Source organism: Streptomyces sp. NPDC031466 (assembly GCF_055581265.1).
The window spans coordinates 225,567-308,895 of sequence record NZ_JBVIJT010000008.1 but is presented as its reverse complement, the minus strand read 5'-3'; the positions used below and the strand labels follow the sequence as shown (position 1 = coordinate 308,895).

At 72.7% G+C, this 83,329-nt stretch carries 79 protein-coding genes and 1 pseudogene (1 of these 80 running past the window's edge); 23 read left to right on the top strand and 57 right to left on the bottom strand.

Annotation, left to right across the window (positions count from 1 at the left end; all coding sequences use genetic code 11):
* From ACZ5GP_RS21690 to ACZ5GP_RS21655, 8 genes and pseudogenes are all read right to left on the bottom strand, one after another.
* A pseudogene (locus ACZ5GP_RS21690) lies at positions 1–1,634 on the bottom strand (hypothetical protein); the annotation flags it as partial.
* Between the two features lie 357 nt (positions 1,635–1,991).
* Positions 1,992–3,212 (bottom strand): precorrin-6y C5,15-methyltransferase (decarboxylating) subunit CbiE, encoded by a 1,221-nt coding sequence (gene cbiE / locus ACZ5GP_RS21685; RefSeq protein WP_468752394.1) that lies wholly within the window; start codon positions 3,210–3,212, stop codon positions 1,992–1,994.
* 150 nt (positions 3,213–3,362) lie between these two features.
* Positions 3,363–4,004 (bottom strand): GNAT family N-acetyltransferase, encoded by a 642-nt coding sequence (locus tag ACZ5GP_RS21680; protein ID WP_468752393.1) that lies wholly within the window; start codon positions 4,002–4,004, stop codon positions 3,363–3,365.
* A 133-nt stretch (positions 4,005–4,137) separates the two neighbouring features.
* Positions 4,138–4,974, bottom strand: coding sequence for a MetQ/NlpA family ABC transporter substrate-binding protein (locus ACZ5GP_RS21675; RefSeq protein WP_468752392.1), 837 nt, complete (start codon positions 4,972–4,974; stop codon positions 4,138–4,140).
* Between the two features lie 2 nt (positions 4,975–4,976).
* Positions 4,977–5,810 (bottom strand): MetQ/NlpA family ABC transporter substrate-binding protein, encoded by an 834-nt coding sequence (locus ACZ5GP_RS21670; protein WP_468752391.1) that lies wholly within the window; start codon positions 5,808–5,810, stop codon positions 4,977–4,979.
* 72 nt (positions 5,811–5,882) lie between these two features.
* The gene (locus tag ACZ5GP_RS21665) at positions 5,883–6,722 is read right to left on the bottom strand and encodes a methionine ABC transporter permease (RefSeq protein WP_468752390.1); all 840 of its coding nucleotides are present in this window, start codon (positions 6,720–6,722) and stop codon (positions 5,883–5,885) included.
* Positions 6,719–7,777 (bottom strand): methionine ABC transporter ATP-binding protein, encoded by a 1,059-nt coding sequence (locus ACZ5GP_RS21660; protein ID WP_468752389.1) that lies wholly within the window; start codon positions 7,775–7,777, stop codon positions 6,719–6,721. The genes ACZ5GP_RS21665 and ACZ5GP_RS21660 overlap by 4 nt, the downstream gene beginning before the upstream one ends.
* 406 nt (positions 7,778–8,183) lie before the next feature.
* Positions 8,184–8,831 (bottom strand): HAD-IA family hydrolase, encoded by a 648-nt coding sequence (locus tag ACZ5GP_RS21655; RefSeq protein ID WP_468752388.1) that lies wholly within the window; start codon positions 8,829–8,831, stop codon positions 8,184–8,186.
* 70 nt (positions 8,832–8,901) lie between these two features.
* Here ACZ5GP_RS21655 and ACZ5GP_RS21650 point away from each other — a divergent pair, with 70 nt between their 5' ends.
* Positions 8,902–9,261, top strand: a complete 360-nt coding sequence (locus tag ACZ5GP_RS21650) for a hypothetical protein (RefSeq protein WP_223773597.1) — start codon at positions 8,902–8,904, stop codon at positions 9,259–9,261.
* Position 9,262: 1 nt separating this feature from the next.
* The gene (locus ACZ5GP_RS21645) at positions 9,263–9,694 is read left to right on the top strand and encodes a hypothetical protein (protein WP_468752387.1); all 432 of its coding nucleotides are present in this window, start codon (positions 9,263–9,265) and stop codon (positions 9,692–9,694) included.
* 44 nt (positions 9,695–9,738) lie between these two features.
* Here the strand turns inward: ACZ5GP_RS21645 and ACZ5GP_RS21640 are convergent, their stop codons facing one another.
* The 3 genes from ACZ5GP_RS21640 to ACZ5GP_RS21630 form a co-directional block, all read right to left on the bottom strand.
* A complete protein-coding gene (locus ACZ5GP_RS21640; protein WP_468752386.1) occupies positions 9,739–10,242 on the bottom strand; it encodes a GNAT family N-acetyltransferase in 504 nt (167 codons plus the stop codon).
* Positions 10,243–10,279: 37 nt separating this feature from the next.
* Positions 10,280–10,807 carry a sigma-70 family RNA polymerase sigma factor gene (locus ACZ5GP_RS21635; protein WP_468752385.1) on the bottom strand — a complete coding sequence of 176 codons (528 nt, stop codon included), beginning with the start codon at positions 10,805–10,807 and terminating at the stop codon, positions 10,280–10,282.
* 117 nt (positions 10,808–10,924) lie between these two features.
* Positions 10,925–12,103 (bottom strand): glycerophosphodiester phosphodiesterase, encoded by a 1,179-nt coding sequence (locus tag ACZ5GP_RS21630; protein ID WP_468752384.1) that lies wholly within the window; start codon positions 12,101–12,103, stop codon positions 10,925–10,927.
* A gap of 442 nt (positions 12,104–12,545) precedes the next feature.
* Here ACZ5GP_RS21630 and ACZ5GP_RS21625 point away from each other — a divergent pair, with 442 nt between their 5' ends.
* Positions 12,546–13,235, top strand: a complete 690-nt coding sequence (locus tag ACZ5GP_RS21625) for a lysophospholipid acyltransferase family protein (RefSeq protein WP_468752383.1) — start codon at positions 12,546–12,548, stop codon at positions 13,233–13,235.
* A 352-nt stretch (positions 13,236–13,587) separates the two neighbouring features.
* On the opposite strand, the gene ACZ5GP_RS21620 is transcribed toward ACZ5GP_RS21625, so the two are convergent.
* The 4 genes from ACZ5GP_RS21620 to argH all read right to left on the bottom strand — a co-directional run bounded on the left by ACZ5GP_RS21620 (position 13,588) and on the right by argH (position 18,260).
* Entirely contained in the window at positions 13,588–15,132 is a 1,545-nt protein-coding gene (locus tag ACZ5GP_RS21620) for an MFS transporter (RefSeq protein ID WP_468752382.1), read from the bottom strand.
* The gene (locus ACZ5GP_RS21615) at positions 15,129–15,680 is read right to left on the bottom strand and encodes a TetR/AcrR family transcriptional regulator (protein WP_361078712.1); all 552 of its coding nucleotides are present in this window, start codon (positions 15,678–15,680) and stop codon (positions 15,129–15,131) included. Before ACZ5GP_RS21615 ends, ACZ5GP_RS21620 begins: the two co-directional genes overlap by 4 nt.
* 117 nt (positions 15,681–15,797) lie before the next feature.
* Positions 15,798–16,772, bottom strand: a complete 975-nt coding sequence (locus tag ACZ5GP_RS21610; protein ID WP_468752381.1) for an aldo/keto reductase — start codon at positions 16,770–16,772, stop codon at positions 15,798–15,800.
* 57 nt (positions 16,773–16,829) lie between these two features.
* Entirely contained in the window at positions 16,830–18,260 is a 1,431-nt protein-coding gene (gene argH / locus ACZ5GP_RS21605; protein ID WP_468752380.1) for an argininosuccinate lyase, read from the bottom strand.
* A 168-nt stretch (positions 18,261–18,428) separates the two neighbouring features.
* On the opposite strand from argH, the gene ACZ5GP_RS21600 reads away from it, so the two are divergent.
* From ACZ5GP_RS21600 to ACZ5GP_RS21590, 3 genes are all read left to right on the top strand, one after another.
* A complete protein-coding gene (locus ACZ5GP_RS21600) occupies positions 18,429–19,016 on the top strand; it encodes a pyridoxamine 5'-phosphate oxidase family protein (protein WP_468752379.1) in 588 nt (195 codons plus the stop codon).
* A gap of 3 nt (positions 19,017–19,019) precedes the next feature.
* Positions 19,020–19,727, top strand: a complete 708-nt coding sequence (locus ACZ5GP_RS21595; RefSeq protein WP_468752378.1) for a L,D-transpeptidase family protein — start codon at positions 19,020–19,022, stop codon at positions 19,725–19,727.
* Between the two features lie 124 nt (positions 19,728–19,851).
* Positions 19,852–20,874, top strand: coding sequence for a bile acid:sodium symporter family protein (locus ACZ5GP_RS21590; RefSeq protein WP_468752542.1), 1,023 nt, complete (start codon positions 19,852–19,854; stop codon positions 20,872–20,874).
* A gap of 47 nt (positions 20,875–20,921) precedes the next feature.
* On the opposite strand, the gene ACZ5GP_RS21585 is transcribed toward ACZ5GP_RS21590, so the two are convergent.
* The 11 genes from ACZ5GP_RS21585 to ACZ5GP_RS21535 form a co-directional block, all read right to left on the bottom strand.
* Entirely contained in the window at positions 20,922–21,464 is a 543-nt protein-coding gene (locus ACZ5GP_RS21585) for an arginine repressor (protein WP_358577893.1), read from the bottom strand.
* A 7-nt stretch (positions 21,465–21,471) separates the two neighbouring features.
* The gene (locus ACZ5GP_RS21580; RefSeq protein ID WP_468752377.1) at positions 21,472–22,677 is read right to left on the bottom strand and encodes an acetylornithine transaminase; all 1,206 of its coding nucleotides are present in this window, start codon (positions 22,675–22,677) and stop codon (positions 21,472–21,474) included.
* Positions 22,674–23,627 carry an acetylglutamate kinase gene (gene argB, locus ACZ5GP_RS21575; protein ID WP_468752376.1) on the bottom strand — a complete coding sequence of 318 codons (954 nt, stop codon included), beginning with the start codon at positions 23,625–23,627 and terminating at the stop codon, positions 22,674–22,676. The genes ACZ5GP_RS21580 and argB overlap by 4 nt, the downstream gene beginning before the upstream one ends.
* Positions 23,624–24,775 carry a bifunctional glutamate N-acetyltransferase/amino-acid acetyltransferase ArgJ gene (gene argJ / locus ACZ5GP_RS21570; protein WP_468752375.1) on the bottom strand — a complete coding sequence of 384 codons (1,152 nt, stop codon included), beginning with the start codon at positions 24,773–24,775 and terminating at the stop codon, positions 23,624–23,626. The genes argB and argJ overlap by 4 nt, the downstream gene beginning before the upstream one ends.
* Complete coding sequence (gene argC / locus ACZ5GP_RS21565; RefSeq protein ID WP_468752374.1) at positions 24,772–25,800, bottom strand: N-acetyl-gamma-glutamyl-phosphate reductase; 1,029 nt, start codon at positions 25,798–25,800, stop codon at positions 24,772–24,774. Before argC ends, argJ begins: the two co-directional genes overlap by 4 nt.
* 63 nt (positions 25,801–25,863) lie before the next feature.
* A complete protein-coding gene (locus tag ACZ5GP_RS21560) occupies positions 25,864–27,117 on the bottom strand; it encodes a wax ester/triacylglycerol synthase domain-containing protein (protein ID WP_468752373.1) in 1,254 nt (417 codons plus the stop codon).
* A 75-nt stretch (positions 27,118–27,192) separates the two neighbouring features.
* Positions 27,193–28,401 (bottom strand): beta-ketoacyl-[acyl-carrier-protein] synthase family protein, encoded by a 1,209-nt coding sequence (locus ACZ5GP_RS21555; RefSeq protein ID WP_468752372.1) that lies wholly within the window; start codon positions 28,399–28,401, stop codon positions 27,193–27,195.
* Positions 28,398–28,673: an acyl carrier protein gene (locus tag ACZ5GP_RS21550; protein WP_468752371.1), complete on the bottom strand. Its 276-nt coding sequence runs from the start codon at positions 28,671–28,673 to the stop codon at positions 28,398–28,400. Before ACZ5GP_RS21550 ends, ACZ5GP_RS21555 begins: the two co-directional genes overlap by 4 nt.
* Before the next feature lie 269 nt (positions 28,674–28,942).
* Complete coding sequence (locus ACZ5GP_RS21545) at positions 28,943–30,316, bottom strand: wax ester/triacylglycerol synthase domain-containing protein (RefSeq protein WP_468752370.1); 1,374 nt, start codon at positions 30,314–30,316, stop codon at positions 28,943–28,945.
* A complete protein-coding gene (locus tag ACZ5GP_RS21540) occupies positions 30,304–30,558 on the bottom strand; it encodes an acyl carrier protein (protein ID WP_468752369.1) in 255 nt (84 codons plus the stop codon). The genes ACZ5GP_RS21545 and ACZ5GP_RS21540 overlap by 13 nt, the downstream gene beginning before the upstream one ends.
* A 149-nt stretch (positions 30,559–30,707) precedes the next feature.
* Positions 30,708–31,448, bottom strand: coding sequence for a VOC family protein (locus ACZ5GP_RS21535; protein ID WP_468752368.1), 741 nt, complete (start codon positions 31,446–31,448; stop codon positions 30,708–30,710).
* A gap of 186 nt (positions 31,449–31,634) precedes the next feature.
* On the opposite strand from ACZ5GP_RS21535, the gene rox reads away from it, so the two are divergent.
* On the top strand, positions 31,635–33,101 hold the full coding sequence (rox, locus tag ACZ5GP_RS21530; protein WP_468752367.1) for a rifampin monooxygenase: 1,467 nt from the start codon (positions 31,635–31,637) through the stop codon (positions 33,099–33,101).
* Positions 33,102–33,339: 238 nt separating this feature from the next.
* Entirely contained in the window at positions 33,340–34,509 is a 1,170-nt protein-coding gene (locus ACZ5GP_RS21525) for an alanine--tRNA ligase-related protein (RefSeq protein ID WP_468752366.1), read from the top strand.
* 15 nt (positions 34,510–34,524) lie between these two features.
* On the opposite strand, the gene ACZ5GP_RS21520 is transcribed toward ACZ5GP_RS21525, so the two are convergent.
* Positions 34,525–34,944, bottom strand: coding sequence for a DUF5997 family protein (locus ACZ5GP_RS21520; RefSeq protein WP_468752365.1), 420 nt, complete (start codon positions 34,942–34,944; stop codon positions 34,525–34,527).
* Positions 34,945–35,001: 57 nt separating this feature from the next.
* On the opposite strand from ACZ5GP_RS21520, the gene ACZ5GP_RS21515 reads away from it, so the two are divergent.
* Positions 35,002–35,769, top strand: coding sequence for a LysR substrate-binding domain-containing protein (locus tag ACZ5GP_RS21515; protein ID WP_468752364.1), 768 nt, complete (start codon positions 35,002–35,004; stop codon positions 35,767–35,769).
* Between the two features lie 70 nt (positions 35,770–35,839).
* Here ACZ5GP_RS21515 and ACZ5GP_RS21510 read toward each other — a convergent pair whose 3' ends face one another.
* Positions 35,840–38,059 carry an NADP-dependent isocitrate dehydrogenase gene (locus ACZ5GP_RS21510; protein WP_468752363.1) on the bottom strand — a complete coding sequence of 740 codons (2,220 nt, stop codon included), beginning with the start codon at positions 38,057–38,059 and terminating at the stop codon, positions 35,840–35,842.
* Positions 38,060–38,188: 129 nt separating this feature from the next.
* Between ACZ5GP_RS21510 and ACZ5GP_RS21505 the strand changes: the two genes are divergently transcribed.
* Both ACZ5GP_RS21505 and ACZ5GP_RS21500 read left to right on the top strand, forming a co-directional pair.
* Entirely contained in the window at positions 38,189–38,785 is a 597-nt protein-coding gene (locus ACZ5GP_RS21505; protein ID WP_468752362.1) for a TetR/AcrR family transcriptional regulator, read from the top strand.
* 56 nt (positions 38,786–38,841) lie between these two features.
* Positions 38,842–40,257 carry an MFS transporter gene (locus tag ACZ5GP_RS21500; protein ID WP_468752541.1) on the top strand — a complete coding sequence of 472 codons (1,416 nt, stop codon included), beginning with the start codon at positions 38,842–38,844 and terminating at the stop codon, positions 40,255–40,257.
* A 138-nt stretch (positions 40,258–40,395) separates the two neighbouring features.
* On the opposite strand, the gene ACZ5GP_RS21495 is transcribed toward ACZ5GP_RS21500, so the two are convergent.
* Together ACZ5GP_RS21495 and ACZ5GP_RS21490 are read right to left on the bottom strand one after the other, a co-directional pair.
* Positions 40,396–41,625 carry a serine hydrolase domain-containing protein gene (locus ACZ5GP_RS21495; RefSeq protein ID WP_468752361.1) on the bottom strand — a complete coding sequence of 410 codons (1,230 nt, stop codon included), beginning with the start codon at positions 41,623–41,625 and terminating at the stop codon, positions 40,396–40,398.
* Positions 41,622–41,852, bottom strand: a complete 231-nt coding sequence (locus ACZ5GP_RS21490) for a hypothetical protein (RefSeq protein ID WP_468752360.1) — start codon at positions 41,850–41,852, stop codon at positions 41,622–41,624. The genes ACZ5GP_RS21495 and ACZ5GP_RS21490 overlap by 4 nt, the downstream gene beginning before the upstream one ends.
* 225 nt (positions 41,853–42,077) lie before the next feature.
* On the opposite strand from ACZ5GP_RS21490, the gene ACZ5GP_RS21485 reads away from it, so the two are divergent.
* Together ACZ5GP_RS21485 and ACZ5GP_RS21480 are read left to right on the top strand one after the other, a co-directional pair.
* The gene (locus tag ACZ5GP_RS21485) at positions 42,078–43,067 is read left to right on the top strand and encodes an aldo/keto reductase (protein WP_468752359.1); all 990 of its coding nucleotides are present in this window, start codon (positions 42,078–42,080) and stop codon (positions 43,065–43,067) included.
* Between the two features lie 16 nt (positions 43,068–43,083).
* On the top strand, positions 43,084–43,611 hold the full coding sequence (locus ACZ5GP_RS21480; RefSeq protein WP_468752358.1) for a DUF6314 family protein: 528 nt from the start codon (positions 43,084–43,086) through the stop codon (positions 43,609–43,611).
* On the opposite strand, the gene ACZ5GP_RS21475 is transcribed toward ACZ5GP_RS21480, so the two are convergent.
* Both ACZ5GP_RS21475 and ACZ5GP_RS21470 read right to left on the bottom strand, forming a co-directional pair.
* Positions 43,562–43,999: a GNAT family N-acetyltransferase gene (locus ACZ5GP_RS21475; RefSeq protein ID WP_468752357.1), complete on the bottom strand. Its 438-nt coding sequence runs from the start codon at positions 43,997–43,999 to the stop codon at positions 43,562–43,564. The two genes, ACZ5GP_RS21480 and ACZ5GP_RS21475, sit on opposite strands and share 50 nt — an antisense overlap.
* Positions 44,000–44,069: 70 nt before the next feature.
* Entirely contained in the window at positions 44,070–45,506 is a 1,437-nt protein-coding gene (locus ACZ5GP_RS21470) for an aminotransferase-like domain-containing protein (RefSeq protein WP_468752356.1), read from the bottom strand.
* Here ACZ5GP_RS21470 and ACZ5GP_RS21465 point away from each other — a divergent pair.
* Positions 45,505–46,470: a DMT family transporter gene (locus ACZ5GP_RS21465; RefSeq protein ID WP_468752355.1), complete on the top strand. Its 966-nt coding sequence runs from the start codon at positions 45,505–45,507 to the stop codon at positions 46,468–46,470. The genes ACZ5GP_RS21470 and ACZ5GP_RS21465 overlap by 2 nt on opposite strands.
* Before the next feature lie 96 nt (positions 46,471–46,566).
* On the top strand, positions 46,567–46,761 hold the full coding sequence (locus ACZ5GP_RS21460) for a DUF1918 domain-containing protein (RefSeq protein ID WP_468752354.1): 195 nt from the start codon (positions 46,567–46,569) through the stop codon (positions 46,759–46,761).
* A gap of 13 nt (positions 46,762–46,774) precedes the next feature.
* Here the strand turns inward: ACZ5GP_RS21460 and ACZ5GP_RS21455 are convergent, their stop codons facing one another.
* Positions 46,775–48,010: a glycoside hydrolase family 10-like protein gene (locus ACZ5GP_RS21455; RefSeq protein ID WP_468752353.1), complete on the bottom strand. Its 1,236-nt coding sequence runs from the start codon at positions 48,008–48,010 to the stop codon at positions 46,775–46,777.
* A 188-nt stretch (positions 48,011–48,198) separates the two neighbouring features.
* On the opposite strand from ACZ5GP_RS21455, the gene ACZ5GP_RS21450 reads away from it, so the two are divergent.
* Positions 48,199–49,059 carry a 3-hydroxybutyryl-CoA dehydrogenase gene (locus ACZ5GP_RS21450; RefSeq protein ID WP_468752352.1) on the top strand — a complete coding sequence of 287 codons (861 nt, stop codon included), beginning with the start codon at positions 48,199–48,201 and terminating at the stop codon, positions 49,057–49,059.
* 190 nt (positions 49,060–49,249) lie between these two features.
* On the top strand, positions 49,250–49,507 hold the full coding sequence (locus ACZ5GP_RS21445) for a hypothetical protein (protein ID WP_468752351.1): 258 nt from the start codon (positions 49,250–49,252) through the stop codon (positions 49,505–49,507).
* On the opposite strand, the gene ACZ5GP_RS21440 is transcribed toward ACZ5GP_RS21445, so the two are convergent.
* From ACZ5GP_RS21440 to infC, 10 genes are all read right to left on the bottom strand, one after another.
* Positions 49,504–50,082, bottom strand: a complete 579-nt coding sequence (locus ACZ5GP_RS21440; RefSeq protein ID WP_468752350.1) for an NUDIX hydrolase — start codon at positions 50,080–50,082, stop codon at positions 49,504–49,506. The two genes, ACZ5GP_RS21445 and ACZ5GP_RS21440, sit on opposite strands and share 4 nt — an antisense overlap.
* 85 nt (positions 50,083–50,167) lie before the next feature.
* Positions 50,168–51,520 carry a transcriptional regulator gene (locus ACZ5GP_RS21435; protein ID WP_468752349.1) on the bottom strand — a complete coding sequence of 451 codons (1,353 nt, stop codon included), beginning with the start codon at positions 51,518–51,520 and terminating at the stop codon, positions 50,168–50,170.
* A 248-nt stretch (positions 51,521–51,768) separates the two neighbouring features.
* Positions 51,769–52,965: a PP2C family protein-serine/threonine phosphatase gene (locus ACZ5GP_RS21430; RefSeq protein WP_468752540.1), complete on the bottom strand. Its 1,197-nt coding sequence runs from the start codon at positions 52,963–52,965 to the stop codon at positions 51,769–51,771.
* Positions 52,966–53,162: 197 nt separating this feature from the next.
* On the bottom strand, positions 53,163–55,673 hold the full coding sequence (gene pheT, locus ACZ5GP_RS21425) for a phenylalanine--tRNA ligase subunit beta (protein WP_468752348.1): 2,511 nt from the start codon (positions 55,671–55,673) through the stop codon (positions 53,163–53,165).
* Positions 55,673–56,803, bottom strand: coding sequence for a phenylalanine--tRNA ligase subunit alpha (gene pheS, locus ACZ5GP_RS21420; protein WP_468752347.1), 1,131 nt, complete (start codon positions 56,801–56,803; stop codon positions 55,673–55,675). The genes pheT and pheS overlap by 1 nt, the downstream gene beginning before the upstream one ends.
* Positions 56,804–56,984: 181 nt before the next feature.
* The gene (locus ACZ5GP_RS21415; protein WP_468752346.1) at positions 56,985–58,127 is read right to left on the bottom strand and encodes a sensor histidine kinase; all 1,143 of its coding nucleotides are present in this window, start codon (positions 58,125–58,127) and stop codon (positions 56,985–56,987) included.
* 38 nt (positions 58,128–58,165) lie between these two features.
* Positions 58,166–59,008, bottom strand: coding sequence for a TrmH family RNA methyltransferase (locus ACZ5GP_RS21410; protein ID WP_468752345.1), 843 nt, complete (start codon positions 59,006–59,008; stop codon positions 58,166–58,168).
* Between the two features lie 168 nt (positions 59,009–59,176).
* Positions 59,177–59,560, bottom strand: coding sequence for a 50S ribosomal protein L20 (gene rplT, locus ACZ5GP_RS21405; RefSeq protein ID WP_358577712.1), 384 nt, complete (start codon positions 59,558–59,560; stop codon positions 59,177–59,179).
* Between the two features lie 96 nt (positions 59,561–59,656).
* Positions 59,657–59,851 carry a 50S ribosomal protein L35 gene (rpmI, locus tag ACZ5GP_RS21400; RefSeq protein ID WP_007829094.1) on the bottom strand — a complete coding sequence of 65 codons (195 nt, stop codon included), beginning with the start codon at positions 59,849–59,851 and terminating at the stop codon, positions 59,657–59,659.
* A gap of 107 nt (positions 59,852–59,958) precedes the next feature.
* Positions 59,959–60,624, bottom strand: coding sequence for a translation initiation factor IF-3 (infC, locus tag ACZ5GP_RS21395; protein ID WP_358577958.1), 666 nt, complete (start codon positions 60,622–60,624; stop codon positions 59,959–59,961).
* Positions 60,625–61,014: 390 nt separating this feature from the next.
* Between infC and ACZ5GP_RS21390 the strand changes: the two genes are divergently transcribed.
* Positions 61,015–61,392, top strand: a complete 378-nt coding sequence (locus ACZ5GP_RS21390; protein WP_468752344.1) for a DUF1844 domain-containing protein — start codon at positions 61,015–61,017, stop codon at positions 61,390–61,392.
* 4 nt (positions 61,393–61,396) lie between these two features.
* Here the strand turns inward: ACZ5GP_RS21390 and ACZ5GP_RS21385 are convergent, their stop codons facing one another.
* The 3 genes from ACZ5GP_RS21385 to ACZ5GP_RS21375 form a co-directional block, all read right to left on the bottom strand.
* On the bottom strand, positions 61,397–62,131 hold the full coding sequence (locus ACZ5GP_RS21385; RefSeq protein ID WP_468752343.1) for an SseB family protein: 735 nt from the start codon (positions 62,129–62,131) through the stop codon (positions 61,397–61,399).
* Between the two features lie 77 nt (positions 62,132–62,208).
* Positions 62,209–63,345 (bottom strand): type VII secretion-associated serine protease mycosin, encoded by a 1,137-nt coding sequence (mycP, locus tag ACZ5GP_RS21380; RefSeq protein WP_468752539.1) that lies wholly within the window; start codon positions 63,343–63,345, stop codon positions 62,209–62,211.
* A gap of 95 nt (positions 63,346–63,440) precedes the next feature.
* On the bottom strand, positions 63,441–64,919 hold the full coding sequence (locus ACZ5GP_RS21375) for a hypothetical protein (RefSeq protein WP_468752342.1): 1,479 nt from the start codon (positions 64,917–64,919) through the stop codon (positions 63,441–63,443).
* Between the two features lie 171 nt (positions 64,920–65,090).
* On the opposite strand from ACZ5GP_RS21375, the gene ACZ5GP_RS21370 reads away from it, so the two are divergent.
* Positions 65,091–66,293: an amino acid deaminase/aldolase gene (locus ACZ5GP_RS21370; RefSeq protein WP_468752341.1), complete on the top strand. Its 1,203-nt coding sequence runs from the start codon at positions 65,091–65,093 to the stop codon at positions 66,291–66,293.
* A gap of 63 nt (positions 66,294–66,356) precedes the next feature.
* On the opposite strand, the gene ACZ5GP_RS21365 is transcribed toward ACZ5GP_RS21370, so the two are convergent.
* From ACZ5GP_RS21365 to ACZ5GP_RS21340, 6 genes are all read right to left on the bottom strand, one after another.
* Entirely contained in the window at positions 66,357–67,316 is a 960-nt protein-coding gene (locus tag ACZ5GP_RS21365; RefSeq protein ID WP_468752340.1) for a DUF2510 domain-containing protein, read from the bottom strand.
* 28 nt (positions 67,317–67,344) lie between these two features.
* A complete protein-coding gene (locus ACZ5GP_RS21360; protein WP_468752339.1) occupies positions 67,345–68,643 on the bottom strand; it encodes an HAD family hydrolase in 1,299 nt (432 codons plus the stop codon).
* Positions 68,644–68,659: 16 nt separating this feature from the next.
* A complete protein-coding gene (locus tag ACZ5GP_RS21355; protein ID WP_468752338.1) occupies positions 68,660–69,982 on the bottom strand; it encodes a haloacid dehalogenase-like hydrolase in 1,323 nt (440 codons plus the stop codon).
* Positions 69,983–70,073: 91 nt separating this feature from the next.
* Positions 70,074–70,853, bottom strand: a complete 780-nt coding sequence (locus ACZ5GP_RS21350) for a 3-oxoacyl-ACP reductase (RefSeq protein WP_468752337.1) — start codon at positions 70,851–70,853, stop codon at positions 70,074–70,076.
* Positions 70,854–70,858: 5 nt separating this feature from the next.
* Positions 70,859–72,208 carry an aldehyde dehydrogenase family protein gene (locus tag ACZ5GP_RS21345; RefSeq protein ID WP_468752336.1) on the bottom strand — a complete coding sequence of 450 codons (1,350 nt, stop codon included), beginning with the start codon at positions 72,206–72,208 and terminating at the stop codon, positions 70,859–70,861.
* Between the two features lie 7 nt (positions 72,209–72,215).
* Positions 72,216–73,586 (bottom strand): glutamine synthetase family protein, encoded by a 1,371-nt coding sequence (locus tag ACZ5GP_RS21340; protein ID WP_468752335.1) that lies wholly within the window; start codon positions 73,584–73,586, stop codon positions 72,216–72,218.
* A gap of 75 nt (positions 73,587–73,661) precedes the next feature.
* On the opposite strand from ACZ5GP_RS21340, the gene ACZ5GP_RS21335 reads away from it, so the two are divergent.
* From ACZ5GP_RS21335 to ACZ5GP_RS21325, 3 genes are all read left to right on the top strand, one after another.
* Positions 73,662–74,411, top strand: coding sequence for a FadR/GntR family transcriptional regulator (locus ACZ5GP_RS21335; RefSeq protein WP_468752334.1), 750 nt, complete (start codon positions 73,662–73,664; stop codon positions 74,409–74,411).
* A 176-nt stretch (positions 74,412–74,587) separates the two neighbouring features.
* Positions 74,588–76,033, top strand: coding sequence for an ethanolamine permease (gene eat / locus ACZ5GP_RS21330; RefSeq protein WP_468752333.1), 1,446 nt, complete (start codon positions 74,588–74,590; stop codon positions 76,031–76,033).
* 56 nt (positions 76,034–76,089) lie between these two features.
* Complete coding sequence (locus tag ACZ5GP_RS21325; RefSeq protein ID WP_468752332.1) at positions 76,090–76,776, top strand: gamma-glutamyl-gamma-aminobutyrate hydrolase family protein; 687 nt, start codon at positions 76,090–76,092, stop codon at positions 76,774–76,776.
* Between the two features lie 57 nt (positions 76,777–76,833).
* Here the strand turns inward: ACZ5GP_RS21325 and ACZ5GP_RS21320 are convergent, their stop codons facing one another.
* Complete coding sequence (locus ACZ5GP_RS21320) at positions 76,834–77,775, bottom strand: LysR family transcriptional regulator (protein ID WP_468752331.1); 942 nt, start codon at positions 77,773–77,775, stop codon at positions 76,834–76,836.
* 71 nt (positions 77,776–77,846) lie between these two features.
* Between ACZ5GP_RS21320 and ACZ5GP_RS21315 the strand changes: the two genes are divergently transcribed.
* Positions 77,847–79,007, top strand: a complete 1,161-nt coding sequence (locus ACZ5GP_RS21315) for a TDT family transporter (protein WP_468752330.1) — start codon at positions 77,847–77,849, stop codon at positions 79,005–79,007.
* Here the strand turns inward: ACZ5GP_RS21315 and ACZ5GP_RS21310 are convergent.
* The 4 genes from ACZ5GP_RS21310 to ACZ5GP_RS21295 all read right to left on the bottom strand — a co-directional run.
* Entirely contained in the window at positions 78,934–79,668 is a 735-nt protein-coding gene (locus ACZ5GP_RS21310; protein WP_468752329.1) for a helical backbone metal receptor, read from the bottom strand. The genes ACZ5GP_RS21315 and ACZ5GP_RS21310 overlap by 74 nt on opposite strands.
* Position 79,669: 1 nt before the next feature.
* Positions 79,670–80,245 carry a helix-turn-helix domain-containing protein gene (locus tag ACZ5GP_RS21305; RefSeq protein ID WP_468752538.1) on the bottom strand — a complete coding sequence of 192 codons (576 nt, stop codon included), beginning with the start codon at positions 80,243–80,245 and terminating at the stop codon, positions 79,670–79,672.
* A gap of 58 nt (positions 80,246–80,303) precedes the next feature.
* The gene (locus tag ACZ5GP_RS21300; RefSeq protein WP_468752328.1) at positions 80,304–81,350 is read right to left on the bottom strand and encodes a hypothetical protein; all 1,047 of its coding nucleotides are present in this window, start codon (positions 81,348–81,350) and stop codon (positions 80,304–80,306) included.
* Positions 81,351–81,493: 143 nt separating this feature from the next.
* On the bottom strand, positions 81,494–83,329 hold the 3' portion of the coding sequence (locus tag ACZ5GP_RS21295; protein WP_468752327.1) for an ABC transporter permease/substrate binding protein. 777 nt of this gene lie beyond the right edge of the window; 1,836 of the gene's 2,613 nt are visible here — the last part of the coding sequence; its start codon lies beyond the right edge, outside the window — the gene reads right to left on this strand; the stop codon is at positions 81,494–81,496.

The window sequence follows — 83,329 nt, the reverse complement described above, 5'->3', positions numbered from 1 at the left end:
GGACCGGCCTGGGCGGCGACGGCGTCAGCCGCGTGCGGGAACGGGACGGCTTCCGGGGCGGGGGGAGCCGAGGGCGCGGGGACTGTCGGGTCGGCGCTCGCGGCGACGGCCGGGTCAGCGCCTGCGGCTACGGCTGGGTCAGCGCTTGCGGGACCTGTCGGATCGGCGCTCGCGACGATGGCCGGGGCCACGGTCGCGGCCGCCGCGTCAGCGGTCTCGGCCACTTGCACCGCTTCGACGGCCGTCTGGGCCGTCTCGACCACCTGAGCTGCCTCGGTCGCCGCGGTCGTCTCGACCACCTGAGCTGCCTCGGTCGCTGAGGTCGTGTCGACCACCTGAGCTGTTTCGGTCGCTGAGGTCGCCTCGACCGCCTGCGTTACCTGGGCAGTCTCGGCCGCCTGCGCCGACTCGGTCATCTCGACCACCTGCGCCGCCGTCTGCACCATCTCGGCTGCCTGGGCCGTCTCGGCAGTGCGCGCCGTCTGGTCCGCGTACACCTCGGCTGCGGGCGGCGCGATGGGCGCGGCGGGAGCGTCTTCCGGCGCCTCCTGGAACGGAGGGGCGGCTTCCGCGAGCTGCGGCGCGTCAGGGAACTGCGGCGCTTCCGGAGCCTGGGGGGCCTGCGAGGTCGTGACGGCCTGGGGCGCGTCCTGGGCCACGGGCGCCTGGGCGGCCTGCGGTGCCTCTGGAGCATGTGTCGTCGTGTCGGCCTCGGACAGATCCGGGGTCACGGGCGCCTGGGGGGCCTGCGGTGCGTCCGGAGCCTGAGGGGCCTGGGCGATGTCCTGGGCCGGCGAGGCCTCGTGGGCCTGCGGCGCCTCCGCCTCGGCCGCCTCGGCATTCTCGGCCGCCTGCGGTGCACCTGTGACGACAGAGACCTCAGTGGCCTGAATGGCCTCAGTGGCCTCTGACACCGCTGGGACGACCGTTTCTGCTGATGCGGCGTGCGGCTCGTGCTGGGCCTCGGGCAACTGCTCCGGCGCGGGTGCCTGCTCGGCGGCCCGCGGGGTGCCGCCCTGCGAGGGGATCTCGCCGAGCCGCGGCCCGGACGCGGCCGCGTCGTCGCGCGGGGCGTCCAAGTACTCGGGCCCGGCGGCCGACGGCGCCGCGTGCCGCGCCGGCACGGCCTGCTGCGCGGTGGTCGCCCCGGCGGGCCCCCGGTCGGCGAGCGTACGCACCGGGCTGCCCGAGCTGTCGGGCACCGCGGGGCCCGAGGGGCCGTGGTGCAGCGGACGCCGCGAGGGACCCGCGTGGGACGCGGCGGACACGGCGCCGGGCATGCGGACGCCGTTCAGGTCGACCGAGCCGCTGTCCCGGCCCGCGGTCTCGTGCGGGCCCGGCTGATGAGCGGCCTGCGCGGCCTGGGCCTGGGCGGCGGCCTGCACCTGGGCGGCCTGAGCCGCGTAGGCCTGCGCCTGCGCCTCGCTCCACGCCCCCTGGGCACCCGGCATCAGCAGCAGATCGTCGTCGTCGGCGGGGTTCTCGGAGGGGTCGGCGGGGTCCACGAAGGTATACGCACCCGGAGCGGGAACGCCCGGCTGCTGCGCCCCCATGCCCTGCACGGGGCCGGAAGGTACACCGTTGCCTGCGCCCTCCGGCAGCCCCTCACCCGGGATCTGGCCGGTGTCGGTCATGCGTAACCCCTCGCCCATCGGTTAGTGCTTCTTCGACCGCCCCTCGGCCTTCGGCCGGGGAGGCCCCATTGACCGGCGCGGCGCACCAACCGCCCGTCTTCCTCAACGAGCGTGCGCGCCGGGCGGCACGAACCGCGTACCGGACAACCAGCATTGTCCCGGTCGACCCGCCCCCATGGCAGCTTGATCGGCCACGGCCCGCTGTGGACTGCGCCACGTTGCGCGTCCTCCGGTCCCGCCGTACCACACCGGCCCCCCGGAACGGGTGGACTTTCCGGACCTTGACCAATGAATTGCCGGGCACCCGGGTGCGGTACAACGATCGGCCAGCCTACCCCGCACCCCGCCGCGGCAGGGTCACGGGGAACGGTCCGGCAGCCCTCCGGACAGCAGGAATGCCACTGTCCGCTTCTCTTCCCGCCAGCCGCGGGTGTCCATCTCGACGGACTGGAGGAGGGCGCATTCGACGACGTACCCGTGCTCGGACAGGTCCCGGCCGATGAGCTCCGCCGCGTCGCGGGTCGCCGCGTGCGTCACGATGCGCTCGGGACGGCGGTCGGCCACCGCGGAGACCACCGCCGCTCCCCCGCCCCCCACGCGTACGACGTCGGGTTCGGGCAGGTCTTCGAGGATGTGCGGCGCGACGCCGTGCACGGTCTGCGCCTGGACCCCGAAGCGGCGCACCGCGGCGGTGGTGCGGCCCAGGGCGTCGGCGTCGCGGTCGACGGCGATCACGGCGGCGCCGAAGCGGGCCGCCTCCGCGGTGAAGGCGCCGCTGCCGCAGCCGATGTCCCAGACGAGGTCGCCGGCGCGCGGTCCGAGGCGGGCGAGTTGGGCGGCCCGCAGCCGGTCGCTCTCCCCCTCGCCGAGCCAGATGTCGCCGCCGTACTCCGCGGCGGGCAGCGCCCAGCCGCGCGGCGAGAGCGACGGTTCGCGCCCGGCGATCCAGCCGGTGTCGGAGGAGGGGACGGTGCCGGACCCGCCGACGACGATGACGACGTTCGGGTCGCGCCAGGTGTGGTCGGCCGCCTTGTCGGAGGTGACGACGGTGACCCGCTCGTGGTCGGTGCCCAGCTCCTCGCAGATGACGAAGGTGCGGTGGACGCCCTGGAGCAGCAGGCTCAGTTCGGCGGGGCCCGCGCCGGGCGAGGTGAGGACGGCGACCTTGGTGTGGGCGCGGCAGACGTTCACGGCGCGGCGCAGGGTGCGGCGGTGGGCGACCACGACCTCGGCGTCGTCCCAGGGCATGCCCGCGCGGGCGAAGGCCTGGGCGACGGAGGAGACGGCGGGCACCACTTCGACTTCCAGGCCGAATTCCGGGGCGCGCAGGGTGCGGACGACACCGAAGAAGCCGGGGTCGCCGTCGGCGAGGACCACGGCGGTGCCGCGGTGGGCGGCGATGCGGCGGGCGGCGAGGCCCACGCTGCCGAGGCGGATCCGTTCGGCCTGGGCGGGGATCTCGTCCAGCGCCAGGTGGTGGGCGGCGCCGGCGACGAGTGTGGCGGCGCGGAGCGCGGAGTGTGCCGCGTCGGTCAGCGGCGTACCGTCCCAGCCGATCACCGTGACCCGGTCGGCCATCTTGGTCTGTCTCCTGGGTTCTCGCGGGTCTTCAGTGCGGGGCGGCGGCTGCGGGGGCGACCGCGCACGCGGCCACGGGCGAGCGTACCTGGTGGGACTCGGGGATGCCGGGGAGCCGGGCGGGCGTGCCGGGCGGGGGGCGAGCCGGGTTCAGTTCCAGTCGGAGAAGGCGGAGAAGCCGCTCTCGGCCAGGCTGTCGGACACGCCTTCGAGGTCTTCGGGGAGCAGGCTCCACACGATGAGGTCGGTGCGCAGCTCGAGCCAGCCGCCGAAGGGGTCGCCGCCGTTCCTCGTCCGCGCTATCCAGGCGCCGCGCAGGACGCCCTCGCTGACGCAGCCGATCTTCTGGGCGACCTGCTGGGCTGCGGTGTTGTCGGCGGCGGTGCGCAGCTCGATGCGCTGGAACGCCTGGTCGTCGAAGAGCCAGTGGGCGGTGGCGAGCGCCGCCTCGGAGGCGTAGCCCTCGCCGCGGGCCCAGGGGGCGATGACGTAGCTCAGCTCGCCGGCGCGCACCCGCCAGTCGGTGTTGCGCAGGTGGACGAGGCCGACCAGGCGCTGGGTGAGGAACTCCGTGACGGCGAGGGCGATTCCGCGGCCCTCATCGCGCTCGGCCGGGGCGAGCCGGGTGATCCAGTCGCGGGCGTGGGCCTCGGTGTAGGGCTGGGGCACGGAGGTCCAGGCGGTGACCATCTCGTCGTTCATCATCTCCGCGTACGCGGCGACGTCGGCGTCCTCGAACGGGCGCAGCACCAACCGCTCCGTGCTGATGGAGATGTCGGGGAAGGTCGTCATGCGCCGCTCCGTAACCTGGAACCTCGGGCCTGCTGAAGTGCCCAGCATGCAGCATGCGGGCACGCGGGCGCACCACGGGGTCCGCTCCTTCCTCAGGAGGGGACCCCGGGTGCGGGCGGCAGCGGACTGCCCGTCAGTTCCCTTCGGCGGGACTCTTGTCGACGGGCAGGACGGAGCCCTGGTACTTGTCCTCGATGAAGCGCCGCACCTCGGGCGAGGTGAGCAGTTTCGCCAGTTTGCGCACCCGCGGGTCGTCCTCGTCGCCCTTCTTGACGGCGAGGACGTTGTTGTACGGGTTGTGCTTCGGCGACTCCAGGAGGATGGCGTCCTTCTTGGGGCTGAGCCCGGCGTCGAGCGCGTAGTTGTTGTTGATGACGGCCGCGTCGACGTCGTCGAGGGAGCGCGGCAGCTGCGCCGGGTCGAGCGGCTTGACGGTGAGCTTCTTGGGGTTGGCCGTGATGTCCTCGGGTGTCGCGGTGGTGCCGACGCCCTTCTTGAGCCCGATGACGCCCTTGGCGGCGAGCAGTTGCAGTGCCCGGCCCTCGTTGGTCGTGTCGTTGGGCACCGCGACGGTCGCGCCCCGCCTCAGCTGCCCGATGTCCTCGGTCTTCTTGGCGTACACGCCCATGGGCGGCAGGTACACCTCGGTCACCGGCACCAGGTCCGTCTTCTTGGACGCGTTGAAGTCTTCGAGGTACGGGGTGTGCTGGTACAGGTTGGCGTCGAGCGAGCCTTCCTGGAGGGCGGTGTTCGGCGTGACGTAGTCCGTGAACTCCGTGATCTTCAGGTCGAGCCCCGCCTTCTTCGCGAGGTGCTCCTGGACGTACGTGAGGACTTCGCCGGCCGGGGTCGGGGTGGCCCCGACGACGAGTTGGTCGCCGCCGGACCCCGTGGCGTCCCCGCCGCACGCGGTGAGCCCGAGGCCGAGGGCCAGGGTGCCCGCCGCGGCGGCGATGACGGTCGTACGCATGATCAGAACGCCGCGACGACGGCGCCGTCGTACTTGTCGGCGATGAACTTCTTGACCTCGGGCGAGGTGAGGAGCTTGGCGAGCTTCTTGACGCGCGGGTCCTTCTCGTCGCCCTTCTTCACGGCGAGGAAGTTGCCGTACGGGTTGCCCTTGGCCTTCTCGGCGGCGAGGGCGTCCTTGGCGGGGCTGAGCTTGGCCTCCAGCGCGTAGTTGCCGTTGATCACCGCGGCGTCGACGTCGCTCAGGGAGCGGGGCAGCTGGGCGGCCTCCAGCTCCTTGAACTTGAGGTTCTTCGGGTTCTTCGCGACGTCCTTGGGAGTCGCGTCGTAGCCGACGCCCTTCTTGAGCTCGATGAGGCCGTTGTCCGCGAGGAGCTTGAGCGCGCGGGCCTCGTTCGTGGTGTCGTTCGGGACGGCGACGGTGGCGCCGTCCTTCAGGTCACCGAGCTTCTTGACGCCCTTGGAGTACACGCCGAGCGGCTCCAGGTGCACGGTGGCGCCCGGGACGGGCACGATGTCCGTGCCGTTCTTCTTGTTGAAGTCGTCCAGGTACGGCTTGTGCTGGAAGTAGTTCGCGAAGACCTCGCCCTGCTGGACGGCGGTGTTCGGCGTGACGTAGTCGGTGAACTCCTTCACCTCCAGGTCGAGGCCGGCCTTCTTGGCGAGGTTCTTCTGGACGTAGTCGAGGATCTGGCCCTGCGGCGTCGGGGTGGCGGCGACGACGAGCGCGCCGTCCTTGTCGCCCGCGGGGCCCTTGTCGGAGCCGCAGGCGCTCAGCCCGAGGGTGAGGGCGCCGGCGGCGAGGACAGCGGTGGTGATCTTGGCGGTGTTACGCACGAAAAGTGCCTTTCTCCAGGGGTGGTGCGGCCCCGCACGGGTGGGCGGGGCGGTCTGCGGGCCTGCGCCCGGTCAGCCGGTCTTGGTGACCTGGGTGGCCTTGGTGGCCTCAGTGACCGGGGTGGCCTTGGTGGCCTGCGTGGCCGGGGTGGTCTCGGCGACCTGCGTGACCTCGGCGGTCTTGCTGGTCGACTCCGCGGCGGCGGTGGCGGGCAGCGCCCCGCGCAGCGGCCGGAACAGCGGACCGGAGCCGCCGCCGCGCTTGTGCAGCCTGCGGGCCGCGTAGTCGCCCGCGAACTGGATGATCGAGATGACCACGGCGAGGATCGCCACGGTGATCCACATCAGGTCGGTCTCGAAGCGCTGGTAGCCGTAGCGCAGCGCGAGGTCGCCGAGGCCGCCGCCGCCGACCGTGCCCGCCATCGCGGAGTAGCCGATGAGCGCGACGATCGTGGTGGTGGCGCCGGAGATCAGCGAGGGCAGCGACTCCGGCACGAGGACCTTGCGTACGACGGTCCAGGTGGAGCCGCCCATCGACTGGACGGCCTCCACGAGCCCGCCGTCGACCTCGCGGATCGAGGTCTCCACCAGGCGCGCGAAGAACGGGATGGCGCCGACGGCGAGCGGCACGAGGGCCGCCTCCCGGCCGATGGTGGTGCCGGTCACCCAGCGCGTGAAGCCCATCAGGGCGACCATCAGGATGATGAAGGGCATCGAGCGGGCGATGTTCACGACCTGCCCGATGACCTTGTTGAGCACGGCGTTCTGCAGAAGCGCCCCACGCTCGGTGAGGACGAGCAGGACACCCAGCGGCAGTCCGGCGACGACGGCTATCAGCGTCGACCAGCCCACCATGTAGAGCGTGTCCCAACACGCCTGCTCCAGCAGCGGCTGCATCTCCGACCAGGTCACTTGGCACCTTCCTTGACCAGCAGCGTCTCGTCCCGGGGCGCGGGCACGGGCTCCTCGCCCGCGATGTCGACCTGGAGGCCCTGCTCGCGCAGGAACCCGATCGGGACGACGTTCTCCTCGAAGCGGCCGGGCAGTTCGATGCGCATGCGGCCGACCTGCCTGCCCGCGACGGTGTCCATCGCGGCGCCCAGGATCGAGATGTCGATGTTGTACGTACGCGACAGCTGGGAGATGACCGGCCGGGTCGCGGCGTCGCCGTGGAAGGTGACGTCGACGACGGTGCGGTCGTCGCCCGTCGCCTCGCCGCTGACGGGGAAGAGCGCGGCGGCCAGCTCGGAGCCGGGCGTCGCGAGCAGTTCGCTGACGGTGCCGGACTCGACGATCTGCCCGCGTTCCATGAGGGCGGCGGAGTCGCAGACGCTCTTGACGACGTCCATCTCGTGCGTGATGAGCAGGACGGTCAGACCGAGCTGCTGGTTGAGGTCGCGCAGCAGCTGCAGGATGGAGCGGGTGGTCTCCGGGTCGAGCGCGCTGGTCGCCTCGTCGGAGAGCAGCACCTTCGGGTCGCCGGCGAGGGCGCGTGCGATGCCGACGCGCTGCTTCTGGCCACCGGAGAGCTGTGCCGGGTAGGACTTCGCCTTCTCGGCGAGGCCGACGAGATCGAGCAGTGCGAGGGCCTTGCGGGAGCGCTCCTGGCCGGAGAGGCCGAGGATTTCGAGCGGCAGCTCGACGTTGTCCTGCACGGTCCGCGAGGACAGCAGGTTGAAGTGCTGGAAGACCATGCCGATGCGGCTGCGGGCCCGGCGCAGTTCCCGGCCGGCGCGCGGGCCGCGGCCGGCGAGGGCGGTGAGGTCCTGGCCCGCGACGGTCACGGTGCCGGAGGTGGGGCGTTCCAGGAGGTTGACGCAGCGGATCAGCGAGGATTTGCCGGCGCCGGACTGGCCGATGACGCCGTACACCTCACCCTCGCGGACGTGCAGGTCGACTCCGTCGAGGGCGGTTACTTCACGACCGCGTGAGCGGTAGACCTTGGTGAGGCCGGAAGTGGTGATCACAGGGGATTCCGTCACTGTCGAGTGCGCGGCGCGGGTGTGGCCGGGCACGGGGCATTCGTTCGGAACGCGGCACGGTTCTCGCGGTGGCGATAGGAACCGGAGGACGTGTGCGCGGGGCTAGCTCGCTTCCTGCGTCGGTACGGCTCTCGTCGCGTACGTCGGGCAGGGGCGCGGCACAGCGGCTTCGCTTCGGGGCGCGAGGCTCTTCGGTGGTGCGGGGGCCCTCAGAAGGCGCACATTCGACACATACAACGAGCACCGGGCGTCGTGATCGCCTCGGTCGCAAGGGTGCGGCTGCTCGTCGTGGTCATGGGCCCAAGTAAAACACGCGTGAGCCGACCGTCCACCACCGCTGTCCGAATAGCGGACAGCGGTGGGACGGGTGCGGGCGGACCGGGCGGGACGGTCAGTCGGCGACGGTGATCTCCACGGTGCCCGCCGTGGCCTGCGCGGACACGGCGGAGAGGTCCTTGACCAGGAAGTCCGCGGACAGCTCGGAGACGTCGTGGGTTGTGGCCAACGCCACGGTCGTCATGCCGGCGGCGCGGCCCGCGCCCAGGCCCGCCGGGGCGTCCTCGAACACCACGCAGCGCGCCGGGTCGACGCCGAGCTTGTCGGCCGCGAGCAGGAAGGGCTCCGGGTCGGGCTTGCCGCGCGTGATGTCGTCGGCGGCGATCAGCAGCGCGGGGCGGATGCCGACCTCGGCGAGCCGGGCCTCGGCCAGGACGCGGGTGGCGGAGGTGACCACGGCCCACTTGTCCGTGGGGAGCGAGTCGAGCAGTGCGCGGGTGCCGGGCAGCAGGTGGACGCCGCCGGCCACGTCGGACACCTCCAGCTCCTCGATGCGGGCGACGGCCTCGGGGAGCTTCTCCGGGGGCAGCAGGTCGGCGGCTATCTCGGCGGCGGGGCGGCCGTGCAGCTCGACCCGGGCGAACTCCTCCGCGGTGATCCCGTACTCGGTGGCCCACCGCGTCCAGCAGCGGTGGACCGACTCCAGGGAGGAGATGAGGGTGCCGTCGTTGTCGAACAGGAGCGCTTCGGCCTGGATCTTCACGGGTCCCAGCGTACGGGGCACTGCGGGGGCAGGAGCATCGGGTCAAAGGGCACGTAATAAAGTCACGGGCATGCTTGTTGCCCTGACGATCGCGACCGCCGTGGCCGCGCTCGCCCTCGCCGCCTGGTGCGGTTTCGCCGCGTACCGCGACCAGCCGACCAAGGACTGGCACTTCATCGGCATGGGCGTGGTGACGCTGCTCGCCCTGGTCCAGCTGATCGTCGGCATCGTCCAGCTGGCGCGCGGCGAGGACCCGGAACAGGGCACGACGATCTTCGTGGCGTATCTGCTCGGCTCCTTCGCGTGCGTCCCGGCGGCGGGCTTCATGTCCCTCGCGGAGCGCACGCGCTGGGGCTCCCTGACGGTCGCCGCGGGCGGCGTGGTCCTCGCCGTGCTCCAGGTACGGCTCTACGACATCTGGGGCGGCTGAGATGACGGACACCGAAGAGGGCGTCAAGGGCGAGCCCCGCCGGAAGCTGATCACGGGGCCGGGCATCCTGTTGCTGTGGCTGTACGGCGTGATGGTCGTCGGCGCGGTCTCGCGCTCGGCGGTCCAGATCTCGACGGACTTCGACAAGGCCCCGCTCGCCTACTCGCTGTCGGCGCTCGCGGGCCTCGTCTACGGCTTCATCACGTACTCGCTGGTGCGCGGCGGCGAGACGGCCCGCCGGGCGGCGCTTGTGTGCTGCGCCGCCGAGCTGGTGGGCGTACTGGCCGTCGGGACGTGGACCCTGGCGGACCCCTCCGCCTTCCCGGACGCCACGGTCTGGTCGGACTTCGGGATGGGCTACCTGTTCATCCCGGTGATCCTGCCGGTGACGGCGATCTTCTGGCTGGTGAGGGCGCGGCGGGCGGGACGCTAGCGTCGCGCCCGCCGCCCGCGCGCTTGCCCGGGCCGGTGGCTCGGTCAGGCGCTTCTCGCGTATGCCCGGGTGTCGGAGTCCTTGGTCAGGGTCACGACCGTGAGGCGGTCGTTGACCCGCTCGGTCTTCACGGGGGCGTAGCCGTGCTTGCGGTAGAGCTGGAGGTTCTGTTCGCTGCGGTGGCCGGTGAAGAGCTGGAAGCACTTGGTGGTGCTGTCCGCGCCGAGCCGGCGTTCGATCGCGAGCAGGAGGCGGCCGCCCAGGCCGTGCCGCTGCATCCGGGGGTGGACGATGAGCTTGCCGATCCGCGCCGTGCCGTCGCTGTCGGCCGTGCCGCGCACGGAGGCCACCACCTCGTCGCCGAGGCGGGCCACCAGGACGGTGCCCGTGGTCAGTTCGGCCTTGATGGAGTCGAGAGTCTGGGTCAGCGGCTCGATCGAGTAGTCGCCGTAGAGCTCGGCCTCGCTCTGGTAGCAGAGGTATTGCAGTTTGAGGATCTGCTCGGCGTCCGCTTCCGCCGCCTCCGAGATGGTCACGCTCATGCCCATGTGTGCATGCCTCCCGCTCACCTGCTCCACCGGTTGTCTAACGCTCCATTCCCCGCGGTGCAGGAGCTGCAACCTCCGCCGCCAGCATTCTGCGCAGGCATCCCAGGCATCGGGAACGTTCCGGCCCCAGACTGCCCTGTGACATTCCCAACTCCCCTGCGATTTCCCGGTAGGTGAGGTCCTTGGGGGACAGCAGCGCGGCCACGATGCGGGGGCAGCGGCCGGGCAGTCTGCGGACCGCCGCGTACAGGCTGCGGCGTCGGTCGGCGCTCAGGGCGCGCTGTTCGGGGCCGTGTTCGGAGTCGTCGGCGGGTTCCTGCGCGTACGCCGTCTCGCGCCGGGCGGCGCTCCTGGAGCGGCGCGCCTCGGACCGGACGGCGCCGCGCACCCACCGCGCCGGGTCGGCGGGCGGGCCCTTCGACTCCAGGCGCTCCAACAGCCGCAGCCAGACGGCCTGTTCGAGGTCGCCGGGGTCGTCGCCGTGGCCGAGTGCCTCCGCGGACGCCTCGGCGGCGAGCAGCGGGCCGAGGGCGGGGATCAGCGTGGGAATGAGCTCGTACGTCATGTCGGGCGGGACGCGGCCGCTCCGGTGCGAGGTTTCCGGAGCGGCCGTCTCTCACCCCAACCGGGTTCGGTCGATCCGCCGTTGACGCCTACCGCTCAGTCCTTGGCGGAGTTCCGCTCAGTCCTTGGCGAAGTCGGCGGCGGCCAGCAGCGCGGTGTCCGGGTTGTCGGAGAAGATGCCGTCGATGCCCGTCTCGAAGTAGGCCTTGAACGCGCCGAAGGCGTCTCCGTACGCGGTCGGGTCCGTGCCCTTCCTGAAGTCGGCGGGCAGGAAGGTGTTCTCGTTGCGCATCGTGTACGGGTGCAGGATCAGGTCGGCGTCGTGCGCGTCGTCGACGAGCGTGGTCGGCGTGCCGAGGCTGCCGTCCGCCTTCTTGGGAATGATCAGGTCGAGCGTGGGGCCGATGCCCTGCGCGAACCGTGCCATCCACCGCAGGCCCTCGGGCTTGATCAGGTCGGCGACGGTGCGCGGGTCGCCGGCCTCCACGAAGTCCCAGGGGCGGCTGGCGGCGCCCGACAGGAGCACGACGCGCGGCGCGGAGACCAGCTCGGCCAGGCGCTGGATGCTGCTGGGCTCGAAGGACTGGAGGAAGTTCGGCGAGTTCTTCTTGTGGCGGCCGTACCGGCGCAGCAACTTGGCCAGGGGCTCTTCGAGGCCGAGGCCCAGCTTGCGGAAGTACGTGGGGTGCTTGGTCTCGATGTGCAGCCAGACGTGCCTGCCGCGCCTGCGGCCCTCCTTCTCGGCCCACTCGAAGACCTCTTCGAGAGTGGGCACGGCCCAGCGGCCGTCGTAGAGGGTGTTGCGCTGGCGGGTGCCCGGGATGCGCTCCTTGGCGCGCAGCGTCTTCAGCTCCGCGAGCGTGAAGTCCTCGGTGAACCAGCCGGTGAGCTGGGCGCCGTCGACGGACTTGGTGGTCTTGCGGGACGCGAACTCGGGGTGCGCCGCGACATCCGTCGTCGCGGTGATGTCGTTCTCGTGACGGCATACGAGGTGACCGTCCTTGGTGGGCACGACGTCCTGTTCGATGACGTGTGCGCCCATGTCCAGGGCCAGCTGGTACGAGCCGAGCGTGTGCTCGGGCCGGTAGCCGCTGGTCCCCCGGTGCGCGACGACGGTCGGCTTGGGCAGGCTCTCGTACCCGCCGTGCCCGTGCCCGTGATCGTGCCGCTGGTCGGCTCTCGCCACGCCGGGCAGCCCCACCACGGCCGTGCCCGCGCCGGCGAGCGCCGCCCCCAGTACCGCTCGACGTCCCCGGCTCGTCCCCGGCTGCTGCTGACCCGACTCCTGCGTCGCCATTGGCGCTCCTCCCGATGTGCCTCCGCCTTGCACCTGACAAAGCGGGACTGATCGTAGGTGGCCGCGAGTGACGGGTGGGAGACCCTGGACGGAACGTGAGGGTGACGCGGCATGGCGAGTGTGCGCGGCACCGGCGCGGCATGGGGGTGCGGAGTGCGGCGCCTCCGGTGAGCGGGGCGTGGGGGGCGTGGGGGCGGCCGCTGCGCAGGTCGCCATGCGGGTCGCTTGCAGGTCGCTGCGCGGAGAGAAGTGAGGGCGTGACAAGGACCACTACTTCGGGCCACACCCTCTTCGCGGCGCTACCGTCGTCACAAGGGCGACGGACCAGGGCAGGACCGCACGGAACCATGTCAACAGCGCGTATCGAGTGCGTGAACCCGATGTGCAAACGGCGGCGGCCCGCGAGTATCGTCCTCACCTGCATTTACTCGTCGTCTACCCGTTGACACCGGAGGGCCTGTTGTCCCGTCTAGCGCTCATCAAGGCAGTGCTCGGACCGATCTTGCGCCTGATGTTCCGCCCACGGGTAGAAGGCGCCGAGAACATTCCCGGGACCGGGCCCGTCATTCTGGCCGGAAACCACCTCACGTTCATCGACTCGATGATTCTGCCGCTGGTCACCAACCGTCCGGTGTTCTTCATCGGCAAGGACGAGTACGTCACCGGCAAGGGGCTCAAGGGCCGCCTCATGGCGTGGTTCTTCACCGGCGTCGGCATGATCCCCGTGGACCGCGACGGCGGCCGTGGCGGTGTCGCCGCGCTGATGACCGGTCGGCGCGTTCTCGACGACGGCAAGGTCTTCGGCATCTACCCCGAGGGCACGCGGTCGCCCGACGGGCGGCTGTACCGGGGCCGTACGGGCATCGCCCGGCTGACCCTGATGACCGGCGCGCCCGTCGTGCCCTTCGCGATGATCGGCACGGACAAGCTCCAGCCGGGCGGCAAGGGTGTGCCGCGGCCCGGCAAGGTGACGGTGCGTTTCGGTGAGCCGATGGAGTTCTCCCGGTACGACGGGATGGACCGCGACCGGTACGTGCTGCGGGCGGTGACGGACTCGGTGATGACGGAGGTCATGCTGCTGTCCGGGCAGGAGTACGTGGACATGTACGCCACGAAGGCCAAAGCGGCGTAGCCCTGCGGGGCTTGGGCGGTTGTGCTGGGCGCCTGTTCCCGGCCGGGGGTCTCCCGGTGTCGGGGCGGGCGCCCTTTTTGTGGTCGCCCCGGGGTGGGGGCGGTGGTGGCTTCGCTTGCGCGGTCGGCTGCGGGTGGGCGGGGGCCGCCCGCGGTCGCGCAGTTCCCCGCGCCCCTGACGGGGTTTCGGTCGCTCCTCGGGTGCGGGTTTGTTGTGGCTTGGCGCGCCGTTCCCCGCGTCCCTGACGGGGTTTCGGTCGGCCCCCGGTGCGGGATCGTTGTCGCTTGGCGCGCCGTTCCCCGCGCCCCTGACGGGACGACGTTCCTGGGCCCCTGCAAGGGGCGGTGCGGGTCTAGTGAGGGGGCGCCGTGTCTTCCAGGTTCTGGCCCTTCAGGAGGAACCACGCCGCCGCTGCCGTGGCGAGCAGGACCGCCGCTCCCACGCCCGACGCCAGACGCAGGCCGTCGACGAAGGCCGTCTGGGCGGAGGCCAGCAGCGCGTCCGCCTGGTGGGCGGGGAGGTCGCGGACCGATTCCACCGCGCCGCCGAGGGACTCGTGCGCCGCCGACACCACCTCCGGCGGGGTCCCCTGGGGGGCCGTGAAGTCGCGGTAGACACCCGTGACGATGGAGCCGAGCAGGGCGATGCCGAGGGCGGCGCCCAGTTCGTACGCCGTCTCGGAGACCGCGGAGGCCGCGCCCGCCTGTTCCTTGGGGACGCTGGAGAGGATGACGTCGGCGGTCACCGTGAACGAGAAGCCCGCCCCGATGCCGACGACCAGCAGCGAGGCCCCGAGCAGCGGGTAGCCGGTGTGCTGGCTGAGCCCGGTGAGTACGGCGAGCGCGAGCCCCACCGCCGCGAGTCCCCCCGCGACGACGACGCGGACGGAGAAGCGCCGCGCGACCACGCCCGCGATCAGCCCCGCCCCCACCGCGCCGACGGCGGCGGGCAGTTCGGCCAGGCCCGCTTCGAACGGCTGCCTGCCCTGGACCAGTTGCAGGAACTGGGAGAGGAAGAAGACCAGGCCGGACAGGCCGAGCACGGTCAGCAGGTCGGCGAGGACCGCCCCGGAGAAGCCGCGGTTGCGGAAGAGCCGCATGTCCAGGAGCGGCGCGGGCAGCGTGAGCTGACGGCGCACGAACCAGGTGAGCGCGCCCGCGCCCACGGCCGCGGCGGCCGCGACGTCCCAGCGCAGGCCGTGGGCCGCGGCCTCCTTAATGGCGTACACGACGGCGATCATGCCGATGAGCGAGAGCACGACGCTGATCAGGTCCCAGGGCCCCGGCGCCGGGTTCTTCGACTCGGGCAGCAGTTTGATGCCGACGAGGACGAGGACGGCCATGACCGGCAGGTTGATGAGGAAGACCGAGCCCCACCAGAAGTGTTCGAGCAGGAAGCCGCCGACGACGGGGCCGACGGCCGCGCCCGCCGAGGCCATGGCGCCCCAGATGCCGACCGCGAGACTGCGCTCGCGCGGGTCGTGGAAGATGTTCCGGATGAGCGCCAGCGTGGACGGCATCAGCGTGGCGCCGGCCACGCCGAGCAGCGCCCGGGCCAGGATCATCAGCTCGGGGCTCGTGGCGTAGGAGTTGAGCACGGAGACCGCGCCGAAGGCGACGGCTCCGGTGAGCAGCAGCTTCTTGCGGCCGATGCGGTCGCCGAGGCTGCCCATGGACACCAGCAGACCGGCGATGACGAAGGAGTAGACGTCGCCGATCCACAGCAGCTGGGTGCCGGACGGCTTGAGGTCCTCGCTGATGTACGGCGTCGCCAGGCCGAGCACGGTCGCGTCCACCGCGACCAGGAGCACGGCGAGGACGAGCACGGCGAGCGCGAGCCAGCGGCCGGGGCCGCGCTCCACGTCCGCCTCGGCGGTCCGCTGATGGGTGCTGGTCATGATTCCACTCTCCGCCGTGCGCCGCCGATCAGCAGCTCGGCGATCATGTACGAGAAGTCCTTGGCGGCGACCCGGCCGTCCAGGACGGCCCAGGCGCCGGAGCCGATCAGGCCGTAGAAGGCCTCCGTGAGCCAGACCGGGGTGAGGTCGATGCGGAACTCGCCGTTCTCCTGGCCGCGCCGGAAGAGCGCGGCCAGCCGGGCGTCGATGCGGGACCAGCCCTCGTTCTGCGTCCCGCCCTCGAAGAGCTGGTTCTCCGTGTAGAGGAAGGCGAGGAGGCCGGCGGCGGGCTCGACCTCCTTCACCAGGCGCCGCAGCGCGCCCTCGGCGCTGCCGTCGTCGAGTGCCGCCCGGTCCAGGGCCGCCTCGCACTCCTGGAGCCCCAGCCCCTCCAGGGCGAGTACGAGCGCCTCGCGGCCCGCGAAGTGGCGGTGCAGGGTGGCCCTGCTGATGCCCGCCGCGCGGGCCACCTCGTCCATGGTGGAGGTTGACTTACGGGTGAGCAGGGCCGCGGCGCTGCGCAGAACCTGCTCGCGATCGACTGACATGAGACAAGCCTAGCCCAGTTGAGACGACCTCGTCTCAGCGATATGTGCCGGCTCCGCTTCACGCGCGCGAGGCGGAGCCGTCTCAGACATCGCACAGCCTTCGGCGGCGGCCGCCGTTCAGTGCCAGGGCAGTTCCCCGCGCCGCCCCCAGTACGCCCCGGGCTCCTCCACCAGCCCCGCGAGGCGTTCCAGGCGGCCGGGGTCCAAGTCGACCGCGGCCGCGTGCAGGTTGGACACCAGCTGCGCGGAGGTCGCCGCCCCCGACAGGACCACGCCCGCCCACGGCTCGCGCAGCACGGCGGCCAGCGCCACCGCGTCACACCCGTACCCCGTCTCCTCGGCGACCTCGCGCAGCGCGGCCGGCGCGTGCGGGGTGGCGAGGCGGCCGTTGGCCATGCCCTCCTTGACGATCACGGTGAGGCCCACGTCGTGCGCCTCGGCGAGCGCGGGGCCCGCCGAGGTCTCCAGGAGGTTGTACGTCGCCTGCACGGCTTGGAACAGCGGCGCCCCGTCGACGGTGACGGCGAGGGCGGCGCGGATCGCGGCCGCCTGCTCCGGGCCGCTCACGGAGAGGCCGACGGTGACGCCCTCGGCGGCCAGGGCGGCGAGCCGGGCGTGGAGCCCCCGGTCGGTGAGCGCCGGGCTCCCGGGCGTGACCGAGTGGATCTGGTAGAGGTCGAGCCGGTCGCCGAGCAGTTCGGCGCTCTCGGCGCGCTGCCGGTCGTACGCGGCGACGCTGTGGTCCTTGACCTCGTGCGGCCCCTCGGCGTCGGTGCGCCAGGCCGCCGTGTACGTGTAACCCCACTTGCTGCCGACGACGACGTCACGGACGTCGGGCCTGGCCCGCAGCCAGTCGGCGAGGAACTCCTCGGAGCGGCCGTAGGAGCGCGCCACGTCGACGTAACGCACACCCGAGGCGTACGCGGCGTCGAGCAGTTCGAAGGCGCGCTCGCGCAGGGCGTCCACGCTGCGGGACGGCGGCAGGTCGGCCTCGCGGCCCAACGTGATGTAGCCGGGCCTGCCGACCGCGGCGAGGCCGAGCCCCAGACGCGCGGTCGGGGTCGTGGCCTTGGCCGGCCGGGCGAAGGACATGGCGGGCTCCTCGTCGTAGGGGATCTTCCCGCCAACGTAACCCGCGACGCCCTCGGCTCACCCGCGGGCCGCCGCCCACTCCTCCTGGAGCGCCAGGTCCGCCTTGACCTCGGCGAGCTGGACGGCGACGGCCGAGGGGGCGGTGCCGCCGCGGCCGTCACGGGAGGCCAGTGCGCCGGGCACGTTGAGGACCGTGCGCACCTCGGGGGTGAGGTGCGCGGAGATCTCGGCGAACTGCTCGTCGGTGAGTTCGTCCAGTTCCTTGCCCTCGGCCTCGGCGACCTTCACGCACTCGCCCGCGACCTCGTGTGCGACCCGGAACGGCACACCCTGCTTGACCAGCCACTCGGCGATGTCGGTGGCGAGCGAGAAACCGGCCGGGGCCAGCTCCTCCATCCGCTCGCGGTGGACGGTGAGGGTCGCCATCATGCCGGTGAAGGCGGGCAGCAGGACCTCCAGCTGGTCGCAGGAGTCGAAGACCGGCTCCTTGTCCTCCTGGAGGTCGCGGTTGTAGGCGAGCGGCAGGGCCTTGAGGGTGGCCAGCAGGCCGGTCAGATTGCCGATCAGGCGGCCCGACTTGCCCCGCGCCAGCTCGGCGATGTCCGGGTTCTTCTTCTGCGGCATGATCGAGGAGCCGGTAGAGAACGCGTCGTGGAGGGTGACGAAGGAGAACTCCTTCGTGTTCCAGATGATGATCTCCTCCGCGATGCGGGAGAGGTTCACGCCGATCATCGCGGTGATGAAGGCGAACTCCGCGACGAAGTCACGCGAGGCCGTGCCGTCGATGGAGTTGCCCACACTGCCGCGCTCGAAGCCGAGGTCCTCGGCGACCGCCTCCGGGTCGAGGCCGAGCGAGGACCCGGCGAGCGCGCCGGAACCGTACGGCGACACGGCCGTCCGCGCGTCCCACTGCCGCAGCCGCTCCGCGTCCCGGGACAGGGACTGCGCGTGGGCGAGGACGTGGTGGGCGAAGAGCACCGGCTGGGCGTGCTGGAGGTGCGTGCGGCCCGGCATGGCGACGCCTGGGTGCGCCTCGGCGAGGCCGACGAGGGCGCCCTGGAGGTCGGCGAGCAGGCCGCCGATGATCCGCGCGTGGTCGCGCAGGTACATCCGGAAGAGCGTCGCCACCTGGTCGTTGCGCGAGCGCCCGGCCCGCAGCTTGCCGCCGAGGTCGGGGCCGAGCCGTTCGAGCAGGCCGCGCTCCAGGGCGGTGTGGACGTCCTCGTCGGCGATGGTGCCGACGAACGAGCCGTCGGCGACGTCCCCTTCGAGCCGGTCGAGCCCGGCCAGCATGCGGGTCAGTTCGTCCTCGGTGAGCAGGCCCGCCTTGTGGAGCACGCGCGCGTGGGCGCGGGAGCCGGCGATGTCGTACGGCGCGAGACGCCAGTCGAAGTGGACCGACGCGGACAACTTGGCCAGGGCCTCGGCGGGCCCGTCGGCGAACCGTCCGCCCCAGAGCCGGACGTCACCGCCGTTGTTGCTGCTCACTGCACGTGCTCCTCATGGCTCATGGCTGTCGCTCACCGGGTCACTCCCTACTGATGCATGAGTATGCAGAACTCTGCATGATTCGTCAATCACACCTCGCGGCACCAAGGCGAATTCAGTCCCCGTTTCATTAGACAGTCGAAGGTTTTCGGAGAATAATCCTTAGTCATGGGAAAGACCTACGAACACATAGACGGCCGGTTCCGCGCCTTCATCGAGGCGCAGCCGATGTTCTTCACGGCGACCGCGCCCCTCTCCGGGGACGGCACGATCAACCTCTCCCCCAAAGGCCTCAAGGGATCCTTCGCGGTCATCGACGAGCGGACCGTCGCCTATCTCGACTTCGCGGGCAGCAACGCCGAGACCATCGCGCACCTGCGCGAGAACGGCCGCATCACCCTCATGTGGTGCGCCTTCCAGGGCCCGCCCAACATCGCGCGGGTGCACGGCCGCGGCGAGCCGGTCTTCCGCGACGACCCGCGCTTCAAGGAGCTGCTCGCCCACTTCCCGGACATCGACCCCGCTCCGCACGGCCTGCGCGCCATCATCGTCGTGACGGCCGAACTCGTCCGGGACACCTGCGGCTACGCGGTGCCCTTCATGACGTACGACGAGGACCGCGACCTGCACAGCAGGCGCTTCGCACGGGAGGACGACGCCTCGCTGAGCGCCTACTTCACCAAGAAGGAGCACATCGCACGGAGCATCGACGGCCTTCCCGGGCTGCCGCTCCCGCTGCCGCCCACTAGCGTCTGAGCCATGCGCCCCAGAGCCGCCGTCCTCGCCCGTGCCGCCCTCCTCGCCGCCCTCGGCACGCTCGGGGCGGCGCCCGGCTCGAACCCGCCGCTGCCGGAGCGGATGGCCGACACGGGCGGCGGCAGCCAGCTCATCACCGCGCAGGCGCCCCGCGCCGACTCCACCACCGGCACGCTCACCTGGTGGGACCGGCGCGGCGGGCGCTGGGTGCGGGCCGGCTCCGCGCCCGCCCGCTTCGGCGCGAACGGACTGGTGGCGGGCGCCTCGCGCCGTCAGGGCACGGACACCACCCCCACGGGGCTGTACGCGATGCCGTACGCCTTCGGGCTCGCGCCGCGGCCCCCCGGCGCCCACCACCCCTACCGGCGCGTGACGAAGGAGTCCTGGTGGTGCCAGGACGACCGCTCGCAGTCCTACAACCGCTGGTCCGAACCGCTCGCCGCCGACTGCCGGGCCGCCGAGTCCGAACACCTCGTCACCTACGACCCGCAGTACCGGCACGCCCTCGTGATCGGCTTCAACTACGACCGTCCTGTGCGCGGCCGGGGCGCCGGGATCTTCCTGCACGTCAACGGGCGCGGCGCGACGGCCGGCTGTGTGTCGGTCTCCGAGGAGGCGATGCGCGCGGTGCTGCGGTGGGCGAAGCCGAGCCGGAGGCCGCACATCGCGATCGGCACGGCGTCGGGAGCGACGGCTCTGGCACAGAACTGACGTCACGTCACCCCGTAGGGCACGGCGCGACCCCATGACGTACATGTAGCGACCACATACCGAGACGGGGTTGCGCGGGCGCGGGGCCGCGGCGTTGCATCACGCCGTGCGACCCGAACAGACCATCCCCAGTGACACCGACCCCGTCGGCGGCGACGGCGGGAGCGGCGGCGACGACAGGGCGGCCCGCCGGGCCGTCACCGTCTTCCCCGTCCTCGTCCTGGCCGCGGGCGGCCTCAGCATCGCCGTGCCGGGCGCCTTCGAGGGCTGGGGGGCGAACGTCCCGTACCTGCTGGGCGTGGTGATGTTCTGCATGGGACTGACCATGACCCCGCTCGACTTCCAGGGCGTGGTCAAGCGGCCCTGGGCCGTGGCGCTCGGCCTCGTCGCGCACTACGTCATCATGCCGGGGCTCGGCTGGCTGATCGCCCACGCGCTCGGCCTGTCGCCGCAGTTGGCGGCCGGGGTGATCCTGGTGGGCTGCGCGCCGAGCGGCACCGCGTCCAACGTGGTCACCTATCTGGCGCGCGGCGACGTGGCGCTCTCGGTGTCCGTCGCCACCGTCTCGACGGTCCTCGCGCCGCTGGTCACACCGCCGCTGACCCTGCTGCTCGCGGGCGAGTACCTGCCCGTCGACGCGGGCTCGATGGTCACGGACATCCTCAAGACCGTACTGCTGCCGGTCGTCGCCGGGCTCGCCGTGCGGCTGCTCTTCGGGCGGTACGTCGACCGGGTGCTCGGCGCGCTGCCGTGGCTGTCGGCGCTGACCGTCGCCGCGATCGTGGCGATCGTCGTCGCGGGCAGTGCCGCGGCCATCAAGTCGGCCGCGGCACCGGTGTTCCTCGCGGTGTTCCTGCACAACGGCCTGGGCCTCGCGCTCGGTTACGGTGCGGGCAAGCTGGCCCGCCTCGGTCCGCCGGCGTCCCGGGCGATGGCCTTCGAGGTCGGCATGCAGAACTCCGGCCTGGCCGCGTCCCTGGCGACGGCGCACTTCAGCCCGCTGGCCGCGCTGCCCTCGGCGGTCTTCTCCGTGTGGCACAACGTGTCGGGGGCGCTGGTGGCGGCCTGGATGGCGCGCTCCCGGACATCACCGGGCAGCTCCCGGAAGTCGCCGGACGGACGGAGATCAGGCCCGTCCGGCGACTGAGGAAGGGCCGGGCGCAGCCGCCGAGGGGCGGCGCCCCGGGCCCGGGGTCACTCGTTGGAGGCCAGCCGCAGCAAGTGGTCCGCCAGCGCCTGCCCCCCCGCGGGCTCCCTGCTGATCAGCATCAACGTGTCGTCGCCCGCGATCGTCCCGAGGACGTCGTGCAGCTCGGCCTGGTCGATGGCCGAGGCGAGGAACTGGGCCGCGCCCGGCGGCGTACGCAGCACGACGAGGTTGGCCGAGGCCTCCGCGGAGATCAGCAGCTCCGCGGACAGGCGCCGCATCCGCTCCTCCTTGGCCGACTCCCCGAGCGGCGCGCGCGGGGTGCGGAAACCGCCCTCGCTCGGCACCGCGTAGATGAGGTCGCCCTCGGCGTCACGGATCTTGACCGCGTTCAGCTCGTCCAGGTCCCGGGAGAGTGTCGCCTGCGTGACGGTCAGGCCGTCGTCGGCGAGCAGCTTCGCCAGCTGGCTCTGGGAGCGCACCGGTTGCCGGTTCAGGATGTCCACGATCCGGCGGTGGCGTGCGGTGCGGGTCTGCGGCACGGCGGGACCCGCGTGGTCGCCGTGCTCGTTGCCTTGCGCCTGGCTCATCGTCGTCTCATTCTCCGGATCGTCCGTCCCCGTCGGCCTCGGCGGCCTTGTCCAGTACGCCGGGCAGGGCCCGGAGGAACGTCTCCACCTCGTCGTCGCGCACGTTCAGCGGCGGCATCAGCCGTACGACATCGGGGGCGGGCGCGTTGACCAGGAAGCCGGCGTCCTGAGCCGCCTGCTGCGCCCGTGGCGCGAGCGGCTCGGTGAGCACGATACCCAGCAGCAGGCCCGAGCCCCTGACACGGGCCACGAGCGGGTGTCCGAGTGACTCGATCCCGTCGCGGATCCTGTCGCCCGCCCGCTTGGTGTTCTCCAGCAGTCCCTCGGCGGCGATGGTGTCGAGGACGGCGAGTCCCGCGGCGCAGGCGACCGGGTTGCCGCCGAACGTCGTGCCGTGGTGCCCGGGCCGAAACAGCTCGGCGGCGGCGCCGAACGCGACGGTCGCGCCCAGCGGCAGACCACCGCCAAGACCCTTCGCGAGTGTGACGATGTCCGGCTCCACGCCCTCGTGTGCGAGGTGCTCGAACCAGTGCCCGGTGCGCCCGATCCCGGTCTGCACCTCGTCCAGGACGAGGAGGGTCCCGGTGGCCCGGGTGATCTCCCTGGCCGCCTTGAGGTAACCCGCGGGCGGCATGACGACGCCGTTCTCGCCCTGGATCGGCTCGATGATCACGAACGCCGTCTCGCTGGTCACGGCCGCGCGCAGGGCTTCCACGTCGCCGTACGGGACGTGTGTGACGTCGCCGGGCAGGGGCAGGAACGGCTCCTGCTTGCCGGGCTGGCCGGTGAGGGCGAGCGCGCCCATGGTCCGGCCGTGGAAGCCGCCGTCGGTAGCGACCATGTGCGGGCGGCCGGTCAGCCGGCCGAGCTTGAAGGCACCCTCGTTGGCCTCGGCGCCGGAGTTGCAGAAGTACACGCGGCCTTCGCGGCCGAAGAGTTGGAGCAGCCGTTCGGCGAGCGCGACGGGCGGCTCGGCGACGAACAGGTTCGAGACGTGGCCGAGCGCGGCGATCTGGGCGCTCACGGCCTCGACGATCGCCGGGTGGGCGTGGCCGAGGGCGTTGACCGCGATGCCGCCGACGAAGTCGAGGTACTCCTTGCCGTCGGCGTCCCACAGTCTGGTGCCCGCGCCGCGCACGAGGGGCAGCCGCGGGGTGCCGTAGTTGTCCATGAGCGCGCCCTGCCAGCGCTCGGTCAGCTCTTGGTTGCTCATGACTCCCCCTCGGTGTCGTGCGGCGGCGTGGCGTCGGCCGGCGCGTCGGGCACGACCATGGTGCCGATGCCCTCGTCGGTGAAGATCTCCAGCAGGATCGAGTGCTGGACCCGGCCGTCGATGACGCGGGCCGTCTCGACGCCGTTGCGTACGGCGTGCAGGCAGCCCTCCATCTTCGGGACCATGCCGCTGGCCAGCTCGGGCAGGAGCTTCTCCAGCTCCCTGGCGGTGAGACGGCTGATGACCTCGTCGGAGTTCGGCCAGTCCTCGTACAGGCCCTCGACGTCGGTCAGGACCATCAGGGTCTCGGCACCCAGCGCCGCAGCGAGTGCCGCAGCCGCCGTATCAGCATTGACGTTGTAGACATGGTGATCGTCCTGGGAACGGGCGATCGAGGAGACGACCGGGATGCGGCCGTCGGCGAGGAGCGCCTCGATGGCGCCCGTGTCGATCTCGGTGATCTCGCCGACCCGGCCGATGTCGACCAGTTCGCCCTCGATGCGGGGCTGATGCTTGGTGGCGGTGATGGTGTGCGCGTCCTCGCCGGTGAGGCCGACGGCGAGCGGGCCGTGCCGGTTGAGCAGCCCGACCAGCTCGCGCTGCACCTGGCCGGCGAGCACCATGCGTACGACGTCCATCGCGTCCTCGGTGGTGACCCTGAGGCCCGCCTTGAACTCGCTGACGATGCCGTGTCGGTCGAGGGCCCTGCTGATCTGCGGCCCGCCGCCGTGCACGACGACGGGCCTGAGGCCCGCGTGGTGCAGGAAGACGACGTCCTGGGCGAAGGCCGCCTTCAGCTCGTCGTCGACCATGGCGTTGCCGCCGAACTTGATGACGACGGTCTTGCCGCGGTGCCGGGTCAGCCAGGGGAGGGCCTCGATGAGGATCTGCGCCTTGGGCAGCGCGGTGTGCTTGCGGGCGGTGGGCTGGCCGCCGGCTTCCTTGCTCATGAGGAGTACGCGCTGTTCTCGTGGACGTAGTCGGCGGTGAGGTCGTTCGTCCAGATCGTGGCGCTCGCCTCGCCCGCGGCGAGGTCGGCGGTGACGACGATCTCCCGGTAGCGCATGTCGACCAGGTCGCGGTCCTCGCCGACGGAGCCGTTCCTGCAGACCCAGACGCCGTTGATGGCGACGTTCAGTTCGTTCGGGTCGAAGGCGGCGGACGTCGTGCCGATCGCGGAGAGCACCCGGCCCCAGTTGGGGTCCTCGCCGTGCAGGGCGCACTTGAGGAGGTTGTTGCGGGCGATGGACCGGCCGACCTCGACGGCGTCGGCCTCGCTCGCCGCGTTCACGACCTCGACCTTGATGTCCTTGCTGGCGCCCTCGGCGTCGCCGATGAGCTGGCGCCCCAGGTCGTCGCAGACCTCGCGGACGGCCTCGGCGAACTCGGCGTACTCCGGGGTGACCTCGGCCGCACCGGAGGCGAGCAGGAGCACGGTGTCGTTGGTGGACATGCAGCCGTCGGAGTCGACCCGGTCGAAGGTGAGCCGGGTGGCGTCGCGCAGCGCCCGGTCCAGGACGTCGGCCGCCAGGTCGGCGTCCGTGGTCAGCACGACCAGCATCGTGGCGAGGCCGGGGGCGAGCATGCCCGCGCCCTTGGCCATGCCGCCGACGGTCCAGCCGTCCCTGGTGACGACCGACGTCTTGTGGACGCTGTCGGTGGTCTTGATGGCGATGGCGGCCTTCTCGCCGCCGTGCGCGGACAGTTCCCCGGCCGCCTTCTCGACGCCGGGCAGCAGCTTGTCCATCGGCAGGGTGACACCGATGAGCCCCGTCGAGGCGACGGCGACCTCGCCCGCGTTCAGGGAGAGCACCTCGGCGACCTTCTCGGCGGTGGCATGGGTGTCCTGGAAGCCACGGGGGCCCGTACAGGCGTTGGCGCCACCGGAGTTGAGGACGACGGCGGAGACGAGACCGCCCTTGAGGACCTGCTCAGACCACAGGACGGGCGCGGCCTTGACGCGGTTGGAGGTGAAGACGCCGGCGGCCGCCAGGCGGGGCCCGGTGTTGACCACGAGGGCCAGGTCCGGGTTGCCGTTCTCCTTGATTCCGGCGGCGATGCCCGCGGCCGTGAATCCCTTGGCTGCCGTCACACTCACGGCGCGACTCCGATCGTAGTGAGCCCGGTGGCCTCGTCGAGGCCGAGGGCGATGTTCATGCTCTGCAGGGCGCCGCCGGCGGTGCCCTTGGTGAGGTTGTCGATGGCGCTGACCACGATCACGCGGCCCGCCGCCTCGTCGTACGCGACCTGGACCTGTACGGCGTTCGAGCCGTACACGGCGGCGGTCGCGGGCCACTGCCCCTCGGGGAGCAGATGGACGAACGGCTCGTCGGCGAAGGCCTTCTCGTAGGCGGCCCGCACCGACTCGGCGCCGACGCCCGCCCTCGCCTTCGCACTGCACGTGGCGAGGATGCCGCGGGGCATCGGGGCCAGGGTCGGCGTGAAGGAGACGGAGACGGGGGTGCCCGCCGCGGCGGAGAGGTTCTGGATCATCTCGGGCGTGTGCCGGTGGGCACCGCCGACCCCGTAGGGGGACATGCTCCCCATGACCTCGGAGCCGAGCAGGTGCGGCTTGGCCGCCTTGCCCGCGCCGGAGGTGCCGGACGCGGCGACGATCACCGCTTCGGGTTCGACGAGGCCGGCCGTGTACGCCGGGAAGAGCGCGAGGGAGACGGCGGTGGGATAGCAGCCGGGCACGGCGATGCGCCGGGCGCCCGCCAGCGCGGCGCGCCCGCCCGGCAGCTCGGGCAGCCCGTACGGCCAGGTGCCGGCGTGCGGACTGCCGTAGAACTTCTCCCAGTCCCCCGCGTCCTTCAGCCGGAAGTCGGCGCCCATGTCCACGACGAGGACGTCGGGGCCGAGCTGCTCGGCGACGGCGGCGGACTGCCCGTGGGGCAGCGCGAGGAACACGACGTCATGCCCGGCCAGCACGTCGGCGGTGGTCGGCTCCAGGACGCGGTCGGCGAGCGGGAGCAGATGCGGCTGGAGCCCGCCCAGGCGCCGGCCCGCGTTCGCGTGCCCGGTCAGGGCGCCGATCTCCACCTCGGGGTGAGCGAGCAGCAGGCGCAGCAATTCGCCGCCCGCATACCCGCTCGCTCCTGCCACTGCTGCGCGTACCGCCATGGAACCCTCCTCTTGGATGGCATGACTATACGCAGAGCCGCACTTTTATGCAATCGCCGGACGTTATGCAATCGGCTGTCGGGCTCCTCCGAACGCCATCGCCGTCAGCTCCTTCGCCACCGCGTCGGCGATCAGCCGGGAGTCCGCCGGGCGCAGGTGGCTCACGACCGTGAGGAGGTAGGTGTCGCCGTGCTGGGCGAGGCCGAGGTTCGCGGTGCCGGGTGTGGAGAGGTTGGGCAGGGCGACGATGCCGTTCAGGCGACGGCCGTGCAGGCGGCTCGTGCCATCCCGCCATTTGAACGCCGTGCACACCGCGGTGGTCACCTCCGGCCGGGCGATGCGCCGGGCCAGCGTCGCGGTCAGCCAGGGCGCGACCCGGGTGACGCCCTCCAGGATCGGCAGGACCACGTGGTGCGCCCGGGACCGCTGCTGGAGTGCGGCCAGCAGGTGCTGGCACGCGTGCAGGCGGCCGGCCGGGGTGTCGGCGCCCAGGGGCAGGGGGACGCGGATGGCGGTGATGAGGTTGCCCAGCTCGTCCGTCTCGTGCCGGGCGCGCAGGTCCATCGGCACCGTCGCGTAGAGCGGCGCGTCGCCGTCGGTCCGGGACGCGAGGGCGTCGTAGCAGGTGGGAAGGGCGCCGGCGAAGGCGCCGAGGAGCAGTTCGTTGAGTGTCGCGCCCCGTCCGGTGGAGGGCTGGCGGCGCGCGGAGCGCATCACCTCGGGGTCGAGCCGGGCGACGGCGACGGAGGCCTGGGGTTCGCCGGGTGCCAGCGGCAGGTGCCGTCCACGGGCGTTGCTGTTGCGCCATTCCTTGAGCAGGACGGCGGCCGGAACGCGGTGGCGCTCTCGCGGTGGCGTCGTCAGGGGTGCCGGGGGCCTCGTTTTGAGGTCGTCCATGAGCAGGCGGAGCAGGGTGAGGAGGGAGCTGCCGTCCAGGAGTGCGTGGTGGGTCAGCAGCAGCAGGGGCTGTTCGCCGCTCGGCGTGGGCTCGGGGACCAGCAGTCGCCACAGTGGCCGGTCGGTCGGCAGGCGCCGGGCGACCGACGCCGTCAGGAGCGGCCGCAGCTCCTGTGCGCAGGCGGTGACGTGCGCGGTGGCGTCGAACGGCGCCGGGGCCGACCAGCGGTGGCCCAGCAGCGCCGCTGTCCGCGACGGCTGCGGGAGCCGGCGCATCCGCTCCAGCGCGCCCCACCGTTCGCCGACGCGGGCGCGGAGTTCGGCCAGGTCGAAGGGGTCACCTGTGAACAGCGCGGCCGCGCCGATCGTCTCGGGCAGTCCGTTGCACAGGAAGCCTTCCTCCAATGCGGTCAGCCTCATGGGTGCGCCCCTTTCCGGTTGGTCGGCACAGTCCTCTTGGTCGGCACGGTCCTCGTCCTCGGTCCACCCGCCGGGTCAGGGCCGGGGGGTGTCCAGGACGAGGCAGGAGTTGTGGCCCCCGAAGGCGAAGCTGTTGCTGATGGCCGGCCCCGCGGGCACTTTGCGCGGCCGCGCGGTGATGACGTCCAGGTCGCACAGGGGGTCGAGGCGGGTGAGGTTCGCGGTCGGCGGCACGAGCCCCTCGTACAGCGACAGAGCGGTGATCACGGCTTCCAGGGCTCCCGCCGCCCCGATGGCGTGCCCGGTGACGGACTTGCAGGCGGTCACCGGGACGGCGGCGGGCCCGAAGAGGTCAGAGATGGCGCGGGCTTCCGCCACGTCGTTCAGCGGGGTGCCGGTGCCGTGCGCGTTGACGTGGGTGATGGCGTCGGCGGGCGTGCCGGCGTCGGCGAGCGCCTGCTCCATGCAGGCCAGGGCGCCGACGCCTTCGGGCTGCGGCGCCGTGAGGTGATGGGCGTCGGAGGTGCAGGCGTATCCGGTGAGGGTGGCGTAGACCCGCGCGCCGCGGCGGCGGGCGTCCTCCAGCCGTTCGAGCACCAGGAAGGCCGCCGCCTCCGCGAGGAGGAACCCCTGCCGTTCCGCGTCGAACGGCCGTGCGGCGCGGGTCGCGTCGTCGCACTCGGTGACCAGGGCGCCGGATCGCCCGAAGGACAGCGCGGTCGTCGCGGTCATCGGGCTTTCGTGGCCGCCGGCCACCACGACATCGGCGCGCCCGGTCCGGATCAGCTGCATGGCCTCGCCCACCGCATGGGTGCCGGAGGCGCACGCCGTGGAGAGGGTCAGGGTGGGGCCGGTGACGCCGAGCTTGTCGCTGAGCCAGTACGCGCCGGCGTTGTGCATGTGCCGGGGTGTGTACAGCACGTCGGGCTGCCCGACGCCCTGCTCCTGGCTGATCATTCCGCCGTAGGCGGTGCCGGTGACGACGGCCCTGCGGCCCGCCGGCGCGTGCAGGCCGCCGGCGTCGGCGACCGCGTCCGTGGCGGCGCACACCGCCAACTGCACGGAGCGGTCCGTCCGCCGCACCTCTTTCACGCTCAGGTAGCCCTCGGGCGTGAACGCGGGCATGGGGCACGCGGGGCGCACGACGGCGCCCTCGTCGTCGAAGGCGTGCATCGTGGCCGCGGAACAGGAGTTGAGCAGGTTCTCCCACAGTGCGCCGACGGTCGCCCCTGCTCCGCAGCGGACCCCGAGGCCCGTGATCGCGACAGTGTCCTTGGGGGTCATCCAGTGACCACGCCCGGCGCCGCGACGGTGCGCAGCCGCGCGATGAGGTCGGCCACGTCACCGACGGTGCTGACGGCGGCGGGGTCGGTGCCCTTGAAGGACACGCCGAAGTGTTCCTCCGAGGCGGCCTGGAGTTCGGTGATGTCCAGACTGTCGGCTCCGAGGTCGGCCACGAGCAGGGCTTGCGGTACGACGTCCTGCGCCGGCACGGACATGATGCTCGCGCACAGGGTGCGCAACTCGTCCCAGTGGTCTAGCCGTTCTGTGTCCACGGTGCCTTTCCCTTGTCCTGGTGCCGTCCGGTGTTCTGGTGCGGCGTCGCCCGCGCGTCGCGGTGGCCATGCCCGGCACTCCGTACTCGTGTCGGCACTTCGTCCTCATGACGGCGAGCGTGTTGGCGTTACGGTTCTGCGCCGCCGGGCCGACGGAAGGCCGACGCCGGAGACCGACGTCCGGGAGGTCGACGCCGGCGCTCGATGCCGGTGCTCACCGTCACAGAAGGGAACGAGATACGGGGCGACGGGTTACGAAGGGCGGGCGATCACCGTGCCGCGAGGGTGAGTTGGGGATCATGGTTCCCGAGGGCCGCCAGCTCGCGCCCGAACGCGTCGGCGAGCCTCCGCGCGTGACCGGCGGGGGTGTGGCCCACCACGCAGAGGGTGAAGGTGCGCGCGTGGTCCACGAGCGCCAGGGTGACCGTCCCCGGGATCGGCACCTGCGGCAGCGGGATCACCCTCTTCAGCGGCGCGCCGTCCAAGGACCGGGCGCCGCGCGGCCACTTGATGGCGATGCAGGTCACGGGGGCCCAACGGGGTCTCCTGGACTCCATGACGAGCAGGCGCAGCGCCCAGGGGCCGAGCGCGGAGGCGGCGCCGATCAAGCGGGGGACGGTGCCCGCGCCGTACACCGGCCCCGAACCGGACAGCGTGGCACGGCAGGCCCTGAGCCGCTCCCGTGGGCCGTCGGCCGCCACGGGCAGCGGGAGCCGCACCACCGAGACGATGTTGCCGAGTTCCTCGCTCCGCTCCGGGGTGCGCAGGTCCACGGAGAAGATGCCGAACAGCGGGCGGGACGGTCCGGGCCAGGTGTCCGGCGCACCGTGGACGGCACGCAGGGCGCCCGCGGAGGAGGCCAGCAGCACCTCGTTGAGGGTCGCCCCGAGCCCCGGCAGGGCGCGGCGGGCCGCTCGAACGGCGTCCGCGTCGAGATCCACCCAGGCGAGGTCCCGCTGCGCGCGGGGCGGCCCGGGGTCGAGCGGCAGGGCACGCCCGGGCCGCACGCTGTCGAGGACGCGGCCGGTGCGCTTGGCCCACCTGGCGGGCGCCTCGCGTACGGGCCCGGTGGCCTGCGGCGTACGTACGGACCGCGCGCCGGCGTACGCGCCGTCGCGGCCGGCGGCGCCGTCGAGGAGTCCGCTCAGCAGGCGCTCCAAGGAGCGTCCGTCCATGAGGGAGTGGTGGGTGGTCAGGACGAGCGCGAACCGCTCCTGGGGGGCGTGCTCGCGTCCCGCGTGGACCAGGTGCAGGCGCCAGGGCGGCAACCCGTGGGGCACCGGCTCGGCGACCAGGCGGCCGAGCAGATCCGTGAACGCCGTGTCCTCCGCGTCCGCGTGCGGGACCTCGACGCGTGTCTCGACGACCTGGGTGCGGACGTCGAACGCGGCGGCCGGTGACCAGCGGTGGCGGCCCGTCCAGGTGGGAGGCGGTGGTCGCAGCAGCGTCCGGGACAGCAGAGGGGTCTCGCCCCAGCGGTCGGCCACCCGGTCGCGCAGATCATCCAGACGCGGCGGTCTTCCCTCGAACAGCAGGGCCATTCCGATGGGGGGTTCGGGGATCGCGCCGTTCCCGCAGAGGAGTTCCTCGACGGGCGTCAGGACGGTGCTGCCGACCGGGCCGGGGCACTTCACGCTTCGCATGAGGCGCCGGCGCCGCAGGAGGCGTCGATGACGGCGGCGATCTGGCTCAGCGTCGTGTCCAGGGTGACCTGGTCGTCGCTGAATTTCAGGCCGGTCCGGTTCTCCAGGGCGACGGCGAACTCGACCTGTGCGAGCGAGTCGAGGTCCGCGTCCTCCATCGTGGTGCTCGGCGTCAACTCCTCTGTCGCGCAGTTGAATTGGCCCGCCAAAACTTCCACGACAATGCTGTATCCCGTGCTCACTGCTGTCTCCTCGCGAGGTCGCTCGAACCGGCTGCTGCCACCGGCTGTAACTCTCGATCCTCGCGACAGGGCCGGGAATTACCGGCCGGAGGCGAACAATTCACCCGGACGAGGGGCCTGGGGGTCACCCTGGCCCGTCGCCGTCACCCTCACTCGACGGCGAGAACGCAGAGCTCATGCCCCTCCGGGTCGGTGAGGCACGTCCACAGGACATCGCCCTGGCCGAGATCGAGATCGGTGGCGCCGAGGGCCCGCAACCGGGCCACCTCCGCCGCCTTGTCGTCGCCGGGGTACGGCAGCAGGTCGAGGTGGACGCGGTCCGGCACCCGCTTGGCGCCGGGCGTGCGCAGGAACTCCAGGTAGGGGCCGCTCCCCTTGGCGGAGCGCAACACCGCCTGGTCGTCGTCCACTTCGAGCAGGGACCAGTCCATGGCCTCGCCCCAGAACCGCGCCATGGCCCGCGGATCGGCGCAGTCGACCACGATCGCGGCGATCGGCCCGGTGTCCCGGTAGGCCTCCCGGGGCTCCAGTACGCAGAATTCGTTGCCCTCGGGGTCGGCGAGGACCGCCCACGGCACATCGCCCTGCCCGACGTCCACGGGTGTGGCGCCAAGGGCCCGGAGGCGGGCGACCAACTCCGCCTGGTGGTCCGCGGAGGTGGTGGCGAGGTCGAGGTGCACGCGGTTCTTGGCCGCCGTCTTGGGGCCCGGGACCGGCACGACATCGACGCCGAGGGCAGCCGGGTCCGGCCAGACCAGGCCGCCGGCGGGCCCGACGTAGGTCGTCACGCCGGGGCTGTAGGCCTGCCAGCCGAGCGCCTGTGCCCAGAACCGGCCGACGGCCGCGGCGTCGAGGGCCTTGATGTTCACCTGTACGGGTCGCAGTGCCATACGGGCGATCCTATGCACGGCCCGAGGGGCCGGAAAAAGAGAAGGGCGGGAAGCTTCCGCGCTTCTCGCCACTCTCAACTTATAGCGCACCAGGGGCCTTGCGGCAAGGCCCCGTTCGTACCGCAGAATGCTCCCTCAAGCTCATGACCTGCGGAAAAGACGGGCTCGCGCAGCCTCGTCGGATGGATGTCATTGATGATGGACGCGATGGACGTGATCGTGGTGGGCGGCGGGCCGACCGGTCTGATGCTGGCCGCCGAGCTGCGGCTGCACGACGTGCGCGTGGTCGTGCTGGAGCGACTGACCGAGCCGACCAAGGAGTCCCGGGGGCAGGGCCTGCACGTCCGCAGCGTCGAGGTGATGGACCAGCGCGGCCTGCTCGACCGGTTTCTCGCCACCAGCCAGAAGTTCCAGGCCGGTGGGTTGTTCGGCGGCATGCTGAAGCCGTGGCCGGACCAGTTGGACACGGCGCACCCCTACGGCATCGCCGCCCCGCAACCGGTCACCGAGCGGCTGCTCCACGAGCGCGCACGCGAACTGGGCACGGACATCCGGCGCGGCTGCGAGGTCGTCGGGCTGAGCCAGGACGAGGACGGGGTGAGCGTCGAGCTGGCGGACGGCACGCGGCTGCGCTCCCGCTATGTCGTCGGCTGCGACGGCGGGCGCAGCGTGGTGCGCAAGCTGATCGGGGTCGGCTTCCCCGGCGAGCCCGCCACCGTCGAGACGATGCTGGGCGACATGGAGATGACCGAGGACCCGGCGAAGGTCGCCGCCGTCGTGGCGGAGGTCCGCAAGACCCAGCTGCGGTTCGGCGTCGCGCCGGGCGAGGACGGGGTGTGCCGCGTCGTCGTGCCCGCCGACGGGGTGAGCGAGGACCGGGCGGCGCCGACCCTGGAGGAGTTCAAGCGGCAGCTGCGGGCGACGGCGGGCACCGACTTCGGGGTGCACTCGCCGCGCTGGCTCTCCCGGTTCGGCGACGCCACCCGGCAGGCCGAGCGCTACCGCGTCGGTCGGGTGCTGCTGGCGGGCGACGCGGCGCACATCCACCCGCCGACCGGTGGGCAGGGCCTCAACCTCGGGGTGCAGGACGCGTTCAACCTCGGCTGGAAGCTGGCCGCCGCGGTCGCCGGCTGGGCCCCGGAGGGGCTGCTCGACACCTACCACGCCGAACGGCACCCGGTGGGCGCCGCCGTGCTGGCCAACACGCGGGCGCAGATCACGCTGCTCGGCACCTCCCCGGGCGCGACCGCGCTGCGGGAGCTGTTCGGGAAGCTGCTCGACTTCGAGGAGGTGAACCGGTACGTCACCGGGCTCATCACCGCGGTCGACATCCGCTACGACTTCGGCGGGCCGGCGGCGGACCACGACCTGGTCGGCCGGCGGATGCGGGACGTGCAACTGAAGGAGGGCCGCCTCTACGAACTGATGCGCGGCGGCCGCGGTCTGCTGCTCGACCGGACCGGCCGGCTGTCGGTGGAGGGCTGGGCGGACCGGGTCGACCACGTCGTGGACGGGTGCGAGGAAGTGGACGCGTGCGGGGAAGGGGACGTGCCCGCGCTGCTGCTGCGGCCCGACGGTCACGTGGCGTGGGTCGGCGGGGAGCAGGAGGAGCTGCTGCGCCACCTGCCCACCTGGTTCGGCGCCGCCTGGTAAATCGTGTGCCCCGGCACGCCTCGGCGCGTTATCTTCGGCGGCATGAACGTCACCGGCACCAGCCGCACCGCGACCGCGCGAGCGACCAGCTCGCCGGTTGCCGCCGCCTGACGTACTCCTCTCCCACCGGCGACCGGAAACGGCCCGCCGGTGTCCCGTGGTCCTCCCGTCCCGGTTCCGGTGCAGCAGCGGGCCGTCGCCCGGCGCCTCTCCGCAGCGACGCGAAGGAACCACCGCCATGGACACCGAACGAATCGTCCGTACGTTCGTCGAGTACTACGAGGAGCGCGGGCACCGCCGGATCACCGGCTCGACCCTGCTGCCACCGCCCGGGGACCCGGTCCTGTTCACCACCTCGGGCATGCATCCGCTGATCCCGTATCTGGAGGGGCGCCCGCATCCGCTGGGCCGTCGGCTGGTCGACGTACAGCGGTGTCTGCGCACCACGGACCTGGAGGAGGTCGGCGACCCCACGCATCTGACCGTCTTCGAGATGCTCGGCACCTGGTCCCTCGGGGACTACGACGGCCGGCAGAGCCTCGAATGGGGGCACGGGCTGCTCACCGAGGGGTTCGGGGTCGACCCGGGGCTGCTGCACGCCACCGCCTTCGGCGGGGACGAACGGAGCGGACCCGACACCGACTCACTGGAGCTGTGGCAGTCACGCGGGGTGCCGGTGGAGCTGACCGTCGAGGACAACTGGTGGCCCGGCGACTCACCCGGTCCGTGCGGGCCCGACTCGGAGATCTTCCTGTGGACCGGCGACGGCCCGCCCGAGTCGACGCCAACGCGCGACGGCCGCTGGGTCGAGGTGTGGAACCACGTGATGATGAGCCACCGCCGGCTGCCCGACGGCTCCCTCGTGCCGCTGCGCCGGCGCAACGTGGACACCGGCCTCGGCCTGGAGCGGCTGGCCGCCCTGCTCCAGGGCCGGACGTCGGTCTTCGAGTGCGACGTCTTCGAGCCGTGGCGGCGGCTCGTGCCGGGACTGTGGCCGGTGGACGAGCCGTCGCTGCGGGTGGTCTGCGACCATCTGCGCTCGGCCGTGGTGGTGATCGGCGACGGGGTGCGCCCGGCCGCCACCGGACGCGGTTACGTGCTGCGCCGGCTGGTGCGGCGGGTGCTGACCGTGCTGTGGCGGGACGACCCCTCGCGCGGTCTCGGCGATCTGCCCGACGAGCTGGTCCGGCACACCCTGGACCGGTTCCGGCAGGAGGCCGGTCCTGACGAGGTGCGCCGGGTGCTCCTGGACGAGGAGCGCCGCTTCCGGCGGCTCCTGGAGCGCGGCCGTCGGGTGCTGGCCCGGCCGCGGTTCCGGGGCCCGCTGGACGAGGAGGACTTCCGCCATCTGCACGACACCCATGGGCTGCCGCGCGATCTGGTGACGGCCCTGCGGCCGCCGGGCTGAGGGCCTGGCGACGGCCTAGGAGCGGGCGTCCTCGTCGGCGCGTGCGGCGCGCTTGGCCGCCTCCTCTTCCCGCTTCTCCTTGATCCGCACCGCTTCCTTGCGGACCTCGGCCTGCGTGGCGCGCTCCTCGCGCAGCCAGCCGGGCATCTCGTCCTTCAGCGCGTCGATCTGCTCGGTGGTGAGGGGCTCGGTGATCCCGCCGCGGGCGAGGCCCGCGATGGAGACGCCGAGCTTGGCGGCGACCACGGGTCGGGGGTGCGGGCCGGTGCGCCGCAGTTCCTGGAGCCACTCGGGCGGGTCGGCCTGCAGCGCGTTCAGCTCGCTGCGCGAGACGACACCCTCCTGGAACTCGGCGGGTGTGGCCTGGAGGTACACACCCAGCTTCTTCGCCGCGGTCGCGGGCTTCATGGTCTGGGTGGTCTGGTGCGACGTCATGGGTCAAGGGTATCGAGCATGTGCGCTACTCCCGACCACGCCGGGTAGCCTGGCGAGGTGACAGGCTCGGAAGTAACCCCTTCGTTCCGGCTCGCCTACGTCCCGGGGGTGACACCCGCCAAGTGGGTGCGTATCTGGAACGAGCGGCTGCCCGACGTCCCGCTGACCCTTCTCCAGGTCTCCGCCGCCGAAGCACCTGACGTGCTGCGCACGGGGGGCGCCGACGCCGGATTCGTCCGGCTGCCGATCGACCGTACGGATCTCAGCGCCATCCCCCTCTACACCGAGACGACGGTCGTCGTGGTCCCCAAGGACCACGTGGTGACGGCCGTGGAAGAGGTGTCCCGCGAGGATCTGGTCGGGGAGATCGTGCTGCACCCGCTCGACGAGACGCTGGAGTGGGAGCGGCGCCCGGGGCTGCCCGCCCTGGAGCGCCCGGCCACCACCGAGGACGCGATCGAGCTGGTCGCCGCGGGCATCGGCGTACTCCTGGTGCCCCAGTCCCTGGCCCGGCTGCACCACCGCAAGGACCTCACCTACCGGCCCGTGACCGACGCCCCCGAGTCCCGCGTCGCCCTGTCGTGGCCGGAGGCCGGGACCACGGACCTGGTGGAGGACTTCATCGGGATCGTCCGCGGCCGCACGGTGAACAGTTCGCGGGGCCGCACGCAGGGTCCCGCCAAGGACAAGCCGCAGGCCAAGGCCGCCCCCAAGGCCGCGGCCAAGGCGAAGGCGGGCGACAAGGGCCGGCGCGGGGCGCCCGCCCGGCAGCCGAAGGGCGCCAAGCCGGCCGCCAAGCGCGGCAAGCCCCGCCGCCGGTCGTAGTCGGCCGCGAGCACGTGAAAGGGCCTCCCGCCACTGCGCGGGAGGCCCTTTCACGACTGTGTGCCGGGCGTCAGCCCAGGATCGCCAGCGCCTGGTTGAGCGTCTCGGACGGACGCATGACCGCGGCGGCCTTGGCGGCGTCCGGCTGGTAGTAGCCGCCGATGTCGGCCGGCGAGCCCTGCACCGCGATCAGCTCGTCGACGATGGTCTGCTCCTGCTCGGCCAGCGTCTTGGCCAGCGCCGCGAACGCCTCGGCGAGCTGCGCGTCCTCGGTCTGCTTCGCCAGCTCCTGCGCCCAGTAGAGGGCGAGGTAGAAGTGGCTGCCGCGGTTGTCGATGCCACCGAGGCGGCGGCTCGGCGACTTGTCGTTCTCCAGGAACGTGGCCGTGGCGCGGTCCAGGGTGTCGGCGAGGATCTGCGCGCGGGCATTGCCCGTGGTGGTGGCCAGGTGCTCGAAGCTGACGGCGAGGGCGAGGAACTCACCCAGGCTGTCCCAGCGCAGGTAGTTCTCCTTGACGAGCTGCTGGACGTGCTTCGGGGCGGAGCCGCCGGCGCCCGTCTCGAAGAGGCCGCCGCCGTTCATCAGCGGGACGACCGAGAGCATCTTGGCGCTGGTGCCCAGCTCCAGGATCGGGAACAGGTCGGTGAGGTAGTCGCGCAGGACGTTGCCGGTGACGGAGATGGTGTCCTCGCCGCGGCGGATGCGCTCCAGGGAGAACGCGGTGGCGTCGACCGGCGACATGATCCGGATGTCCAGGCCCGCGGTGTCGTGGTCGGCGAGGTACTGGCGGACCTTGCCGATGAGCACGGCGTCGTGGGCGCGGGTCTCGTCCAGCCAGAACACGGCGGGGCTGCCGGTGGCGCGGGCGCGGGTGACGGCGAGCTTGACCCAGTCCTGGATCGGGGCGTCCTTGGTCTGGCACATGCGGAAGATGTCACCGGCGGAGACGGCCTGCTCCAGGACGACCTTGCCGGCGCCGTCGAGGACGCGCACGGTGCCGGTGGTCTGGACCTCGAAGGTCTTGTCGTGGCTGCCGTACTCCTCGGCCTTCTGCGCCATCAGGCCGACGTTCGGGACGGAGCCCATGGTCGAGGGGTCGAAGGCGCCGTTGGCGCGGCAGTCGTCGATGACGACCTGGTAGATGCCGGCGTAGCTGCTGTCGGGCAGCACGGCGAGGGTGTCCTGCTCCTCGCCGTCCGGGCCCCACATGTGGCCGGAGGTGCGGATCATCGCCGGCATGGAGGCGTCGACGATGACGTCACTCGGGACGTGCAGGTTGGTGATGCCCTTGTCGGAGTCGACCATGGCCAGCTCCGGGCCCTCGGCCAGCTCGGCCTCGAAGGACGCCTTGATCTTGTCGCCCTCGGGGAGGGACTCCAGGCCCTTGAAGATGCCGCCCAGGCCGTCGTTCGGGGTCAGACCGGCGGCGGCCAGGGTCTCGCCGTACGCGGCGAAGGTCTTCGGGAAGAAGGCGCGGACCACGTGGCCGAAGACGATCGGGTCGGAGACCTTCATCATCGTGGCCTTGAGGTGCACGGAGAACAGGACGCCCTGGGACTTGGCGCGGGCGACCTGCTGCTTGAGGAACTCGCGCAGCGCGGCGACGCGCATGACGGAGGCGTCGACGACCTCGCCCGGCAGGACCGGTACGGACTCGCGCAGGACGGTGGTGGAGCCGTCGTCACCGGTCAGCTCGATGCGCAGCGCGCCGGCCTCGGTGATCACCGCGGACTTCTCGGTGGAGCGGAAGTCGTTCTCGCCCATGGTGGCGACGTTCGTCTTCGACTCGGACGACCAGGCGCCCATGCGGTGCGGGTGGGCCTTGGCGTAGTTCTTGACCGACGCGGGGGCGCGGCGGTCGGAGTTGCCCTCGCGCAGGACCGGGTTGACGGCGCTGCCCTTGACCTTGTCGTAACGGGCGCGGATGTCGCGCTCCTCGTCGGTCTTCGGGTCGTCCGGGTAGTCGGGGAGCGCGTAGCCCTGACCCTGCAGCTCGGCGACCGCGGCCTTCAGCTGCGGGATCGAGGCCGAGATGTTGGGCAGCTTGATGATGTTCGCCCCGGGCGTCTTGGCGAGCTCGCCGAGCTCGGCGAGGGCGTCGTTGATGCGCTGGCCCTCCTCCAGACGCTCGGGGAAGCTCGCGATGATCCGGCCCGCGAGCGAGATGTCGCGGGTCTCCACGCTGACGCCCGCGGTCGAGGCGTAGGCCTGGACGACCGGCAAGAAGGAATGGGTCGCCAGGGCCGGGGCCTCGTCAGTGTGGGTGTAGATGATGGTCGAGTCAGTCACCGGGTGCTCCGCTCCGCGTCTGCAACATTTCTCGACATCAAGATACCTCGTACCTCCCCCGTGAAGGACAGGGCCCCGGGCATTCCCAGCTGCGTAGACAGTGTCTACGAAATGTAGTAGACACTGTCTATGAGCGAGAGAGCGCCTACGGGCGAGCAGGACGCGGGGCTGCGGGCCCGGCTGGTGGACGCCGGCGTCGGACTTCTGGCGGCGGAGGGGGTGCAGGCGCTGACCCTGCGGGAGATCGCCCGCAGGGCGGGGGTCTCGCACGGCGCTCCCCGGCGCCACTTCCCCACACATGTGGCGTTGCTGTCCGCCATCGCGCGCCGGGGCTACGCCGAACTGGCCGAGCGCGTGGCCGGGGCCGCCGCCGACGGGGACGCCCGTACGCGGCTGACGGCGCTGAGCCGCGCCTATCTCGGCTTCGCGGCGGAGCACCCCGGCATGTTCGAGCTGATGTTCCGCCACGACCTGCTGGAGAGCGACGGGCTCGGACTGCGGGAGACCAGCCTGCCGCTCTTCGACGTGCTGGTCGCTCTGGTCGCCGAGGCCCGCCCGGCGTCCGGCGCGGGGGCGCGGGTCGCCGCGGGCGCGCTGTGGGCGAACCTGCACGGCATCGCGCAGCTGTGGGGATGGGGCAGCCTGCGGCTCGCGACGGGGGCGGCGGACGTGGAGCCCCTGATCGCGGCCGCGCTCGACGCGCACCTCGGTCCGGGGCCGGCGTGAGCGCGGGCCCCGGGGTACAGCGGAACCTGACCCTCGCGTGCAGCGTGCTCGGCGCCATGCTCGTCGCCCTGGACGGCACGGTGCTGACCGTCGTACAGCCCGCCCTCCAGCGCGATCTGGACGCCTCCTTCGCCCAGGTGCAGTGGACGAGCACCGGGTACCTGATCGCCGTCGCGGGCCTGCTGGTCTTCGCGGGGCGCCTCGGCGACCGGTACGGGCACCGGCGGATCTTCGCCGTCGGGACCCTCGGGTTCGCGCTCGCGTCGGCAGGGATCGGCCTCTCGTCCGGCGTCGGCTGGGTGATCGGGCTGCGTGTCGCCCAGGGCGTCTGTGGCGCGCTGCTCCAGCCCGCCACACTCGGGATGCTGCGGGCGGCGTACCCGCCGGAGAGACTCGGGATGCCGATCGCGGTGCGCACGAGCGCCATCGGGTTCGCGGCGGCGGCCGGGCCGGTGCTGGGCGGGGCGCTCGCCACGCTGCTGGGCTGGCGCTCGGTGTTCTTCCTCGGCGTCGTGCCGGCGCTGGTCATCGGCGTACTGGCCTGGGCGATACGAGTGCCCGCGCCACCCCGCGAGGGACCCGCGCCGGGCCTCGACGTGCCCGGCGCCGCGCTGCTCGCGGTGACGCTGGCCTGCCTCGTGCACACCCTGGTCGGCGTCCCGGAGACCGGCTGGACGACGGCGACCGCACTGGGCTGCGGCGGGGCGGCGGTCACCGGGGCCGTGTTCCTGCGGCACGAGCGCCGGGCGGCGAGCCCGCTGGTGCCGCCCCGCCTTGTCGCGTCGGCCGCGGTCGGGCCCGCCCTCGGGATTCTGGTGGCGGCGTCGGCGGCGATGTTCGGGGCGCTGTTCGTGGCGACGTACTTCCTTCAGGACGTGCTGGCGCTGACTCCGCTGCACAGCGCGCTGCGGGCGCTGCCGCTCGCGCTGATGATGGTGGTGAGCGCGCCGCTCGCGGCGGTACTGCTGCGGCGGTACGGGCCGCGGCGCACGATCATGGCCGCGATGGCGCTGCTCGCCCTCGGTGTCCTCGCCCTGTCCCGGCTGGACCAGGCGTCGGGCCCGCCGACGACCGGCGGCGCTTTCATGCTGGTCGGCGCGGGATTCGGCACGGTGATGGTCGCCGCGACGGCCGTCGTCGTACGACACGCCCCGGTCGCCGACGCGGGGGTGGCGGGCGGCCTCCAGCAGACCGCGATGAACATCGGCCCCACGCTGGGCATCGCCGCGGCCACCACGCTGATGACCACCCTCGCCGCCCCGGCCGCGCACCCCCAAGGCAGGGGGCCCCACTGGACGGACGGCGCCTTCCTCTCCGCGATGGGCCCGACCCTGACGGTCCTCGCGGCAGTCGCGGCGCTCGGCGCGGTGGCGGCGACGAGGCTGCCGCGGCGGGCCGACCCACGGGCCGGCGTCTCCCCGACGGCGGCGCCACCACCCCGGCCGACGGCGGAAATCCCCTCGCGGGGATAGCGGCCACTGCCCGTGTCTGGCCACTGCCTGTGTCCACGGCGCCGAGGACCTGGAGGTGTCGCCCTCTCGCGGGGCGCGGCCACCCTTGGCCGGACGGGCGGGGCACCTCCAGGTGTCGGCCTCCCTGCGCGGTCCGCCCTAACGGCCCGCGTTCGTGGCGTCCCGCAGCGCCGTGTCCACCATGCGCAGCGTCGCCCGTGCCTGCGCCTGGTGGCTCTCCTCGCTGTCCACGCGCAGCGTGAAGGCGGCGCTGGCCACGGCCGCGGCGCCGTCCGGGGTCACGCCGCCTTCGGAGACGCAGCCCAGGCTGGTGCCGCCATGGAACCAGATGCCGTCCCGCAGGCCGGCCACAGGCCGCCAGGCCACGCCGAGGCCGTAGCGGACGCCGTCGGCCGGTATCCAGTCCCGCACGGGAACCGTCCGCTTCATTGCCGCGAGCTGCGCGGGGCGCAGCAACCGCCCGCCGAACAGGGCGCGCAGAAATGTTCCGTGGTCGCGGACCGTGGAGATGAGGCAGCCGTCGGCCCCGCCGCCGAAACCGAGGGTGGTGTCGATCGGCCCGGTGCCGTGGGGGAAGTACGTGTAGCCGGTGGCCGTCGGGTTCGGCACGTACGGCGAGGTCCCGGGGGTGAAGGTGTGGCGCAGGCCCAGCGGTTCGATGATCCGCTCGTGGACCTCCTGGGCCCAGGGGTGTCCGGTGACGGCCTCGATGAGCAGTCCGGCGACGACGTAGTTCGTGTTGGAGTACCGCCAGCGCCGCTCCCCCGCCGGGTCGTCGGCGTCGGGAAGCCAGCGCGGCGGCTCGCCGAGGGCCGCCGTCACCTGTTCCTCGGGGGTCTGCGAGTGGAAGCGGTGGGCGCGGTAGGCCTCCGGGGTGAGGTCGCCCGGGTCCGCCCCGAGGGCGATGTAGTCGTTCAGGCCGCTGGTCTGGCGCAGCAGGTTGGTGACGGTGATCCGGCGCCCGTCGTTGCCGTGACCGCGGATCAGCCCGGGCAGCCGGTGCTCGACGGTGTCGGTGAGCTTCAGCCGTCCCTCGCCGACGAGTTGGAGGACGACGGCGGCCGTGTACGTCTTGGTGTCGCTGCCGATGCGGTAGTACGCGTTCCAGGGCACCGGGTCCTTCGCCGCGAGGTCGGCGACGCCCGCGCGGGCGGCCGTGCGGCCGTGCGGGCCCCGCACCTCGGCGAGGACGCCGCTCACGCCGGTGGCGAGGACGGCGTCGACGCCGCGCTGGAGGTCGTGCCCGCGTCGGGGCGCGGCGGCGGAGGCGGCAGGGACCGCCGCCCCCGTGAGCAGCGCCGCCGCGGCGGCCGTCAGTCCGGTGCGCCGGCTGATCTGCGTTCCGGTGCGCCTGCTGGTCTCCGTCATGAGCGTGTCTCCGGCTTCGGGCGGGTGAGGTCCGCGGCGGGCAGCTTCCCGTCGCGCAGGTAGGGGTGGACGGCCCGGTCGGCACAGGGGAAGGGCGTGAGGCCGTCGCCCCAACTCGGCGTGTCGCGGACCTTCTCGGGTGGTAACGGGTCGGTGGCGGCGGTCACGCCGCTCGCGAGGAGACCGGCGAAACCCAGGCCCGCGGTGACTGCTGACGCGACGCGCATCGTGCTCCTTGGTTCGGTGTCCGTCGCTCCGGACGGGGGCCGGAGGAGTGATCACCACGCTAGGAACCCCGGCGCCGCCGGACCATCGGGCCAGCGGGACGATCTTCCCTGGGGCCAGCACCAGTACGGGCCCGGTGGTTCCCCCGACACCGCGGCTTGACCTGGAGTCCGCTCCAACTCCTAAGGTCGAGCCGACCCATGGAGCACCAGCCAGGAGGTACCACCATGACCGGCCTTCCCACCCGCCGCCTCGGCGCGCTGACCGTCTCGGCCCAGGGACTGGGGTGCATGGGGATGAGCCACGCCTACGGCGCCGCGGACGACACCCAGTCGATCGCGACGATCCACCGCGCCCTCGACCTCGGCGTCACCCTGCTCGACACCTCCGACTTCTACGGCAGCGGCCACAACGAGGAGCTGATCGGCCGCGCCCTCGCCGGCCCCCGCCGCGAACAGGCCGTCGTCGCCACGAAGTTCGGCTTCGCCAACCGCCTCGGCGATCCGCTGCGGATACGGGGCGACGCCGCCTACGTGCGCGAGGCCTGTGACGCCTCGCTGCGCCGCCTCGGCGTCGACCACATCGACCTGTACTACGTGCACCGGGTGGACAGGACCGTGCCGATCGAGGAGACCGTCGGCGCGCTCGCCGAGCTGGTGGAGGCGGGCAAGGTGCGCCACCTCGGGCTCTCCGAAGCCAGTGCGCGCACGATCCGCCGGGCGCACGCCGTGCATCCGATCGCCGCGCTGCAGAGCGAGTGGTCCCTGTGGACCCGGGATCTGGAGGCGGAGATCGCGCCGGTCTGCCGGGAGCTGGGCATCGGCCTCGTGCCGTTCTCCCCGCTCGGCCGCGGCTTCCTCACCGGCCGCTACACCTCGCTCGACGCGCTCCCCGAGGACGATCTGCGGCGCAACCAGCCCCGCTTCGCCGACGGCAACCTGGAGCGGAACCTGGCCATCGTCGACACCCTGAACGCGCTCGCCGCCGAGAAGGGCGTCACCGCCGGGCAGCTCGCGCTCGCCTGGGTGCAGCACCGCGGCGACGACGTCGTGCCGATCCCGGGCACGCGGCGCGAGAAGTACCTGGAGGAGAACGTCGCTGCCGCCACGATCGAGCTGTCCGCCGAGGACCTCGCGGCGATCGACGCGGCGGTGCCCGAGGGCAAGGTCGCGGGCACCCGGTACGACGAGCGCAGCATGTCGGTCGTCGACAAGTAGCGGCTAACCTGCCGGTATGGCCCTCCCCCACCCCGTCCCCGAGGCCCTGGCCCATCTCGCGGGCGAGTGGCGGGTGACCCGCGCGGTCCGTGATCTCGCCGCCGGGTCCGAGGGCCGCTTCACCGGTACGACGCGCTTCACGCCGCTGCCCGCCCCGGACGGCGCCGGGCTGCTGCACCACGAGTCGGGCGTCTTCACCTGGCGCGGCACCGCGCGCCCCGCCGAGCGCACCCTGCGCTTCCTGCCCGGCGAGGTCCCGGGCACGGCCCGGGTGGAGTTCGCCGACGGGCGCTTCTTCCACGACCTGGATCTGCGCTCGGGCCACCACATCGCGGACCACCCCTGCGCCGCGGATCTCTACCGCGGCGAGTTCGAGGTGTACGACGCGGACCGCTGGCGCACCCGGTGGCGGGTGGGCGGCCCCGCCAAGGACCTGCTGCTCGTCACGGACTACGTACGCGTCCGGGCGCGCGCCGAGGCGGCCCCGCGCCGGATCACTGCTCGCCCAGCGCCATCCACTTCCGCGGAGTCTCCAGCACCTTGAAGCCCACCTTTTCGTAGACCCCGTGCGCGTCGGCCGTGGCCAGGAGCACCCGGCGCAGGCCGAAGGGCTCCAGGTGCGCGCGGACCGCGTCGACGAGCGCGGTGCCGAGGCCCTTGCCGCGCGCGGCCGGGCAGACGTACACGTCGCAGAGCCAGGCGAAGGTGGCCCGGTCGGTCACCACCCGGGCGTACGCGACCTGCTCGCCGGTGACCGCGTCGTACGCGCCGAAGTTCAGCGACCCCGCGATGGCCGCGTCCTGCTTGGCGCGGGTGCGGCCGAGGGCCCAGTACGCGTCCGTGGACAGCCACGCGTGGACGCGGGCCGCGTCGACGCGGGCGGGATCGGCCGAGATCTCGTACTCCCCGTGGAGCGTGACACTGTCGTTCATCCCCCGACCCTGACAGCAGCGCCCGCGTGAAGTCGAGCGTGTTTCGCCTGGTGGGACGGGGGATACCCGGTCAGCCCCCCACTTCGTCGCAGGCCTCGCGGAGCCGGCGCACCCCCTCGCCGATCTCCCCCACCCCCGCGACCGCCGCGAAGCTCAGCCGGACGTACGCCGCTGGGGGCTCCGCCGCGAAGTACGGGCGGCCGGGGGCCACGGCGACGCCCGCGCGCAGGGCGGCGGCGGCCAGTGCCGCCTCGTCCGCGCCGTCGGGCAGCCGCACCCACAGGTTGTAGCCGCCCGCGGGGATGTGCGGCATGGCGACCTCGGGCAGCCGCAGCCGCAGCGCCGCGGCCATCGCGTCCCTGCGCACCTTCAACTCGCCCGAGACGGCCCGCAGATGGCGCGGCCAGGCCGGGGAGCCGACCAGTTCGAGCGCGGCCTCCTGGAGCGGCCTCGGCACGAAGAAGTGGTCGACGACCTGGATGGCGCGGAGCCGTTCCAGGACCGGTCCGCGGGCCGCGAGGGCGCTCACGCGGAAACTCGGTGAGGTGGCCTTGGTGAGCGAGCAGACGTGGACGACCACGCCGTCCTGGTCGTCGGCGCACAGCGGGCGCGGCAGCGGCCCGGCGTCCTCGTGGACGAGGCGGCGCACGAAGTCGTCCTCGACGACGAAGGCCCCCGCCTCGCGGGCGATCCGCAGCACCTCGGGGCGGCGCTCCGCGGACAGCACCGCTCCGGTCGGGTTCTGGAACAGCGGCTGGCAGACGAAGACCCGGGCGCCCGTCGCGCGGAACGCCGCCTGGAGGAGCTCGGGGCGCACCCCGTCCGTGTCGACGGGGACGGGCACGGGCCGCATGCCCGCCGCGCGGGCGATGGCCAACGTGCCCGGGTAGGTGGGCGATTCGACGAGCACCGGCGCCCCCGGCGGGGCGAGCGCCCGCAGCGCCGTCGTCAGCGCGCTCTGCCCGCCGGCCGTGATCAGCACCTCGGCGGCCGTCAGCGCCCCGCCCAGTCCGCGCGCGAACCACTCCCGCAGCTCCGGCAGGCCGTCGACCGGGGGCCGCCCCCACGCCCCGGGGCGGCGCCCCGCCCGGGCGAGCGCCGCCGCCATCGCGCGTTCGGGTTGCAGCGCGGGGTCGAGGTAGCCGCCGTTGAACTCGATGACGCCCGGCGGCGGCGCGGCGAGCGTGGCGAGGACGCCGGACGCGTCGACCGCGCGCGGCACCAGCTCGGCCGCCGCGTCGGCGCTCAGGGACACCTCCTGCCACGAGGTGTCCCCGGCGGGCGCGGCGGGCGCCGGGAGCTCGGCGCGGAAGACGCCGGCGCCGGGGCGGGTGACGACGAGCCCTTCGGCGGCCAGCTGCGCCAGGGCCCGCGACACGGTCACCGGGCTGACCCGGAACCGCTCGATGAGCGTCCGACTCGATGGCAGCTTTCCACCAGGTGAGTAGCGGTCGAGCTCGCCCCGTAGCTGTTTCGCCAATTCGCCCACACTGCTACCGTCATGCATGACAGCACAGGATAGCGCTACTCGCCCGAGGCGGATAGCGGTCGCCGAGACCTCCACGGCCACGGCGACCCCCACGACGACAAGCACCCCGCACGGCGCCCACGGCTCCCGCCGCCTCGGTACCGTGCTGGCCGCCCTCGGCGTCACCGCCTTCTCGCTCACCTTCCCCGCCACCGCCTGGGGCCTGGAGGGCTTCGGCCCCTGGAGCCTGGTGACGCTGCGCGGCGCGCTCAGCGCCCTCATCGCGGGCGGCTGCCTGCTCGCGCTGCGCGTACCGGTGCCGCACCGCCGGCACTGGGCGGGGCTCGCGGTGGTCGGCGCCGGTGTCGTCGTCGGCTTCCCGCTGCTGACCACGCTCGCCCTGCAGACCTCCACCACCGCGCACGCGGCCGTGGTCGTCGGCCTGCTCCCGCTGACGACCGCCGTCCTGTCGGCGCTGCGCACCGGGGCGCGGCCCTCGCGCGCGTTCTGGGCGGCGGCGCTCGCCGGGGCCGCCGCGGTCATCGCGTTCACGGTGCAGCAGAGCGGCGGCACGCTGTCCGCCGCCGACCTCTACCTCTTCGGCGCACTGTTGATCTGCGCGGCAGGCTACACCGAGGGCGGCCGGCTGGCCCGCGAGATGCCGGGCTGGCAGGTCATCGGCTGGGGTCTGGTGCTGTGCCTGCCGCTCAACGCCGTGGGTGCGGCGATCGCCCTCCAGCACGAGTCGTTCCAACTCAACGGGCACAGCACGGCGGGCCTGCTCTACTCCGCGATCGGCTCGCAGTTCCTCGGCCTGGTCGTCTGGTACCGGGGCATGGCGGCCATCGGCGTCCCCAAGGCGAGCCAGCTCCAGCTCGCCCAGCCGCTGCTGACCCTGGTCTGGTCGGTGTTCCTGCTCGGCGAGCACCTGCCCGTCGCCGCCCCGCTGACCGCGGCGGCGGTGCTCGTGTGCATCGCGGTCACCCAACGGGCGCGCGGCTGATCCCGGGCCCGCCCGCGCCGGCGCCATCGGCGGCCACCCGTCGTAGACTGACGGCCACGGAACGCGACCGTCGAGAGGGACGAGGGAGCACTCCACATGCGCGCAACCGCAGGTGACAAGCTGGTGCTGCACGGCAGGGTCGTCGGGCAGAGCGACCGGATCGCGGAGGTCGTCGAGGTCCTGGGCGCGGACGGCGGCCCGCCGTACCGGGTCCGGTTCGAGAACGGGCACGAGACGCTGGTCTCGCCGGGCCCCGACAGCGTCGTACGGCATCAGGACCCGGCGAGCTAGCCGGGTAGGGATCTCAGCGCGGCGGTTTCGCCGGCTCCTGGTAGTGGTCGGCGACCACCCGTGCCATCGCGCCGATCCGGTCGACGCCGACCTCCTTGGCCGAGAAGTACACGTGCCCGCGCACCTCGTCGAAGCCCTCGGCGTACGTGAGGTGGCGGGACAGCTCCGCGGGGTCCTGCCAGGCCGCGGGCTGCGCCGGGTCGCCCGCCTTGTAGAGGGCCTCGCCGATGTACAGGCGTACGCCCGTGCCGCGCACCACGTCGCTCCACCACGGGACCAGCTTGGCGTAGTCCGCCGCCGGGAAGCCGATGTTCCAGTACACCTGCGGCACGATGTAGTCGAGCCAGCCCTTCTTCACCCAGCCGCGGGTGTCCGCGTACAGGTCGTCGTACGTCTGGACGCCCGCCCGGGTGTCCGAGCCGGTCGGGTCGGTCGCGAGGTTGCGCCAGACCGCGAAGGGACTGACCCCGAACTGGGTGCGCCCCCGGGTCTTCTTGATCCGGCCGGACATCTCCCGCACCAGCCGGTCGATGTTGTCGCGCCGCCAGGAGGCGCGGTCGGGGAAGCCGCCGCCGTGGCGGGCGAAGGCCTCGTCGTCGTCGAAGGTCTGGCCCGCGACGGGGTACGGGTAGAAGTAGTCGTCCCAGTGCACCGCGTCCAGCGGATAGCGGCGCACGGCGTCGAGCATCGCGTCCTGCACGAAGCGCCGCACCTCGGGCAGGCCCGGGTTGTAGTAGAGCTTCCCGCCGTAGGGCACCACCCAGTCGGGGTGCACGCGCGCGGGGTGCGAGGCGATGAGGCGCGAGGGGTCGGTGTGGTTGGCGATCCGGAACGGGTTGAACCACGCGTGCAGCTCCAGGCCCCTGCGGTGCGCCTCGCTCACCGCGGTGCCCAGCGGGTCCCAGCCCGGGTCCTTGCCCTGCGTGCCGGTGAGGTACTCCGACCACGGCTCGTACCGCGAGGGCCACAGCGCGTCGGCGGTGGGCCGCACCTGGAAGACCACCGCGTTGAGTCTGCGGTTCACCGCGGCATCGAGGTGGGCCATCAGCTCGGCGCGCTGCTGCTGCGCGGGCAGGCCCGGCTTCGAGGGCCAGTCGCGGTTGACCACGGTCGCCAGCCACATCGCCCGCAGCTCGCGCTCCTTCTTGCGGCGCCGGCCGGGGGCCGCAGCCGCCTGTCCCGCCGTCGCCAGGCCCGCGATCGCCGCCGCGGCCGCCACCGAGAAACCTCGGCGTGACATACGCCTCATCTGTACGCCCCTCAGTTCGCTGTGTCCGGCCCCTTTCGCCGGGTTGCGGACAGCATGCCCGACCCGGCACGCCATGGACCCCTCATCGCGGAGTAACGTTCACGGCCGAGGCAGGCACCGCATCCATTCGGGGGACGGGGGACCTGCCGGCCCCATTGATCAGCGAAAGGCACGAGGTGACCGACTCCATGACCGATATCGCACGCGTCGGAGTGGTGGGCTGTGGCCAGATGGGCGCCGGAATCGCAGAGGTCTGCGCCCGCTCCGGACTGGATGTGAAGGTCGCGGAGACCACCGGCGAGGCCCTGGAGATCGGCCGTACCCGGCTGTACAACTCGCTCTCCAAGGCGGCCGAGCGCGGCAAGATCTCCGAGGAGGAGCGCGACGCGACGCTGGAGCGCCTGAGCTTCACCACGGACCTCGGCGAGTTCGCCGACCGTGACCTCGTCATCGAGGCCGTGGTGGAGAACGAGCAGGTCAAGACCGAGATCTTCCAGGTGCTCGACCAGGTGGTGACCCGGCAGGACGCGATCCTCGCCTCCAACACCTCCTCCATCCCGCTGGTGAAGCTGGCCGTCGCGACCTCGCGGCCGGACCAGGTCATCGGCATCCACTTCTTCAACCCGGCGCCGGTGCAGCAGCTCGTGGAGCTGATCCCGGCGCTGACCACGTCCGAGGGCACCATCAGCCGGGCGCAGGTCATGGTGGAGAAGGTCCTCGGCAAGCACGCGATCCGCGCCCAGGACCGCTCGGGCTTCGTGGTCAACGCGCTGCTCATCCCGTATCTGCTCTCCGCGATCCGGATGTTCGAGTCGGGCATCGCGAGCCGCGAGGACATCGACAACGGCATGGAGATGGGCTGCGCCCACCCGATGGGCCCGCTCAAGCTCAGCGACCTGATCGGCCTGGACACGGTCGCCTCGGTCGCCGACTCGATGTACATGGAGTACAAGGAACCGCTGTACGCCGCTCCCCCGCTGCTCCAGCGGATGGTCGACGCGGGCCGCCTCGGCCGGAAGTCCGGCTCGGGCTTCTACACGTACGGCTGACACCCGGTGTGAATTGCTCCGCGCCGACGGGCCCGGCACTCCTTCGAGTGCCGGGCCCGCGGCGTTCACACACCGTGTGCGCGGTGGGCTCGCATATGCCCGTCGCACACGCTCCCGCCCGCTCCACCAGGCGAGTTGACTGCCCGTGCGGATGAAGGGGGGACGCGCCACTACAGAGAGGAGTGCCCTCGTGACCATCGACGGCGAGAGTGCCGTGGTCCCGGAAGAACTCGCCGAGCTGCGCCGCAGCCTGGACGTGGGCCTGGCCCGCGTCGACGGACGGCTGGCGTTGCTCACTCAGCACGACGAGCAGACCGCCAAGAACGTGGCGGCCTTGGAGGCCAAGGTCACCGCACTGGAGCACACGCGCTGGCCGCTGCCCACGATCGTCGCCCTCGCGTCGGTCGCGGCGTTCGCCGTCGCGTTCTGGCAGGCCATGGGCCGCTAGCCGGGGCCCTGGCCGAGATGCGTGTCCTGGCCGGCGTGCGCGTCCTGGCCGAGACGCAGATGGTGCAGGAGGAGCAGCGCCGCGGCCATGTTGGCGGCCGGGACCTCGCCGCGGGCCACCATGTCGGGGACGAGCTTGAGAGGGACCCACTCACGGCGGTCCGACTCGAAGTCGTCCTCGGGATGGCCGACGTAGGTCCCCTCGTCGGACCAGTAGATGTGGTGCCGGGCGTCGGTGAGCCCGTTGGAGGGCTCGACGCTCATGAGGTGCCGCAGCGGGCCCGGCCGCCAGCCGGTCTCCTCCTCCATCTCTCGTGCCGCCGCGTACGCGATGTCCTCGCCGTCCTCGACGACGCCTGCCGCGAGCTCCCAGCCCCAGCTGTCGGTGATGAAGCGGTGCCGCCACAGGAGCAGCACCTCGTTGGCGTCGTTGACGACGGTGGCCACGGCCACGGGCCGCATCCGGATGAGGAAGTGGTCCAGGTGCCGGCCGTCGGGCAGCTCCACGTCTGCCAGATTGACCGTGAACCATCGATTTCCATACACAGTTTGTTCGCTCTGTTTCGTCCACTGCACGGTTCTGCCACCTTCCGCCGAGTAGATGGCAATATCGCAGCAGGGGAAGACCGCAGAGCAGGGTGCGCGGCGGAGCGTCAGGGGGTCACAGCGGCACGCGCAGGGCCCCGTCGATGAGGGCGGCCGCCTCGGCGGTGCCCGCGCAGTCGCTGCGGACGAGGTGCTCGCGCACGGCGCGCAACCGGTCGCGCAGCCGCTGCGACTCCATCCCGCGCGCCTGTTCCGCCATCTGCACGGCGGTGGCCACCGCCTCGTCGGTGTTCCCCTGCCGCAGTTCGATCTGGCTGAGCATGGCCAGCCGGTGGACCCTGCCCCGGTCGTGCGCCGGCGTGTCCACGGCGGCCGCGGCGTGTTCATGGGCGCCGGCCAGGTCCCCGAGGCTCAGCAGGGCCTCCGCCACTTGTACGTTGACGAGCCCGGGCTGGACATAACCGGTCTCGTCCGGCTCGCGGCCCCGCAGGATGCGGTCGGCGGCGGCCTCCGCACGCCGGATGCACGACAGCGCGCTCCTGCCGTCGCCCAGGTGTGCGTACGCCTTGGCCTGCATCGCGTACAGGTCGGAGGCGAGCGCCGGGGTCAGGTCGCGGCCCGCGGCCCGCAGCGCCGCCTCGGCGAACGCCACGGCCTGGCGGTATTCGCGCATGAACAGCGACTGGTTGACCAGCAGCGCGATGACGTACGCCCCAAGTCCCCGGTCGCCGCTGGCCTTTGCCAGCCGCAGGGCCTGGTGGAAGTAGCGCTGGGCGAGGCCGTGGGCGTCGGAGTCGTAGGCGCAGATACCCGCTATGGCCACCAACCCGCCCGTCGAGCGGTGCAGTTGGCGTCCCATCTCATCGGTGTAGCTGCCTCGCAGGAGGGGCGCCGCCTCCGCGTTCAGGAAGCCGACGATGCGGGTGCGGGTCGCGATGCCGCCGGTCTTGCGGTACATCTGCTCGTAGTGGGCGCGGGCGGCGCGCATCATGTCGATGTCGGCGGTGCTGACGGGGTGGTGTCCGCCCCGTGACACGTCGACGTCCTCGGGCGGGTTCTCCCACTCCCAGACCGGCATCACCGCGGGGGTGCCGGTGACCGCGGGCGCGCCGAGCAGGTGGGGCCGCTGCTGTTCGTCCGAGCGCCACAGGGCGGTGGCCCGCTCCACGAAGCCGGAGAGCGTGGAGGACGGCGCGCCGGCGCGGGCGGTAGCGGGAGTGCCGGGCAGGCCGAGGCCGATGTCGTCGAGGGTGACGGGCCGCCGCAACCGGGCGGCGAGCACCTCGCAGATCAGGTCGGGGACCTGACCGCGTGGGCGCTGGCCCTTCAACCACCGGGAGACGGCGGTGTGTTCGTAGCGCAGCGCGAGTCCTCTGGACTTCCCGGCCTGGTTCACATGTGCGGCAAGTCCCGCGTGCGAGATGCCGGCTTCGTCGAGGATCGCGTCGAGCAGGGTGTTGGGCTGCATGAATGCCCTCCGGTGGCTCGGTACTTCTCAGCGTAGTGGAGGCGCCTTCACACGGGGTGTGAACGGAGTGCCCGGGTCCGGGGGGTGTGCGCTCTGCCGCACGCCGTGTGGGCTCGCTTGACTCAAGGTGCCTCGTTCAGGAGAAGAGGCCGGTGGGCCGCCGGCTCCCCCCTCACGCAGTGCGGTGGCCCGTCCCGGCGCCGCCCGCCCCCGCCGTCTGCCCGACACCATGGCGGGGCGGGCGGCGTTCAGCTCGTCGTGCGGGCACGGCACTCCGGGTGCGGGGCGCGGGCCCGGGCACGGTCGTTGCGCAGGACGAGCAGTGTCGCGTCGTCGGTGGGCAACCTCCCGGTGTGCCGCAGCAGTTCGGCCTGCACCGCGTGGATGAGGCACTGCGGGGAGGGGGCACGGGCGGCCTCGGTGAGCGCGGCCTGGAGCGGGAAGAACTCCCCGGCCGCGTCGCGGGCGTCGGCCATGCCGTCCGTGTACAGGACGAGGGCCTCGCCGGGCAGCAGCCGGCCGCAGGACAGCACGGGCAGGTCGGCGGGGAGCGGGAAGGGGCCGAGCGGGGGCAGCGGGTCGGCGGCGGTGAGCGGCCGGGCGTGACCGCTCAACACAAAGGGCCAGGGGTGACCGCAGTTGAGCGCGGAGACCTCCCCGTCCCCGCTGATCTCCAGGAGCAGGACGGTGACGAACTCCTCGGCCGGCGGGGCATCCGGTACGACACCGCCGACGGGGTACTCGGCGCCCGCCCGCTCGTGCAGGTGCCGTGCCAGGGACCGCTCCAACCGGCGCAGGACCAGCGGCAGGTCGGGCTCGTCGTGGGCCGCCTCGCGGAAGCTGCCGAGGAGGGCGGCGACGGTCGCCATGGCGCCGATGCCGTGCCCCCGGACGTCGCCCATGACGACGCGTACGCCGTGTTCGCCGGCGACCACCTCGTACAGGTCGCCCCCGACAGAGGCGCCCTGTGCGGCCGAGAACCGTCCGGCGGCCAGGGCGAGGCCGTCGAGGCGGGACGGCAGGGGGCGCAGGAGTGCGTTCTGCGCGGCCCCGGCGACCTCGCGGACCTGCCGCAACTCCCGCAGCAGCGCCCGGCGGACGTGCACGATCAGTCCGGACCCGACCGCGAAGAAGACCGCGCTGCTGACGATCCGCGCCCCCATGCCGTTCTGCTGGGCGAGCGGGCAGAGCAGTTTGTACGTGACGGCCACGGCGCCCCAGACGGTCGGCAGCCCCAGCGTGAGCGGGCGGCGGAACCGCCTGCGCCCCGCCCGGGGAGGCAGCCGGGACGCGGCCCGGGGTCTGCCGATGCGCAGGACCGCGCTCCGGTCGCGGTCCCGGGGGCCTCGGCGTCCCGCGCCCGCCCTCGTCCTCGCCCCGGACCTCGCCCCGGTCCTCGCCCAGGACATCGAACGGCGGGGAGCCCCAGCCTTGATACGGATCACCATGCCGTCGGTCCCCCTAAGGCCCCGTCCAGCGCGCAGGCCGACCCCTACGGCCGCACTGATTCTGTCGACCGAGTGACCCGATCGGGCCAGGGTGAAGCCTGTTGTCACTCCAATGAGTGAGGGTCTCATCCGATGATCCGGATGAGACCCTCTGTGCGCCTCAGGGTGCGCCTGTCACCTGGGGCAGAACGCGGTTACGCTCCGCGCAGCACCGCGCCCGTGCGCTCGCCCGCCAGGGCGACGGCCGCGTCACGGGCCGCCGACGCCTCGTCGACGGTCAGCGTGCGGTCGGCCGCGCGGAAGCGCAGCGCGTACGCCAGGGACTTCTTGCCCGCGCCGATCTGTTCGCCCTCGAAGACGTCGAACAGCCGGATGGACTCCAGGAGTTCACCCGCGCCGCCGGTCAGGTAGTACTCGACCACGGCGGCCGGCACCTCCTTGTCGACGATCAGCGCGACGTCCTGCGTGGCCACCGGGAAGGTGGAGATCCGCGGGGCGCGCGGCGTGCCCTCGCCGGCCTGCGCCAGGCGGTCCAGGTCCAGCTCCATCGCGCAGGTGCGGGCGGGCAGGTGCAGCGCCTTGACGACGCGCGGGTGCAGCTCACCGGCGTGGCCGACGGTGACGATGTCACCGTCGACGACGACCTTCAGCTCCGCGCAGCGGCCCGGGTGCCAGGGGCCGTACTGCCCCTGGTCGACGATGAGTTCGGCACCGGCCTCGCGGGCCAGGGTGCGCGCCGCCTCGACGGCGTCCGCCCAGTCGGCCGGGCGGCCCTTGCCCCACCAGCCGGCCTGCTCACGGGCACCCGCGAGGACGACGGCGGCGTGCCGGGGCTGGACGGGCAGCGCCTCGGTGAGGGAGGCGATCTCCTCGTCGGTGGGCCGCCGGTCGACGGGCAGCCGCACCGCGACCTTCAGCTCCTCCTGCGGGTTGAAGACCAGGCCCGTCTCGAAGAGCGCCAGGTCGTGGCTGCCGCGTCCGTCGTTGCGGCGCAGCGCCGCGAGCAGCCCCGGCAGCAGTGACGTACGGAGTGCGGGCTCCTCGTCGGAGAGCGGGTTGACGAGCTTGACCACGCGGCGGTTCGGGTCGTCCGCCGCCAGGCCGAGCTGGTCGAAGACGCTCTCCCCGACGAAGGGGTAGCTCAGCGCCTCGACGTACCCGGCGCCGGCCAGGGCGCGCCCGACCCGGCGGTGCAGGCGCTGGCGCTCGGTCAGGCCGCGGCCCGCGGGGGGCTTGGGCAGGGTCGAGGGGAGGTTCTCGTACCCCTCCAGGCGGATGACCTCTTCGGCGAGGTCGTTCGGCTCCGCGAGGTCGGGCCGCCAGGACGGCACGGTGACGGTCAGATCGTCCTGGCCGTACACGTCGCAGCCGACCTGCTGGAGGCGGCGTACGACGGTCTCGCGGCCGTAGGCCACACCGGCGACCTTGTCGGGGTGGTCGGCGGGCATGGTGATCGTGCGCGGCGCGGTGGGCGCGATGACCTCCGTGACGCCGGCCTCGGCGGTGCCGCCCGCGAGCAGCACGAGCAGGTCGACGGTCCGCTGGGCGGCGGCCGAGGCGGCCTGCGGGTCGACGCCGCGCTCGAAGCGCTTGGCGGCCTCGGAGCCCAGCTTGTGGCGGCGCGCGGTGCGGGCGATGGAGAGCGCGTCGAAGTGCGCGGCCTCGATGACGACGTCGGTGGTGCCGCCCTCGGCATCGTGGTCGGCGATCTCGGTGTTGGCGCCGCCCATGACGCCCGCGAGGCCGATGGGGCCGCGGTCGTCGGTGATGACCAGGTCCTCGGCGTCGAGGACGCGCCGGGCGCCGTCGAGCGTGATGAACTTCTCGCCCTGCTCGGCCCGGCGCACGCCGATCGTCCCCTGGATGCGGGAGCGGTCGTAGGCGTGCAGGGGCTGGCCCAGCTCCAGCATCACGTAGTTCGTGACGTCGACGGCGAGCGAGATGGGGCGCATCCCGGCCTTCTGCAGGCGCCGCTTGAGCCAGATCGGCGAGCGGGCCTCGGGCTGCAGACCGGTGACGGTGCGGGCGGTGAAGCGGTCGCAGCCGAGCGGGTCGCTGATCTTGACGGGGTGGCCGAAGGAGTTCGGCGCGGGCACGTCGAGCAGCGCCGGGTCGCGCAGCGGCAGGCCGTAGGCGATGGCGGTCTCGCGGGCGACGCCGCGCATCGACAGGGCGTAGCCGCGGTCCGGCGTGACGGCGATGTCCAGGACCTCGTCGACCAGTTCGAGCAGCTCGATGGCGTCGGTGCCGACCTCGTGCTCGGGCGGCAGCACGATGATGCCCCCGGAGCCGTCGTCGCCCATGCCCAGCTCGTCGCCGGAGCAGATCATGCCGTGCGAGGTCCTGCCGTACGTCTTGCGGGCGGCGATGGCGAAGTCGCCGGGCAGGACGGCGCCGGGCAGCACCACGACGACCTTGTCGCCGACGGCGAAGTTCCGGGCGCCGCAGACGATCTCCTGCGGTTCACCGGTGCCGTTGGCGGTGCCGACGTCGACGGTGCAGAAGCGGATGGGCTTCTTGAAGCCCTCCAGCTCCTCGATGGTGAGGACCTTGCCCACGACGAGCGGGCCCTTGAGGCCGCCGCCGAGCTGCTCGACGGTCTCGACCTCCAGGCCGACCTCGATGAGCTTGGCCTGCACGTCACGGCCGGTCTCGGTGGCGGGGAGGTCGACGTACTCCCGCAGCCAGGAAAGCGGGACCCGCATCAGATCTCCATCCCGAACGGCCGGGTGAACCGGATGTCACCCTCGACCATGTCTCGCATGTCTTCGACGTTGTGGCGGAACATCAGCATCCGTTCGATGCCGAACCCGAAGGCGAATCCGCTGTACTTCCGGGGGTCGACGCCGCAGGCGGTCAGCACCTTGGGGTTGACCATGCCGCAGCCGCCCAGCTCGATCCAGCCCTCGCTGCCGCAGGTGCGGCAGGGGCGGTCGGGGTTGCCGACGGACTCGCCGCGGCAGACGTAGCACACCATGTCCATCTCGGCGGACGGCTCGGTGAACGGGAAATAGTTCGGGCGCAGCCGCGTCTTCATGTCCGGGCCGAAGAGCGCCTGGACCATGTGGTCGAGGGTGCCCTTGAGGTCGGCCATGGTCAGGCCCTCGTCGACGGCGAGCAGCTCGATCTGGTGGAAGACCGGGGTGTGCGTCGCGTCCAGCTCGTCCGTGCGGTACACGCGGCCGGGGCAGACGATGTAGACGGGCGGCTCGCGGCGTTCGAGCAGGGCGCGGGCCTGCACCGGGGAGGTGTGCGTCCGCAGCACGACACCGGACTCGTCGCCGGAGGCGCCCTTCGGGCCCTGGACGAAGAACGTGTCCTGCATCTGCCGAGCCGGGTGGTCGGGCGTGAAGTTGAGTGCGTCGAAGTTGAACCACTCCGCCTCGACCTCGGGGCCCTCGGCGACCTCGTAGCCCATGGCGACGAAGACGTCCGAGACGCGCTCCATGAACGTGGTCAGCGGGTGCCGGGCGCCGGCGTCCGTGCGGTCGTAGGGCAGCGTGACGTCCACCGCCTCCTCGACCAGGACGCGGGCGTCCCGTTCGGCCTCCAGCTCGGTCTGGCGGGCGGCCAGCGCCTTGCTCACGGCGCCGCGTGCCATGCCGACGCGCTTGCCGGCCTCGGCCTTGGCCTGCGGGGGCAGCGCGCCGATCTCGCGGTTGGCGAGGGCCAGCGGCGAGGTGCCGCCGGTGTGCGCGACCTTGGCCTCCTGGAGCGCGTCGAGACTGTCCGCGGCCGCGAAGGCGGCGAGCGCCTCGTCCCGCATGCGCTCGATCTCTTCAGGTTTCAGTGCCTCGACCTCAACAGGGTCGTACGACTTGTTCGGTGCCGACATCTCTTCCCGTGCTTCCGGTTGGCTGGCGGATGGTCCCCGTCGACGAATCGGAGACGGAGTGTCCCAAGGATTGGGGACGCACAGTGCCAACGACCGAGTCTACCGGGGGCGTGGTGATCGAATGCGCCCGCGGGCTGCTCAGGACGTCCTCGCCGTCACTCGCCGACGGCCGGTCGGCGACTCACAGGAGATACGCGGGAGCCCCCACGGGCAACGTAAATCGGAACTGGGCGCCGCCGCCCGGGGCGCGGCCGACGGTGATCGTCCCGCCGTGCGCCTCCACGATGCCCTTCACGATGTACAGCCCCAGTCCCGTCCCGCCGCGCTTGCTGCCCCGCCAGAAGCGGGTGAAGACGCGGCCCATCGACTCCTCCGGAATGCCGGGACCCTCGTCGCTCACGGTCACGGCGGTCTCGGCGCCGCCCCGCTCGCGCGTGGAGGAGGAGGGCGCCACATCGATGGTGACCGTTCCCTCGCCGTGCCGCACCGCGTTTTCCAGGAGGTTGCTCAGCACCTGGTCGATCTTGTCGGGGTCCGCCCACAGGTCGGGCAGCGGCCGCTGGAGCCGTACGAGGAAGCGGGCGGCGTCCTGGCCGGAGGCGACGTAGGCCTGGATGTGGCGGCCCACGGCGGCGCCCACGTCGACGGGCTGCCGGCGCAGTTCGAGGCGGCCGGAGTCGATGCGGGAGATGTCGAGCAGTTCCGCGATCAGCCGGGTGACGCGGTTGGCGTCGGCGTCGACGGTCTCCAGCATCAGTTTCTTCTGGTCGTCCGTGAACCGCTCCCACTTGGCGAGCAGGGTCGCCGTGAAGCCTTTGACGGACGTCAGGGGCGAGCGCAGTTCGTGCGCGACGGTGGCGATCAGCTCGGCGTGGCTGCGCTCGGTGCGGCGGCGGGCCTCGGTGTCGCGCAGGCAGACCACGACGCGGCGCACGGGCCCGGTGCGGGCGGTGCGCAGATAGCGGGCGGAGACCAGGACCTCACGGCCGCCCGGCAGCAGCAGATTGCGCTCGGGCTGGCCGACCCGGATGGCGAGGCCGCCGTAGGGGTCGGTCAGCTGCCACCAGCGGCGGCCTTCCAGGTCCTCTAACGGGAGGGCGCGCTCCAGGGGCGCGCCGAGCGCGTCGGCCGCGGGGACGGCGGTGATCCGCGCGGCCGCCGCGTTGAAGCAGATGATCCGGCCCGTCTCATCCGCCACGACGAGCCCGTCGGGCAGCTCGTCGGGGTCCAGTCCGAGGTCGCCGAGATCACCTGGAGCGCCACGGTCCGTGCGGGCACGGACGAGGTCCTGTACTCCCGGTGCTCTTCTGGTGCCGACACTCATTCCCCGTACCCCACCTCTCGGACTGGCCCGTCACCCTACTAGCTCGATGTGACGGAGCGGCACCCTCCGGCGGCGCGCTGTGCACGGGCGGAGGCATAGAGGCACACGGCGGCGGCCGTCGCGAGGTTGAGGCTCTCGGCCCTGCCGTGGATCGGAACGCGCACCACGGCGTCGGCGAGTGCGCGGGTCTCCTCCGGGAGCCCCCAGGCCTCGTTGCCGAAGACCCAGGCGCTGGGGGTGCCCATGGTGCCCTTGTCCAGTTCGGTGTCGAGGTCGTCCGTGCCCGCCCCGTCGGCGGCGAGGATGCGGACGCCCGCGTCCTTCAGCCCCTGGACGGCGCGCTCCACGGGGACGCCGACGGCGACCGGCAGGTGGAACAGGGAACCGACGGAGGCGCGCACCGACTTGGGGTTGTAGAGGTCCACGGAGGCGTCCGTGAGGATCACGGCCTCGGCGCCGGCGGCGTCGGCGCAGCGCAGCACGGTCCCGGCGTTGCCGGGGTCGCGTACGTGGGCGAGGACGGCGACGAGTTTCGGGCGCGCGGCGAGGATCTCCTCGAACGGTGTGTCGAGGAACCGGCAGACGCCGACGAGCCCCTGGGGGGTCACGGTCGTGGAGATGTCGGCGATGACGTCCTCGTCGGCGAGGTGCACCCGGGCCCCGGCGCCGCGGGCCTCCCCCACGATGTCGGCGTAGCGCTCGGCGGCCTCGACGGTGGCGAACAGCTCGACGAGCGTGTCCGCGTGCCCGGCGGCCTCCCGCACGGCCTGCGGCCCCTCGGCGAGGAACAGCCGCTCCTTGCCCCGGAAATTCCGCTTGGCGAGCCGCCGGGCGGCGCTGACGCGCGGCGACTTGGAGGAGATCAATTCAGCGGCAACCATAAAACTCACCTCAGGGACAGCGCCCCTGGAAGGGGCGCGGGGAACTGCGCGACCGGCCACACACAAACCCGCGGACGGCAGAAGCCGGCAGGGGGCGGGCGAGCCCCGAACAGAAACGGACCCGCAGGCCACCAGGCCCACGGGTCCGAAACAACGCTCAGCGCAGCGTCACGCGGCCTTCGGCGCGTTGACGTCGCTCGGCAGCGCCTTCTGCGCGACCTCGACCAGCGCGGCGAACGCGTTCTGGTCGTTGACGGCCAGCTCCGCGAGGATCTTGCGGTCCACCTCGATGTTGGCGGCGTTCAGACCCTGGATGAGGCGGTTGTACGTCATGCCGTTGGCGCGGGCAGCGGCGTTGATGCGCTGGATCCACAGCCGACGGAAGTCGCCCTTGCGCTTCTTGCGGTCGTTGTAGTTGTAGACCAGGGAGTGGGTGACCTGCTCCTTGGCCTTGCGGTACAGGCGCGAGCGCTGGCCGCGGTAGCCGCTGGCCGCTTCGAGGATCGCCCGACGCTTCTTGTGGGCGTTGACTGCCCGCTTGACGCGTGCCACTTTTTGACTCCTTGTAGCGGGGCCGTGGTTGGACTCACACGACCCGGTATCGATTGGGTCCCGGTCAGAGTTCGGGCACGCGGTGCGCGCCCGGACTCACTTGCCGAGAAGCTTCTTGATCTTCTTGGCGTCGCCCGGGGCCATCTCGGCGTTGCCGGTGAGACGACGCGTCAGACGGGACGACTTGTGCTCGAGCAGGTGGCGCTTGCCGGCACGCTCGCGGAGCACCTTGCCGGAGCCGGTGACCTTGAAGCGCTTGCTGGCACCGCTGTGCGACTTGTTCTTCGGCATAGCGCCGTTCTCTCCTCGTCAGTGGCACTCCGATGCCCGGTCGTGAAACCGGGCATCCGGGAGCCATATGTGTCAGTTGGCGATCGCCTGGACTCGCGTCCGGGAGATCAGGCCTCGGCGTTGGCCTCGGCCGGGGCCTCGGCGGGAGCCTCCTCGGAGAGCTCCTCCCCCTCGGCGGAGTTCTGCGAGCGGCCGGGGTTGGCCTTCGCGTCCGCCTTGCGGGCCGCCTGGGCCTCACGGGCCTCGGCCATCGCCTCGGTCTTCTTCTTGTGCGGACCGAGAACCATGATCATGTTTCGGCCGTCCTGCTTCGGGCTGGACTCGATGAACCCAAGGTCCTCGACGTCCGAAGCGAGACGCTGCAGCAGCCGGAAGCCCAGCTCGGGGCGGGACTGCTCGCGACCACGGAACATGATCGTGATCTTGACCTTGTCGCCCTGCTTGAGGAACCGGACGACGTGACCCTTTTTGGTGTCGTAGTCGTGCGGGTCGATCTTCGGCCGGAGCTTCATCTCCTTGATGACCGTGTGCGCCTGGTTCTTGCGCGCCTCACGGGCCTTCATGGCCGACTCGTACTTGAACTTCCCGTAGTCCATGAGCTTGCAGACCGGCGGACGCGCAGTGGCGGCCACCTCGACCAGGTCGAGGTCGTACTCCTGCGCAAGCTCCAGGGCCTTGGCAAGCGGAACAATCCCGACCTGCTCGCCGCTGGGACCGACAAGTCGCACCTCGGGAACGCGAATCCGGTCGTTGATGCGGGGCTCGGCGCTGATGGATCCTCCTCGGTAGCACCACGCGACCGTCTGGCGGACAGCCGCGTTACGTCTGTTGACTGGACCAACCGAGCGAGGCCACGAAAAATGCCCCGACCGATCACAGAAGGGGCTCCGCGTACTACCGGAGCACCTCCGCGGTGATCGCGGGGCGCACATCGGGCGACCCAAAGCCTTGAGGCTTCGGCCGCCTGACCGGTGACCCGCCGCTCAGGGAGCGGCCAGGTGGGAGATCGGAGCCTCCACTTGTGGGCCGGATCCTTGCGTTGGCACGCGGGTCTCCGGCCGGTCGTTACACAAGGTTAGCAGCTCCTTCGGGCGGGAGCGAACCGGTCCCTCCGCCCTCTCCCGGGGCGGGGCCCGCGCGGTGCGCGGCTTATCGTGTGGGACATGAGCGACGCGACCCCCACCCCCGAGTCCCCCTCCGGCGACTCCCCCGATTTCGACACCCTGACCCGTGACATCGCGGACGTCCCCGCGGTCGAGGTGATCACCACGGTGGCGGTCCACCTGATGAGCGCCGCCGCCGTGAACCTCGGTCTCGCCGAGGGCGGCGAGGGCCACAAGGACCTCGACGAGGCCCGCAAGCTGATCCACTCGCTGGCCGGTCTGCTGGACGCGAGCGCCACGGAGATCAGCTCCTTCCACGCGGCGCCGCTGCGGGACGGCCTGAAGTCGTTGCAGCTGGCGTTCCGCGAGGCGTCGGTCGTGGCGGACGAGCCGGGTCAGGGCCCGGGCGAGAAGTACACGGGGCCGGTCTTCGGCTGAGCCCTCACACCGTACGTACGTAGAGGGGCTCACCCGGTGGCGCCGCCTCGGCCGGCAGGAGTGCCAGGTCGAGGCCGCGCACCAGGCGGGCCCTCAGTGTTTCGTCGGCGGCGATGCGGCGGGCCACGCGCTGGGCCGTCTCGGCGGGGTCGGCGGCCGGGTCGACGACCAGGGCGAGGATGCCGTCAAAGCTGCCGGGGCCGAGGTGGGCGCGGAGCACGGCGGGCTCGGCGGCGACGGCCGCGCGCACGGCGCCGGTGACCGCGGGGTCGGCGAGCGGGTCGGCGCTGGCGCGGCCCTCGGCGAGGGCGAGCAGCGCGGTGCGGCCCAGTTCGTAGGGGACGGGGCCCGCGAGGTCGAGGACGATCGTGTCGGCCTGTTCGTGGGCGGCGGCCTGGAGCGCCTGGTGCAGGGGGACGGCGACGGGCCGGGCGGCCGGGTCCCACAGCGCGAGGGCCTCGGTGGAGGTGAAGGCGGGCAGCGCCTTGCGGTCGCCGGCCCGCAGCGTGGGGACGGCCATGTCGCTGGTCTTCTCGCGGCGCAGGCCGTTCTCGTCCTCCTCGACCTCGCCGAGGACGGCGACGACGGGGACGAGGAGCCGCGCCCCGGCGAGGGCTTCGAGGACGGGGCCGTGCGCCGTGCGGTCCTGCGACCAGGCGGTGAGCGCCGCGGCCAGCCGGGGGTCGGCGGTGCCGTCGTCGTCGGAGAAGCCGGGGTCGGGAATGTTCTTGTTCGCCACGCCCCGACCCTACAGAGGCCCCTTGCGGCGGCCTGTCCGGGTATCCCCTCCGCGGCTCGGCGGTGGGCGCCGTCCCGTCAGCCGCGGGGCCGCGATGTCGGCAGGGGGCCGCGGCGTCCGCGCCAGAGGCAGATGCCGGCCACGAGCAGGCCCACGCCGAGGACTCCCGCGAGGGGCCCGACCCAGGGGGCGGGGCCGCTGTCGGACGCGGCCGCCTCGGGGCCCGGGCCGAAGTACTTCGCTCCGTACGCCGTCGTGCGGGGCTTGGTCTGTCCGAGCCGGCCCGCGCGGGCGAAGGCGGCCGCGGGGTCGATCAGGCCGAAGCCGCGGGAGTCGTCGCGGCCGCCGGGCGGGGCGTCGCGGGCGGTGTCCCGCAGGAGCTGCTTGAGCTGGGCGGGCGTGAGGTGCGGGTGGGCGGCGCGGAGCAGGGCGACGGTGCCGGAGACGAACGCGGAGGCGGCGCTGGTGCCCCAGCCCTCGTAGTACTTGCGGTCGGGGTCGGCGATGACGATGTCGTCGCCGGGCGCGGCGACGGTGGCGTACCAGCGGCGGGTGGAGAAGGCGGCGCGGGCGCCGTTCTCGTCGACGGCCGTCGCGGCGATCACGCCGGGGTAGGCGGCCGGGTAGGAGATGTGGTCGCCGCGCTCTCCGCCGTTGCCCGCGGAGGCGACGACGGCGACGCCCTTCTTCAAGGCGTACTGGACCGCGGCGTCCTCGGCGGGCTCGGGGTGGGCGGACTTGGAGTCGTCGCCGAGGGAGAGGTTGATGACGTCCGCGCCGTGGTCGGCGGCCCAGCGGATGCCCTCGGCCAGGGCCGTGCCACGGGTGTCGCGGGCCTTCCCGCGGGCGGGATCGCCGTCTTCGAGGATCACCCGGACCGGCAGGATCTTCGCTTCGGGCGCGATGCCCAGTACGCCGTCGCCGTTGCCCTCGCCGTGCCCGTGGCCCGCGATGATGCCGGCCATGGCGGTGCCGTGCCGGGCCCAGGGGCGGTCGCCGCGGCCGGCGCCGAAGCCGATCAGGTCCTTGCCCGCGAGGACGTTGCCCGCGAGGTCGGGGTGCCGGTCGTCGACGCCGGTGTCCAGGACGGCGACGGTGATGCCGCCGCCCTTGGTGGTCTGCCATATCCGTTCGGTGTGCAGGACGTCCAGGGCCCACTGCTGGGCGCGGATGCCGTCGTCGGCGTGGGCCGGGGCGGCGGGGGCGAGCGCCAGGGCGGTGGTGAGCGCGGCGGCGAGGAGCGGCCGCCGGGGGCGGTTTCGGCGACCGGGGCGGGTGCGGCGGTCCGGGCGGGTGCGGCGGGTCTTCCTCACGCCTCCTCCGCTCGGGCGATGGTCTTGCGCAGGCCTCGTTCGACGCGGTCCGCGATGCCTTTCGCCTCGTGGCCGAGACCGGACTGGGCGGGCATCGAGGTGCCGGTGGCGCCCATCGCCTCCGCGGCGGGCTCGGGGTCCGTGACGACGCGGCCGTCCGCGAAGCCGGACACGGCGTACGCGACGACGGGCGCGTCCGGCAGCACCGACACCGTCCAGGACGCGCGCTGGGCGTCGCCGAAGCCCTCGGCCGCCGTGCCCTTCGCCGGGTACGTCCTCGGCATCAGGTCCGGGCGCCTGCCGAGGCCCTCCTGTGCGAAGCGGTTCCGCAGCGCCCGCATGGCGTCCGCGTCCGCCTTGGTGAACAGCAGGCCGACGGTGGTGACGTGGCTGCGGGTCGCGTCGGTGTACGTGGCGCGGAGCAGCCGCAGGCAGCCGGCGGGGGCGAGGGCCCTTGCCAGCAGGGGGTCGAAGGCGGCCCCGCAGCCGCTGTCGGGGGCGACGGCGACCCGGGTCCAGGAGCGGTCCGCGCCGCCGGGGCCCGCGCCCTCGCCCTTGAGGTCGGGCGGGAAGAGCCGGTCCACGGGGGCGCTGTGCCACAGGTCGCCGGTGACCTTGTACGCGCTGCGCGGGGACCCGCCGTTGGCCACCGACTCGCCGGTCAGCCAACTGCCCGTCACCGCACCGCCGATGAGCCCGAGTCCGAGCACGACGCAGACGGCGGCGGCGACGGCACGGGGCCGCGCCCAGACCCGGAGGGAGCGCGGCCGGGCGCAGACGCCGTCATCCAGGGCGGGCCGCGCGAGGAAGACGAGGGGGCGGACGGAGCCGGCGCCGGAACCCGCCACCGGGCCGCCGACTGCCCGACGGCCCGAGCCGAGGTGCTGGGTCGGGGCAGCCGCCTCCCCCGACGACGACCCGTCCGAGACCTGCCCTGCGCGGGCGGACGATGCACGGGGCGTGGGCGGTTCGGCGGGCGGCGCTTCGCCGGTGCGCGCCGGCGCGGACGGCGGGGCGGGCGTCGACGGCTCGCCGGACGGCTCTACGCGGGGTCGGCTCGGCAAGTCACCGGCGGGCGGGGACGCGGCCTCCGCATCAGCGCCGCCTACGCCCGCCACGCTGTCGGTCCCCGTGGCTGCCGCGTCCCTCGCGACGGCGGCCACGGGGGGCGTCGCTTCGGCGGCAAGGGGCGCGCTGGGGCGGGGTGCCGGGATGTGGCGGGGAAGCGTGCGGGGCCTGCCGCGGGCCGCCTCGGTGAAGGGGGCCAGGAGCTCCGCCACCCGGGACGCGTGGTCGGGGTCCTCGGAGGGGGGTGTGAGGCGCGGGGCGTCGAGGAGCCAGTCCTTGTCGACCGGGGGGCGCACGTCGGGGAAGCGGGCGGACGGCGCGGGGGGCGGCTCGGCCGGCGGGGCCGTGGGGCGGGGCGGCGCGGTGGGGCGCGGGGGAATCGGGGTCGCTCCCGCCTCCGTGCTCATGCTCGCCCGTCTCCTCGCGCTCCGGCTGCCGGAACGCTCGGCCCGGCGAGGCTCCGTGCGCGTCACTCTACGGGCACGGGCGGGCCGTTCGGGAACCCCCTCCTGGGCCCCGGGCGATCTGCCCGGATCATCCCCCTACCCTCGGGTAATCGTCTCTGGCAGGCTTCCGCCATGACAGGCCTCGCCGCAGACCGAGCCCGCTACGACCGGGCCACCGCACATCTCGACGCCCCCCTCGCGATCGTGGATCTGGACGCGTTCGACGCCAACGCCGACGACCTCGTGCGCCGCGCGGGCGGCAAGCCGATCCGCGTCGCGAGCAAGTCCGTACGCTGCCGGGCCCTGCTCGAACGCGTCCTGGCCCGCGACGGCTTCGCCGGGATCATGTCGTTCACGCTCGCGGAGTCGATGTGGCTCGCGCGTTCCGGCTTCGACGACGTGCTGCTCGCCTATCCCTCGGCGGACCGCGCCGGTTTCGCCGAGCTGACCGCCGACCCGAAGCTGGCGGCCGCCGTGACCGTGATGGTCGACGACCCGGCGCAGCTGCGGCTGATCGACGAGGCCAGGAACGGCGGCACGGAACAAGTGCGTCTGTGCCTGGAGTTGGACACGTCCTTCAGGACACTGGGCGGCCGCGTACGGATCGGCGCGCTCCGCTCGCCGCTGCACGCGCCCGCGCAGGTCGCCGCGCTGGCCCGGGCCATCGCCCGCCGGCCCGGTTTCCGCCTCGTGGGTGTCATGGCGTACGAGGGCCATGTCGCGGGCGTGGGCGACGCGGTCGAGGGGCATCCGGCGCGCTCGCGGACGATCAGGATGATGCAGGCCGCGGCGCGCCGGGAGCTGGCGGAGCGGCGGGCGCGGACCATCGGTGCCGTGCGGGCGGTGGTGCCGGACCTGGAGTTCGTCAACGGCGGCGGTACCGGCAGCGTGCAGCACACGGCGGCGGAGCGTGCGGTGACCGAGATCGCCGCCGGGTCGGGGCTCTTCGTGCCGCGGCTGTTCGACAACTACACGTCGTTCAGCGGCCGTCCGGCCGCGCTCTTCGCACAGCCGGTGGTGCGCAGGCCGGGCCCGGGCACGGTGACGGTGCTCGGCGGCGGCTATCCGGCGTCGGGGGTCGCGGGCGCGGACCGCTCCCCGGTGCCGTATCTCCCCGAGGGCCTGCGGTACGACCCTCAGGAGGGCGCCGGCGAGGTGCAGACGCCGCTGCGCGGGCCCGCGGCGGACGATCTGCTGATCGGCGACAAGGTGTGGTTCCGGCACGCCAAGGCCGGGGAGCTGTGCGAGCGGTTCGCCGCGCTGCACCTGGTGGAGGGCGACAAGGTGACGGGGAGCGTGCCGACGTACCGGGGCGAGGGCCGCACCTTCCTGTGACCGGGCGCGGGTCCGCGGCGCCGTGGCGCCTTCTACGGCACCCTTTGGGGCCCCGCGGGACCCTCAGGGCGTCGCTCCCACGTCCTCGCCGACCCCGCCGCCCGTCGCGCTGTCGTCGACCGAGCGGATCCCCTTGACGACGCGGTCCATGTCGGACAGCGGCGGCGCGCCCTTGGCGATGTCGATGGAGAGGCGGACGATGACCATCGGTTCGGCGCCGATGCTCGACTTGAACGCCACCGACTGCACGTACCCTCCGGAGCCCTTGGCGGTCCGCACCTTCCAGCGCACGTAGTAGCCGCTGCGGCCGGCGACGGCGACCGTCCCCTCCGCGACCTTCTCGTGCCCGGTGATGCCGCCGTAGAGGTTGTTGCCGAGGGCGTCCTCGCCGTAGACGCTCTTGGCGGCGTCGTTGATGTCGCCCTTGGCCAGCGCCTTCGGGGAGGTCTCGTCGGTGGCGGTCACGGGGTGCGAGGTGATCTCGCCGTGGCGGCAGATGCCCGAGTCGCCGGGGCAGTCGTAGGTGTCCGGGGTCTGGAGGGTCGGCTCCCTGTTGACGGTGCTCTCGGCCTTCTCCCAGCCGTCGACGACGGGGATCGTGAGCCCGTTGAGGTCGTCGACGAGGACGTCGGGGTTCGGGTCCGACGTCTTCGTCGGTGTCGGTGAGGGGCTCTCGCTCTCCTGCGTCGCGGTCGGGGCGCCGGACGGCGAGTCGCCGCCCCGCGCTTCGCCGTCGTCCTTGCCGAGGGCGACGACGCCCGTGACGATCGCGGCGACGAGGACCGCTGCGGCGGCGGCCGGCGCGACGGTCTTCGCGCGGCCGCCGCCGGAGCGGGTCCCCGGGGTGCTCACCGGCGTCGCGGTGACGTCGGGTGCCGGGCCGAAGCCCTGCCCCGCCGGGGCCGCCGCCTGCGCGTTGCCGGGGGCGCGCCGGTGCTCGGTCCACGCGGCCCCGTCCCACCAGCGCTCGACGGAGGGCTGGTTCGGGTCCGGGTACCAGCCGGGCGGAGGTGTCATGCTCATTCCGGCACTCTAGGACGTGATCGGAGGGTCAGTACACCGAATCCCGCTGGTCGGGCACCACCGAGCCGTCGTCGCGCAGCACGGGGCCCTTGCGGCCGTCGTGCTCGTTGTACGCGGCGGTCGAGCACGGGTACGTGCCGGCCTTGCGCGGCATCGGCTCGATGAACATCGGGTTCACCACCCAGCGGCCGTCGGCGTTGTCGTACGCGCGGCACATGAACTCGCTCTTGTTGCGGTTCAGCACGAGGTGCGCGCCCGTGGCGTCGCCGACGAACGTGACATCCGTGTCGGCGTCGCCGCCGCCGAGTGCGATGCGCCGCCCCCGGTCCTGCTTCTGCCAGGCCGACTTGCCCTTGACCCGGTAGATCTCCTGGTTGATGAAGCAGCGCTTGCCGTCGATGTACGGGATGGCCTCGCCCTTGTTGACGGGCACATCGCCGCAGCCCTGGTTCCAGGTGGTGATGCGGCCCTCGCGGTCCAGGACGGAGCGGATGGCGATGGTGTGCGCGCGGTCGACGCCGACGCTCCTGGACCACACCTCGGCGACCGGTTCGGAGCCCGCCGAGACGATGTAGACGTCGAAGCCGGCCTTCTTGAGGGTGCGGATCAGGTCGCGCTGCTGGTCGTAGTAGCGGACGTAGCCGGGGATCTCGTGGGTGCCGACGGTCTGCGTGGCACCGACCGGGGCGGCCAGCGCCTCCTCGCGGGCCTTCGCGGCGTACGACTCCAGCTCCGGGACGGTGTGCCCGGCGAAGAGCTGCGGCACCCAGGCGTACTGCGGGACGGTGTGCCGGTGGTCCCACCGGCCCGCGAAGGCGGCGGCGCCGCCCATGGTCCTGCCGTCCTCGCGGATCTCGAAGATCTCGTCCGCGCAGGCGGTGTTCCTGGAGGTCGGCAGGGGCTTGCCGACGGGCACGTCGGTGCCGCAGGCCTTGGTGAGGGCGCGGTGCGCGTCGTCGGTCAGCCACTTGCTGGTGGACTTCCAGCTCTTGGGGCGCAGGATCTTGTCGTGCCGCAGGGACCAGGCGATGGTCGCGTCGGTGACGTCGTTCTTGACGACCGTGTTGTCCCAGTCGAAGGCGGCGACCGGACGCTGGTGCCCGTGGCCCGGGTGGGGGTTCGCGCAGCGGCCACGCTCGTCGATCACCCGCTGGAGCCGGGCGCGGTTGTCGCCGTACCAGCTGAGCTTCTTCGAGAGTTGCGGACAACGGGCCTCTGCAGTAGGGGAGTTCGCGGGCGAGGCGGCGGCTGCGGGGAGCGCCGCGGGCACCGCCGCCAGCGCGGCGGCCGCGGCCAGGATCAGCGCCGAAATGTTTCTGTTACGCATGTGAGTGGACCGTACATCAGTCCCGTGGGGCCGGCGACGGCGTCGACGTCCCGTACACCGTGTCCCGCTGATCGGGGATCACCGAGCCGTCCGTACGGCGCACCGGGCCCTGCCGGCCGTCCCGTTCGGTGTAGCCGGTGGTGGCACACGGGTAGGGGTCGCTCTTCTCGCCCTTGGGCTCGATGAACATGGGGTTGACCAGCCAGCGGCCGTCGCCGTTCTCGTAGGCGCGGCACATCAGTTCGTTCTTGTTGCGGTTCAGGACGAGCCTGAGGCCGGTGGCGTCGCGCAGGAAGGAGATGTCCGTGTCCGAGTCGCCGGCCGCGAACACCTGCCGCCGCGCGGCGGGTTGGACCTTCTCGGCGGCGGCGCCGCGCACGCCGAGGATCTCCTTGTTGATCCAGCAGCGCTTGCCGTCGACGTACGTGATCATCGAGTCGTCGCCGTCCGCGACGGTGCCGCAGCCCTGGAGGTGGGCGGTCTGCCTGCCGTGGGCGATGACGTTGCGGATGCCGAGGGTGTGCCGGGCGTCGACGCCGACGGCCGCGGCCCACACCTCGGCGACCGGCTCGGGCGACGCGGAGACGACGTACACGTCGAAACCGGCCTTCTTCAGGGTGCGGACCAGGTCGCGCTGCTGGTCGTAGTAGCGCACCCAGCCGGTGACCTGGTGGGTGCCGACCCGCTGCCGCGTCCCGACGGGCGCGGCGAGGTTCTCCTCGCGCGCGGCGGCCGCGAAGCCCTTGACCTGGCGGGTGGTCCAGCCGCGGGTGAGTTGGGCGAGCCAGGCGTACTGCGGTTCCATGCGGCGGTGGTCGAAGCCCGCGAAGGCCGGCTCGCCCGAGGTCGTGGCGCCCTCGCCGTAGACGGACAGGATCTCGTCGGCGCAGGCGGCGCCCCGGGCGGTGTTCCGGTGCGTGGGCAGGGTCGTCCGGGTGGCCGGGCAGGCCTTGGCCAGGGCCTTGGCCGCCGGGTCGGTCAGGTAGCGGCTCGTGGTGCGCCAGTCGCCGCCCGAGGGCGTACGGATCCTGCCGTTGCGCAGCAGCCAGAACATGGTGGCGTCGCCGATGTCGTTCTTGACGACGGTGTTGTCCCAGTCGAAGGTGGCGAGGGGCCTGGCGCCGCGCTCGTCGCCGCACCGGCCGTAGCGGTCCACCATGCGCTGGAGTGCGGCTCTGTTGGTGCCGTACCAGCCTTCGGAGACGGTGAGCGCGGGGCACTTGTCGGCCTTCGGCGGGGCGTCCTGGGTCGCCTCGGCGGTGGCCTGGACGCCGAGGAAGCCGGTGGTGGCGACGGCGAGCACGGATGCGGCCGCGATGGCGCGGCGCTTGATGTTCACGAACACACTCCCGTGTCTACGCGGGTCGGTCGGGCGTCGTGCGACGCCCGACCGACGTGTGGGTGGCTGCCGGGTGAACGGCGCGCTGTGCCTACAGGGGGGTCACGTAGGCGCCGGTGAGCCCGCCGTCGACGAGGAAGTCGGTGGCGTTGACGAACGAGGAGTCGTCGCTGGCGAGGAACGCCACGGCGGCGGCCATCTCCTCGGCCTCGGCGAAGCGGCCCACGGGGATGTGCACGAGGCGGCGCGCGGCGCGCTCGGGGTCCTTGGCGAACAGCTCCTGGAGGAGCGGGGTGTTGACCGGGCCCGGACAGAGCGCGTTGACGCGGATGCCCTCGCGGGCGAACTGGACCCCCAGCTCGCGGGACATGGCGAGGACGCCGCCCTTGGACGCGGTGTAGGAGATCTGCGAGGTCGCCGCACCCATCCTGGCCACGAACGAGGCGGTGTTGATGATGGAGCCCTTGCCCTGACGCCGCATGTAGGGGATGGCGGCCTTGCAGCAGAGGTAGACGGAGGTGAGGTTGACGTCCTGGACGCGCTTCCAGGCCTCCAGGCCGGTGTCCAGGATGGAGTCGTCGTCGGGCGGCGAGATGCCCGCGTTGTTGAAGGCGATGTCGACGGAGCCGTAAGTGTCGAAGGCGGTCTTGAAGAGCGCCTCGACCTCCTCGGCGTCGGTGACGTCGACGCGTACGAAGGTCCCGCCGACCTCCTCGGCGGCCTGCTTGCCGGCCTTCTCGTCGATGTCGCCGCAGACGACGTGGGCGCCTTCGGAGGCGAGGCGGCGCGCGGTGGCGAGGCCGATGCCGCTGCCGGCGCCGGTGATGACGGCGGTGCGGCCGACGAGGCGGCGGCAGATGTTCTCTGACATGGGGTTCAGGCCTCCGTGCTGATGAAGACGTTCTTGGTTTCGGTGAAGGCGTGCAGCGCGTCCGGGCCCAGCTCACGCCCGAGGCCGGACTGCTTGTAACCCCCGAAGGGGGTCCAGTAGCGCACGCTGGAATGCGAGTTGACGGACAGGTTCCCGGCCTTGACGGCCTCGGAGACCCGCAGGGCCCGGCCCACGTCCCGCGTCCAGATCGAGCCGGACAGGCCGTACGGCGAGGCGTTCGCGAGGCGGATCGCGTCCTGTTCGTCGGCGAAGGGCAGCAGCACCGCGACGGGGCCGAAGATCTCCTCGACGGCGGCGGGCGAGTCGGGCCGCTCGGCGGTCAGGACGGTCGGGGGGAACCAGAAGCCCGGCCCGGTGGGGACGGTGCCGCGGATGCCGGGCGCCTCGTCCGGCACGAGCTCGCGCACGTTCTCCAGCTGCCGTCGGGAGATCAGCGGACCCATCTGCGTCTTCGCGTCCCGCGGGTCGCCCACGACGACATCGCCGAGCGCCTCGGTCAGCAGCGCCGCGACCTCGTCGTACACCGACTCCTGTACGAGGACGCGGGTGCGGGCGCAGCAGTCCTGGCCGGAGTTGTCGAGGAAGGAGAAGGGGTCGGCGGCGGCCTTGAGGTCCGCGTCGGCGAAGACGATGTTGGGGCTCTTGCCGCCTAGTTCCAGGGTGAGCCGCTTGACCTGGCCCGCGCAGCGCTCCATGATCTCGCGGCCGGTGCGCGTGGAGCCCGTGAAGACGATCTTGGCGACGTCGGGGTGGTCGACCAGGGCGCGGCCGGTGATGTGGCCGTGGCCGGGCAGCACCTGGAAGACGTGCTCGGGCAGTCCGGCCTCCAGGGCCAGTTCGGCGAGTCTGAGGGCGGTGAGCGGGGTGGTCTCGGCGGGCTTGAGCAGCACGGCGTTGCCCGCGGCAAGGGCGGGGGCGAAGCCCCAGGCGGCGATGGGCATCGGGAAGTTCCAGGGGGCGATGACGCCCACCACGCCGAGCGGCTCCCGGAAGGTGACGTTCCAGCCGCCGGGCGCCGGGATCTGCTGCCCGGTGAGACGTTCGGCGCCACCGGCCGCGTACAGGAGCAGGTCCCGGACGTTGCCCGCCTCCCAGCGGGCGTTGCCCGGCAGGTGACCGGCCTCGCGGACCTCCAGATCGGCCAGCTCGTCGAGGTGGCCGTCGACGGTGTCGGCGAAGCGGCGCAGCAGCCGGGCGCGGTCCGCGGGGGCGACGGCGGCCCAGGCCCGCTGGGCGGTCACGGCCCGCTCCACGGCGCGCCGCACGTCGTCCGCGTCGGCGGCGGGGACGGTCGCGATGACCTCTTCCGTCGCCGGGTTCAGTACTTCGAGCAAGGCTGCCTCACAAGCGTTCGAAGGAGCGGCGGAGCTCCCAGTCGGTCACCGCGGAGTCGAAGGCGTCCAGCTCGACCCGCGCCATGTTGCGGTAGTGCGCGACCACCTCGTCGCCGAAGGCGGCCTTGGCGATGGGGCTGTTCTCCCACAGCTCGGCGGCCTCGCGCAGGGTGGTGGGGACGTGTGCGTAGTCGCCGGTGTAGGCGTTGCCGGTGCACTCGTCCGGCAGTTCGAGCTTCTGCTCGACGCCGTACAGGCCGGCGGCGACCAGCGCCGCGACCGCGAGGTAGGGGTTCACGTCCCCGCCGGGCAGCCGGTTCTCGAAGCGCATGGAGCGGCCGTGGCCGACGACGCGCAGCGCGCAGGTGCGGTTGTCGTGGCCCCACGCGGCGGCGGTCGGCGCGAAGGAGCCGGGCACGAACCGCTTGTAGGAGTTGATGTTGGGCGCGTAGAGGAGGGAGAAGTCGCGCAGCGCGGCGAGCTGTCCGGCGAGGAAGTGCCGCATGAGGGGCGACATGCCCCCGGGGTCGTCCGGGGAGCCCGCCATGGCGTTGGCGCCGTCGGCGTCCTGGAGCGAGAGGTGGATGTGGCAGGAGTTGCCCTCGCGCTCGTTGAACTTGGCCATGAAGGTGAGCGAGACACCTTCCTGGGCCGCGATCTCCTTGGCGCCCGTCTTGTAGATGGCGTGCTGGTCGCAGGTGACGAGGGCCTCGTCGTAGCGGAACACGATCTCGTGCTGGCCGGGGTTGCACTCGCCCTTGGCCGACTCGACGACGAGCCCGGCGGCCGCCATGTCGTTGCGGATGCGGCGCAGCAGGGGTTCGACGCGGCCGGTCCCGAGGACGGAGTAGTCGACGTTGTACTGGTTGACGGGCGTGAGGTTCTTGTAGCCGGCGTCCCAGGCCCGTTCGTAGGTGTCCTTGAAGACGATGAACTCCAGCTCGGTCCCCACGTGCGCGCTGTAGCCGAGCTCCGCGAGCCGGTCGAGCTGGCGGCGCAGTATCTGGCGGGGGGCCGCGACGACGGGTGAGCCGTCGTTCCAGGCGAGGTCCGCGATCAGCATCGCGGTGCCCGCGTTCCAGGGGACGCGGCGCAAGGTGGTGAGGTCGGCGTGCAGGGCGAAGTCGCCGTAGCCGCTCTCCCAGGAGGACATGGCGTATCCGTCGACGGTGTTCATCTCCGTGTCGACGGCGAGGAGGTAGTTGCAGCCCTCCGTGCCGTGTTCGAGGACCTCGTCGAGGAAGAAGCGGGCGGCGAACCGCTTGCCCTGGAGCCGCCCCTGCATATCGGGGAAGGCCAGGACGACAGTGTCGATCTCACCGCTCGCGACGAGGGCCGTCAGCTCCTCGACGGCGAGCGGGGGTGTGCGGTCTGCCACGGGAAATGCCTCCTTGGGTCAGCCGGGAGCCATAAGGTATTGCGGAGAACCTTTGCTTGGGAAGGGGGTACGGAGATGTCGCACCCGGAAGAGGGCAGATCTCCCGCGGCGCAGGACGACGACCGGCTGACTCCGGTACTGCGCCCGGTGCGGGCGGGCAACGGCTTCGAGGAGGCGCTGGAGCAGATCCTCCAGGTCGTCCGCCTCGGCCTGGTGCCGGGCGGCGAACGCCTGCCGTCAGAGCGGGAGTTGGCCGACCGCCTCGGCATCAGCCGGGTCACGCTGCGGGAGGTCCTGAAGGTGCTGACCGACCAGGGCCTGGTCGAGTCGCGGCGCGGACGGTACGGCGGCACCTTCGTGCGCCCGCGCCCCGAGGCGGCGGGCGAGGACGAGCTGCGCCGGCGGATCGCGGACGTGGACGTGGAGGACGCGCTGCGCTTCCGGGAGGTCCTGGAGGTGGGCGCGGCCGGGCTGTGCGCGGCGCACGGCCTCACCGGCGACCAGGCGGACCGGCTGCGGGCGGCGCTCGCGCGGACGCATGACGCGCCCCTGTCGCAGTACCGCCGCCTGGACACGCTGCTGCACCTCACGCTCGCCGAGCTGTGCGGCTCCCCCACGCTCACCGCGCAGTACGCGGCGGTGCGGGCCACCGTGAACGACCTGCTGGACTGCATCCCGCTGCTGGTGCGCAACCTGGAGCACTCGCAGCGCCAGCACACCGCGCTCGTCGAGGCGGTGCTCGACGGGGATGCGGACGGGGCGCGGGAGATGATGCGGGAGCACTGCGCGGGCACGGCGGCGCTGCTGCGGGGGTTCTTGACGTGAGGCGGCCTTTTACCTCTCCGTAACGCACGGGTCTTGCTTTCCTACCCCCGGCACGGCAAAGGTATGCATCCGTTCCATTGAATCGCCCAGCCACTCAGCCGCCCAGTCGCCCAGCCGCTAAGCCCTCCCCCTCCCCTCCCCGCCCCGCAGTGCCGCCGCCGCATAGGAGCCGTGCCATGACCGTGGAGTCCAGCAAGCCGAGCCCCGCCGAACCGGCGGACGACTACCTGGAGCGCAGGACGCTCCGCCGGGGCAGCGCGGGCTGGCTGCTGCTCACCGGCCTCGGCGTCGCCTACGTCGTGTCGGGCGACTTCTCGGGCTGGAATCTCGGCCTGGCCGAGGGCGGCTTCGGCGGCCTCGGGATCGCCATGGCCCTGATGGGCGTGATGTACGCCTGCATGGTCTTCTCGCTCGCCGAACTCTCCTCCGTACTGCCCACGGCGGGCGGCGGCTACGGCTTCGCGCGCCGGGCGCTCGGCCCCTGGGGCGGCTTCCTGACCGGCACGGCGATCCTCATCGAGTACATCCTGGCGCCCGCCGCGATCTCCATCTTCATCGGCGACTACGTCAAGTCGCTCGGCCTGTTCGGCCTCACCTCCGGCTGGCCGGTCTACCTGGCCTGCTTCGTCGTCTTCATCGGCATCCACCTGTGGGGCGTCGGCGAGGCGCTGCGCTTCAGCTTCGTCGTGACCGGCGTCGCCGTGGCGGCGCTGCTGGTCTTCGCGGTCGGCGCGTTCCTGGACTTCGACGCCTCCAAATTGAACGACATACCCGTGGAGGCGGACGCCTTCGGCGCCAACTCCTGGCTGCCGATGGGCCTGCTGGGCATCTGGGCGGCGTTCCCCTTCGGCATGTGGTTCTTCCTCGGGGTGGAGGGCGTACCGCTGGCCGCCGAGGAGACGAAGGACCCCGCGCGCACGCTGCCGCGGGCGATCCGCTGGTCGATGGCCATCCTCGTCGCCCTCGCGCTCCTCACCTTCTTCGCCTCGGCCGGCGCGCGCGGCGCCGACGCGATCCAGCGCGCGGGCAACCCGCTGGTCGAGGCGCTGCAGCCGGACGGCGAGGCGACGGGCCTGAGCCGCGTCATCAACTACGCCGGGCTCGCGGGGCTCGTGGCGTCCTTCTTCTCCCTCATCTACGCGGGCTCGCGCCAGCTCTTCGCGCTCTCCCGCGCCGGCTACCTCCCCCGCTTCCTGTCGCTCACCAGCAGCCGCAAGACGCCCTACCTCGGGCTGCTCGTGCCCGGCGCGATCGGCTTCGGGCTCGCCGCGGCGACCGGGGACGGCGCCCGCATGCTGAACGTCGCGGTGTTCGGCGCCACCATCTCGTACGCGCTGATGTCGCTCTCGCACATCGTGCTGCGCCGCCGCGAGCCGGGCCTCGAGCGCCCCTACCGCACGCCCGGCGGCGTCCTGACCTCGTCGGTCGCGCTGGTCCTCGCCTGTGCGGCGCTCATCGCCACCTTCCTGGTGGACGTGACGGCGGCGGTCATCGCGCTCGTGGTGTACGGGGTAGCCATCGCCTACTTCGGGCTGTACAGCCGCCGCCATCTGGTGGCGCGCGCGCCGGAGGAGGAGTTCGCGGCGCTCGCGGCCGCCGAGGCGGAGTTGGCACGCGACTGAGCCCCTCGGCGCGGACAGCGGCGAGGACGACGAGGACGACGACGAGGGAGAACGCAGTGGACGGCAGGCCGCTGATCGGGGTCAGCACCTACCTGGAGGCGCGGGCGAGCTGGCGCGTGTGGGAGCTGCCCGCGGTGCTGCTGCCCGCCGCGTACCCGAGCATGGTGCGGCGGGCGGGCGCCCTCGCCACCCTGCTGCCGCCGGACGACCCGTCGTACGCGCGTTCCGTCGTCGCCCGGCTGGACGGCGTGGTCATCGCGGGCGGGCCCGACGTCGAGCCCGTGCGGTACGGGGCGCGGCGCGAGGAGCTGACCGGGCCGCCCGCTCCGGAGCGGGACGCCTGGGAACTGGCCCTGATCGAGGCCGCGTTGGAATCCGGGACGCCGCTGCTCGGCATCTGCCGGGGCATGCAGCTGATGAACGTGGCGCTCGGCGGCACGCTGGTGCAGCACCTGGACGGGCACGCGGTGGCGCCGGGTGTCTTCGGCACGCACACGGTGAAACCGGTGCCGGGCACGCTCTACGCGTCCATCGCCTCGGACACGACGTCGGACGTGCCGACGTACCACCATCAGGCCGTGGACCGCCTCGGCGAGGGTCTCACGGCCTCGGCCCACGCGGAGGACGGCACCGTGGAGGCCATCGAACTGGCCTCGCCCGCCTGGGCGTTGGGCGTGCAGTGGCATCCGGAGATGGGGGAGGACACACGGGTCATGGCAGCACTGGCCCAAGCCGCCTCCTGAGCGCGGCTCGCTGCGCCCTGCGACTCCGCCGCCCATACGGCCGCGCCCCCGCTCGGCTCAGCGCCCGCCCCGCGTGAGCGTCAGCAGGTCCCTTCCGGGGCCCGTCGGGCGGTGGCCCGTGGGCCAGACCGCGCGGAGTTCGCGGCGCAGCTGGATCTCCCGCAGGGGGATCTCCACCAGGCGTCGCGCCGCCAGCTCCTCGCCCACGGCGAGTTCGCTCAGGACCGAGGGGCCCGCGCCGCTGACCGCCGCGGCCTTGACCGCCGTCGTGGAGGACAGTTCGATCAGCGGGCGGGCCAGGCCGCCGAGTGCCGCGTCCAGGACCTGGCGGGTGCCCGAGCCCTCCTCGCGCAGGATCAGCGGCGTCGCCGCCAGCTCCGCGGCGCCGAGCGGCCGGCCGCGCCGCGCCCAGGGGTGCCCGGGCGCCGTCACGACGACCAGCCGGTCGTGCGCGATGACCACGTCGTCGAGACCGGCCGGCACCGTGAGCCCCTCGACGAAGCCGAGGTCCGCCTCGTCGGCCAGCAGCCGCGACGCCACGGCCGCGGAGTTGCCCGCGAGGAGCGAGACGGCCGTGTCGGGGCGCTGGGTCCGCAGCGCGATCAGCCAGCCCGGCAACAGGTACTCGGCGATCGTCATGCTCGCCGCGACCCGCAGCCGGGAGTCCCTGCGGTCGCGCAGGGCCTGCGCCCCCGCGTCGAAGGCCTCCGCCGCCTCCACGATCCGCCCCGCCCAGTCGGTGAGGAGCGCCCCGGCGTCCGTGAGGCGCGAGCCGCGCGGCGACCGGTCGACCAGCGCGACGCCCAGCTGCCGTTCCATCGCGCGGACCCTGCTGCTCGCCGCCGGCTGCGTGATGCCCAGCTCCCGCGCGGCCCGCCCGAGGCTACCGAGCCGGGCCACGGCCAGCAGCAGTTGGAGCGCCCCGAGGTCGGGGACGCGGTGGGCGAGCGCCGCCTGCGCCGACGCGGGCGGCGGAGCTGACGAAGAGGGCTGACTCATAAAGCCAGCTTATGTCCTCATAGGAACGTACTCCCTGGCGCCGCCCCCCGTCCGCGTACGACGGTGGAGCCATGGTCACCGTCGCCCGCCCGGCCCCTGCCGCTCCCGCCGCCCCCGGCCCCCGGCTCCCCGCCGTCCGCCACCTCGGCCCGAACTGGTACGCGTCCGTCATGGGCACCGCCATCGTCGCCACCGCGGGCGCCACCCTTCCCTACCGGGTCCCGGGCCTGCGCACCGCCTGCACCACCGTCTGGGCGCTGTCCTGCGTGCTGCTCGCCGCGCTGCTCGCCGCCCGCGCCGCGCACTGGGCCCACCACCGCGACCAGGCCCGCGCCCATCTCCTCGACCCGGCCGTGGCCCCCTTCTACGGCTGCCTGTCCATGGCGCTGCTCGCGGTCGGCGGCGGCGCGCTCATCGTCGGCGAGGACTGGATCGGCACCGGCGCCGCTGTCGTGGTCGACGCCGTGCTGTTCACCCTCGGCACCCTGATCGGCCTCGCCGGCGCCGTCGTCATCCCGTATCTGATGGTCGTCCGCCATCGCATCACCGCCGACCAGGCCTCGCCCGTGTGGCTGCTTCCAGTGGTGGCCCCGATGGTGTCGGCGGCCCTCGGCCCGCTGCTGATACCCCGGCTGCCCGAGGGCACGGCCCAGCAGACCTTGCTGTACGCCTGCCTCGCGATGTTCGGCCTGAGCCTGCTCGCCACCCTGGTCGTCCTGCCCGTGGTCTTCGCCCGTCTGGTGACCTCGGGCCCGCCGCCCCTGGCGCTCACCCCGACCCTGTTCCTGGTGCTCGGCCCGCTGGGCCAGTCGACGACCGCCGCCAACAAGTTCGCGGACGCCGCCCCCGGCGTCGTGCCCGCCCCGCTCGACCAGGGTTTCCTCGTCTTCGCCGTGCTCTACGGCGTGCCCGTGACGGGCTTCGCCCTGCTGTGGCTGGCGCTCGCACTCGCCCTGGTGCGGCGCGCCCGGCGCGCCGGGATGGGCTTCGCGATGACGTGGTGGGCGTTCACCTTCCCCGTCGGCACCTGCGTGACGGGCGCCGAGGGGCTCGGCGGGCACACCGGCCTGCCGGTGTTCGACTGGCTCGCGGCCGGGCTCTACGCCTTCCTCGTCGCCGCCTGGGCGGTGGCGCTGGCGCTCACCGTGCGCGGTGCCCTCACCGGCGAGCTGCTCGCAGGGCCGCGCCGAGCACGGCGGGTGCCTCCACCAGCGAGGGCCCGTACCAGGTGAGGTGACGGCCGCTGACCAGCGCGACGGGCAGGCCGGGGAACGCCTCGGGGCCGTCGTCGCGCGTGAAGCGGTACGGCTCGTCGGGCAGGACGACCAGGTCGAGGTCGGCCGCGCACAGCTCCTCGACCGGTATGCGCGGATACCGCTCGGCGTGGCCGGCGTACGCGTTGTCGATGCCCAGGCGGGCGAGCAGGTCCCCCGCGAACGTGTCGCGGCCCAGGACCATCCATGGCCGCCGCCAGATCGGGATCGCCGCCCGCAGCCGGGCCGGTGGGTGGGGCAACCGCCATGCCGCCTCCGCCTCGGCCGGCCAGCGTGCGGACCCGGCCCCGCACGCGGCGAGAACCCTGCGCAGTTCCCGGAGGGCCTGGTCCAGCGTCCGCACATCCGTCAGCAGGACCTCGACGCCCGCCGCGCGCAGGGCGGCCAGGTCGGGGGCGCGGTTCTCCTCCTCGTTGGCGATCACCAGATCCGGGGCCAGGGAGACGATCCGGGGCACATCGGGGTTCTTCGTGCCGCCCACCCGGGTGACGTCCAGGTCCGGCGGGTGGTCGCACCAGTCCGTGGCCCCGACCAGCGCGCCGGGCGCGCTCACGGCGACCGCCTCGGTCAGCGAGGGCACCAGCGAGACGACCCGCAGCGGTCCCCGCGCCCCGGGCACCTCAGCGCCCGCCGTCGTCGATCGCCTCGATGTGGTCCCCCACGGCGACCACCAGGACCCGGGTGTCCGCCACCGTGGCCCGCCAGCGGTGGCGCACCCCTCCGGTGAGGAAGACGCTGTCGCCGCGCCCCAGGCGGTAGGCGCGGCCCTCCGCCTCCATCTCGACGGCGCCCTCGACGACGTACATCAACTCGTCGTTGCGGTGCTGGAGTTCGCGGCCCTCGTCGTGGTCCCCGACGAACTCCAGGACCTGGAGCTGGTGGTGGCCGCGGGCGAGCAGGCGTACGCGCGCCTCGGGCGTGGAGGTGTCGAGGTCCGTGTCGTCGTCGACGCGCACGACGTCGACGGTGCGGGCCGGGTCCGCCGCGGCGAGCAGCTCGACGTCGGTGGTGCGCAGGGCGTCCGCGACGCGCTGGAGGGAGCGCCTGCTGGGCCGGGCGCGTTCGTTCTCGATCTGGCTGAGGAAGGGCACGGACAGGCCGCTGCGCTCGGCGACGACGGCCAGGGTGAGCTCCAGCTGCCGGCGGCGCCGCCGCACGGCCGAGCCCACCCGGAGGGTCTCCTTGTGCTCGTCCATCGCCTCGGCTCCCTTCGGCGCGTCGGTCCACTCTCCACCCTGCGGGGTCTTCTGCACCCTACGCATGTTCGCCGGGCGGTACCGCCCCGTCGGCCGGATGGCCAAACGCCCCCACCGCCGATCGAAGCCTGTGCCAGTACAGCAGCTGACCGGCCTCCGCGGGGGCGGAACCCTCGGCCGGGACGAACAGACTGACGAGCAGCGCGGGCCGGCCCCCCGGGTCGGTCAGCAGGGTCGCGGAGGGGTTGGCGAAGGCGCGGCTGCCGCCGTGGGTGCGCACGTCGAGGCTGTCGGCGCGGCCGCTCACGGGATCGTAGGCGTACAGGCCCCAGCTGCCGAAGTCAGCACGCCGCCCCTGCCCCTCGACGAGGACGGCGCCCTGCCCGCCGAGCGCGACGGGCGCCCGGTCGCCGATGTTGCCGCCGGTGCCCCAGGCGCGCACGGCGTGGTCCAGGCGCCGGTCGGGTTCGGCGTGCCAGTGCCGGAAGCCGGTGAGGGTGGCCCGCAGCTGGCGGTCGGTGTCGCAGGCGGCCCGGTAGTGCCCGGTGAGATGGATGGTGTCGCCGCGCACGGCGGTGACGCCGGGGGTGCCCTCGGCGCAGCGCGAGAGGGTGCGGGGTGCGTCGAAGGCGCGGTCCGCGCGGCCGTGGAGCAGCGCCGCCGCGTCGTCGTAGGCGCGGACGGCGATGTGGTTGCGGGGGTCCTTCTCGTACGCGAGGACGTAGCCGCCGCGTCCGTCGTGGGCGAGCGAGGCCTGGTGCGTGCCGGGGCCGAAGTCGTGGCGGCGCCGCCAGTGCCGCAGGTCGGTGGAGGTGGCGACGGCGGCGTGGAAGCGGCCGTCGGGCAGCAGCGTGTGGTAGACGGCGAGGTAGCGGCCGTCCTGGGCCTGTTCGATCTCGGCGGCGTCCATGGTGCGCCCGGTGTGGTCCCGCGCGTCGTAGCGGTGGCCGTCGGCGGTGGTGACGTCCGAGGCGAGCGCGGTCAGGCGGGCGGTGGCCGCGGAGGCGGGGGTGGCGTCCGCGCGGGCCAGCTGCGCGAGGAGCAGGGCGGCGGAGAGGGCGAGCGCCAAGGTGGGGACGAGGCGGGGCGTCGTGCGGACGATCACGGCGGGGCAGCACTTACGTTCGATCGGAGAGGCGGGTGCCCAGCCTAGGGAGCGGCGGGAGCCCCGGGAACGCCCCGAGGGGTGGGCTTCGCCACAGGGCGAGGCCCACCCCTCGGGAGCGGGACGGGGAGGAAGGGATCGGCCTACTGCGCGGGCGTCATCCTCTCCTCGAAGCCCGGGTTCTTCTTCAGCCAGGAGTCGACGGCCTCGGGCTCATGGCCCTTGCCCGCCTTGTTGATCTCGTTCTCCAGGCCGGCCAGTTCCTTCTCGCTCATCTTGAAGTGCTTGAGCCACTTCGTGAGCTGCGGGTACTGCTCCGGGAACTCCTTGCTGGAGATCGTCCGGATGGTGTCGCCCTTGCCGAAGGCGGCCTTGGGGTCCTTGAGCTTGGTCAGCTCGTACTCGTTGTACGCCCAGTGCGGCGACCAGAGCAGGACCGCGACCGGCTCCTTCTTGGCGTACGCCGACTTCAGCTCGGAGAGCATCGCGGGCGTCGAACCGGAGACGATCTTGTACTCCTCGTCCAGGCCGTAGCCGGGCAGGACCTTGTCCTTGAGCGCCGTCATCACACCCGTGCCGGGCTCGATGCCGATGATCTTGCCCTGGAACCTGTCGCCCTTGCCCTTGAGGTCCGCGAGCGACTTCACGTCCTTGACGTAGGAGGGGACGGCGACCTCCAGCGACGTCGGGCTGTACCAGGAGCCCAGGTCCTTGAGGTTCGCCTTGTTCTTCTCCCAGTACTGCTTCTGGGCGGTGGGCAGCCAGGCGTCGAGGTCCAGGTCGAGGTCGCCCTGGGCGAGCGCGGTGTAGACGGGGCCGACGTCGGAGGGCGTCAGCTTCATCGTGTAGCCGCGCTTCTCCAGGACCCGCTTCCAGAGATGGGTGACGGCGACGTTCTCGTCCCACGCGAAGTACGCGGCGTTCAGCGGACGCTTCGCCTCGGCGGGCGTGGACTTCTTCGGCAGCGGGGCCAGCTTGTCGACGACGCCCGGATTCTTCTTCAGCCAGGCGCGGACGGCTTCCTGCTGCTTGCCCTTGCCCGCCTTGTTGATCTCCGCCTCAAGACCCGTGAGCTGCTTCTCGCTCATCTTGAAGTCCTTGAGCCACTTGGCGACCTGCGGGTTCTGGGCCGAGAAGCCCTTGCGGGCCAGCGTGTGCACGCCGTCGCCCTTGCCCCAGGCGCCCTTGGGGTCCTTGAGCTTCTTCAGGTCGAAGTCGCTGTACGCCCAGTGCGGCGACCAGAGTGTGGTGACGATCGGTTCCTTCTTGGCGTACGCGCGCTTCAGCTCGGCCAGCATCGCGGGCGTGGAGCCGTCGACGACCTTGTACTCCTTGCCCAGGCCGTAGGCCCCGAGCACCTTGTCCTTGAGCAGGCCCATCATCCCGGCGCTCGACTCGATGCCGACGATCTTGCCGTGGAACGTGCCGCCCTTGCCCTTGAGGTCCGCCAGCGAGTCGACGCCCTTCACGTACGAGGGCACGGACAGCTCCAGCGAGGTCGGGCCGAACCACGCGCCCAGGTCCTCCAGCTTGTCGCCGTACTTCTTCCAGTACGCGGCGTGCGTCGTCGGCAGCCAGGAGTCGGTCTGGAAGTCCACGCTGCCCTGCGCCAGCGAGGTGTAGAGCGGACCCGCCTCCAGCTGCTTGGTCTGCGGCTCGAAGCCGCGCTGCTCCAGGATCTCCTTCCAGAGGAAGGTGGAGGCCACGCCCTCGTCCCAGGGGATGTAGCCGATGTTGATCTTCGCGCCCCGGCCGACGTCCGCCGCGTCCGCGGTGGTTTCCTCGGACTTCGAGCCGCCGAAGACGCCCATGCCACCCGCGACGAGGGCGAGGACGACCACGCCGACGACCGCGACCGCGGCCTGCGGGCGGTAGGTCCAGATGTTCAGGCCCCGCGCGGCACGCGCCTTGGCGGCGGCGCGCCGGCCCAGCGGGGAGACCTGGGTGCCGAGCGAGCCGGTCATCCGGTCCAGGTAGAT

Coding starts and splice junctions, on each gene's coding strand:
- cbiE (WP_468752394.1), bottom strand. CDS start 3,212: ATGGCCGACCGGGTCACGGTGATCGGCTGGGACGGTACGCCGCTGACC.
- ACZ5GP_RS21680 (WP_468752393.1), bottom strand. CDS start 4,004: ATGACGACCTTCCCCGACATCTCCATCAGCACGGAGCGGTTGGTGCTG.
- ACZ5GP_RS21675 (WP_468752392.1), bottom strand. CDS start 4,974: ATGCGTACGACCGTCATCGCCGCCGCGGCGGGCACCCTGGCCCTCGGC.
- ACZ5GP_RS21650 (WP_223773597.1), top strand. CDS start 8,902: ATGCTTGTTGCCCTGACGATCGCGACCGCCGTGGCCGCGCTCGCCCTC.
- ACZ5GP_RS21645 (WP_468752387.1), top strand. CDS start 9,263: ATGACGGACACCGAAGAGGGCGTCAAGGGCGAGCCCCGCCGGAAGCTG.
- ACZ5GP_RS21640 (WP_468752386.1), bottom strand. CDS start 10,242: ATGGGCATGAGCGTGACCATCTCGGAGGCGGCGGAAGCGGACGCCGAG.
- ACZ5GP_RS21635 (WP_468752385.1), bottom strand. CDS start 10,807: ATGACGTACGAGCTCATTCCCACGCTGATCCCCGCCCTCGGCCCGCTG.
- ACZ5GP_RS21630 (WP_468752384.1), bottom strand. CDS start 12,103: ATGGCGACGCAGGAGTCGGGTCAGCAGCAGCCGGGGACGAGCCGGGGA.
- ACZ5GP_RS21620 (WP_468752382.1), bottom strand. CDS start 15,132: ATGACCAGCACCCATCAGCGGACCGCCGAGGCGGACGTGGAGCGCGGC.
- ACZ5GP_RS21615 (WP_361078712.1), bottom strand. CDS start 15,680: ATGTCAGTCGATCGCGAGCAGGTTCTGCGCAGCGCCGCGGCCCTGCTC.
- ACZ5GP_RS21610 (WP_468752381.1), bottom strand. CDS start 16,772: ATGTCCTTCGCCCGGCCGGCCAAGGCCACGACCCCGACCGCGCGTCTG.
- ACZ5GP_RS21600 (WP_468752379.1), top strand. CDS start 18,429: ATGGGAAAGACCTACGAACACATAGACGGCCGGTTCCGCGCCTTCATC.
- ACZ5GP_RS21595 (WP_468752378.1), top strand. CDS start 19,020: ATGCGCCCCAGAGCCGCCGTCCTCGCCCGTGCCGCCCTCCTCGCCGCC.
- ACZ5GP_RS21585 (WP_358577893.1), bottom strand. CDS start 21,464: ATGAGCCAGGCGCAAGGCAACGAGCACGGCGACCACGCGGGTCCCGCC.
- ACZ5GP_RS21580 (WP_468752377.1), bottom strand. CDS start 22,677: ATGAGCAACCAAGAGCTGACCGAGCGCTGGCAGGGCGCGCTCATGGAC.
- argB (WP_468752376.1), bottom strand. CDS start 23,627: ATGAGCAAGGAAGCCGGCGGCCAGCCCACCGCCCGCAAGCACACCGCG.
- argC (WP_468752374.1), bottom strand. CDS start 25,800: ATGGCGGTACGCGCAGCAGTGGCAGGAGCGAGCGGGTATGCGGGCGGC.
- ACZ5GP_RS21560 (WP_468752373.1), bottom strand. CDS start 27,117: ATGAGGCTGACCGCATTGGAGGAAGGCTTCCTGTGCAACGGACTGCCC.
- ACZ5GP_RS21555 (WP_468752372.1), bottom strand. CDS start 28,401: ATGACCCCCAAGGACACTGTCGCGATCACGGGCCTCGGGGTCCGCTGC.
- ACZ5GP_RS21545 (WP_468752370.1), bottom strand. CDS start 30,316: ATGCGAAGCGTGAAGTGCCCCGGCCCGGTCGGCAGCACCGTCCTGACG.
- ACZ5GP_RS21535 (WP_468752368.1), bottom strand. CDS start 31,448: ATGGCACTGCGACCCGTACAGGTGAACATCAAGGCCCTCGACGCCGCG.
- rox (WP_468752367.1), top strand. CDS start 31,635: ATGTCATTGATGATGGACGCGATGGACGTGATCGTGGTGGGCGGCGGG.
- ACZ5GP_RS21525 (WP_468752366.1), top strand. CDS start 33,340: ATGGACACCGAACGAATCGTCCGTACGTTCGTCGAGTACTACGAGGAG.
- ACZ5GP_RS21520 (WP_468752365.1), bottom strand. CDS start 34,944: ATGACGTCGCACCAGACCACCCAGACCATGAAGCCCGCGACCGCGGCG.
- ACZ5GP_RS21505 (WP_468752362.1), top strand. CDS start 38,189: ATGAGCGAGAGAGCGCCTACGGGCGAGCAGGACGCGGGGCTGCGGGCC.
- ACZ5GP_RS21500 (WP_468752541.1), top strand. CDS start 38,842: ATGCTCGTCGCCCTGGACGGCACGGTGCTGACCGTCGTACAGCCCGCC.
- ACZ5GP_RS21495 (WP_468752361.1), bottom strand. CDS start 41,625: ATGACGGAGACCAGCAGGCGCACCGGAACGCAGATCAGCCGGCGCACC.
- ACZ5GP_RS21490 (WP_468752360.1), bottom strand. CDS start 41,852: ATGCGCGTCGCGTCAGCAGTCACCGCGGGCCTGGGTTTCGCCGGTCTC.
- ACZ5GP_RS21485 (WP_468752359.1), top strand. CDS start 42,078: ATGACCGGCCTTCCCACCCGCCGCCTCGGCGCGCTGACCGTCTCGGCC.
- ACZ5GP_RS21480 (WP_468752358.1), top strand. CDS start 43,084: ATGGCCCTCCCCCACCCCGTCCCCGAGGCCCTGGCCCATCTCGCGGGC.
- ACZ5GP_RS21475 (WP_468752357.1), bottom strand. CDS start 43,999: ATGAACGACAGTGTCACGCTCCACGGGGAGTACGAGATCTCGGCCGAT.
- ACZ5GP_RS21465 (WP_468752355.1), top strand. CDS start 45,505: ATGACAGCACAGGATAGCGCTACTCGCCCGAGGCGGATAGCGGTCGCC.
- ACZ5GP_RS21470 (WP_468752356.1), bottom strand. CDS start 45,506: ATGCATGACGGTAGCAGTGTGGGCGAATTGGCGAAACAGCTACGGGGC.
- ACZ5GP_RS21460 (WP_468752354.1), top strand. CDS start 46,567: ATGCGCGCAACCGCAGGTGACAAGCTGGTGCTGCACGGCAGGGTCGTC.
- ACZ5GP_RS21455 (WP_468752353.1), bottom strand. CDS start 48,010: ATGAGGCGTATGTCACGCCGAGGTTTCTCGGTGGCGGCCGCGGCGGCG.
- ACZ5GP_RS21450 (WP_468752352.1), top strand. CDS start 48,199: ATGACCGATATCGCACGCGTCGGAGTGGTGGGCTGTGGCCAGATGGGC.
- ACZ5GP_RS21435 (WP_468752349.1), bottom strand. CDS start 51,520: ATGCAGCCCAACACCCTGCTCGACGCGATCCTCGACGAAGCCGGCATC.
- pheT (WP_468752348.1), bottom strand. CDS start 55,673: ATGCGGGTCCCGCTTTCCTGGCTGCGGGAGTACGTCGACCTCCCCGCC.
- pheS (WP_468752347.1), bottom strand. CDS start 56,803: ATGTCGGCACCGAACAAGTCGTACGACCCTGTTGAGGTCGAGGCACTG.
- ACZ5GP_RS21415 (WP_468752346.1), bottom strand. CDS start 58,127: ATGAGTGTCGGCACCAGAAGAGCACCGGGAGTACAGGACCTCGTCCGT.
- ACZ5GP_RS21410 (WP_468752345.1), bottom strand. CDS start 59,008: ATGGTTGCCGCTGAATTGATCTCCTCCAAGTCGCCGCGCGTCAGCGCC.
- rpmI (WP_007829094.1), bottom strand. CDS start 59,851: ATGCCGAAGAACAAGTCGCACAGCGGTGCCAGCAAGCGCTTCAAGGTC.
- ACZ5GP_RS21390 (WP_468752344.1), top strand. CDS start 61,015: ATGAGCGACGCGACCCCCACCCCCGAGTCCCCCTCCGGCGACTCCCCC.
- ACZ5GP_RS21375 (WP_468752342.1), bottom strand. CDS start 64,919: ATGAGCACGGAGGCGGGAGCGACCCCGATTCCCCCGCGCCCCACCGCG.
- ACZ5GP_RS21370 (WP_468752341.1), top strand. CDS start 65,091: ATGACAGGCCTCGCCGCAGACCGAGCCCGCTACGACCGGGCCACCGCA.
- ACZ5GP_RS21365 (WP_468752340.1), bottom strand. CDS start 67,316: ATGAGCATGACACCTCCGCCCGGCTGGTACCCGGACCCGAACCAGCCC.
- ACZ5GP_RS21360 (WP_468752339.1), bottom strand. CDS start 68,643: ATGCGTAACAGAAACATTTCGGCGCTGATCCTGGCCGCGGCCGCCGCG.
- ACZ5GP_RS21350 (WP_468752337.1), bottom strand. CDS start 70,853: ATGTCAGAGAACATCTGCCGCCGCCTCGTCGGCCGCACCGCCGTCATC.
- ACZ5GP_RS21335 (WP_468752334.1), top strand. CDS start 73,662: ATGTCGCACCCGGAAGAGGGCAGATCTCCCGCGGCGCAGGACGACGAC.
- eat (WP_468752333.1), top strand. CDS start 74,588: ATGACCGTGGAGTCCAGCAAGCCGAGCCCCGCCGAACCGGCGGACGAC.
- ACZ5GP_RS21320 (WP_468752331.1), bottom strand. CDS start 77,775: ATGAGTCAGCCCTCTTCGTCAGCTCCGCCGCCCGCGTCGGCGCAGGCG.
- ACZ5GP_RS21315 (WP_468752330.1), top strand. CDS start 77,847: ATGGTCACCGTCGCCCGCCCGGCCCCTGCCGCTCCCGCCGCCCCCGGC.
- ACZ5GP_RS21305 (WP_468752538.1), bottom strand. CDS start 80,245: ATGGACGAGCACAAGGAGACCCTCCGGGTGGGCTCGGCCGTGCGGCGG.